Below are 115,343 nucleotides of genomic sequence, written 5' to 3'. Positions count from 1 at the left end.
CTGTCCCTGGCTTCTCTCCTTGATTTACCGCACTTAACAGCTCATCAAACACATCTAGCACTTCTTGCTTCGCAGTTCCTACCCAGTTACCCATGCTCCCTGAAGTGTCCAGAACAAATGCGATGTTGTAGTCCTGACCTGCAATGATCTCCAATCCTTGAACATCACCAACAATAATATCGTGATCGTCACTACCCGTTATCTGATCATTCCCATGCGATCCCGACTCCAACACATAGTCACGAGCTGTAAGCTCAACGGATTCAGTTGTTGAAGCTGCGTCATTATTTGATCCTTCAACAGACGTAGCAGTAACGCTTAGCGGGAACTCTAAGCTGCCTTCATAATCGAATGGCACTCTGATATCCAGGGAAAGCTTACCATCTGTACCAAGAGTGACAGGGTAATCTCCATTTGAATCTTGCTTAATTGCGACCCCATCAACATACACGTCAACACCGTCTGGTAGATCTTGTACAAGAGCAGTCTGCGCTAAATCCTCACTTCCATCGACATCAACTAGATCAACATCCACATCGACCGAAATCCAGCGATCTTGAAGCACTTCATAAGTGCCATCAGGTTTCAAATCAACAATTTTGTCTGCAAAAACAACGCGTTCAATTTCATATAAATGATCACCTCGGTCATCACTACCTGTATGATCGTTTACCGAATCGATAGAACGACTATCTAATAAAATCCAATATGGAACTTTACCTCCATGATCGTCTTTGAAGGTCATTTTGTAGTCATCAAAGTTCCCTGTTAAGTAGACTGTATCTTTACCATCATGCAGAGTAAGACTGGTCGCGTCATCACCATAAAACGTATCATTGTTACCACCGCCAACAAATACGTCATCGCCACCGCCACCATAGAATACATCGTTGAAATCTGTCCCAACAAACAAGCTGTCGGTGTCACTTAAGTCAGTATTGACTCCCAACACAACACCAGCGTGTGTATTAATTTTAGGTACTGCATTATCCAACCCAAGGTTGGCTGCGACAGCCTCATTTTCGGTATTGGTATTATTTATTGCCGATGTAGCTAAGTGATGGTTTGGATCAATAGCATCTCGTTTAACTAAGTCGCCAACATTGATCGTGATCGTAGGTGCATCTGCGATAGCAACAACATTGATATCAAGTGTATTTGTTACGCCAGTATTTGTGGTATAGCTAATTAATGGAACGTCACCTGACCAATGCTCAGCAGGTTCAAATATGTAACTACCATCTCGGTTTACTAGTAACGTACCACTAGTCAAAGAAACACTTTCGCCTACCTCGTAATCAGCACCATCGATAGTAAGATGATCTACCATCAGAATATTGTCGCCGTCAGAGTCATTAAGCAATACATTCCCTTGTAGAGTATTGTCTTCTATGGTTTCGCCCAAATCACTTTCCGTTTCCGTCGGTAAGTTCTCATGTACTACAACATTGATCGCCAAGTTAGATTCTGCTGAATCACCATTCGAGCTTTCTGTACTCGTTGCAGTCAAATTGATAGTGAAGTCATCATGGGAGCCCGCAGGTGGAGTCACAGTAAGTGCATCTAATGCCCAACTTGTCACGTCCAGTTCTTCATCAATAGTTGCGACAGTAATAGAACTATTTCCATCTGAAAGGATCGCACCTACAGGTAAGCCAGTTAGCGTGACTTTAAGTGATTCAGAGCCATCTGTATCATTTAAGCTTGCTTTAATTTCAGAGAGCGGTATCGCTGTATCTTGTAACCCTTCGTTCAGCTGGTATGTTTCGTAAAACGCAACACCATTAACTTCTTGTAGTTCAGACGTTCTGATATCAGTTGCTTCTAGTGCACTTTCATCACTAACTACGTAAAGACTACTATTGCTCAGGTTGACAGGCGCTTGTCCATTAATGGATACATCCACATTAAAGTTACCCGGACCACTTTGGTTATGGTGATAAATTTCAATTGGATAAAAGCCAGATACCGAAGGGGTAAAGCTAGCTCCCTTAATATCACCACTGTCGCTCCCCCAACGAGCTTGATCAAGTAACGTACCACCCAACTTGATTGCAAGGCTATCATCGGCTTGACCGACAAAGTCGTAACTCGAGCCAGCTTCGAGATAAACAAGAGATGTGACTAGAACGGCCTCATTTGCCAAGGTTGCATGAGTCCCTAAATCTTCCACATTTGCCCAACTCAATCGAGTACCATCGGCTTCATTAAGAGCGTTGATCGCTGAGATTAGAGTCTCTCCATTGACCCCCATACCATCACTAGAACCAACTTGAACATTACTCCATGTCGTAACGTTAAACTCTTGTTGAGGCAATGAGTTTAATGGCGTCACTGCAATTAAGTTCGGTTTGTCAGCTACAGGGTTCACGTCTATTGTCAGTGTCGACTCTTGACCAGAGCTCTGCCCATCTGTCGGTTTAAAACCAATTTGAGCGTAACTAGATTCCTGATCTCCGACTTGATTTCCGCCGAAGCTGTCACTGCCTGATTCATTTAATTCAGGTACAAAACGAACACCGTTTTCCTCAAAAAGCGATTTATCGAGGACTTGATCGATTTGTACAGACTGCCAATCGCCTTGCGAATCTCTGTACTCTAATGAGCCATCGCTAGGAAGCGTTGTAATTTGGACGGAGAGATCTGATACATCAGAGTCCACATCGCTAATACCGAATGATGACCAATCAAGCATCACTTGAGTATCTTCATTCATCTCAACCACTGAAGGCGAAGATTCAGGAGCATCATTCACATTTACCAGAGAAACATTTACCTCGGCAGTATCAATCCCGCCAGTTCCATCGATAACCTCAACCTGAAGCATATAATCGCCCAAGTCAACATCATCGATTGTCTTGTTCAATGAAATCTCTCCGCTTGTCGGGTCGATATCAAAAATACCATTAGTGCTCGAGCCATCTGCAAAGCGGTATACAAGCACGTCATTATCGTGATCTTCAGCAACGACCGTGCCGATAACGGCCCCACTCACCGTGTTTTCGTTAACTGACCCGAAGTCGTAAACATCATCATTTGGTTTGTCACCAGCACTATCGCCGCCAGAAATAAACTCTGGAGCGTGCTGAGCATCTATAATAGAGACTGTTGCTTCATTCGAGTCACTTGCAAGCGTCGAATCTGCACCAACCGTATCAATTAGAGTCACGGTTAGGTTTTCAAGATCTTCGTAAATACCATCATCGAGAGTTTTTATATCAATCGGCGCCGACGTTTTACCCGCTGGAATCGTGACTGTGTACGTACTTGGAGCAATATAATCTTTGTCATCAACATTCCCTCCGATTGTGAATGTTACCAGTACATCTTCATCTGCTTTTTGGTCAATGTTGACGATAAATTTTGCATCACTACCTTCATCAACTGAGGATTGATCTGAGCTAATAGTCACTTTCGGTGCACTTTGGGCATCAACGATCACAACACTTGCGCTGTTATTTGAAGCAATGCTCGCATCAGCGCCATCCACCTCTTTAATGGTTACTGTGAAAGATTCTGCGCCCTCATAAATACCATCGGTGACCGTCAGTAAGTCAAGAGCAGCTGAAGATTGACCCGCAGGAACTTCAACACTCAGAACGCCAACAAAATCTTTTCCATCTTGGGCCACGCCACTATATTCGACATGAACCGTAACACTCTCATCTGCAACTTTATCAAGTGTCAGCGTAAAGCCTGCCGTTTCACCTTCATTTACGCTGTTTTGATCGGCACTAATACTAACTAAAGGTGCAGGATCAGAATCCACAATATTTGCGTTACCAGTTGCAATACCATTACTGGTGACACTACCGATTTCCGTAACCGTCAGACCAAAGCTCTCATCACCTTCATGGACATTATCTAGTTTGGTCGGGACTGCGACTTTAATTTCAGCGACACCTGGAGGTATGGTAACGTCTCCATTAGGCGCCATATCTAATGTTTGAGTTTGACCATGAGTATCCACATAGGTCACTACCATAGTGCCTAAATCAACATCTTCCGCAGTATAGCTATCATTTGTTGTTGACTTCAGATTGACGACAACGGCCTCTTGAACAGGGTTAGAGAGTAAAACGGTAAATATTGCGTCAGTTCCTTCAATGACATCGCCGGCATCTACTACGCTAAGTTTTGTACTGTCATTATCAAGAACTGTTGCCGTCCCCGTTTCACCGCCGATCTCAAGAACGATCGTTTCGCTGCTTTCCACAACCAAGTCATCAATAGTCGGAATCGATATTTCGAAGCTACTTATACCTGCAGGAACAATCAAGTAACCACCTAAGAAAACAACACCATTTGTATAGGTTGCATTTGATAGATTTACGTCATTCTTATCAACTGAAGAACCTTGAGCAAGCATATCAACTTGGTACTTAACGGCAGTGCTGGTGGTTTCATTTAGAACAACCGAGAACGTGACATTGTCACCCTCAGTCACGCTATCACCGACCACAGACAGGCTTGGCCCATTTTCAGCAATATTACCATCTAGCATTTCATTAACGATATTGACTGTAGATGGATCGCTAACGCCATTTTCAGAGTCGACTGCCACATATCCAAAGCTGTCTTCGGCAGGTACACCTTCTACATAACGTAACTCCCAGTTCCCTTCATTTTTCGTAGAAAAATCTAACTGAGTAATGACCGAACCTTCAGGAAGAGCTAGATCTTTCCCATAACCAACGCTTGTTTCTTGGAATAGCATGAAGTTGCCTTCAGGCTTCAAAAACTCGAACGTTTGAGTCTGTTGGACATTATTTGAATCTAAGTATGTAACCGTAATAAGTGCTGCGTTGTCATCACCGTAATCAAACAATCCACCTAATCCATCTAAGCCAAGGTTTACGCTGCCCACAGGGTTATTAGACAAATCGATCGTAATCGTTTCACCTTTCTCAATACCCTGCCCATCATTGTCAGCGATACCATTGCCGATGTGTGACACCTGGCGGTTGTACTGCGCAAGCTCACCGCTATCAGAAGAAATGGTGATAGAAGCTCCATTTGCTAAATGCTCAGTACGGGAATGTGATGAACCACCATCCTCACTTAATCCCCAGTTATTGAAATCTGTTGTAGATTCCGAGCTATTAGGCGTATTAGGACGATCTTTGATACCTAATAAGAAGCCAACATTATCAGCTTCATAGTAAAGGCTGTCTTTGTCATAAAGCGTATCGCTTACTTCTTTAATTTCGTGCAACTCACCATCACTATCTTTAAAGAACAACGTACCTGAGGTTGGCAGTTCAGTAATCCGCACATGCAAATCGTTGCCATTTAAGTCATCTTCAATATCCGCTATATGATCCTGAGAGTCGCCATCACCTAAAGGTTTCATATCAGTATCAAATACAACTTGCGTCAAAGGCTTGTCAGTAACATGCGTAAAGTCCTCACTGTCAGGCCTGTCATTCACTGGTGTGACATCGACGTTCACCGTGGTGGACTCCGATACCCCACCGGAGGTGACGATGTAGGTGAAGCTGTCTGTACCGTGGTAGTTGTCGTTTGGCGTGTAAGTCACGCTGCCGTCCGGGTTGACCGAGACCGTGCCGTTGGCTGGACCGTGATTGGTATCCAACGACACCACTTTGTCGTCGCCTTCGAACGTGTCGTTCTCTAAGACCTTGATGACGGTTGGCGTATCTTCCACAACCGTCGCTTTATCTGCCACGATGTCCGCCACAGGCGCCACTATGAAGTTCACCGTTTGGCTAACGCTTTCACCGCTTGGATCGGTAGCCGTAAACGTCAGCGCTTCTGAGCCGTTCCAGTCTGCCGTTGGAGTGAACGTAGCAATCCCATTGACGATCGCCACTTGAATGTTGCTGTTGCCAGAGACACTGAAGCTCAGCTCGCCATCTACGTTATCCACATCGCTGAAAGCGGTATTTAGATCGATGCTGTATGGGGTGAAATCTTCCGCCAAGGTTTGGTCTGCGAGGTTGCTTTCAACCACAGGCGTGTCGTTCACCGCATTTACGGTGACATTGACCGTCGCTTGGTCAGTCAGCGCACCATCGGTGACGGTGTAAGTGATTTCAGCATCGCCATGGAAGTTCTCAGCCGGTGTGAAGACCAGTTTTCCATCAATAATTTCGACTTTACCTTGGTCACTCGGCACAGACGCTGATTGGATAGACAGCGTATCACCATCAATATCAGTATCGTTTGGCAGAACATCAATCGTCACTGGCGTGTCTTCGTCAGTAATGGCCGTGTCATCGTTTGCCACTGGCGCATCGTTGACTGGTGTGACATCGACGTTCACCGTGGTGGACTCTGATACCCCACCCGACGTAACGATGTAGGTGAAGCTGTCTGTACCGTGGTAGTTGTCATTCGGCGTGTAGGTCACGCTGCCATCCGGGTTGACCGAGACCGTGCCGTTAGCTGGTCCATTGTTGGTATCCAGCGACACCACTTTGTCGTCGCCTTCGAACGTGTCGTTATCTAAGACCTTGATGATGGTTGGCGTGTCTTCCACCACCGTCGCTTTGTCTGCCACGATGTCCGCCACAGGCGCTACTGTGAAGTTCACCGTTTGGCTAACGCTTTCACCGCTTGGATCGGTCGCCGTAAAGGTTAACGCTTCTGAGCCGTTCCAGTCTGCCGTTGGGCTAATGGTCGCGATGCCATTTTCAATCGACACCAACACGTTGTTGTTGCCAGAAACGCTGAAGCTCAGCTCGCCATCCACGTTATCCACATCGCTGAAGGCCGTATTCAGATCGATGCTGTATGGCGTAAAGTCTTCCGCCAAGGTTTGGTCTGCAATGCTGCTCTCAACCACTGGCGTGTCGTTTACGGCATTTACGGTGACGTTGACCGTCGCTTGGTCAGTCAGTGCACCATCGGTGACGGTGTAAGTGATTTCGGCGTCACCATGGAAGTTCTCAGCCGGTGTGAACACCAACTTGCCGTCAACAATTTCAACTGTCCCTTGGTCACTCGGCACAGATGCCGAGTCAATCGACAGCTTATCGCCATCGATGTCAGTGTCGTTTGGTAGGACATCAATCGTGACAGCGGTATCTTCTTGTGTTGTTGCCGCGTCATCGTTTGCCACTGGCGCATCATTGACTGGTGTGACATCGACGTTCACCGTGGTGGACTCTGATACCCCACCGGACGTAACGATGTAGGTGAAGCTGTCTGTTCCGTGATAGTTGTCGTTTGGCGTGTAAGTGACGCTGCCGTCCGGGTTGACCGAGACCGTGCCGTTGGCTGGATCGTTGTTGGTATCGAGCGACACCACTTTGTCGTCGCCTTCGAACGTGTCGTTACCTAAGACCTTGATGATGGTTGGCGTGTCTTCCACGACCGTCGCGTTGTCTGCCACGATGTCCGCCACAGGCGCAACTGTGAAGTTCACCGTTTGGCTAACGCTTTCACCGCTTGGATCGGTAGCCGTAAACGTTAGGTTTTCTGAGCCGTTCCAGTCTGCGGTTGGAGTGAACGTAGCAATGCCATTGACGATCGCCACTTGAATGTTGCTATTACCAGAGACGCTAAACGTTAACTCACCATCGGCGTTATCCACATCACTGAAAGCGGTATTCAGATCGATGCTGTATGGCGTAAAATCTTCCGCCAAGGTTTGGTCTGCAATGTTGCTTTCAACCATAGGCGTGTCGTTCACCGCATTCACGGTGACGTTGACCGTCGCTTGGTCAGTCAGCGAACCATCGGTGACGGTATAAGTGATTTCGGCATCACCATGGAAGTTCTCAGCCGGTGTGAACACCAACTTGCCGTCAACAATCTCGACTGTACCTTGGTCACTCGGCACAGATGCCGAGTCAATCGACAGCTTATCGCCATCAATATCGGTGTCGTTTGGCAGAACATCAATCGTCACTGGCGTGTCTTCGTCAGTGACAGCGGTATCATCTTTTGCCACTGGCGCATCGTTGACTGGTGTGACATCGACGTTCACCGTGGTGGACTCTGATACCCCACCCGACGTAACGATGTAGGTGAAGCTGTCTGTACCGTGGTAGTTGTCATTCGGCGTGTAGGTCACGCTGCCATCCGGGTTGACCGAGACCGTGCCGTTAGCTGGTCCATTGTTGGTATCCAGCGACACCACTTTGTCGTCGCCTTCGAACGTGTCGTTACCTAAGACCTTGATGATGGTTGGCGTGTCTTCCACGACCGTTGCTTTATCTGCCACGATGTCCGCCACAGGCGCAACTGTGAAGTTCACCGTTTGGCTAACGCTTTCACCGCTTGGATCGGTAGCCGTAAACGTTAGGTTTTCTGAGCCGTTCCAGTCTGCGGTTGGAGTGAACGTAGCAATGCCATTGACGATCGCCACTTGAATGTTGCTATTACCAGAGACGCTAAACGTTAACTCACCATCGGCGTTATCCACATCACTGAAAGCGGTATTCAGATCGATGCTGTATGGCGTAAAATCTTCCGCCAAGGTTTGGTCTGCAATGTTGCTTTCAACCATAGGCGTGTCGTTCACCGCATTCACGGTGACGTTGACCGTCGCTTGGTCAGTCAGTGCACCATCGGTGACGGTATAAGTGATTTCGGCATCACCATGGAAGTTCTCAGCCGGTGTGAACACCAACTTGCCGTCAACAATCTCGACTGTACCTTGGTCACTCGGCACAGATGCCGAGTCAATCGACAGCTTATCGCCATCAATATCGGTGTCGTTTGGCAGAACATCAATCGTCACTGGCGTGTCTTCGTCAGTGACAGCGGTATCATCTTTTGCCACTGGCGCGTCATTCACTGGCGTCACATCGACGTTCACCGTGGTGGACTCTGACACCCCACCTGACGTAACGATGTAGGTGAAGCTGTCTGTGCCGTGGAAGTTGTCGTTTGGCGTGTAAGTGACGCTGCCATCCGGGTTGACCGAGACCGTGCCGTTAGCTGGACCGTTATTGGTATCCAGCGACACCACTTTGTCGTCGCCTTCGAACGTGTCGTTACCTAAGACCTTGATGATGGTCGGCGTGTCTTCCACAACCGTCGCTTTATCTGCCACGATGTCCGCCACAGGCGCTACTGTGAAGTTCACCGTTTGGCTGACGCTTTCGCCGCTTGGATCGGTGGCAGTAAAGGTCAACGCTTCTGAGCCGTTCCAGTCTGCCGTTGGGCTAATGGTCGCAATGCCATTTTCAATCGACACCAACACGTTGTTGTTGCCGGACACTGAGAAGTTCAGTGCGGAGTCGCTGTCTTTAAATGCGTCGTTTAAATCAATCGTGTAGATCGTAAAATCTTCTGCTAACACTTGATCTGAAATGACATTATCGACTGTTGGTGCATCGTTAACGCGATTCACAATCAAACTATCACTGTCGCTAACCGTTGGATTAACACCATCCGATACTGATGCGCTGATCGTTAGGTCTTTAAGGTTGAGTTCGTCGTTGTTAACCGCGTCAACACCCGCTTGAGTCAGTTTGACTTCATCGCCAACTAACGCAAAGTAGCCGTTTGAGTTGTTTTCTAAAGAAACGGTTAATTGCTCTTCTGGCGTATCGGTATCAGCGACTTCCAACGTTGCCACTACCGTATCGGTACTCACTGCGTCTTCAGTGATACTTTCTACAGCATCGACCTTGATCGTTGGCGCATCGTTCACTGGATTAACGGTAACGGCTACTTTCGCTTGGTCAGTCAGCGAACCATCGGTGATGGTGTAAGTGATTTCGGCATCACCATTGAAGTTCTCGGCCGGTGTGAAGACCAGTTTGCCGTCAACAATCTCGACTGTACCTTGTGTTTCAGGTACGGAAGCCGATTGGATAGACAGCGTATCGCCATCAATGTCGGTGTCGTTTGGCAGGACATCAATTGTCACTGGCGTGTCTTCGTCAGTGACAGCGGTATCATCTTTTGCCACTGGCGCATCGTTGACTGGTGTGACATCGACGTTCACCGTGGTGGACTCTGATACCCCACCGGACGTGACGATGTAGGTGAAGCTGTCTGTACCGTGGAAGTTGTCGTTTGGCGTGTAAGTCACGCTGCCGTCCGGGTTGACCGAGACCGTACCGTTAGCTGGACCGTTGTTGGTATCCAGCGACACCACTTTGTCGTCGCCTTCGAACGTGTCGTTACCTAAGACCTTAATGATGGTTGGCGTGTCTTCCACAACCGTCGCGTTGTCTGCCACGATGTCCGCCACAGGCGCAACTGTGAAATTCACCGTTTGGCTAACGCTCTCGCCGCTTGGATCGGTAGCCGTAAAGGTCAATGCTTCTGAGCCGTTCCAGTCTGCGGTTGGAGTGAACGTGGCAATGCCATTGACGATCGCCACTTGAATGTTGCTGTTGCCAGAAACGCTAAACGTTAACTCACTATCCACGTTATCCACATCGCTGAAAGCGGTATTCAGATCGATGCTGTATGGCGTGAAATCTTCCGCCAAGGTTTGGTCTGCAATGCTACTTTCAACCACAGGCGTGTCGTTCACCGCATTTACGGTGACGTTGACCGTCGCTTGGTCGGTCAGTGCACCATCGGTGACGGTGTAAGTGATTTCGGCATCACCATTGAAGTTCTCAGCTGGTGTGAAGACCAATTTGCCGTCAACAATCTCGACTGTGCCTTGTGTTTCAGGTACGGACGCCGATTGGATAGACAGCGTATCACCATCGATGTCGGTGTCGTTTGGTAGGACATCAATCGTGACAGCGGTATCTTCTTGTGTTGTTGCCGCGTCATCTTTTGCCACTGGCGCATCGTTCACTGATGTGACATCGACGTTCACCGTGGTGGACTCACTGACGCCACCGGAGGTAACGATGTAGGTAAAGCTGTCTGCCCCGTGGAAGTTGTCGTTTGGCGTGTAGGTTACGCTGCCATCCGGGTTGACCGAGACCGTGCCGTTCGCTGGTCCATTGTTGGTATCCAGCGACACCACTTTGTCGTTGCCTTCGAACGTGTCGTTACCTAAGACCTTAATGATGGTTGGCGTATCTTCCACAACCGTCGCTTTATCTGCCACGATATCCGCCACTGGCGCCACTGTGAAGTTCACCGTTTGGCTAACGCTTTCGCCGCTTGGATCGGTCGCCGTAAAGGTCAACGCTTCAGAGCCGTTCCAGTCTGCCGTTGGGCTAATGGTCGCGATGCCATTTTCAATCGACACCAACACGTTGCTGTTGCCAGAGACGCTAAACGTTAACTCGCCATCCACGTTATCCACATCGCTGAAAGCGGTATTTAGATCGATGCTGTATGGCGTAAAGTCTTCCGCCAAGGTTTGGTCTGCGAGGCTGCTTTCAACCACAGGCGTGTCGTTCACCGCATTCACGGTGACGTTGACCGTCGCTTGGTCAGTCAGCGAACCATCGGTCACGGTGTAAGTGATTTCAGCGTCACCATGGAAGTTCTCAGCCGGTGTGAAGACCAGTTTGCCGTCAACAATCTCGACTGTCCCTTGGTCACTCGGCACAGACGCCGATTGGATAGACAGCGTATCGCCATCAATGTCAGTATCGTTTGGCAGGACATCAATCGTCACTGGCGTGTCTTCGTCAGTAATCGCCGTGTCATCTTTTGCCACTGGCGCATCGTTCACTGGTGTGACATCGACGTTCACCGTGGTGGATTCACTGACGCCCCCAGATGTGACGATGTAGGTGAAGCTGTCTGTGCCGTGGTAGTTGTCGTTTGGCATGTAAGTGACGCTGCCATCCAGGTTGACCGAGACCGTGCCATTGGCTGGACCGTTATTGGTATCCAGCGACACCACTTTGTCGTCGCCTTCGAACGTGTCGTTACCTAAGACCTTAATGATGGTTGGCGTATCTTCCACAACCGTCGCTTTATCTGCCACGATATCCGCCACTGGCGCCACTGTGAAGTTCACCGTTTGGCTAACGCTTTCGCCGCTTGGATCGGTCGCCGTAAAGGTCAACGCTTCAGAGCCGTTCCAGTCTGCCGTTGGGCTAATGGTCGCGATGCCATTTTCAATCGACACCAACACGTTGCTGTTGCCAGAGACGCTAAACGTTAACTCGCCATCCACGTTATCCACATCGCTGAAAGCGGTATTTAGATCGATGCTGTATGGCGTAAAGTCTTCCGCCAAGGTTTGGTCTGCGAGGCTGCTTTCAACCACAGGCGTGTCGTTCACCGCATTTACGGTGACGTTGACCGTCGCTTGATCAGTCAGCGAACCATCGGTGATGGTGTAAGTGATTTCGGCGTCACCATTGAAGTTCTCGGCCGGTGTGAAGACCAGTTTGCCGTCAACAATTTCAACTGTACCTTGGTCACTCGGCACAGACGCCGAATCAATGCTTAACGTATCACCATCGATGTCAGTATCGTTTGGTAGGACATCAATCGTCACTGGCGTGTCTTCGCCAGTGACAGCGGTATCATCTTTTGCCACTGGCGCATCGTTGACTGGCGTGACATCGACGTTCACCGTGGTGAATTCCGATACCCCACCGGAGGTAACGATGTACGTGAAGCTGTCTGTACCGTGGTAGTTGTCGTTTGGCGTGTAAGTGACGCTGCCGTCCGGGTTGACCGAGACCGTGCCGTTGGCTGGACCGTTATTGGTATCCAGCGACACCACTTTGTCGTCGCCTTCAAACGTGTCGTTATCTAAGACCTTAATGATGGTTGGCGTATCTTCCACAACCGTCGCTTTATCTGCCACGATGTCCGCCACAGGGGTAACCGTGAAGTTCACCGTTTGGCTAACGCTTTCACCGCTTGGATCGGTGGCGATAAAGGTTAGGGTTTCTGAGCCATTCCAGTCTGCGGTTGGAGTGAACGTAGCAATGCCATTGACGATCGCCACTTGAATGTTGCTATTACCAGAAACGCTAAACGTTAACTCACCATCGGCGTTATCCACATCACTGAAGGCCGTATTCAGATCGATGCTGTATGGCGTAAAATCTTCCGCCAAGGTTTGGTCTGCAATGTTGCTTTCAACCACAGGCGTGTCGTTCACCGCATTCACGGTGACGTTGACCGTTGCTTGGTCAGTCAGTGCACCATCGGTCACGGTGTAAGTGATTTCGGCGTCACCATGGAAGTTCTCTGCCGGTGTGAAGACCAGTTTGCCGTCAACAATCTCGACTGTCCCTTGGTCACTCGGCACGGACGCTGATTGAATAGACAACTTATCGCCGTCGATGTCGGTGTCGTTTGGCAGAACATCAATCGTCACTGGCGTGTCTTCGTCAGTGATAGCGGTGTCATCGTTTGCCACTGGCGCGTCATTGACTGGCGTCACATCGACGTTCACCGTGGTGGACTCTGATACCCCACCGGAGGTAACGATGTAGGTAAAGCTGTCTGTCCCGTGGTAGTTGTCGTTTGGCGTGTAAGTCACGCTGCCGTCCGGGTTGACCGAGACCGTGCCGTTCGCTGGACCGTTATTGGTATCCAGCGACACCACTTTGTCGTTGCCTTCGAACGTGTCGTTACCTAAGACCTTAATGATGGTTGGTGTGTCTTCCACAACCGTCGCTTTATCTGCCACGATATCCGCCACTGGCGCCACTGTGAAGTTCACCGTTTGGCTAACGCTTTCACCGCTTGGATCGGTGGCAGTAAAGGTCAGCGCTTCAGAGCCGTTCCAGTCTGCCGTTGGGCTAATGGTCGCGATGCCATTTTCAATCGACACCAACACGTTGCTGTTGCCAGAGACGCTGAAGGTCAGATCGCCATCGACGTTATCCACATCACTGAAGGCCGTATTCAGATCGATGCTGTATGGCGTAAAGTCTTCCGCCAAGGTTTGGTCTGCGATGCTGCTTTCAACCACAGGCGTGTCGTTCACCGCATTCACGGTGACGTTGACCGTTGCTTGGTCAGTCAGTGCACCATCAGTAATCGTGTAAGTAATTTCAGCGTCACCATGGAAGTTCTCAGCTGGCGTGAACACCAACTTGCCGTCAACAATCTCAACTGTGCCTTGCGCTTCAGGTACAGACGCCGATTCAATCGACAGCTTATCGCCATCGATGTCAGTATCGTTTGGCAGAACATCAATCGTCACTGGCGTATCTTCGTCAGTAACAGCGGTATCATCTTTTGCCGCTGGCGCATCGTTGACTGGCGTCACATCGACGTTCACCGTGGTGGACTCACTGACGCCACCGGAGGTGACGATGTAAGTGAAGCTGTCTGTACCGTGGTAGTTGTCGTTTGGCGTGTAAGTGACGCTGCCGTCCGGGTTGACCGAGACCGTGCCGTTGGCTGGACCGTTATTGGTATCCAGCGACACCACTTTGTCGTCGCCTTCAAACGTGTCGTTATCTAAGACCTTGATGATGGTTGGCGTGTCTTCCATGACCGTTGCTTTATCTGCCACGATGTCCGCCACAGGCGCCACTGTGAAGTTCACCGTTTGGCTAACGCTTTCGCCGCTTGGATCGGTAGCCGTAAAGGTTAGGATTTCTGAGCCGTTCCAGTCAGCGGTTGGAGTGAACGTAGCAATGCCATTGACGATCGCCACTTGAATGTTGCTGTTGCCAGAGACACTGAAGCTCAACTCGCCATCCACGTTATCCACATCACTGAAAGCGGTGTTTAGATCGATGCTGTATGGCGTAAAGTCTTCTGCCAAGGTTTGGTCTGCAATGTTGCTCTCAACCACAGGCGTGTCGTTCACCGCATTCACGGTGACGTTGACCGTTGCTTGGTCAGTCAGTGCACCATCGGTCACGGTGTAAGTGATTTCGGCGTCGCCATGGAAGTTCTCAGCCGGTGTGAAGACCAGTTTGCCGTCAACAATCTCGACTGTCCCTTGGTCACTCGGCACAGATGCCGAGTCAATCGACAGCTTATCGCCATCAATATCGGTGTCGTTTGGCAGGACATCAATCGTCACTGGCGTGTCTTCATCAGTAACAGCGGTATCATCTTTTGCCACTGGCGCATCGTTGACTGGCGTGACATCGACGTTCACCGTGGTGGACTCCGATACCCCACCCGACGTGACGATGTACGTGAAGCTGTCTGTACCGTGGTAGTTGTCGTTTGGCGTGTAAGTGACGCTGCCGTCCGGGTTGACCGAGACCGTGCCGTTGGCTGGACCGTTATTGGTATCCAGCGACACCACTTTGTCGCTGCCTTCAAACGTGTCGTTACCTAGGACGTTAATGATGGTCGGCGTGTCTTCCACAACCGTCGCGTTGTCTGCCACGATGTCCGCCACAGGCGCAACTGTGAAGTTCACCGTTTGGCTGACGCTTTCACCGCTTGGATCAGTAGCCGTAAAGGTTAACGCTTCTGAGCCGTTCCAGTCTGCCGTTGGGCTAATGGTCGCGATGCCATTTTCTATTGAGACATTGACATTACTGTTGCCTGAGACGCTAAACGTTAACTCACTATCAACGTTATCCACATCACTGAAGGCCGTATTCAGATCGATGCTGTATGGCGTAAAGTCCTCCGCCAAGGTTTGGTCTGTAATGCTGCTTTCAACCACAGGCGTGTCGTTCACCGCATTCACGGTGACGTTGACCGTCGCTTGGTCAGTCAGTGAACCATCGGTCACGGTGTAAGTGATTTCGGCGTCACCATTGAAGTTCTCAGCCGGTGTGAACACCAGTTTGCCGTCAACAATCTCGACTGTCCCTTGCTCACTCGGCACAGATGCCGAGTCAATCGACAGCTTATCGCCATCAATATCGGTGTCGTTTGGCAGGACATCAATCGTCACTGGCGTGTCTTCATCAGTAACAGCGGTATCATCTTTTGCCACTGGCGCATCGTTCACTGGCGTCACATCGACGTTCACCGTGGTGGACTCCGATACCCCACCGGAGGTGACGATGTAGGTAAAGCTGTCTGCCCCGTGGTAGTTGTCGTTTGGCGTGTAAGTGACGCTGCCGTCCGAGTTGACCGAGACCGTGCCGTTAGCTGGACCGTTATTGGTATCCAGCGACACCACTTTGTCGTCGCCTTCGAACGTGTCGTTATCTAAGACCTTAATGATGGTTGGCGTATCTTCCACAACCGTCGCTTTATCTGCCACGATATCCGCCACTGGCGCTACTGTGAAGTTCACCGTTTGGCTAACGCTCTCGCCGCTTGGATCGGTAGCCGTAAACGTCAGCGCTTCTGAGCCGTTCCAGTCTGCCGTTGGAGTGAACGTAGCAATGCCATTGACGATCGCCACTTGAATGTTGCTGTTGCCAGAGACACTAAACGTTAACTCACCATCGGCGTTATCCACATCACTGAATGCGGAATTTAGATCGATGCTGTATAGCGTAAAGTCTTCTGCCAAGGTTTGGTCTGCGATGTTGCTCTCAACCACAGGCGTGTCGTTCACCGCATTCACGGTGACGTTGACCGTCGCTTGGTCAGTCAGTGCACCATCGGTGATGGTGTAAGTGATTTCAGCGTCACCATGGAAGTTCTCAGCCGGCGTGAAGACCAGTTTGCCGTCAACAATCTCGACTGTCCCTTGCTCACTCGGCACAGACGCCGATTGGATAGACAGCTTATCGCCATCCACATCGGTGTCGTTTGGCAGAACATCAATCGTCACTGGCGTGTCTTCGTCAGTGACAGCGGTATCATCTTTTGCCACTGGCGCGTCATTCACTGGCGTCACATCGACGTTCACCGTGGTGAATTCCGATACCCCACCGGAGGTAACGATGTACGTGAAGCTGTCTGTACCGTGGAAGTTGTCGTTTGGCGTGTAAGTGACGCTGCCGTCCGGGTTGCCCGAGACCGTGCCGTTGGCTGGACCGTTATTGCTATCGAGCGACACCACTTTGTCGTCGCCTTCAAACGTGTCGTTACCTAGGACGTTAATGATGGTCGGCGTGTCTTCCACAACCGTCGCGCGGTCAGATTCAATATCTGCCACAGGCGCAACCATAAAGTTTACCGTTTGGCTGACGCTTTCACCGCTTGGATCAGTAGCCGTAAAGGTTAACGCTTCTGAGCCGTTCCAGTCTGCCGTTGGGCTAATGGTCGCGATGCCATTTTCTATTGAGACATTGACATTACTGTTACCTGAGACGCTAAACGTTAACTCACCATCGGCGTTATCCACATCGCTGAAAGCGGTATTCAGATTGATGCTGTATGGCGTGAAATCTTCCGCCAAGGTTTGGTCTGCAATGCTACTTTCAACCACAGGCGTGTCGTTCACCGCATTCACGGTGACGTTGACCGTCGCTTGGTCAGTCAGCGAACCATCGGTGATGGTGTAAGTGATTTCGGCATCACCATTGAAGTTCTCAGCTGGTGTGAAGACCAATTTGCCGTCAACAATTTCAACTGTCCCCTGGTCACTCGGCACAGACGCCGAGTCAATACGTAATGTATCACCATCGATGTCAGTATCGTTTGGCAAGATATCAATCGTAACAGCGGTATCTTCTTGTGTTGTTGCCGCGTCATCGTTTGCCACTGGCGCGTCATTCACTGGCGTCACATCGACGTTCACTGTGGTGGACTCCGATACCCCACCCGAGGTAACGATGTAGGTAAAACTGTCTGCCCCGTGATAGTTGTCGTTTGGCGTGTAAGTGACACTGCCGTCCGGGTTGACCGAGACCGTGCCGTTAGCTGGACCGTTATTGGTATCGAGCGACACCACTTTGTCGTCGCCTTCAAACGTATCGTTACCTAAGACCTTAATGATGGTTGGCGTGTCTTCCACAACCGTCGCGTTGTCTGCCACGATGTCCGCCACAGGGGCTACCGTGAAGTTCACCGTTTGGCTGACGCTTTCACCGCTTGGATCGGTGGCCGTAAACGTTAGGGTTTCTGAGCCGTTCCAGTCTGCGGTTGGAGTGAACGTAGCAATCCCATTGACGATCGCCACTTGAATGTTGCTGTTGCCGGAGACGCTGAAGGTCAGATCGCCATCCACGTTATCTACATCGCTGAAAGCCGTATTTAGATCGATGCTGTATGGCGTAAAGTCTTCTGCCAAGGTTTGGTCTGCAATGCTGCTTTCAACCACAGGCGTGTCGTTCACCGCATTCACGGTGACGTTAACCGTCGCTTGGTCAGTCAGTGCACCATCGGTCACGGTGTAAGTGATTTCAGCGTCACCATGGAAGTTATCAGCCGGTGTGAAGACCAGTTTGCCATCAACGATCTCAACTGTACCTTGTGTTTCAGGTACGGAAGCCGATTCAATCGACAGCTTATCGCCATCCACATCGGTGTCGTTTGGCAGGACATCAATCGTCACTGGCGTGTCTTCGTCAGTAACGGCGTTGTCATTGGTCGCCACTGGCGCGTCATTCACTGGCGTGACATCGATGTTCACCGTGGTGGACTCCGATACCCCACCGGAGGTAACGATGTAGGTAAAGCTGTCTGTACCGTGGTAGTTGTCATTCGGCGTGTAAGTGACGCTGCCATCCGGGTTGACCGAGACCGTGCCGTTCGCTGGACCGTGATTGGTATCCAGCGACACAACTTTGTCGCTGCCTTCAAATGTGTCGTTACCTAGGACGTTAATGATGGTCGGCGTGTCTTCCACAACCGTCGCTTTGTCTGCCACGATGTCCGCCACAGGCGCAACTGTGAAGTTCACCGTTTGGCTGACGCTTTCACCGCTTGGATCGGTAGCAGTAAAGGTCAATGCTTCTGAGCCGTTCCAGTCTGCCGTTGGGCTAATGGTCGCAATGCCATTTTCAATCGACACCAACACGTTGCTGTTGCCGGACACTGAGAAGTTCAGTGCGGAGTCGCTGTCTTTAAATGCGTCGTTTAAATCAATCGTGTAGATCGTAAAATCTTCTGCTAACACTTGATCTGAAATCACATTATCGACTGTTGGTGCATCGTTAACGCGATTCACAATCAAACTATCACTGTCGCTAACCGTTGGATTAACACCATCCGATACTGATGCGCTGATCGTTAGGTCTTTAAGGTTGAGTTCGTCGTTGTTAACCGCGTCAACACCCGCTTGAGTCAGTTTGACTTCATCGCCAACTAGCGCAAAGTAGCCGTTTGAGTTGTTTTCTAAAGAAACGGTTAATTGCTCTTCTGGCGTATCTGTATCAGCGACTTCCAATGTTGCCACTACCGTATCGGTACTCACTGCGTCTTCAGTGATACTTTCTACAGCATCGACCTTGATGGTTGGCGCATCGTTTACTGGGTTAACGGTAACGGCCACCTTCGCTTGGTCGGTCAGTGCACCATCGGTCACGGTGTAAGAGATTTCAGCATCACCATGGAAGTCCTCGGCCGGTGTGAACACCAGTTTGCCGTCAACAATCTCGACTGTGCCTTGCGCTTCAGGTACGGACGCCGATTGGATAGACAGCGTATCACCATCAATGTCGGTGTCGTTTGGCAGGACATCAATCGTCACTGGCGTGTCTTCGTCAGTAACGGCATTGTCATTGGTCGCCACTGGTGCATCGTTGACTGGTGTGACATCGACGTTCACCGTGGTGAACTCCGATACCCCACCGGAGGTAACGATGTAGGTAAAGCTGTCTGCCCCGTGGAAGTTGTCGTTTGGCGTGTAAGTGACGCTGCCGTCCGGGTTGACCGAGACCGTGCCGTTGGCTGGACCGTTATTGCTATCCAGCGACACCACTTTGTCGTTACCTTCGAACGTATCGTTACCTAAAACCTTGATGATGGTCGGCGTGTCTTCCACAACTGTCGCGCTGTCTGCCACGATGTCCGCCACAGGCGCAACTGTGAAGTTCACCGTTTGGCTAACGCTTTCACCGCCTGGATCGGTGGCGGTAAACGTCAACGCTTCTGAGCCGTTCCAGTCTGCGGTTGGAGTGAACGTAGCAATGCCATTGACGATCGCCACTTGAATGTTGCTGTTGCCAGAAACGCTAAACGTTAACTCACTATCCACGTTATCCACATCGCTGAAAGCGGTATTCAGATTGATGCTGTATGGCGTGAAATCTTCCGCCAAGGTTTGGTCTGCAATGCTACTTTCAACCACAGGCGTGTCGTTCACCGCATTCACGGTGACGTTGACCGTCGCTTGGTCAGTCAGCGAACCATCGGTGATGGTGTAAGTGATTTCGGCATCACCATGGAAGTTCTCGGCCGGTGTGAACACCAGTTTGCCATCAACAATCTCAACTGTCCCCTGGTCACTCGGCACAGACGCCGAGTCAATACGTAATGTATCACCATCGATGTCAGTATCGTTTGGCAGAACATCAATCGTGACAGCGGTATCTTCTTGTGTTGTTGCCGCGTCATCTTTTGCCACTGGCGCATCGTTCACTGGTGTGACATCGACGTTCACCGTGGTGGACTCCGATACCCCACCGGAGGTAACGATGTAGGTAAAGCTGTCTGTACCGTGGTAGTTGTCGTTTGGCGTGTAAGTCACGCTGCCGTCCGGGTTGACCGAGACCGTACCGTTAGCTGGACCGTTGTTGGTATCCAGCGACACCACTTTGTCGTCGCCTTCGAACGTGTCGTTACCTAAGACCTTAATGATGGTTGGCGTGTCTTCCACAACCGTCGCTTTGTCTGCCACGATGTCCGCCACAGGCGCAACTGTGAAATTCACCGTTTGGCTAACGCTCTCGCCGCTTGGATCGGTAGCCGTAAAGGTCAATGCTTCTGAGCCGTTCCAGTCTGCGGTTGGAGTGAACGTAGCAATGCCATTGACGATCGCCACTTGAATGTTGCTGTTGCCAGAAACGCTAAACGTTAACTCACTATCCACGTTATCCACATCGCTGAAAGCGGTATTCAGATCGATGCTGTATGGCGTGAAATCTTCCGCCAAGGTTTGGTCTGCAATGCTACTTTCAACCACAGGCGTGTCGTTCACCGCATTTACGGTGACGTTGACCGTCGCTTGGTCGGTCAGTGCACCATCGGTGACGGTGTAAGTGATTTCGGCATCACCATTGAAGTTCTCAGCTGGTGTGAAGACCAATTTGCCGTCAACAATTTCAACTGTCCCTTGGTCACTCGGCACAGATGCCGAGTCAATACGTAATGCATCACCATCGATGTCAGTATCGTTTGGCAAGATATCAATCGTAACAGCGGTATCTTCTTGTGTTGTTGCCGCGTCATCGTTTGCCACTGGCGCGTCATTCACTGGCGTCACATCGACGTTCACTGTGGTGGACTCCGATACCCCACCCGAGGTAACGATGTAGGTAAAACTGTCTGCCCCGTGATAGTTGTCGTTTGGCGTGTAAGTGACACTGCCATCCGGGTTGACCGAGACCGTGCCGTTCGCTGGACCGTTATTGGTATCCAGCGACACCACTTTGTCGTTGCCTTCGAACGTGTCGTTATCTAAAACCTTAATGATGGTTGGCGTGTCTTCCACAACCGTCGCTTTATCTGCCACGATGTCCGCCACAGGCGCTACCGTGAAGTTCACCGTTTGGCTAACGCTCTCGCCGCTTGGATCGGCGGCAGTAAAGGTCAGCGCTTCAGAGCCGTTCCAGTCTGCCGTTGGGCTAATGGTCGCGATGCCATTTTCAATCGACACCAACACGTTGCTGTTGCCAGAGACGCTAAACGTTAACTCGCCATCCACGTTATCCACATCGCTGAAAGCGGTATTTAGATCGATGCTGTATGGCGTAAAGTCTTCCGCCAAGGTTTGGTCTGCGAGGCTGCTTTCAACCACAGGCGTGTCGTTCACCGCATTCACGGTGACGTTGACCGTCGCTTGGTCAGTCAGCGAACCATCGGTAACGGTGTAAGTGATTTCAGCGTCACCATGGAAGTTCTCAGCCGGTGTGAAGACCAGTTTGCCGTCAACAATCTCGACTGTCCCTTGGTCACTCGGCACAGACGCCGATTGGATAGACAGCGTATCGCCATCAATGTCAGTATCGTTTGGCAGGACATCAATCGTCACTGGCGTGTCTTCGTCAGTAACGGCATTGTCATTGGTCGCCACTGGCGCGTCATTCACTGGCGTCACATCGACGTTCACCATGGTGGACTCCGATACCCCACCGGAGGTAACGATGTAGGTAAAGCTGTCTGCACCGTGGTAGTTGTCGTTTGGCGTGTAGGTTACGCTACCATCCGGGTTGACCGAGACCGTGCCGTTGGCTGGACCGTTGTTGGTATCGAGCGACACCACTTTGTCGTCGCCTTCAAACGTGTCGTTACCTAAGACCTTAATGATGGTTGGCGTGTCTTCCACAACCGTCGCTTTATCTGCCACGATGTCCGCCACAGGGGTAACCGTGAAGTTCACCGTTTGGCTAACGCTTTCACCGCTTGGATCGGTGGCAGTAAAGGTCAGCGCTTCTGAGCCGTTCCAGTCTGCGGTTGGAGTGAACGTAGCAATCCCATTGACGATCGCCACTTGAATGTTGCTGTTGCCAGAGACACTAAACGTTAACTCACCATCGGCGTTATCCACATCGCTGAAAGCGGTATTTAGATCGATGCTGTATGGCGTAAAGTCTTCTGCCAAGGTTTGGTCTGCAATGCCGCTTTCAACCACAGGCGTGTCGTTCACCGCATTCACGGTGACGTTGACCGTCGCTTGGTCAGTCAGCGAACCATCGGTCACGGTGTAAGTGATTTCAGCATCACCATGGAAGTCCTCAGCCGGTGTGAACACCAGTTTGCCATCAACAATCTCGACTGTGCCTTGCGCTTCAGGTACGGACGCCGATTGGATAGACAGCGTATCACCATCAATATCAGTATCGTTTAGCAGGACATCAATCGTCACTGGCGTGTCTTCATCAGTAACAGCGGTATCATCTTTTGCCACTGGCGCATCGTTGACTGGCGTGACATCGACGTTCACCGTGGTGGACTCCGATACCCCACCCGACGTGACGATGTAGGTAAAGCTGTCTGTACCGTGGTAGTTGTCGTTTGGCGTGTAAGTGACGCTGCCGTCCGGGTTGACCGAGACCGTGCCGTTGGCTGGACCGTTATTGGTATCCAGCGACACCACTTTGTCGCTGCCTTCAAACGTGTCGTTACCTAGGACGTTAATGATGGTCGGCGTGTCTTCCACAACCGTCGCGTTGTCTGCCACGATGTCCGCCACAGGCGCAACTGTGAAGTTCACCGTTTGGCTGACGCTTTCACCGCTTGGATCAGTAGCCGTAAAGGTTAACGCTTCTGAGCCGTTCCAGTCTGCCGTTGGGCTAATGGTCGCGATGCCATTTTCTATTGAGACATTGACATTACTGTTGCCAGAGACGCTAAACGTTAACTCGCCATCCACGTTATCCACATCACTGAAAGCCGTATTTAGATTGATGGTGTATGGCGTGAAATCTTCCGCCAAGGTTTGGTCTGCAATGCTGCTTTCAACCACAGGCGTGTCGTTCACCGCATTCACGGTGACGTTGACCGTCGCTTGGTCAGTCAGCGAACCATCGCTAACGGTGTAAGTGATTTCAGCGTCACCATGGAAGTTCTCAGCCGGTGTGAACACCAACTTGCCGTCAACAATTTCAACTGTCCCTTGGTCACTCGGCACAGACGCCGAATCAATGCTTAACGTATCACCATCGATGTCAGTATCGTTTGGTAGGACATCAATCGTCACTGGCGTGTCTTCGTCAGTGACAGCGGTATCATCTTTTGCCACTGGCGCGTCATTCACTGGCGTCACATCGATGTTCACCATGGTGGACTCCGATACCCCACCGGAGGTAACGATGTAGGTAAAGCTGTCTGCACCGTGGTAGTTGTCGTTTGGCGTGTAGGTTACGCTACCATCCGGGTTGACCGAGACCGTGCCGTTGGCTGGACCGTTGTTGGTATCGAGCGACACCACTTTGTCGTCGCCTTCAAACGTGTCGTTACCTAAGACCTTAATGATGGTTGGCGTGTCTTCCACAACCGTCGCTTTATCTGCCACGATGTCCGCCACAGGGGTAACCGTGAAGTTCACCGTTTGGCTAACGCTTTCACCGCTTGGATCGGTGGCAGTAAAGGTCAGCGCTTCTGAGCCGTTCCAGTCTGCCGTTGGGCTAATGGTCGCGATGCCATTTTCAATCGAAACCAACACGTTGCTGTTGCCAGAGACACTAAACGTTAACTCACCATCGGCGTTATCCACATCGCTGAAAGCGGTATTTAGATCGATGCTGTATGGCGTAAAGTCTTCTGCCAAGGTTTGGTCTGCAATGCCGCTTTCAACCACAGGCGTGTCGTTCACCGCATTCACGGTGACGTTGACCGTCGCTTGGTCAGTCAGCGAACCATCGGTCACGGTGTAAGTGATTTCAGCATCACCATGGAAGTCCTCAGCCGGTGTGAACACCAGTTTGCCATCAACAATCTCGACTGTGCCTTGCACTTCAGGTACGGACGCCGATTGGATAGACAGCGTATCACCATCAATATCAGTATCGTTTAGCAGGACATCAATCGTCACTGGCGTATCTTCGTCAGTAACGGCATTGTCATTGGTCGCCACTGGCGCATCATTCACTGGCGTCACATCGACGTTCACCGTGGTGGACTCTGATACCCCACCGGACGTGACGATGTAGGTGAAGCTGTCTGTACCGTGGTAGTTGTCGTTTGGCGTGTAAGTGACGCTGCCATCCGGGTTGACGGAGACCGTGCCGTTAGCTGGGCCGTTATTGGTATCCAGCGACACCACTTTGTCGTTGCCTTCGAACGTGTCGTTACCTAAGACCTTGATGATGGTCGGCGTGTCTTCCACAACCGTCGCTTTATCTGCCACGATGTCCGCCACAGGCGCTACTGTGAAGTTCACCGTTTGGCTGACGCTTTCACCGCTTGGATCGGTGGTAGTAAAGGTTAACGCTTCTGAGCCGTTCCAGTCTGCGGTTGGAGTGAACGTAGCAATACCGTTGACGATCGCCACTTGAATGTTGCTATTACCAGAGACGCTAAACGTTAACTCGCCATCCACATTATCCACATCACTGAAAGCGGTGTTTAGATCGATGCTGTATGGCGTAAAGTCTTCTGCCAAGGTTTGGTCTGCGAGGTTGCTTTCAACCACAGGTGTGTCGTTCACCGCATTCACCGTGACGTTAACCGTCGCTTGGTCGGTCAGTGCACCATCGGTCACGGTGTAAGTAATTTCAGCATCGCCATGGAAGTTCTCAGCCGGTGTGAAGACCAGTTTGCCATCAACAATCTCGACTGTGCCTTGCGCTTCAGGTACGGACGCCGATTCAATCGACAGCGTATCGCCATCAATATCGGTGTCGTTTGGCAGGACATCAATCGTTACTGAGCTATCTTCCTCTGTAATTGTTGTATCATTAGAGGCAATAGGCGCATCGTTAACTGAGTTTACTGTTACCGAAACTTGAGCTTCATCCTCTAACTCACCATCTGAGATGGTGTAGCTAATCGTTGCATTACCGTTGAAATTTTCAGCCGGAGTGAAAACAAGCTTACCATCGATAATCTCAACGATACCTTGCTCTTCTGGTACAGAAGCAGAGGTAATGATTAAATCATCACCTTCAATATCACTGTCGTTAGCGAGCACATCAATTACAACCTGGGAATCCTCGTCAGTTTGAATCGCATCATTAGTTGCTATTGGCGCGTCATTAACAGGCGTAATATCTAAGTTAGCAGTGCCATTAATAACACCGCCATCGTTATCAATAATGTCATAGGAGAATGACACTTCAGTGTCATCGTCAGCCTCTGGAATGTAAGTCCAAGATCCATCGCTGTTATCAATTAAGGTGCCATTCCCACTCTCAATAGTGACGTTTGTAATGACAAGAGTATCGGCATCATCAATATTGACGTTCGATAGTAATTCTTCAGTAGTTATCGTGATTGGATCGCTATCTTCCTCAACAGCGCTTAATGTCACTGGAGAATTAGTAAGTGGCTTACTTGAGCCATCCCCACTTGTCTCGATACCTGTTGTGAAGAAATCATTTAAGGTCAACGCTTGAGTTTCAGATAAGCCGAGGGATTCTAAGCCAATAGTTTCAAAGTTTGTTGAGGCTAGCACTTCAGTACCATCTCGTACAATCGTGGCACTATTTTGCAAACTGGAGCCACTATTTTCACCCGCTGCAGGTGCGAGTTCTTCATCAATAGCAGAAGGGTCTTGACCTTGCTCAATAGCACTAATAATCTGTGCTACATCGTCTGAAATATCTTTTAAACCTTGCTCTTGAGCAAGCTGAATTTTCAGGTCTTGAGGCGCAGCATCTGTCATTGCCACTATCACTTCACCTGGTAGAGGCTGCTGTCCTTCTGCAAGGACTCTCAGCTGCCCATCCAAACCTATTACGACGACTTGATTACCGAGTGGCACTAATGCTGTACGATCCATATAAACCTTAACCCTAAATAACTGTCAAGTTTTTGACTAATAATACTAATTTGCTATATATTGCCCGAATATATAGTGCAATAACAGCAATTTGATGCTCAATGAAGTAATTATGTGTCATACATCAATAAGAATCCAGACGCATAAGTGTTTTATTTTATTAAAATCTGGACACTCGTTTCTAGCCATTACCTCCATCTTTAATTTGAGATCTTAATTCAAGTTTTAGGCAGATTTAGTAGGTTGATTTATCAAAATTGAAACAAATGAACAGCGAATCAACAGGTTACTTCATCGCATATTAATGTTATTGTGCGCTAAATTATTGACGCCCTTATAAGTATTCCACTTATAAGCCCTATCACCTCGAGAATTTTTACCATTATCTAGGAGAATCACAGTGAAGTGGACTCGTGCCAACGCCTTTTGTATTGGTATGTTCACCGCTAGTCATGCTTTTGGGCAAACGCTAGAGCAAGCGGTTGAAAACACATTAAAAACCAATCCTGACATCAAAAGTGCGTTCAATGAATTCGTTAGCAAGCAGTATGTGAATGAAGCATCTGGTGGTGCTTACCTCCCATCCGTAGACTTAGATGCCGGTATCGGTTACGAAGGAATCAAACCCGCAGAGTCAGGGCGAGATTCAACCGATCTGACAAGAAAAGAAGCCACCGTGACACTAACCCAGCTAATATGGGATGGCTCAGCGACACTTAATGATATGGATCGAACAGCAGCTGATGCTGAATCGGTCCGTTATCAACTTCTAGCTGATGCCCAAGACACCGCTCTAGAGGTCGCGAAAGTTTATTTAGACTCAGTAAAAGCTTATGAAATTCTTACACTTTCCGAGAATAACTTGAAAGTGCATAAGAAGATCTATGAAGACATTAAAAAGCGAGTTAACTCAGGTATCGGTTCTACAGCAGACCTAACCCAGGTAGAGGCTCGTTTAGCAAAGGCTCATGGTAACTTGGTGGCAGCTCAGAACAACTTATATGACAGCCACACCACCTTTACACGCCTTGTCGGACAGTCACCACAAGGATTGATTTTCCCAAGAGCGGACCAAAACTTTATTCCCTACACCATCGATGAAGCGATTGACTTGGCATTCGAGTCACATCCAGTAATCAAAATTTCGGTAGCTGATGTGGACTCTGCAAAGTTCCAATACAAGCAATCTAAGGGAACTTACTACCCAACGATATCGGTAGAAGCGGCTCAAACATGGCGTGATGATGCAAGCGGTATCGAAGGAAGCAGCGAAGAGACAACAGCAATGTTACGTATGCGTTACAACCTCTTTAACGGTGGTAGTGACGTAGCCAACGCTGAAAGTTTTGCCTACCAACTAAATAAAGCAAAAGACCTAAGAGAACGTGCATACCGCCAAGTAGAAGAAGGTCTTCGTCTATCTTGGAGTGCGTTAGATTTAACACTTCAACAAAAAGAGTTCCTAGCGGATCACGTAGATTCGGCCTCAGAAACTGTCATCGCCTACGAAAAGCAGTATCGCATTGGAAAACGCACTCTGCTGGACTTGTTAAATACTGAAAACGAACTTTTCGAAGCGAGAAAGAACTACTTGGATGCTCGATACTCAGAGCAGTACGCCAAGTACCGCGTTATGAACGCGACTGGCCAATTGTTAAATGCCTTGCGTGTCGATGTACCTACAGAATGGAATGAAAAGGTGGAGTACTGATCATGAAACCAGTGAAGATTCTATTTGCATTGGGTATGCTCGCCATCACTCAACACGTTGTTGCTGAAGACGAATATGAGTATCGTCCTGTACCAAATGCAGAACAAATAGCAGATTTGCAAGATGACGATAACGATGGTGTCATCAATGCTCGAGATATGTGCCCAGGTACACCTGAAGGCTCAGAGGTCGACAACGACGGTTGTGGAGAATACATTAAAGCATCAGATAACATGCAAGTGCGGATACTTTTTGCTAACGACTCTGATGAGATCAATCCAGTCTTCAGAAGACAAGTCCGAGAGCTTTCCGACTTTTTAAAAGAGTACCCTACTACTTCGATAGAGCTGCACGGCTATGCTAGTAAAGTTGGTGGTTCAAAGCATAACCAAGATCTTTCTGAAAGACGAGCACGCAATGTCCGTGAAGCCCTACTAAGCTACGACATCGAACCGAGTAGAGTCCGCATTGTTGGTTTTGGTGACACTCACTTAGCACAGCAAGGGACCGATGAAGTCAGCCATGCTTTAAATCGTCGAGTAACCGCATCAGTCGTTGGTTACAAAGGCGAGATAAAAAGAGAGTGGACAATATTCACAACTCTTCCAGAAAGGTAAAGTACCTGTTTTTGTTTGCTCTGCAAGCACAAAGCAAACAAAAACGAGTGAATACTTAACCTCAGAAAAGGAGCTTCGGCTCCTTTATTTTTACTCATTTCGACAACCGTATTATGCTTTAGGAATCGGCACTTTAGTGTTACTCTAGCCACGTCATAACAACGAGAGTTTTGAAATGAGCAAACTTACATCAGATATCCAAGCGAACCTTGACCTTTTTGTTGCAGAAACGAAAGAAAACCAATTGGTTTGGGGTTTACGCAATGAAGAAGGTTGGCTATCTTGCGATTCAACTGAATTCGAAAACAGCGAAGTCATGCCTTTCTGGTCTTCTAAAGAAGATGCAGAAGCACATAATGTTGAAGAATGGGCAGATTTTACTGTACTAGAAATCCCATTAGATATCTTTGTTGAAGATTGGCTTTTGACTCTTGCTGAAGATGGTGTTCTTGTTGGAACTAACTGGAACGATCAGTTAGAAGGCAAAGAAATGGAGCCTCAAGATCTAGCAAAGCTTTACATTGATTAAAGATTTCTGACCTCAACTTTATGTTGAGGTCTTTCTTTTTTATGCCTCTTCTTTCAATATCTCGACCAAGTGCATAGTTTTACTACTCTTTTTCTTAGTACACCCAACTTAATCACAACGCTGATGCGTTAAAAGCGCTATGATAACTCAACTTTAAAGGCACCTTAAATTAAAGGCTCGTTTAAACATGCGCGTGCTCTATCCCTTGCTTGCGTCACTTTTGCTCACTCCAGTATATGCAAGCGACACTCAAGATATTGAACCAAACCAAAATATCACACAGTGGCACTCTGTCTACCAAACCACACTACGAAGCAACCCTGAGTCGGCATTGAGCATGCTTCAAGATCGCTACCATACAGCGAAATCGGACAGCGAAAAGCTCTACGTAAGTGGATTGATTTATGAATATATGTCAAACATAAATCAGCCTTACTATGGCAGCAGTCAAGTCTTAGACAACCCTTTTTCTCAATTAGAATCAGAATATATTCTTGCGTTAAATGAACGTAAGCATGGTAGTTACGAGGCCTCAGTAGATAGCTTTTCTTCTTTGCGACAGACAATGAAGAAAATATCCGATTCCGAAGGCAAGGCTCTGATGAACTATCAACTTTGTTATACGCTGAATCAACAAGGTCGTTATCACAAAGCAAACTTTTATTGCTCATCCATAGAGAGCCACTTAAATCATAAGCATCAAGAAAACTTCCCTGTTGATCTTGCTTTGCGCGTGGTAGCAAATAACTACAATTACCGTGGTGACTATGAAAAAGCCTTAAGTTTGTATCGACAGTTGATGGCCAACATGTCGACGCAAAGCGATCCTTCAGGGATTTACAATGACGTCGGCAATTTACTTGCAGAGCTGGGGCAATTTGAACAATCAGAGCAATATCTCATTCAAGCCTTACTGGTTCGCCAAGATGAAGGGACACCTCTTGAAGTTGCGCAAGTCGAACATAGTCTAGGAGCGATGTACAGAAAATCCAAAGAACTCGAAAAGTCCATCAGCCACTACAAAAATGCATTAACGATTCTCGAACAACTTCATTATCCATACGGGCAAGGGTTGACCTATTTAGGGTTATCTGCTGCTTTGGCCGATTCTGGGCAATTGGATACCGCGGTAGATTACATTGGAAGAGCATTAAACATTGCCCAAACTTATGAGAATACGCACCTTGAAACAGAGGGTCATTTGGCTGCTGGATTGGCATATTTAAAGAACCATACACCCGAAAAATCGATTGAACACGGTACAATTGCGTTAAGATTAGCGGTAAAAAACGCTAGGCCCTTATTGCAAGCGCAAGCCCAATTACTCCTCTCAAAAGCATACCAAGCTCAAAATGATTACAAAAAGGCGCTGGAGCATCACAAGGCCTACTCGACGATTGAACTAACGAACCGAGACGCGAGTAATATCAAGGCGTTAGAGGCACTAGATCTCACTAAAAAAGAGTATGAATATGATCTACAAGTCGCGCAGTTGAACAACGAAACTCTTCTAAGTCAGTATCAGTTTGAAAAACTCACAGACCAACAACGCACTTATAATTTTGTTGTTTTCTGTTTATTGCTTCTCCTCGCTCTGGCATTGATGATTCAGCGACAAACACGCTTAAAAGCCAAAATAGACAGCTTAACGTGTGCATTAAACAGAGCGGCAATTATAGAGACGATTAAAAGCCAAACCTCCAAAGCGGAAGGAGACTTCCGCTACGTTCTAGCATTAATCGATCTAGATGACTTTAAGGCGATTAATGATCAGTATGGTCATCCAACTGGCGACTTAGTACTACAGCAGGTGTGCAAAGCGCTTAAAGCTAAACTTAATAAGGGAGAGTACTTGGGTCGTTTAGGTGGAGAAGAGTTTATCTTGCTATTGAAAAACGTCGATGAGATTGACGTTCCCTTTAGAATACAAAGTCTGCATAAAACAATTTCAGAAAAGAGTGTACATTCGCTTAATAACCATCAATTGAATATATCTGCGAGCCTGGCCTATCTATCAACCTCAATGCCACTCACCAACTTTGATGAGCTCTATTCGATATTAGACCAAGCGTTATACAATGCTAAGAAGCAAGGAAAAAACTCCCTTGTGGACGCATACAACGAGCCGATCAGTTTAAGTGCTGAGTATATTCTCTAATAAAGCCAAACCACCAGCGTAGTGGTTTGTTATAGGTGGAAGCATCAGTAAGCCATTCAGATGCAACACCATCATCAAGGAGTCTTTGTGCCCAGGGCAAGAAAAAACATTCAGTCTCTAGAGCGAGGTTTTCTAATCCTCGAGTTGCTCTCGATGAGTGAGTCTCCCCTATCATTACAGACGATCAGTAATGCGATCCAGTTAAATAAGACGACTGTTCACGGGTTACTTGCGACTCTACACTCTCTTGGATATGTATCCAAACACAACCATAGCTACAGCCTAGGGTTTAGATGCTATGAACTGTCTAAGCCGATTGAACAAAAAAACGAAGCTATCCGACAACATTTTGTTCCATTGCTGAAAAAAATGGCCCAAGTGACTAACAACACAGCTTACCTCGCTGTACAAAGTGGCGCTAAAGAGTACTTGTATATCGATGCTATAGAGCAGGATAACCCTCTTACTATCCGTAGCCCGAGAGGGAAACGAGAAGGGCTCACAACATCTGCGATCGGCAAAGTTTTTCTTAGTTTTGATGATGAGCTTCGTCGAACATTACGCCTTGAAAACCAAATATCCCCCACGTTAGAAACTGAACTTAATCAGGTTGTATTATCAGGTTACGCACTCGATTTAGAAGAGGCAGAGCCAAACCTCAATTGCTTAGCGATCCCCCTTTACTTGGATGGTAAAGTCGTTGCTGTTGCAGGTGTTAGCGGTGCTGCCTCCGAACTGACGGTCACTAGGCTAAAACACTTTGCCAACATCTTTCTCAAATTTTAAGATTTGACAATGTCGAATCCTAGGCCATTTTTATACTGTTTTGATTACATGCTTATACGTCGCCTCTAATATGGTCGTTGTTCAACTCAACAACGTAGGAGAAGCGATGTCTACTGTATTAATCACCGGCGCTAACCGTGGCTTAGGCTTGCAATTTGTCCGCCACTACCTTGGAAAAGGTTGGCAAGTTATCGCAACTTGTCGTTCACCAGAAAATGCTAAGCAGCTCAATGAACTAGTAACCCAATCTAATCAACTTCAACTGATGGCTCTAGACGTCACTAACCAACAAGATATCGATCAGTTAGCCACTCAATTAGCGGATCGTCCGCTCGATCATTTAATTCTTAATGCAGGTGTATTAGGCGAAGAGTGTGCAAAGCTTGGCGAAATGACCCAGAAAAAATGGCTAGAAGTACTAAACATAAATACCGTCGCACCTGCCCTGCTAATTCAAGCCCTACAAGACAACGTTGCGAAAAGTCAGCACAAAACCATCGTGGGAATCTCAACCCGAGTTGCGAGTTTAAGCGATAACAGTTCAGGTAACATGTACAGTTATCGAGCATCTAAAGCAGCGCTTAATCAGGTTCTAGTATCAGCAGCACGCAATCTCGAATCGCGAGGAGTAAAAACTGTCGCAGTTCATCCCGGCTGGGTAAAAACCGATATGGGCGGTGAGGACGCAACCTTTTCTGCCGAGGAAAGTGTTGCAGGCATTGTTTCGGTCGCAGAACAGCTAACACTTGAGCAATCCGGAAGCTTCCGCGTATTTGATGGCTCTACAATCGAATGGTAACTGTTCTCTAAATGACGTCTCCCGGCCAAATTGAAGGCCGGGAGAATACAGTAAACTAATAGGCCAAAAAGATAAAAGCTCGCACTATCGTCAGACAAGCGAGCCGTTATCGTCTATGGTGTTGTACTACCGTCAAACGCTGAGGAAGTCAGCGATTGCAGAGGTGTCATTTAGGCAATGATTTCCCGTGAAACTCACTCAATCATCCCACTCAGGCGCTAGCCCTTCAGGGTTTACTTCGCGGCCATTTCTTTCCAACGCATCTATCTTTGCAATCGCCTCTTCACTCAGATTAAGTTCAAGTGCTTTCAGGTTACTTGCTAAATTCTCTCGTTTAGTTGAAGACGGGATCACCGCGTAACCTTTTGACAAAGCCCAAGCAAGCGCGACTTGAGCTGGCGTGGCCTGATAGTCCTCAGCAATACCTGCAATAGTTGGGTCCCCAAGTACTTTCCCATATGCCAAGGTCATGTAAGACGTTACCTGAATATCGTTTTCCTGCATGAAGCTGACCAACTTACGATTTTGCAAATAAGGGCTAAGCTCGATTTGGTTAGTAACAATATTCTCTTTACCGACCACTTCTATCGCTTGTTGCAACAAGTCAATATTAAAGTTGGATACGCCAATATTACGGGTTAACCCTTGCGATTTAGCTTCAAGTAATGAAGCCATGTATTCGTTCAAGTTATTGTTATTGCCAGGCCAGTGGATCAAGGTCAAATCCACATAATCTGTATTTAGCTTTTCTAAGCTCTCTTTTAGACTTGGAATGAGTTGTTCCGTGTTCATGTTATCAACCCAGACCTTGGTCGTAATGAATAGCTCATCACGTGCAATACCGGACTGTGTCAATACTTCACCGATTTCTGCCTCATTACCGTAAATCTGTGCAGTATCAATTACGCGGTAACCCACTTCTAACGCATTACGGACTGAATCCTTAACTACTTCACCCTCTAAACGAAACGTGCCGACGCCAAATGATGGTACTTTCATCTAAATCTCCTGAATTATCGATTTTATAGTTGATTCGAAGCAAAACTTTACGCCGCAAGAAACTTTCCGTAAAGTTAACAATACTCAAATCTAATTTGAAATATATTCAACAATGAAAGCTACTCTAGATGAAATGCGCACCTTTATGGCCGTGGTCGATACGGGTTCAATCAGCTCTGCGGCTGAACTGTTATCGATGACCGTCTCGGCGGTGAGTCGATCGGTATCTCGGCTAGAAGCCAAACTCGAAACGACCTTGTTAAATCGCACAACCCGTAAGTTAGATGTTACTAATGAAGGAACGATATACCTCGATAAAGTCAGACATATTGTAGAAGCAGTAGAGAATGCCGAAGCACAACTGAAAAGCCAGAAATATAAGCCTTCTGGCCTCCTACGAATAAACGCAGCTACCCCCTTCTTACTGCACGTACTAACGCCGCACATTGCTAAATATCAGAGCTTGTATCCAGAAGTCGAAATCGATCTCAATTCCAATGAGGAAAATATTAGCCTTTTGGGAACAAAAACCGATATTGCTTTTCGTATCGGTGAGCTACAAAACTCAACCATGCGCGCGATATTTCTTGGTAAAAGTCGGATTCGAATCGTCGCGAGTCCAGAGTATTTAAGACAACATGGTACTCCAACCTCAATAGATCAGTTACTCAATCACAAGCTACTTGGATTCAACAAGCCGGAGTATCTTAAGGAATGGCCGATCATGGATGATAAGAACAAACTTCTGCGTATTATGAGTAGCCTAAGATCTGATAATGGCGAGACGCTAAGATGTTTAGCCTTACATGGTGCGGGGATAGCTTGCCTGTCTGACTTTATGACCTACTCTGACCGACAAGCTGGTCGCTTAGTGGGCGTGCTTAGTGAACACACGCATAATGTCGAACAGCCAGTTCATGCGGTGTATTACAAAAATGCCAGTACCTCACGCCGGATCAGCTCTTTTATTGACTTCATCAAGCAAGAAATCAAGGTAGAGAACCACCAGTTCCTTTAAAGACCACCGCTGTTTGTGGCAAAACACTTTTGTCTTTTTGCCGCTTTTTCTCACAACAAAAATCTCATAGTGTCCTGAATATCAGGGAGGCACCTTGCCTCCTAGTACTCACAGTAATAGTCAGGCTTCATAATGCATAAAGATTTAAGTAACAGATTCACCATCGGGGTTGAGCTCCCCCTAGATAATGACTGGACCCAAGAAGGCCAGAAAAAACGGCTGCTCCAACGAAAACCGTTCGGCGTACCAGACATGAGTGCACATAAACAGCGTATTATGTTAGCCGATAAGTTAGGCTTTAACGTAGCGTGGGTGAGAGATGTCCCGTTGTACGACCCTAACTTTGGAGACGCGGCACAAATTTATGAACCGTTCAGTTATCTTGGCTATCTCTCTGCGTGCACCGACAACATTCTACTAGGGACAGCAGCGATAGTATTACCGTTAAGACAACCTTGGCTAGTGAAAAAAGCCGCTGCGACCATCAACGAGTTAAGTGGTGACCGCCTGATACTCGGTGTGGCTAGTGGAGACCGCCCTAGTGAATATCCCGTTTTTAATGCCAACTTTGACAGCCGTGGCTCAGCTTTTCGAGAAAGTGTAGAGATTTTGAAAGATACGCAAAATGATAAGCTGGGTAACGATCTACAGTTATTACCCGAGTTTGCTGATATTCCTATCTATGTCGCAGGGTTAGCGCAGCAAAGTCCACAATGGATAGGAGAAAACCTAGACGGCTGGCTCGCCTACCCAGGCACACCTGATGATCATGAACACCGCGTTGCACTTTGGCGCTCCGTAGCGGGAAACAAACCCTACGCCAGCTTTATTCATCTTGATTTAGTCGATAACCCAAATGCACCAGTCGTTCGGCATCATTTTGGTATCCAGGCCGGAGTCAATGGCTTGAGCGATGAGCTAGAAAAAATGCAAGAAGCAGGAGTCAATCACATCGGGTTGCATTTCCGTCGTAATAGCCAACCAATTGATAAATCAATGGAACAGATCGCTCAGTACGTGTTGCCACGCTTTAACTAAGATCAAATAAAAATATGTGCCACCTTACTAAGGGGTGGCACGCTAGGCTTGGCAGTTGGAAAAACAAAAGCCGCAATAACGACAAAACTCTTTTGTTAAAACAACAATAATAGTGTTATTTTAAAGTAAGTCTTGGTTGAATAAAGTCGATGAACGCGGAAATACGTTTAGAGACTGAAGAAGATTTGTAGAACACAGCATTGACCTGTTCTCGTCCAGTATTTGTGATTTTTTCCGATTCAAACAATGCCACTAACCGTCCAGAATCAAGATCATCTTTCACCATAAAGCCAGATAAACATGCAATGCCGTTCCCTGCCAGCACTAACTGTCTAACCGTTTCACCACTGCTGGATAGGATATCAGGCTCTATCATCTCAAACCCTCGTAATGGCCACTGATTTAACACTTTAGCGCCAGAAAAACCGATCAAGTTATGACTGCGCAAATCGCTCACCGCTTCAGGAAAACCTCGTTTAGATAAATAACCAGGCGTGGCAACGATAAATAGTGGGCTTGTTCCTAAAGGTTTAGCATGCAGTGTTGAATCCGATAATCGTCCAATACGTATCGCCACATCGGTTCTTTTTTCCAATAGATCCACAAAACCCTCATTAGAGGTAAGATCGAGTTGAATATCAGGATAAGCCTCTTTAAATGGCTGAATTAACGGCACGAGTTGATGTAAAACAAATGGGCTAGCGGCATCAACTCTTAAGCGCCCCTTGGGTAATTCACCTCGTGTGATGATCTCTTCTTCAGCTTGCTGTATTTGTAGTAAACCTAAGCGAACCGCTTCAACAAACTGATGCCCTTCCTCAGTAACTTCCACTCTGCGTGTCGTGCGATTCAGCAAGGTTACCCCCAACTGTGATTCAACTTTACTAACCGCACGAGATACCCTAGCGACTTGAATACCTAGTGCATCAGCAGCGGAAGAAAATCCACCACTATCCACAACTGCCATAAGAATCTCTAATTCATCTGATCGGGTTAACATTTCATCCCCTTTCCTAACTGCGCATTTCCTTCACTTATAACAAAAGTATTTTGTAATAAACACCATTTTTCGCAACGAATAACTCTTTAATAATACACGACATGGAGACGGGCTATTCGTTTATCCATTCATATTCAATGATTATAAGAGAGAGTTGTTATGCCTTTAGCTTTACTTGCATTGACGCTGAGCGCCTTTGCTATTGGAACCACGGAGTTTGTAATTGTCGGTCTGATACCGACTATGGCCTCCGACCTCAACGTATCATTACCTTCAGCGGGTCTTTTAGTTAGCCTGTACGCACTTGGTGTCGCGGTTGGTGCTCCCGTTTTAACAGCGCTGACTGGTAACTGGAAAAGAAAGTACGTTCTGCTTTCTGTTATGGCACTGTTTGTTCTTGGCAATCTGTTAGCCTGGCAAGCACCTGGATACAACACACTAGTTACAGCAAGGATACTGACCGGGCTTGCACACGGTGTGTTCTTTTCGATCGGCTCGACTATCGCCACTGGCCTAGTGTCAAAAGAAAAAGCCGCTAGCGCAATTGCTATTATGTTTACCGGTCTCACCGTAGCTCTAGTGACGGGCGTGCCACTTGGCACCTGGATTGGCCAGACATTTGGTTGGCAGGCAACCTTCCTAATCGTCGCGATCCTTGGAATCATCGCACTGATAGGAAGCGCTCTGCTAGTGCCGAGTAATCTGAAACAACCACCAGCAACCAAGCTGTCATCGCAAGTAAAAGTCTTAACTCAACCTCGTCTACTTTTGGTGTACGCAATCACCGCACTCGGTTACGGTGGTACGTTCACAGCCTTCACTTACTTGGCTCCTATTTTGGAAGAAGTTTCGGGGTTTGGCTCTAGCGCTATCAGCCTAATTATGTTGGTTTATGGTGTATCAGTCGCATTCGGCAACATCTGGGGCGGAAAGATGGCCGACTCTATGGGGCCAATCAAAGCTCTGACAGCGATTTTCTCGGGCCTAATTGTGGTATTGCTCGTGTTTAGTGTCACAGCATTTAATCCAACTTCTGCAGTAGTGACCATTCTTGTCTGGGGTGCCTTTGCCTTTGGTAACGTTCCAGGACTTCAAGTTTATGTTGTCAAACTAGCAGAGAAATATTCACCTGATGCAGTCGACGTCGCTTCTGGTCTCAACATTGCTGCATTTAACGTAGGTATTGCACTGGGTTCTTGGGGCGGTGGCCTTATCGTGGCCAATGCTGGGCTGATGCACACACCTTGGATTGGCGCGATCGTAGTATTAGGTGCTCTACTACTAACCCGTTTCAGCGGAATGCTAGACAAGCGTGGAGAGCAGCACGCAACGGCACACTGATTCACGTTCCGAATCTATAAAAATCACTTAAATTAGCCCGGCATTACGTCGGGCTTTCATACAGAGTTTAAATACACCATTGACTGAGGTAGAAAGTTTATTCTACCCTTAGGTAAAACAAACGTTCTACCTGGTGTATCAAATAGTGAAAGAAAAAATCGCAGCAAGCCTAGAAAAAGCATTCAGTCAGTATGGCTTCGCCGAGCCTAGCGTACCCCAACTCAAAAACGCCTGCGAAGTCAGCCTGAGAACCCTGTACAAATACTACCCCTCCAAGGAAGCGATGATTGTTGCAGCTCTCGAGCATCGCCATCAAAGGTATTTGAGTTTTTTGCTCGAAGACGCCCCTGCCAATGGAACACCGGCTGTATTACACCTATTCACTCGCCTCGAGGATTGGATGAAGGAGTTTGCACCGAATGGCTGCATGTCCATCAATGCATTAGCAGCCTATCCAGAAAATCTATCGATTAATCAAGCAGTAAAACAACACAAATTGGCGGTTCGTCAGCTTATGGTCCAACTAAGTCAGCGAGAAGACCTCGCAACCACACTCTTCTTGTTACATGAAGGTCTATCCAACGCATGGCCGGTTCTCGGTCACGCTGCCTTTGCATCCGCTGAACACACTCTGCTAGAACTAATGAAGGAGAACAATCAATGACCACAATCCCGAAAGTCATGAAAGGCGTCCAACTTATCGGTCATGGTGGGCCAGATATGCTTCGTTACCGCGATGATCTACCTGTACCAGTCCCCTCGCCTGATGATGTATTGATCCAAGTTGCCGCCGCCGGAGTCAATAACACCGACATCAATACCCGAACAGCATGGCATTCTAAAAACGACGCCAATAGCATGGATGCAAGCTGGTCAGGAGACGCGCTATCTCTCCCTCGAATCCAAGGTGCCGATGTATGCGGTACCATCGTCGCTGTTGGTGAGAATATCTGCCCATCACGAATCGGTCAGCGTGTGCTTATCGAACCATGTATTACGCGCTTCAACAGTCAAGCACTTAGCTCGCCTTGGTACTTCGGTTCAGAATGTGATGGTGGCTTTGCTCAGTTCACTGTTGTTGACAGTGAACATGCATATGCAGTGAATAGTAGTTTATCGGATATCGACTTGGCCTCCTTCCCTTGTTCTTATTCAACTGCCGAGAACATGCTTGTCCGCTCTAATGTCACAGCGAGCGATACCGTACTGATTTCAGGGGCATCCGGCGGTGTTGGCTCTGCCGCAATCCAACTGGCGAAGGCGCGTGGAGCATACGTCATTGCTATCGCCAGCCCAGAAAAGAAAGAACAGATCACGGCATTAGGAGCAAACCAAGTTATCCCTCGCGATGCAAATTTGCCGGCGACTCTCGGAGAAAACAGCGTTGACGTAGTGATTGATCTGGTCGCAGGAGAGCAGTGGCCACAATTTCTTCAGGTACTAAAACCAGGATCAAGATACGCTGTTTCCGGCGCCATAGGCGGTCCAATTGTCGAGCTGGATGTAAGAACTCTTTACCTTAAAGACCTAGCGTTATTTGGTTGTACCGTTTTGGCACCAGAAGTATTCGGTAACTTGGTTCGCTATATCGAACAGAACGCAATTCGCCCCTTAGTCGCGGAGTCATTTCCCTTAAACCAGATAGGTCAAGCGCAAGAAGTATTTTCACGCAAGCAACATACTGGGAAACTGGTTTTGGAAATCACATAGCTTTTCGATTAACAGCGGCCTATACAAGTCGTTGTAATTTGAGAACACTTTAAGCATCCTAAAAAGTTCTCAATACTTAGAAGATCGCTACGGTTGGCTTAGCTTGTTATCCCTTTTCATCACGCTAAGCCAGCTTGTAAAAATATGTGTGTTTGCTTCTGAGTTATAAATGTTTAATACCAACATTATCTTACTTCTGGCGTTCATGAACAGAACCGAGATCTGAACGACTTCGGTGTTAAACCTACGATCCTATTAAATATTTTCCTGAACGCGCTCACATCTTGGTAACCCACTCTAAATGATATTGCGTCAAATGTTAGGGTTGTCGACTCAAGTAAATCACAAGCTTTTTGTACTCTTAAGCTTTGTATATATTGGTTAACATTGAAACCTGTCGCCTTTTTAAAGCGTCGCTGCAATGTCCTTTCTGTTAAACAACTCAACTCTGCAAGCTCTTTATTGCTCAGTTTTCCTTGATAATGATCGTTTATATAGTGCTGTAGTTGAACAATTACCTCATCACCATGTTGGAAGTTTGGAGTAAACTGTTGATAAAAGCGTTGCTCTCTCGGACCAGTATCAATAACCAACATTTTTCCTAACAGGCGCATTACTGCCGGTGACGCAAATAAGGAAACCAGCTCCAAACCTAAATCCACCCATGACATCATACCCCCAGCCGTAATGATCGTTCCTTCGTTAATAAGGATGGCTTCTTGTCTTACGTGGATATCGGGAAACTGACTCGCTAATGAAGGAGCTAAGCCCCAGTGTGTTGTACAAGACTTATTGGTCAACAACTGGGTTTGAGCAAGAATAAAAGTACCAGCGCAGGCGGAGGCTAAAATCGCACCTTTTCTATATTGGACATTTAACCAGTCGAGTAGCTCTGGCTCTGGTTCTAAGTAATATTGACCAGTGCCGCTAGGCGGAATCATTACCGCTGTTTTCACATCGAAGTGCGTGTTTGGCCAGTGATCCAATATCTCTACTTCAAAGTGCACATCAACGCCCAATTTAGCCGCAGCACGGTTTGCCATCTCGAAGAGTTCGCTTAAACCATATACGGAGGCTTGCGAGCTATCTGGGTAATTAACGAGTGCTATTTTCATTTTCAATTATCTTCAAGTGTCGCTTTTTGACTCTTTTGTGTCATTTTAGACTCTAAAGAAGGTGGCTAAAAGTCTTTATATTATTCGTACCGCAATGATCCTCAATAAAAGGAAAATAAAATGACTCAAAAAGCCCTACTTGTAATTGATTTGCAAAACGACTATTTCCCGGAAGGAAAGTTTCCTTTATGGAATACAGAATCGACTTTAGACAATGTTAAGAGAGCAATAACTAAAGCCAATGAGCAAAACATTCCTGTGATTCATATTCAGCATATTGCCGACCCTGCCATGGGTATTGCCCCATTCTTCAATGAAGGCAGCGACGGTGCCAATATTAACCCAGAAGTTCTTGCTTTAGCGCCGAATTCCGAAATCGTGGTAAAGCACTTCGCAGATAGCTTTGAAGGAACACGTTTAGAAGAAGTATTGGCAAGCAAAAATGTAACGGAGTTACTTGTATGCGGAATGATGACACAAAACTGCGTGACACATACTGCTATTTCAAAATCTGCGGACAAGTATGATGTTTCGATCTTAATGGATAGCTGTACCACGGTCGATGAAATGATTCACAACATTGCACTTCACGCTGTCTCAACGAGAGTTCCCCTCGTAACTATTGAAGATAAGCTGTAATACACGCAAAACCTTTCGCTCACACAATGCGGGCGAAAGGTCACACATATATGCACTTCCATTGATATTTGCTTACTTTGTGTTAAACATTGGTTTCCAAATAGTTACAAGGAAACGTTTATGAAATGGATAGTCGTATTGTTTATTAGCTTATTTTCAGTTTTCAGCCATGCGAAAGAGTGGAAACAAATTCGCTTCACTGTTGAAGGGGCTTACCCTCCATTTAGCTGGACGACAAAAGAGGGAAAGCTAGAAGGGTTTGAAGTCGACCTCGCTAACGCGTTATGCAAAGAGTTAGAAGTAAAGTGCGTTATCTCAAAAATGGATTGGGATGGCATCATCCCTTCTCTCCTTAGTCGCAAGAACGATGCGATTATTGCTGCAATGACAATCACAGAAGAGAAAAGAAAGTCGATTTCACCGTCCCTTATGCAAAAGTACCGACTCGTTTTGTAATGAAAAATGATAGAGAAATCAACATGGAGGACGGCAGCCTAAATCGTTTATCTATTGGAGTTCAAAGAGCCACAATTGGTGATAAGTACCTTTCGGCCTTGTATCCTGATATTGATATTCGTCGTTATGGTACGTTCGATGAGGCATTTACCGATCTACTCAATGGACGGTTAGATGCTGTATTTGGCGGCTCAATCGGTTTAAGTGCTGGTTTTCTTGAAACTGCACAAGGTGAAGGCTATCACTTTACTGGACCAGCGTTTACAGAGGAAAAGTGGTTCGGCCGTGGCATTGGCGTAGCAGTGAGAAAACAAGACAAAGAATTAAAAGCATTACTCGATAGCGGAATACAAAAATTGATCCAGAGCGGTAAGCATAAAACCATCGCCAGCAAGTATTTCTCCTATAGTATTTACGAGTAACCTCGTTATTTTTTTATAGTCTGCGCGGTATAGGAAACTTCCCTTTCCCTATATGGCGACAAAAACAGAGCCCTCGAGCAATCGCCCGAGGGTTATTTTTATAAAAAAGCCCAGCTATATAAGTAACCGGCTCCCATGGCCATCGTTAAGATAACGATTAGGAAGGCAGCGATCATTTGGTTCTTAAAAATTGATTTCAACAAAATCACTTCTGTAAGACTTGCGCCAGCACTACCAATAATAAGCGCCATAACAGATCCAAGAGCCATACCTTTTTGTACTAGTGCCGCGCTAAGTGGAATGACCGCCTCTGCACGGATGTACAATGGAATACCAATGATTGCTGCGACCGGAATCGCGTACCACTTCGCTTCACCAGCGAACTCCGCAATAAACTCCGTCGGGATGAAGCCATAGATAAATGAACCAATCGCAATGCCCATCATGAGATAAGGGAACACTTGCTTAAAGTCTTTCCAAGTTGATTGCCAAATACGTGCCCAGCGGCTAGGTTCTTTCTCTTCCAAGACTGTCGCTGTTGCACTACCGTCTGATGAGCAGCAAGACACTTCCACTTTAGGTTCAGGTTTTGGTGCATCACCACAGCAAGATGTTTTCGCCGCAACTGGCGTAGGTTCATTGCAGGCGCTGGTACCACAGATTGATGCTGGTCTCGCTTCTTCTTTTTTCTTGCTTGAATCGCCACAAGAAGTACCGCACGAAGAAGAACCTACCGCTTGATATGCTTCTGGTTTGACGTAACGTTCAAACCCTAGTTTTTCAAGTACATAGCCTGCTACCACTGATACTGACATCGCGATAGCAAAGTAAAATACCGCAACTTTCCAACCAAAAGTCACCACAAACAAGCCAATAATCACTGGGTTAAGCAACGGGCTTGCAAATAGGAACACCATCATAGGTCCAAAACCTGCTCTTGCACGCAACAAGCCTTTTAAGAAAGGAATGGTCGAACACGAACAGAAAGGCGTAATCGAACCTAGCAACGCAGCAATGAAGTAACCTTTACCCTTTTTCGAGCTGAGAATAGATTGAATTTTTTCTGGCGTTAGAAAATCTTGCAACACACCGACAATGTAGCTAATTGCCAGAAATAAGATGATAAGTTCGGTTGCTAGAAACGCAAACATATCCAGCGCTTCTTTAGCCATAGTTATAATTTCTGTATTCACATTTACTCTCCTCGTCATTTTTCGCTAACAAGCTTACCTGATAGACAAGCCTTTATTTCGATACTTCTGGAAGTATAGAATCACAAAACAAAAGATCAACAAAATATTTCCATAAAAATGGAATAATAAAACTAGTCAATACTTATCATAAAGTTACATGTCGTTAGCTATGCAGACTGGTTGTCGATGATAATTTCAGAGCATCTCGAATCCTTTTTATCAAACATAACCTAAAATTATCAAAATAAGAAAAAACCATAATTATTTCAGCAGCACCCTCTGAGTTAGTATGACTTTCGACCATTCTTAATAATAAGGAAAACCTATGAGAGCGATAACTTACCAACGAGATAACGATACTTTCTCTTTATCCGAATTACCTACACCAAAACTAGAAACCCAATTTGATGTATTGGTTAAAGTTAACGCTGTTGGTTTGAACCCTGTCGATGCAAAAATTCATTATTGGTCAGACATGGTCACTAACATGGATAACAATTTTGTTGGCGGGTTAGACGTATCAGGAGAAATAGTCTCTGTAGGCGATGCGGTCGTTGATTGGAAGGTTGGCGATAAAGTGTTGTATCACGGAAACATGAGGCGCCATCACGGTGGATTCGCTGAATTTGCTATCCATGATTCAAGAACGCTCATAAAGCACCCTCAGGTTCCGGTTGAAGTGGCAGCATCTACACCTTGCGCAGCCTGGACCGCATATCGCGCTTTGGTAGACAAGCTCGATATTTCAAATCGAAGCAGCATTTTTATCGCCGGAGGTGCTGGCGGCGTTGGAAGCTTTGCTATTCAGTTAGCAAAGACATTTGCTGTTGAACAGATCATTGCTACTAGTTCAGAAGCTAATCACGCATATTTGTCCTCGTTAGGAGCAACCCATATGATTGATTATCATCATGAAGATGTAGTTCAGCGAGTAATGGACATTACCGGAAATCATGGCGTTGAGGTTGCACTCGATTGTGTAGGCGGTGATAACGACCGAATTGCAGCCTCGGTGTTAACCTTTGAGGGCGAAATGGTGGAGCTCGTCAAGACTGTCGACCCTTCTCAATATCCAGATGCCTTCTTAAAAGGCTTGGGCTTCCACCAAATAAGTTTGGGCTCTGGTCATGTCTTTGGCGAGAGAGGGTTTGCAAGTATCGTTAATGCCGGAAAGGAAGTGTCTGAGCTATTAGAAAATGGAGAATTGGAAGTACCGAAACTGAAGATCATCGGCTTAGAGGATGTAGGTAACGCACTCTTGGACATGCGAAATCAGAGAACAGTTGGAAAGATTGTCGTTAATCTGAACCAAAAATAATTAATAAAGATCTCGAGGCAAACTGGCAAAGTAATGAGCAAGTTAAAGCATCTTGTTACTTTGCCAGATATGAAAGACCTTTATTTTGTCTATAACGATGAATGAAAAACAAAACCTCTTGCCATACTTCCCTGCGCTTCACCAAAATTAGGCGTTTTCGAGAGTGTCTCTCCAAGTCGCTAGCAATTTAATATGACGTGGTTCAATCCCACAGCAACCACCAATAATGCTTGCTCCCTGCGCATGCCACTTTTTAGCATACTCAAGATATTCAGTCGGAGAGAAATGACGAACTTCCTGAATGGTCTCGTTGGCTTGGTGCGCTTGCTTTATCGGAGCAAAGCTATTTGCGAAAACACCTATCGTCAATTCTCTACCTGACTCACTCAATACTGCTTGTGTATCTATGATCGCTTGCTCGACAACTTCAGGAATAGAGCAATTGAAAAAGATACCTGAAACATTTGTTTTCAACAGCGTATTAACCGCGACTTTAAGAGATTCCCCTGAGCGAAGGCGAGGCAAAGAGTTAGGCTCATCCATTAAGGTGAAAGCAAGATAATTGGGCTTATCTGTTTTGGCTAAAATTATTGATAGAACTTCAACTTCAGCGAGGCTAGACACGGTCTCAGCTAACCAAATATCAACATATTGATCTTGAGCTTCAAATAACTCAGAAGCCACTTCCAGTGCCCTTTTCGGCTCGAATAATTCAGGCCTGTAAGACCCCATTACAGGAGGAAGAGAACCCGCAACGAGCACTCTACCGTTAGAGCTGGTGACTACATCTCTGGCAATTTTAGCTGCAGATTTTGCTAACTCAGTCCCCCGTTTTGCATAGAGTTCCTCGCCTAAGTGAAATGGGACACATGCATAACTGTTGACAGTGATAATCTCAGCGCCAGCGTCTATGAAATTCTCATGGGCCATTTTTACATGTTGTGGTGATTCAATTAGCGCTTGTGCACTCCAAAGCGGCTGAGAAAAAGGGGCGCCAATACGTTTCAACTCTCGCCCCATGCCACCATCTAAAATTGTTACTTTCTTCATTTAGACATCCATACCGCCAAACATCCATAAGCTCTATTCAAACACAATTTTTATCAATTCAAAATGAAATTGTTATGTTTAAAGTGAACAAAGACTTAATGGCTGATTAAACACTTTAGTATTTACCAGACCTTTCATTCGGACCAAGCTAATGTTATCGCCATTAACTTCGAGTAAAAAGCCCATTATCTATGTCTCTCGGCGAGGCGAACGTTACGAGCCACAATAGTGCATGAAGTGATTGAGGGACTCGCCCTCAATCAAATTTTCTTTTTATTATAATACTTTAGATAAAAACTTCTGCAATCTAGGGTTGGTGGGGTTATCAAAAAATCGCTCAGGAGAGTCAGAAACCAAAAGCTCACCATCTTCCATAAACAACACCCTATCAGCGACCTCTTTTGCGAAACCCATTTCATGAGTAACCACGACCATCGTCATTCCGTCCTTGGCCAAATCTTTCATCACATCAAGAACTTCTCCAACCATTTCAGGATCTAGTGCTGATGTGGGTTCATCAAACAACATAATGTTGGGCTTCATTGCTAACGCACGAGCGATTGCGACGCGCTGCTGCCCACCTGATAAATGATTAGGATAATTATCCATTCTCTCCGATAGACCGACTTTATAAAGCAAATCTTTTGCTTCTTTCTTCACCGATTCAGGGTCACGTTTAGAAACCTTTAAAGGTGCCAACATGACGTTCTCTATCGCCGTTTTATGTGGAAAAAGGTTGAAGCCTTGAAATACCATGCCCACATCAGCGCGTAGTTTATTGATATCCGTAGATTTGTGGTACATATCGATACCATCTACGATAATAGACCCACTATTTATTGTCTCTAATTGATTGATCGTCCGTAAGAATGTTGACTTACCAGAACCTGACGGTCCTACGATGACAATCACTTCCCCTTTTTCTACATTTACCGATACGTCCTTGAGCGCATGGCAGCCATTAGGGTAAATTTTATTAATTGTTTTTGCTGAAATAATGTATTCCATTAATGACTCCACCATTAATCACTTGCTGCCAATTTCTTTTCTAACGTTTGTATTGCCCAAGATAAGGTACTAGTCAGAAGCAAATAAAGGGCCGCTACGGTAAACCAAACTTCAAATGGGGCAAAACTACCACTTACGACTTCCCTGCCCGCTTTTGTCAGATCAGTAATCGAAATCACGGAGACAAGTGAGGAATCTTTTATCAGGTTGATAAACTGCCCGGCTAAGGGAGGTAATGTCTGCTTAAACGCTTGAGGTAAAATGACATAAATCATCGCTTTGGGATAGTTCATTCCTAGTGAACGCGCCGCTTCCATTTGTCCTCTTGGGATTGACTGGATTCCTGACCGCACAATTTCTGCGACATAAGCAGCGGTAAACACGGAGAGCGCTATCACTCCCGCAGTAAAACGCTCAAGGTCAAGCACAGTACCAATAAAGAAGTAAACGATAAAAATCTGTACTAAAAGAGGCGTTCCACGAATAACCTCGACATACACAAGCGCCAGCTTTTTTAATGCCGGATTGCTGGATATGCGCATTAGTCCGACAACTAAGCCCAACGCTAGAGCAATGATAAGTGACCAGAGTGAGATTTTAATGGTCGTCACAACACCATCTAAAATTGGGCCAGAGCGCCACTCTTTTATAGTTGCTAAGGTATCTCCTTCAAAAATAAGATCACCTTCATAGACGTCCACAGACTTATATTGGCTTAGTTCAAGAACAATATCACCATGAATACTCTCCAGAGCCAGTTGGTTATTCTCGTCGAGAATGATGTTCCCATCGACAGGCGCGGTAATGGATGAAGCAGCGTTAGTGGCAATATAAGGAAGGACACGCTCCCAATTCCAGCTGTAATCGATTCGCTTACCTGACAGATAGACAAGACCGCAAATTGATAGCAAAACAAGAACAAAAACAGCGTTCCACAATAGGGATTTAAAGTTATTTTGCATGTGATTCCGAGAATGACTTTGATTAAAGTTGGTTGGGTATTTGAATAAAGAAAAGCGTTAGCTTCACAGCGCGAACCGTTTGGTTGGCGATGAACCAAGCCAGAAGCTAACCGCTCCTCTACAATAACAATATGATTACTTGACTTGCTTTAACCATTTATCGTCGTTAAACCACTTATCGTAAATGCGATCGTAAGTTCCATCGCCCTTAATTTGACGTAAATAGTTGTTTAAGAAGTTGAGCGTATCTGGATTTCCTTGCGGCACAGCCCAACCCAAAGGCTCGTAAGTAAACGGTTTAGCCAAGTGCATTAACTGCCCTTTGTTTTCCGCCACATAAATAGAGTTGTAAGGAAAGTCATAAACAAACGCATCTACCTTTCCGTTGGCAACCTCAAGTACCGCTTCAGACTGAGTTTCGTATAGATTTATCTTAGCTTTCGGAAGGTATCGTTTTACCGCTTGCTCACCCGTTGTCCCAAGCTTAGTTGCAACAACATATTCTGGACTATTGAGATCTCGGTAACTAGACACTTTACCTTCATGTTTGAGATCTACGAGAATGGATTGACCAATAACCACATAGGGATCAGCGAAATTCACCTGAGTATTTCGCATAGGTGTGATAGTCATCCCGCCCATAATCATGTGACACTTACCAGTCAACAGTGTTGGGATAATGCCATCCCATGAAGTGTTTACCGGAACAAACTTAACATCCATGGCACGCGCCATTTGCTTACCCAAATCGATATCAAACCCGATGTACTGCCCATTTTTTGCTGTCATTTCAAAAGGCATATACCCAGAATCAAAGCAGACTTTTAGCTCCCCTGTACTTTTGATGTCGTCTAAAATTGGGTCTGCATTAACCGTCGTCGAAACAGCTAACCCCAGTGCAGCAAAACACAATAACTTTTTCATGGATATTCCTTTATCATTTGTTGTAAAGTTTTTTTATACACGACAATAGAATAAAAAACCACAAATAATGACTTTTTAATCACTGGAATTTGTAGGATCGTTACTAAGCTGGAAGATCTGAATGAAAATCTATACCAAGCCATTGCAATTGAATTGCATGCATTAAGTGATTAAGTTGTAGGCAGGTCACTATAACGACAAGAAACATACGCTTTGACTGAATAGTCAGCGTTTCCGAGAGTGGTTTAATTATTAACGAAACCATACAGATATTCGCTTTTTCACATTGACCGTAATGTCAAAAGTGCTTGAGTTTTATTGTTGACAATTCTTCCATAGTCAATGGTCACAAATGTGATGTACAGCACATTTCTATAATGGCACTATCACCTTTGTCGAGAGATATTAACAAGGATTCGTTGGACATCTTGACTTTGTAATACAAATAAAAAGGTGACTATATGAAAAAACTAATGACGCTCTCATCACTATTATTATTCAGTTTATCTGCTACTGCTGGTATTCATGTCGAACACTCTACAAACAAAGTTGTTCTCAATGACTTTACGACAAAAGATGCCGCTTATAGCTCTGCGTTTGATCTTGTCGATGAATACCAAACGCTATCAAAACATGAACTTAGAAATCGTCTAAACATCATTGGAAGCGGTTTCCCTCGTGATATTGCAATCGATGATAGTAAGGTGAGAGTTGAAGAATACGCACTTAACCGTGATGAAGTTAAATATCGTGCAATCATAAACTTCGATTATCACTTCAGAACAAGTGACGGCGGTAAAAACTAAAAAATCATCTGCACCTTTACTTTCTTAGAGCCCTTCCTATTTTAAGAAAGTAAAGGTGTCTAATCACATTGAAACGACTGCTTTTCATAAATCGCTCTCTCCTTACATAAACAGTATCAATCCCTACCTCTATCGTTTACATAAGAATCTTTTTTCCAATCTTCATTGAGATACATTTCGTCGTTTGGCGCTTTGTCATTCACTTGGTTCGCCATATGGATTCCACATCACTTAAATGAAAAAGACCCTTGAAATTGAGTTCACTTTTTTATGAAGATTAACTCAACCTAAGATTGACAATTTTCGTTATATTTTACTCGTTTATAGCAATATATAAAATGACTATTTTTTTAATTAACCATAAAGTGTGAAAATAAAAAAGGCAACAAGACATTTCTTGTTGCCAAAGAAAAAATACATCATTCAAAAAATATGAAAATGAAAACTAGCAGTGGACTAGCTAACAAAACCATTATATTCAAAACACTTAAACAAGTAACGATCAATATAATCCATTATATATGGACGAAAGTCAGCACTTATGAAATTACACCGATAAATAAAAAAGCCTGAAAATAGTTTCAGGCTTTTTATCTTTATTAATTTTTAGAATGAATATCTCGCAGCTATTGCAAGAATATCGTCTTCATTGTCTACATCTGTAATTCTGTATTCTGCTAATGCTTTAAAATTAGAAGTCAAATCGTACTCTGCACCTAGTGAGTAGTAATCGACGACGTCTTCATCATCACGCTCTAGATTGTTATAGCCAACAAGTGCCCAAAGCTTATCTGTTATTTCATAAGTGGCAACTGCTTCAATACCGGTGTAATCAATATTACTTTCAGAACCATCTTTAGCCCAGTTTTCACCATCACTGTATAAAACAGAGGCATAAAACTTGTCGTATTCAAATGCAATAGCACCCGTTAGCAGCTCTGCATCTTCTGCACCCGATTGCCCTTCACCTTCGTTGTAACCAAGCGCAACTTTGAAGCCATATGGCAACTTGTAGTCAGCCGCCGCACCATAAGAGGCTGCATCTGTTGACACTTCATCGTTTTCAGCCTGATAGCTAACATGAATATTCAAACCTTCATAGCTTGTCGTTAGCTTAAATACTGAATCGGAGCGACCGGTACCATATAGATCCGCACTTACGCCAGCAGCTTCATTACCAAACTCCGGGAAAATATCCGTGTAGTCAGATACTAAAGTGACCGCACCGTATTGACGTCCATAACTTACTGTTCCGTAATCTGCACCAACTCCTACATAGCCTTTTCGGATATCAAATTCATCATCTTCAATCCCACCAGCATCTCTGCGATTAGACTTAAATTCCAACTCATATAAGCCGAAGGCATAAAGATCTTCATTTATTTTAGACTCACCTGCAAGTCCTACACGAATGTAGCTATTATCTCCGTCTGCATTTTTATCATCAGAGAAATAATACATCCCTTGCGCTCGGCCATGAATATTTAATACTGATTCTTGATCTTCATAAACTACGGCTGAATTTGCAGCACTTGCAGAAAAAAGTGCTGCGATTGCGATCGACGTTCTTGTCATTTTCATTTAATTACCACTACTTGTGTTGTTTGAATCGAGTGAAATTATGAACAGTGGCAATTATTTTTAAAGTGCAAATTCAACCATATTCTATGGATAAATATAAACAAGCCCTCAATCTAAAACATTATGTCCTAGTACTCATATTAGTTGAGATAATCCATCCAAACAGGAGGCGTCCCTATTATTTTTTGAACAGTATCAATGAACAGTTTGGCTAATGGTTGTTGATTTCGGTGAGTATACATTGCATATATTTCCCCTATTGCGGGAAGATTATAATCAGGAAGCAACTGTACAAGATCTTGTTTACTCAAACTCTCCTGAAGAAAGAACTGCCCTATTAAAGCATACCCTAGATCAGATTTTACGGCATCGAGCATTAGCTCAGTTTCATTCACGAAGTACTGCCCGTTGATATTATACGTTCTAACGTCGCTTGATGACTGGCTTGGAGCTATACGTAGCTTATCCGCCTTAAAGTTAGCATTAGAGTATATTACTGCTGGCATTTTTATAAGCTCTTCTGGAGAGCTCGGGGTTCCATACTTGTCAATAAAACTCTTCGATGCAACCAGTGCCATATTATTGCTTGCCAACTTACGTACTATCATGTTGGACTCTCGGATTGGTCCGATACGAAACACAACATCAAAACCTTCGTGGATAACATCGACTCGATTATCATCGAGCAGCAGCTCTACAGTAATGTTTGGGTACTGTTTTATAAACTCTTTAACTGCCTGATTTAAGTATGCTCTGCCAAAGAAAGTGGAGCTTGATATTTTCAGATTACCTTTCGGTTCATCCTGAAATGTAGCAGCAATACTACGAGTTTCAGTTAGAACCTCTCTTACTTTCTTAGCTTGCGCCACCATCTCAACACCAGCATTAGTCAGGGATAGCGAACGCGTGGAACGGTTTAACAGCCGTAAGCCCAATTCATCCTCTAGCTTTTTGATCTGTTTTGACAAAGCTGAACGATCTATATGATTTCTGTCAGCAGCCTTAGCAAAAGTTCCGTATTCAGAGACATCCAGTAGTAATTCAAGTTGGCTTGCGAGATCCACTGCACAATTCCTTATTTAGTTTTTATTCTTTATGTGATGGGAAATGGATTTTACAAAATTAATTTCAATTTTTTATGGTTCAAATTGCATCAGTGAATTGCAAATAATGCACGAATTAAAAACGCTTTAATTTTCGTCGCTATCTTTAGCTTCAGTTTAGTTATTCCTATCTATTATGGCTTATTACATTTAACAATACTCCACGTCTTTAAAACCCTAAACTGATCTTTTTCAAACCAAAAAATGAGCATTTTGACCAATATTTAATCGTGCATTTTTATCACTACTCTATGTTCGCTGAGGGCCTATTTACCCATAGGTACAATGAATACAATGCCGTTCCTTTTAGTATGAACAGAATCATTTAGGGCGCGACAAATGTTAAAGAAAGTTTTCGGCATTGGCCTTTTATCCGTTTTAGCTGCTTGTGCAGACGAAGAGATAACCAAACAACCTAATACTCCCTTACCTACGATAGACGTCTCCAAAGTCATCTATGAGCCCGTTCAATCGTGGTTCACCTTTACAACAAGGCTTCAAGCCCCAGAGAAAGTTTCTTTAATGCCACGCGTTTCCGGAGTTATTGAAACGGTAGAGTTCAAAGACGGACAGAGTGTCAACAAAGGCGACTTACTCGTCACTCTTGATGATCGAACCTTCAAAGCTCAGGTCTCACGACTTGAAGCGCAAGTTAAGAGTGCTCGAGCTGCGCTAGAGCAAGCAGCAAACGAACAAAAGAGAGCCGCTCAACTTGTTAAGCGAAAGGCCATCTCAGCGGAACAAGCAGAGGCCCGAGATACCGCAGTAAAACAACGCTCTGCAGAACTAATGGCCTTGCGTGCTCAGTTAGAATCCGCAAAGTTAGATCTTGAGTTTACGAAGATATATGCCCCTATTAGCGGCACTATTTCAAGAGCATTCATTACTAAAGGAAACAATGTAAACGCAAATCAAAGCGTTATATCAAACATTGTCTCTAACGATCAGGTATATGCATACTTTGATGTCGATGAGCGAACTTGGAACCGTTACTTCTCGACAATCAATGCCGACTCTAACTTACCTACTCGTCTTGAACTATCTGGACAAAATGGGCAGGAGTTTTTTGGACGCGTTGACTTTGTCGACAACTCCATCAACGAAAACACCGGTACTTTGCAGGTTCGAGCGGTATTCGATGCAACAAAATCAAACTTAAAAGTGGGATCGTTTGGCCGAGTTCAGATATCAACAACCAAACCAGTTGAACGAGTTCTCGTTCCAGAGCGTTCTATTGGCACAGATCTAGAAAACCGCTTTGTATTAACACTCAATGAAGAGAATACGTTGCAATACAGCATCGTAACCTTAGGCGAACGTTACGGAACATTTCGTGCTATCGAGAATGGCTTGAACGCCGACTCAATTATTGCGGTAAATGGCCCAGCAAAAGTTGGCCCAAATAGCAAAGTCACACCAAAAAATGTCACGCTAGATATTAGCAATACTTCATTGATTATGGCTTCAAACTCAACATCGTTGCCAAACAAACGTTTAGCTCAAGACTAAGAAGACAACCGAATGAAATTTGCACACTTTTTTATTCAAAGACCCATATTTGCCTCTATGTTATCGCTATTGATATTAATAGTAGGCGCAATTTCACTTTTGCAGTTGCCTGTGAGTGAATATCCAGAGGTTGTCCCTCCTACAGTAGTAGTTACAGCAAACTATCCTGGTGCGAACCCAAAAGTAATCGCAGAAACAGTTGCTACGCCTCTGGAGCAAGAAATTAATGGTACAGAAAACATGTTATATATGTTTTCACAGGCAACCAGTGACGGCAGAATGACATTGACCGTAACCTTTGCTTTAGGTACGGACTTGGACAAAGCTCAGGTTCAAATTCAAAATCGCGTCACTACAGCTTTGCCCCGGTTACCAGAAGCCGTCCAACGGTTAGGAGTTGTTGCCGAAAAAGCCTCTCCTGATCTCACCATGGTTGTGCATATATATTCTCCAGATTCTAGCCGTGAAGTCAGTTATTTAGCTAACTACGCTAATTTAAACTTGAAAGATGAGATAGCTCGGCTCGGAGGCGTTGGTGATGTGCGCCTTTTCGGTGGTGACGAGTACTCAATGCGCTTGTGGTTAAATCCAGATGAGCTCGCTTCTAGAAATCTAACCGTAATGGACGTTGTCTCCGCCGTCCGATCTCAAAACCAACAGGTGGCAGCAGGCTCATTAGGTGCGCAACCAGCCGCTAATGAAAACCAATTCCAAGTTTTGTTGAACGTAAAAGGCCGCTTGGAGAATATTGATGAATTCAACGACATTGTAGTAAAAGTTGACGAAACAGGGGCTTTGACACGTCTTAAAGACGTTGCACGCGTAGAGCTAGGTCAAAACTCTTATGCACTGCGCGCCTTGTTAAATGGTAAACCAGCGGTGGCGATGCCCGTATTCCAGCGCCCTGGTGCTAATGCTATTGAGCTATCTAATCAGGTTCGTTCAACCATGGACCGTTTACAAACAGCCTTTCCAGCTGGAGTTTCATATGAAATAGCCTACGACCCGACCGTCTTTGTTCGTGGTTCGATAGACGCGGTGGTTCATACTCTGCTAGAGGCAATTGTACTTGTTGTTGTCGTAGTCATTTTGTTTTTGCAAACATGGCGCGCGTCTATCATCCCTATCATTGCGGTGCCTGTTTCATTAATCGGTACGTTCGCTGTAATGCAAATGCTCGGAGTATCGATTAACACACTTTCGTTGTTTGGACTTGTTCTCGCCATAGGCATCGTCGTCGATGACGCCATTGTCGTCGTCGAAAACGTGGAACGGAACATCCATAATGGCCTTGCACCACTAGAAGCAACGAAACAAGCAATGACCGAAGTTACCGGGCCAATTATTGCAATTGCTTTAGTGTTATGTGCGGTGTTCATCCCGACGACCTTTATTACAGGGTTATCCGGTCAGTTTTATAAGCAGTTCGCACTAACAATTACGATCTCGACGATTATTTCAGCAATTAACTCGTTGACGTTATCGCCTGCTTTATCAGCACTGCTATTACAAGATAAGAACGCAAAACCCGATCGGCTAACCAAGCTATTGGATGCGGTTTTTGGTAAGTATGTTTTTGCGCCATTCAATAGAATTTTTGAGTACAGCTCGAACCAATATCAAGCTCTGGTCAAGAAGCTGATTCGCTTTAGCCTTGTTGTTGTGGTGGTATACATTGCGTTACTCGGGGGAACGGCTTCTCTATTCAAAGCAGTTCCTGGAGGATTCATTCCTCAACAAGATAAGCAGTATTTAGTTGCGATCGCCCAACTTCCAGATGCAGCAAGTTTAGATAGAACAGAGTCCGTTATTAAAGAAATGGAAAACCTCGCGCTGGCAACACCTGGCGTAGCACAAACCATTTCTTTCCCAGGCTTATCGGTCAATGGTTTTACTAACAGTCCGAATAGTGGCATCGTTTTTGTTACGCTTGAGGACTTCGATAAACGAAATGATCCAACTCTCGGCGCAAATGCGATTGTTGCATCTTTAAATAAGAGCTTTTCAATTATTGATGAAGCCTTCGTTGCGATTTTTCCACCACCACCAATCCAAGGACTTGGATCTACTGGCGGCTTTAAGCTTCAAATCGAAGACCGTGCGAACAAGGGGTTTGATGAGCTCTTCAAGCAATTGAACTTGGTAATAAGTGAGGCATCAACAAGACCCGAGCTGATGGGATTATATTCCACATTTCGTATACAAGTGCCGCAGATGGACATCCAAATAGATCGTGAACAAGCGATGCTGCAAGGTGTTCCTCTAGAGCAGGTTTTTGATGCGCTTCAAGTTTATTTAGGATCGTTGTACGTCAATGACTTCAATATGTTTGGTAGAACATACAAAGTGAATGCCCAGGCAGACATGAACTATCGTCTCGAACCTGACCAAATACTTAACTACAAAGTAAGAAATGCTGCCGGACAAATGGTTCCTCTCGGCGCTGTACTGGAGATCATACCTACGATTGGGCCTGACCGCGTGATGCACTATAACGGCTACCCTAGTGCAGAACTAAACGGCAGTCCTGCTTTTGGTTACAGTTCTGACCAAGCCCAAACGGCTATTGAGGAAGTACTGGATCAAAACCTAGCAGAGGGAATGGTTTATGAATGGACTGATGTAACCTACCAGCAGATTTTGGCTGGTAACACGATGGTGTATATATTCCCACTTGTTGTTTTGTTAGTTTTCATGGTGCTAGCTTCGCAGTACGAGAGTTTAAAACTGCCATTCGCTATCATTTTGATCGTTCCTATGACCATTTTTTCTGCACTAGCAGGTGTTTGGTTCATTGGTGGTGACAACAATATATTCACACAAATTGCTTTGATTGTCCTTGTGGCTCTAGCGTGTAAAAATGCCATCTTGATGGTGGAGTTCGCTAAAGAACTTAAAGACAATGGCCAAGATACCTTATCAGCGATTTTGGAAGCATGTCGTTTACGTCTTCGACCGATTCTAATGACATCAATTGCATTTACCGCTGGTGTTATTCCATTAATGATTGGTACAGGGGCCGGAGCGGAAATGCGACAAGCAATGGGTATTGCCGTATTCTCGGGTATGGTAGGCGTAACGGTATTTGGATTACTACTCACACCTGTTTTTTACATGTTAGTGAGTCGAAACAAAAAACGTCAAACACTATAACCATAATATAAATACTCATTTATATTCATACTAAAGGGAGCTATTGCTCCCTTTTCTTTTGGTTATTAAGTATATTAATAATTTCTAGACAGAGCAGCAGTTATACATGAAACTAATACGCTAATATCTAACCTGGATAAACATTGTGGATTTAGCAAATAAACTACACCTGCTTTTAGAAGTCTCTAAAGCTGGATCTTTTGCAAAAGCAGCAGATGGGATGAATATCGACCGCTCTGTTTTATCTAAACACATCAAGCAGTTAGAAGAGCACTTAGGCGTTAGGCTATTAAACAGAACAACTCGCTCTCTTTCATTAACACAAGTCGGCAAGCAAATAGTTGAAAAAGCAGACCAAATATCTCAACTCCTTGATGATACTCAACAAATAGCGGAGAACTTTCAGACTGAGCCTTCAGGGAAAGTACGAATTTCAAGCTCAACATTATTTGGAAAACTCTATCTACAACCTTCGATAGAGAAGTTTTTACATAAGTACCCAAAAGCAAGTGTTGAACTAATGCTAGATGATCTTCATGTAGACGTGATTAGAAGTAATTTTGATATTGCTTTTCGAATCGGACCTATGAGGGATTCATCAATGGTAGCAAGAAAATTAGCAAAAAATACGACTGCAATCATTGCTTCTCGAAATTTAATTGAAAAACATGGTAACCCAGAAACGCCTGATGAGTTAGTTAAGCTACCTTTTATTATTTATTCAAATGGTAATTTTATTGTCGATAAACTTAAATTCTACGACAAAGCAAAATCAGATGGTTTAGATACATACCCAATATCAGGGTCATACATGGTCAATGAAGCTGAGCTAATAATTGAAAGCGTAAAGTCAGGTCTGGGCGCAGCACTTATAGGTCAATTTATGCTTCCTAAAAACCTAGAGTCTTCTAATTTAGTCCAACTTTTACCAGAATATGAAACTCAAGATTTTGGTGATATTTATGCCATGTACTCACACCGTCAGCAATCACCATTGGTTAGGGCATTCATTGATATCGTTCAAGAAGAAGTTGGCATACCACCAATATGGGAAAAGCATTTCAATAAAAGCTAGGTGATTCTATTTAACCAAAATTAACAGAAAAAAATCAAATAAAATAAAATAAAATCAACAAATTAAACCATAAAGAATTTAAGATTCAACGAAGTTTAATGTTAGGTGAATTAAGTTCCATTCTAAATGGCGCTTAATTCACTAAATATAAAACATTCTTGGTTTATAATACTAACAAATCCATCACCTATACAAGTTACGATGTATATTAAAGAAAAACACACCTCGGTCACTAGTTTGTTAGTATATAAAATATCTTATCTTATTTTTTTGGTTATTTATACGTTAGCAACGATTTATTTTAGCGTACAAATGGACAAAAGCACATCGGAGAACTCTCTTATAGAAATGACTCAAATAGCATTTGTGCTTTTTTCATCGTTAATGTGTTTGTATAAATCTAAGGAATATCTTGAACTCAAACACATATTAGTAATAATGTCTTCATTTTTTATGGTTATATTCGTTAGAGAAATGGACTACCACATAGAGCAGTATTTCTCTCACGGTTCATGGAAGTACCCTGCTTGGATTATAATAGTCTCGGTCTGTTATTTTTGTTTTAATAACATAGTTAACATAAAAAATGAGGTCAAATTTTTCATTTCTCATTCTAGCTTCACGACATTAACGATTGGCTTTTTCATTGTTTTCTTATTCTCACGCTTTGCAGGGTATGGTGATTTTTGGGTCGAGTTTATGGGGAACTCATACAATAGAGACGTGAAAAACTTGGTCGAAGAAAGCTTAGAGTTACTAGGTTACGCGATACTTTTAAACGGTGTTTTACTTATTAAAGTAGAAAACCACTAAGTATAAATAAAAGTTCATAGCTTGTAGTTCAAGCTTTGAACTTTTTTGGTTAAAAAAAAGCAGCAAATTATATTTGCTGCAAATGATGAAAAAAACAATATGCGTAAGTTAACTTCCTAGCAATGGATGCGTTAACGAGTTAATAATAACGAACCGTAACAATTAAGTCTCGTTGAAAATAATCCATAAAGAATGGCATTTATTACACTGTTAATTATGTAATCTAATCTAGTTATCACACGCCGTCGTTTTTATATCTTATCTCTTTCCGTCAATAAATAGCTCTTCACATCAGATCCCATTTATCATCCCACAACAGTCGGATTCAAAACAAAGCAATAAAAATCAATAAATTAGAAGTAGCCACTTAAAAAATAAAAAGGAGTAAAAACGAAACTATATCAGATAGAACATATTAAAGATCACCGACTCTGAGTAGAAAGCCGTTCATACTCGTTACGCATACAATCAATAAAGACTTCCATCGCCGGCGTCACACACTTCCCAGCATGATAAGCGCAGAGTGGCTTGATCATCTGTGAAAATTCGGTGAACTCAAGCTCTTGTAAACTGCCCTCTTGCAACTCTTTTTCAACCGTAAAACGAGGTAAGTAAGAGATACCAATATTACTCTCAACGCAATTTTTGATCGTATTAATACTGCTAAGTTCGATCATGTTGTCGATGCTAATATCACGCTCTTGAATAATGCTCTCAAACATCTGTCGAAAAAGGCACTTAGGGCCATTGCTTATAAACCCTAAATCAATATGTTGCTCTCTCTTCTTTAAATCTAGCCCTTTTAAAAGCGGTGAAGCAACCAATACCAGTGGCTCCTGCTCAAACTCGTGGACCTTGAGCGTATCGTCATTACCTACTCGATAAAACACACCTAAATCAGCTTTATCCGCTATCAACTCATCTCGAATCTGATAGCAATTTTGTGATTGCAGAGAGAGTCTGACATTGGGCGCTCTGATCCTGAACTCTTTTAAAACATTAGCCATCTTATAAGCAAGTTGAGTCTCAGCAACCAGCACTTTCAATTCACCGGTCGGCTCCGAGTTTTCTTGCTGTGCTGTTCCCTCAATATTTTCCATCACTCGCGCCAGTTCATAGACGTAAGGCAGTATCTTTTCTCCTGCTTGAGTCAAAACCATCTTACGCCCTATTTTTTCGAACAGCTGCAGAGACAGATCTTGTTCCAACTGCTTGATTTGAAAGGTGACGGTTGATTGCGTGCAATAAAGCTTCTGTGACGCTTTTAGAAACGATCCTTCTTCAACAATAGCTTTAAAAGTAAGAAAGCGTTTTAGATTCATGACTAGACTCCACAACCAACAGTTCAATAAATTAAAAGTCTTAGTTTTAATTTATTCAATTTTTTAATCAATTGTAGCGAAGTATAGTGCAGTAAAAACAGGAGAGATAGAGATGACAGCCATCTACACCGCATTTTTTACTTACGTAATCATTACTTCAATTACACCAGGGCCAAACAACATTTTATCGCTCAGCATCGCGACGCAATATGGACTAAAACGCTCAACAAAAGTGATTTCGGGGATGTTTTGTGGCTATGTTGTTTTGATGCTACTTTGTGGCGCTTTCACGTATAACATGATCAGCCTCTTGCCCGTGATTACACCTTGGCTAACATGGATTGGAGCAGCTTATATTGTTTGGTTGGCTTGGGGGCTTGCTACGAGTGAGATCAAAACTTCATCGGATAATTCTAAAGGTATCAGTTTCTTAACAGGTTTCGGTTTGCAGTTCGTTAATGTGAAAATCATTCTTTATGGAATTACCTCTATTTCTACGTTCGTACTGCCCCACACTCAGAATATCTACTGGATCTTAGCGACTAGCCTCATTCTTGCTTTGATCGCACTCCTTAGCAACGTAGTTTGGGCCGTTGCAGGAAAGCTACTTCAATCGCAATTCCAGAGATATGGCAAAGTCATCAATATGAGCTTAGCAGCAGCTCTGATCTATTGTGCGACACAGTTATTTACTTAAGTATATAGTTGATCATCAAGAACAATATTGCTCTTCAACTTAGACGACTACGTTTATGTGAAGAGCAAATTCTGCTCTACAAATCGCTGCGGTTTCTCGTGCCCTTACTCGCTCCTCCCGCTCCTTCATACGGCAGTTTTTGAAGAAGTAGATTCAACGTCACTTAATCAACCTAAAGAGACGAAATCTTTTTTAGTTATACAGACACGGCCTTGTCGACCTCGGCAATAACTAAGCATTACTTAGTATACACAAATCAGAAAAACTAAGATAATCTTAGTCATCCAAGTCCTTAGTGTGAACTTTAAGTGTTGTTTAATAACCCACTCCCAGCCCGCCTTAAGCATGCGCGTAAACAAGCGAATCTGTCCCAAAAAGCACTGGGCATCCGTATCGGCATGGATGATAGTTCTGCAAGTGCAAGGATGAATCAATACGAAAGGGAGCGCCATACTCCCGACGTAAAAACGCTCAAACTTATCGCAGATGAGCTAAACGTGCCTCTAAACTATTTTTTTTGTGAAGATGAAATCACCGCTGAACTTGCTGTGAATCTCCACAAGCTGTCAAATGATGACAAGCAAAGAGTGCTTGAGAGCACAGCCCAGCTGATTGCAGACGCAATCGCCACGAAGTCGAGTACGTAATTGGGATTAAACGCCTAAGAATACGTATCAATACCAAAGAATCAAAGAGCATAACTAAGGGTTCAACATGGCTACAACAAAAGCACTTGTGGTTTTTTCCGGTGGGCAGGACTCTACGACCTGCTTAATCGATGCATTAAATACATATGATGAAGTTCATGCTATAACGTTTGATTATGGCCAGCGTCATTCAGATGAAATAGATATCGCTATCGAATTAGGTAAGCAACTTAACATCAAAAGCCACAAAGTCCTGGATGTAAAATCAATTAATGAGTTAGCGATAAGCTCGCTGACAAGAGACAACATTCCGGTATCTAATGACTTAAGCGACGCTAACGTACCCAATACATTCGTTCCAGGGAGAAACATTCTCTTTCTTACTTACGCATGTATCCATGCTTACCAGCTTGGCATTCAAGACATCATTACGGGAGTCTGCGAAACAGACTTTAGTGGTTACCCTGACTGCCGAGACAACTTTATTCGCTCTCTAAATCTCTCTTGCAATTTAGGTATGGATAAAGCCTTCAATATTAAGACTCCTTTAATGTGGCTTACTAAAGCAGAGACCTGGGCTCTAGCTGATAAGCACAATATGTTGGAGTTTGTCCAAAACAATACTTTAACATGTTACAACGGAATCGTTGGTAAAGGCTGTGGTGAATGCCCAGCGTGCCTACTGCGACAAAGCGGCTTAGAAGAATACTTAGCGAGCAAATAGTCTTTGTTAGCGGTAATAATAGCGGTGGATAAAACCTTTTGCGTTCGCTTCTAAACGTTTTATCTCAGCGTGAAACTCCAGCCAACAGAGCTTCATTTTGATGCCGCCAGATTGGTGGCATCAATTAAATGCGAAACGATTGTCGAACCAAAGATAGCACCACACCACAACAGCCAACACTGCTTAGCTTTTACAACGCTATAAATTGTTTAGATATATCGACAATGTTTCGATAGCAAAGCTACTAACGGCATTACTCGCGAAACCGGAATTAGATAGAAAAGCTACCTCGAATGATGACGAGTCTCTCGTCTAAGCAATACTCAAATATTTATGAGTTTGAACAGACAAACGCCAATTGCGGGCAATGCACGTATCAATACACAATTGCGTAGCACGAGGCTTCTGGCTAATTGGTTGTAGTGCAATGATAGTCTCAGCCGCTACGTTCGCATTTGCTAAAAGGTCATCAAGGTGGTCGATGTCTTTCTGGGTGCCGACTGGATGCTTAATCTCATTTGCTCGCTCTAACGCGCTATTAAGCACCGGCAATTTACCTTTCATTGCCACTTTTGGTGACACTGTCACCCACGTGTTTCCTGAAGTAATCACTTCTGATGTGCCACTGGTTTCAATTTGGCATTGGCACCCCATATCTTCAAACGCCTTTGTTAAAGGGCGCAGATCATAAATACAAGGCTCTCCACCAGTAATCACGATATGCTTAGCATTAAAGCCTTGCTGTTGGTATTGCTCTACGATGTTCTCGGCAGATGCAACACACCACGTCGGAGAGTCTTCCGTTTTCACCAGAATATCGCCTATTTGACGTTGATCATTCTCATCTGCATACCACGTTTGTTTGGTATCGCACCATGAGCAACCAACCGGACACTCTTGAAGCCGAACAAAAACAGCAGGGACTCCAGTAAAAACCCCTTCCCCTTGGATGGTTTCAAACATCTCATTTAGCTTATACAACGCAGAACTCACTCAACTCATAACATTTCGAGGCGAAGACCATAATGGACACGCGTGTCTAGGTCAATTTAAACCAAAAATTAATTGTTAAAATAGACCATTTTGTAGTTTCATAGCGTAATGAATATAGGTTTCTGGTTAACGTTAAACCAAGCCTTATTCACTGACAGCTCCCAAAAAACTTTAAGGTAAGAAATGATGTATAAACTGATCGCACTAGATATGGATGGCACGCTACTCAATAGTGATAAAGCCATTTCTGAAGAAAACAAACAAGCGATCGCAAAAGCTCGAGAAGCAGGCGTTACTGTCGTTCTCGCTTCTGGTCGCCCATTAGAAGGAATGCAAGACAAGCTCGACGAACTGAATATCCATTCCGATCGAGATTTTGTTCTTTACTACAACGGTTCGATGGTCAAGAACGTAGGCACAAACGACATCATCCACCAGCAAATCATAGATGGTAAAGCTGCAAAATTGGTGGCGCGAAAAGCCGAAGAGCTAGGTGCGTACGTCCATGCTTTTAGTCAAGTTCATGGTTTAATCACCAACGAACACAACCCTTACACCGATATTGAAGCAAAGATAAATGGCTTAAATGTCACCGAGATGAACTTCGAATCACTAGAAGACGATCATCCAATCATCAAAGCTATGATGGTTGCAGAGCCAAGCAAACTAACAGAAGTTATAGCAGCACTGCCAGCTGAAATGCGCGAAGCGTTTACGGTTGTTCAAAGCGCTCCGTTTTTCCTTGAGTTTCTTAACCCTGCGAGCAACAAAGGTATTGGTGTTGCCGCAATTGCCGAGTATCTGGGAATTAAACCGGAAGAAGTTATCTGTATGGGTGACGCAGAAAATGACCACCACATGCTGAAATACGCTGGCCTTGGTATCGCGATGGCAAATGCAATGGAAGAAACCAAGCAAATCGCTGACTACATTACGGCAAGTAATGATGAGCACGGTGTCGCTAAAGCTATAGAAAAGTTCGTGCTCAATGCATAGCCCTTTCCGCCATGTCTGTTGCGTTAAGCTTCTTACGTTTAACATCCCTAGCCGTCCAAGATAGGCAAGCGGCGTTGTTCGTGGACTAAACGTGTAAAAGCCTTGCTGTAATGCAAGGCTTTGTTTTTACTTAAATACTAATAGATAACAAATACAGCCATCAATCTAGCAACGTTTTGCTCGGTTGGTTTTCACAAGTCAGCTTCCTTGCAAGCAGCATAAATAACAACATTAATAATGGATAATGTAACGTCGACAAGACTAATGACCACAAACCGCTAAACGATACGATATTAGCCGAGTACAAATAGAGTTGATCAACAAGCAACAATGCCAGCGTCACAAAGATCATCTGCCGAGTATCTAAATGTGCTTTCGACTCTTTAAATGTCATGACCAACGCTGATGCAGTGATTAAAATTGCTAGCCAGCGACCAAACACAGGTAATGGCCAGATGACGGAGATGACCGCTGTTGCCGCAGTCATAATGAACCAGACGCCTTTTGAGCTTAGAACTTGATCAACGTTCACATCTTGATTTGTTTCCAATCGAAGAACATGCCAAGCCACCAAGCTGCCTAACAGCGCGCCAAATAACATATCTAAAATAAAGGCACTGCCGAGGAAAAACTTACCTAGCACCACTGTAAGAGTGATGAACACGAAGACTGCCGTTGTTCCATTCAAACCGAAATACTGGGTTCTATGAAACAAGAACGTCAGAACACAAAACCACACAGCGATAGGCAAGCTAGGAAAACTAAAGCCAAAGCTGTGCGTTAACTCCATCATTGGTATATAGACATGTGGGCGCGGTAACGAAAAGCCTTGTTGAGCGACAAGCACCATAAGCGACGTTGCACTAATTGCAAAAAAGAGTCGGTACACAAACCGGCTACCAAAGCGCATCATGGCAAAAGGAAATAGAAAGAGTAGTACCGTCGGTTCTGTCAGGTCTATAACCAGTTTCGAGATCTGACTAGCTACCTCGTAACTCGTTTCTGACAACGCCCCTACCCAACTCTGTAAATCTATCAGCCACGCCAATTCAACCTGACGAAATGAAGGCGCGGATTCGATCAACTGAGTCACATAAGATACAGATTGCTTTGTAGCTTGATCAAAAAACTGAGTGGCTTGTGGCCATTGCTCAGGATAACGATATAAAGATGATGATAATTCAGATGGGCTAAGCAACATCGCTGACGCAACTTCTACTCCATAATGAGGGGCAAACCAAATAGGCAGTTCATTTCCACCTAAAGAATTATTCATAGAAAAAGCGATAATGTCAGAGTCTGATATACAGTCGTAAAAAACTGCAGTGTCCGTTCTGCCAAGCTCCTCTCCAACCGTAACCACTATACCGGTTTCTTCCCACGTTTCTCGTTGAGCAGCAACTTGTGGAGACTCACCATCAATGATGGTTCCGCCAGGTAGAGAAATCTTATCCGTTAATACTTCATGAACTAGCACTAACTTGTCATCAGCGCGAACAATACAGAGCGCTCCTTTAACTTCGCTCGCAGTGGCTTTAGCCGTAGAGATCGGTGAAACAGGTAACAAAATAAAACAAAGGATGAGTAATAACAGCTGTCTCAACACAAAATATGACCTTAAATAAACATAATGATAACCAATGAATCATGGCAGTTAATCTTATCTTTTTCGACAAAAATTAAGTAACGAGTTATGCCAAACTGAGTTGATCGCGTAAAACACGATCTCAACGCTCACTGGAGAATAATTTAATGCAAACCTGACAAAGATCAGACAAAACATAAAATGTTGATCGCAATTCTGCCAGTTATATAAAGATAACGTCAGGACAAAGTCATACACATTTTGTGGGTTCTCATAGTTGACACAATAAAAAAGGGCTTATTATTCGCAAACAATAAACCCCAGTTATAATAACTATGTACTGATCGTTGAAACCAAGAATGAATCTTATCTCATGGTCAACGAATCAAATTCACTGGCCCGATAGTTAGTTAGACTTGCAATTCGCATCGCCTACTTTTTGCCAAACATCCCAAGGCCCTGAGTCTGCTGGATTATCACCTTGAGTCCACCACTGCGCTTGCCAAACTTTACCATTCCAAGTAACCGTATCTCCTTTGAGATACACTAAGCTGGCTTGCCATACAGTTGTACAGCTATCTGTGGGAGGCGTTGTCACCGTTTTCGCTTGAGCGGATACTAACGCTTGGTATTGTGTGCTGGTCTTATCAACGTTGAAGTTCAAAGCCACTCTTGCTTCTCCGCTCTGAGTAGCACCAAATTCAACATCAACACGACAACTTGCATTCATTGCTAACGTCGCCTGAGAGCACTGATCATTGGCAATAACAGCTGCATCAGTAACACCCGAAGCAAACGCGCGAACATTTTCCACAGTGAACGTGGTGTTCCCTGAATTCTGGATAACAAAGCTATGTTGCTGTAACTCCCCAACATTAAATGATGCCAGTGTCTGTTCGGTGGTGTATCCAACAGAAACATTCTCTTTTGGTGGTGTTGCTGTTCCGATAACACCATCGACAAAATTGCGCATAGCAGCGATATCGCTATAAACCCCATACATACCAGGACGAGCACAACCTATTCCCCAACTGACCACACCAAGTTGAATAATTACACCACTGCGATTAATAACGATTGGACCACCACTATCTCCCTGACAAGAATCTATCCCACCTTGAGGAATACCCGCACAGAATGACACTTCTCCAACCGTTGTGTAGTTGCCACCGGCTTGACGGCAAGTCATATCCGACGCAAGTGGGACGTCAACCTCTTGCAATCGAGACGGAGAGCTTCCTCCTTCAGAAGTTCGCCCTAAGCCAGCAACACTAAGCCAATCTCCGATGCTCGCGTATTGCGTTAGACTACCATTCGCAATCTCAACTGAAGAAACACCTTGAGGCACAGAGTCGAGCTTCAATACCGCGAGGTCATGAGAAAGCGTCGCGCGGCGATATGCCGGGTGCATGTGGATCTCACTGACGTTTGCACGAACACCATCACTACCGTTATAAACAACGCCACCGATTTTAACCGCTATCTGATTCGGAGAATCACCCTCAACACAATGCGCAGCAGTCAGGACGTAACCATTCCCGATATAACTGGCCCCACAATACGATCGGTTACCATAACGACTAACAATTTGGGTGTAGAATTTCCAGTCACGTGGGTCGGCAGTTACTCCGCCTACGATCTGGGGTTGGATAGTATGATTTTGCGTCTGTGACAAATCATCAGCACTTGCGAACATTGGCAAAACGGCTAAAGCAAGTAACGATTTTGTTAGTTTCAAAATATTGTCCTCTTGTTTTTGTAAGCACGATCCTCGTGCTACTAATAAACAAGCAGACAAAAACGCCGATACCAATATGGGTGCATATCAATTTGTTAACATTGCGAGCAACTTATAGAGAAAAGTCTATTGACGAACTGAATGATTTCAATTCGATAGAACCTAAATCACAATATTAAAGTTAAATACAATTATTCGTTCAGCGGTTTTCTTAAATAGTGGATATGATGTGCAAATCCTTGTTTTTCATACAAAGATATTGCGCCCTGGTTAAAATGCCATACTTCAACAAACATCTGTTTTGCACCGTAATCAGAGAACGTTGACTCAATTTTATTAATCAATGCCTGCGCCGTACCTTGTTTTCGATATTCAGGCAGCACATAGAGCTCATCCACACTTCCCATCATAACTGGCTGGCTGACGGTAGAAATAAGTTCACAGAAGTGACCAGAGATAAAGCCAATAATTTCATCTCCTTGTTTTGCTACGTAAACAAGGCACTCAGGGTCGTCAATATATCGAGCAATGCTTTTTTCTTGTTCTATCTCCTCTGCCGTTTTGAAAAGCTCAGGAGATTGAAGATGATGCTCATCATGAAGCTCGAACATAAGATCGTTGAGCAACTCTAGGTCGCTAAAACACGCAGGTTTAATCGCAAACGTGGTCATACAAAGGGTCACTAAAAATGGAATGGCTGTAGTTTGTGAGGAAAACGTCGTATTGGCAAGTCACAAATGCTTTCACGATACGTTTGTACTGTTTGAACAACAAAAAGGCCCCTGTACTTAATAAACGTACAGAGGCAGAACCAACCTACAGAGTTCGAGGATCAGGGGTTAGTTAGAATTGAGTTTTTATCAGCGTCGTAGCACTCGCTCAATTTCGTTCAAGCTACTTGGGTCATCAATCGTTGACGGAACGGTGTATTTTTCACCATCAGCTATTTGACGTATAGTTCGACGCAAAATTTTACCTGAACGTGTTTTCGGTAAACGGTCTACAACCAACGCATGCTTGAAGCAAGCAACTGCACCTATCTCACTACGCACTTTGCCAACAAGCTCACCTTCAAGGTCTAGCTCATCCACTTTGACGCCGTCTTTCAGTACAACAAAACCAAGTGGAAGCTGACCTTTTAGATCATCGTGGATACCGACCACCGCACATTCTGCAATCGCTGGGTGGCCTCCTACTATTTCTTCCATTTCACCTGTCGACAATCGGTGTCCCGCGACATTAATCACGTCATCAATACGTCCCATAATAAACAGGTAACCGTCTTCATCCAGATAGCCACCATCACCTGACACGTAGTAGCCTGGGAATTGGCTAAGATAACCAGTTTCAAAACGGTCATGATTACGCCAAACCGTTGGCAGACAACTTGGTGGTAGCGGACGTTTTAATGCGACAAAGCCTTGTTGGTTAGGCCCGACAGCCTCTCCAAGTTCATTCAGAATCTCGACCTGATAACCCGGAATGGGCTTCGTCGAAGAACCAGCTTTAACTGGCATCATTTCGACACCTGTCGGGTTGCCCGCGATGGCCCAGCCCGTCTCGGTTTGCCACCAGTGGTCAATAACGGGCTTGTCCGCTTTGCTCTGAACCCACTCCAGTGTCGGAGGGTCGAGGCGTTCTCCCGCCATAAAGATGGTTTTCAGATTCGACAAGTCGTACTGTTTTAAGTGCTCACCTTCCGGGTCCTCTTTCTTAATCGCACGAAACGCCGTTGGTGCAGAGAACAACGCATCTACTTTATATTCATCACACACTCGCCAAAATGCGCCAGGATCCGGTGTTCGAACAGGCTTGCCTTCGAATAGGATAGTAGTGCAACCGTGAATCAGTGGAGCGTAAACAATGTAAGAGTGCCCTACTACCCAGCCCACATCAGATGCCGCCCAAAAGACGCCATCTTGAGGAATGTTATAGATTGCGCTCATGGAGTACTTCATCGCGACAGCATGACCACCGTTATCACGCACAACGCCTTTCGGCTTACCTGTCGTACCCGATGTATAAAGTATGTAGAGCGGCTCGGTTGCTAACACCGGAACACAACCATGTGGCAGCGCTTGGTTGTACTCTCGCTGCCAATCTAAGTCTCTTTCTTGGTTTAGCTCAGCGTCGCACTCTGGACGTTGGAAAACAAACACTTTCTCAGGCTTCCAACGGCTGTCCATGATGGCTTTGTCTACCATTGGTTTGTATGGAATGACTTTGTTGATCTCAATCCCGCACGACGCCGTCATGATCACTTTCGGCTCTGCATCTTCAATTCGTACAGCAAGCTCATTAGGTGCAAAACCACCGAATACTACGGAATGAATCGCCCCCAAACGCGCGCAGGCAAGCATCGCCATTGCGGCTTCTGGGATCATCGGCATATAAATAACGACTCGGTCGCCTTTTTCAACACCTTGAGCAGACAGCATGCCAGCAATTTTTGCTACTTGGTCACGTAGATCGCTATAGGTGTACGTGGCTTTACGACCTGTCACTGGCGAGTCATAAATGAGTGCAGTATTATCACCGCGTCCTTGCTCGCAATGGTAATCTAATGCTAACCAGCACGTATTCATTACACCATCTGGAAACCAACGTTCTATGCCGTTTTCATCAGATTTCAAGATAGTTTTAGGAGATTCAAACCAATCGAGATTCTCCGCTTGAGCGCGCCAAAAACTCTCCGGTTCATTCTTCGCCCATAAGTATTCTTTTTCGTATGAAGACATATTGCTTCCTCCAGTATGTCCTGACATTGCTCTCGTTCTACTCAAAGATCGCTCTTTTAATCCAAAGATCGTCTCTTTTAATCGAAGACATAGAAGGGTACACGCACAAATCCCTCCATCAGTATTCTCGCACTTCGGCTCATAATGGCTTTTTGCACCACCCAGCCCTGCTCAGTTTGCTTCGCTTGTGCCCCAACTTTTAACGTTCCTGACGGGTGACCAAAAGTCACGGACTCTTTTTCACCGCCACCAGCGGCTAAATTCACTAACGTTCCGGGCACACACGCAGCAGAAGCAATAGCAACGGCTGCTGTTCCCATCATTGCATGATGTAGCTTGCCCATCGACAGCGCGCGAACGAGCACATCAATATCCGACTCATTAACGGCTTTACCACTTGAAGACAGGTAACTTTTCGGTTTAGAAACAAACGCTATTTTCGGCGTATGTTGGCGTGTTTGAGCTTCTTCTAAATCAGAAATCAGGCCCATTTTTAACGCGCCATATGCACGGATGGATTCGAACATCGCTAATGCTGTGTCATCGTTGTTGATATCGTCTTGCAGCTCGGTGCCCTGATATCCTATCGATTCAGCATCAATAAAAATGGTTGGTATGCCCGCGTTAATAAAGGTCGCGTTGAACGTACCCACATCCGGCACCACCAAATCATCAACTAAGTTACCCGTTGGGAACATACTTCCTTCGCCATCGGAAGGGTCAACAAAATCCACTTGAATCTCTGCAGCTGGAAACGTGACACCATCGAGTTCAAACTCTCCAGTTTCCTGGACAAAACCATTGACGATTGGCACGTGAATCAAGATGGTTTTGCTGATGTTCACCTGCCAAACACGCACCGTCACAATGCCATTTTCTGGAATGCGATCTTGTGGGATCAGACCAGCATGAATGGCGAAAGGACCGACAGCGGCAGACAAGTTGCCGCAGTTACCGCTCCAATCGACGAATGGTTTGTCGATCGACACTTGGCCAAATAAGTAGTCAACATCGTGATCGGCTCTGCTGCTGCGCGAAACAATCACTGTTTTACTGGTGCTTGACGTCGCGCCCCCCATGCCATCAATTTGCTTCGCGTAAGGATCAGGGCTGCCAATAACGCGTAGCAACAGTTTGTCACGTGCGGCTCCAGCCACTTGCGCTTCTTGAGGTAAATCCTCTAGGTTGAAAAAGACACCTTTACTCGTGCCGCCACGCATGTACGTCGCGGGCACTTTTATTTGGCTTGTTTGATTCGGAGTATTATTTGACATACGCACTCCTTATTGTGCCAAGAAATCTTGCGCGAAACGCTGCAGAACACCGCCTGCGTTGTACACGTGAACTTCGTCAGCGGTATCTAAGCGACAAGTAACCGGAACATCGACTTTATCGCCGTTGGTGCGTGTGATAACCAGCGCTAAATCAGCGCCCGGCTTGATTTCTCCAACCACGTCGTAAAGTTCCGTACCATCCAGCTCTAGCGTATTGCGGTTAACGCCCGACTTAAATTGCAGTGGTAGTACGCCCATGCCAACCAAGTTAGTACGGTGAATACGCTCAAAGCCTTCAGCAACAATGGCTTCTACGCCCGCCAGTCGAACGCCTTTTGCTGCCCAGTCACGGGATGACCCCTGACCGTAATCCGCGCCAGCCACCACGATCAATGGTTGTTTACGATTCATGTAGGTTTCAATCGCTTCCCACATACGAACCACCTGTCCTTCTGGCTCTACACGCGCCAGAGATCCCTGCACGACTTCGCCGTTTTCCTTCACCATTTCATTGAACAACTTTGGGTTAGCGAAGGTCGCGCGTTGCGCCGTTAAGTGGTCACCACGGTGAGTCGCGTAAGAGTTGAAATCTTCTTCTGGCACACCCATTTTCGCTAAGTATTCACCTGCTGCGCTGCTTGCGAGAATCGCGTTGGATGGTGATAAGTGATCAGTGGTGATGTTGTCGCCCAGAATCGCCAATGGACGCATACCAGACAATGTTCTTTCTCCCGCTAGCGCACCTTCCCAGTACGGTGGTCGGCGGATGTAGGTACTCATCGGACGCCAGTCGTACAGCGGGTTGGGATTTTGCTCTTGATCATTCAGCTTAAACATCTGAATGTAAACTTGCTTAAACTGCTCAGGTTTAACATGAGTACCGACAACTGCATCGATCTCTTCATCGCTTGGCCACAAATCATTGAGATAAATTGGTTTGCCGTTTTGGTCCGTGCCAAGCGCATCGCGCTCGATATCAAAACGAATTGTACCGGCTAGTGCATAAGCGACAACCAATGGTGGTGAAGCCAAGAAAGCTTGTTTGGCGTACGGATGGATTCGACCATCAAAGTTACGGTTACCAGAAAGCACCGCTGTTGCATATAAATCACGGTCGATGATCTCTTGTTGGATTTTTGGATCCAGCGCACCACTCATACCGTTACAAGTTGTACATGCGTAACCAACAATGCCAAAGCCAAGCTTCTCTAGCTCTGGTAATAAGCCCGCTTCTTCCAGATACAAGCGTGCAACTTTAGAACCCGGAGCAAAAGACGATTTCACCCACGGTTTACGTACAAGACCAAGTTCGTTGGCTTTCTTCGCCACAAGGCCAGCAGCAACCACGTTTCTTGGGTTACTGGTATTCGTACATGAGGTAATAGCAGCGATGATCACTGCACCATCTGGCAACTCGCCTTCTTTCTCTTCCCACGCTCCAGAAATGCCGCGCTGTGCCAACTCAGAAGTTGGTAAACGACGATGAGGGTTTGACGGACCAGCCAAGTTACGGCTAACTGATGATAAATCGAACTCAAGTACGCGCTCGTAAACTGCGCTATCAAGATCGTCTGCCCAAAGACCGGTTTGTTTTGCGTAATTTTCTACTAAAGCAACTTGTTCTTCATCTCGACCAGTTAGTTTCAAGTAATTGATGGTCTGCTCATCAATATAAAACATGCCAGCTGTTGCGCCGTATTCTGGTGTCATGTTTGAAATCGTTGCGCGGTCTCCGATCGTTAGATCACGTGCGCCTTCTCCGAAGAATTCAAGATATGAAGATACCACACGCTCATTACGCAGAAACTCAGTAATCGCGAGGACAATATCCGTTGCGGTAATGCCCGGTTGACGTTTACCCGTCAGTTTGACACCGACAATATCTGGTAGACGCATCATTGATGGTCGGCCAAGCATGACGGTTTCTGCTTCCAGACCACCGACACCTATCGCAATAACACCAAGAGCGTCTACGTGAGGCGTGTGACTGTCCGTACCCACACAGGTGTCTGGGTAGGCAATGCCCTGCTTTGCTTGTACCACAGGAGACATTTTTTCCAAGTTGATTTGGTGCATGATGCCATTCCCAGCTGGAATCACGCTGACGTTTTCAAACGCTGTTTTACACCACTCGATAAAGTGGAATCGGTCTTCATTACGGCGCTCTTCAATCGCGCGGTTTTTGTCGAAGGCATCAGGATCAAAGCCCGCATGTTCAACCGCTAAAGAGTGGTCAACGATCAATTGTGTCTCAACCACTGGGTTCACTTTTGCAGGATCGCCGCCCTGATCTGAAATGGCATCGCGCAGACCCGCTAAATCGACTAGAGCGGTCTGACCAAGAATGTCATGACAAACAACGCGTGCTGGATACCAAGGAAAATCAAGATCGCGTTTGCGTTCAATTAACTGTTTCAGGCTATCTGTCAATGTGTTCGGGTCACAGCGGCGGACCAGTTGCTCAGCTAGCACGCGAGAGGTATAAGGGAGTGTTTCATAGGCTCCAGGAGAAATGGCATTGACGGCTTCGCGTGCATCAAAATAATCCAGTTGAGTTCCCGGAAGCGGCTTACGATATTGAGTATTAATATTTGTGTTCATGGTTTGCTTCCATTCAGTCTTTACATCTTGCCTTCATCAAGGTTTTCCATTGCTCCAGAAACACAGTGATGAGAGGATCTCCTTCCTCTGTTAGAGAGAATGACAAAGGAAGGAGGTGGTCAACCAAAGCATATAATGCCCTCGTTGACCTTCGCGCTAGCGATTCTCGATAGGCACCCATTCTTGATGATCTGGGCCCGTATAATCGGCACTTGGGCGAATAATACGGTTATTGGCACGCTGTTCATAAACGTGTGCAGCCCAGCCCGTTAAACGACTCATCACAAAGATTGGGGTAAATAGTTTGGTTGGAATGTCCATGAAGTGGTAAGCCGATGCATGGAAGAAGTCCGCATTACAGAACAGACCTTTCTCTCGCTTCATCACTGATTCAACACGCTCAGAAACCGCATATAGATGTGTATCACCAACTTGTTTCGATAGCTCTTTGGACCATCGTTTTATTAAGGCGTTGCGAGGGTCACTTTCACGATAAATCGCATGACCGAAGCCCATGATCTTGTCTTTATTGGCTAGCATTTTCATGATGTTCGCTTCCGCCTCGTCGGGCGTTTGCCAATCTTCAATCATTTCCATCGCCGCTTCGTTCGCACCGCCGTGAAGTGGTCCACGAAGCGTACCGATTGCTGCCGTGATACAAGAATGGATGTCTGACAACGTTGATGCACAAACGCGTGCTGCGAATGTAGAAGCATTAAACTCATGTTCAGCATAAAGAATGAGCGAGCAATGCATCACTTGTTTGTGCAGCGCAGATGGCGCTTTGTCTGTAAGTAATCGCAAGAAGTAACCACCGATGCAATCTTCAGTCTGATCCTCGGTGTTGATACGCACGCCATCATGACTAAAGCGGTACCAGTAACAGATGATGGCAGGGAACAAGGCTAGCATACGTTCGGTTGCTTTCAGTTGCTCCTCGAAGCTCATTTCCTGCTCTAGGTTACCCAATACAGAACAACCCGTGCGCATTACGTCCATTGGGTGTGCGCTTGCAGGAATTAACTCTAAAGCTTGTTTTAGCTCGGCTGGCAAACCTCTAAGGCTGAGTAGGTGTGTCTTGTATGCATCGAGTTCTTGTTGATTCGGCAAGTGACCGCGTAACAGAAGGTGAGCCACTTCTTCAAACTGTGCGTTATTCGCAAGATCAGTAATATCGTATCCACGATAAGTTAGACCAGTTCCCGTTTTTCCGACAGTACATAAAGCTGTGCTTCCTGCGCTTTGACCACGAAGGCCTGCGCCACCTAATTCTGCTTTCTTTTCTGCAGTTTGAGACATTGTTTGAACTCCTTTTCTGTCTGACTTTTCCCTCTCTGGGGTGTTTTTAGCCAAACGAATTTCACGTTATTAGATGAGATAAATTCCGATTATCTTTTTCTTGGGCTTCCGTTTATTTTTGCTTTTCCCCGCTATTTCCCTTCAGAGAATAACTGGTCAAGTTTGTCTTCGTAGTCGTGGTAATTCAGGTGCTGATACAACTCTTTACGTGTTTGCATCGAATCAACCAGTGCTTCCTGATTACCCACTTCTAGCAAATGTTTGTAGACCGTTTCAGCAGCTTTGTTCATGGCACGGAACGCACTTAATGGGTAAAGCACCATATCGACTTTCGCTTTTGCAAGCTCATCGCAGCCGTACAGTGGCGTTGCGCCGAACTCGGTAATGTTGGCCAGAATAGGAACGTGCTTTCCAGTTGCTTGCTCAAGTGCGTTTGAGAACTGAAGGTACTGATCCAGCTTGGTCATCGCTTCTGGGAAGATCATGTCTGCGCCAGCTTCCACACACGCAATCGCACGCTCGATTGCGCTGTCCATGCCTTCAACAGCTAGCGCGTCTGTACGAGCCATAATCACGAAACTTTCATCATTGCGTGCATCAACCGCGGCTTTTACACGATCAACCATCTCTTGCTGGCTGACTATTGCTTTGTTCGGACGATGACCACAACGTTTCTGTGCGACTTGGTCTTCCATGTGCACCGCTGCCGCGCCCGCTTTTTCCATCGCTTTGATCGTGCGAGCAATGTTAAATGCACCGCCAAAGCCCGTGTCGATATCAACCAAAAGAGGCAAATTACATGCGTTAGTAATACGGTCAACATCAACCAAAACGTCGTTTAATGTTGTGATACCGAGATCCGGCAATCCGTATGAAGCATTTGCGATACCGCCACCAGACAAGTAAATCGCTTGGTGACCCAAGTTTTTTGCCATCATGGCGCAATACGGGTTTATAGTGCCGACAATTTGTAGTGGATTATTTTGTTCAATGGCGAGTCTGAATTTCGCTCCCGGTGTTAAGCTCATGACGAATTCCTTCTAGTCTTTGTCTAAACTTTCTGTATGTATAATTTGAGATTGGATGAGCTTTCGACTTCCTGATATGTGTCTTCTCATCAACATTTCTGCAAGCTCTTCATCGCGATTGCGAATGGCTTCCAAAATGAATTTGTGTTCGGTGAGCGCCTCATTCGGGCGAGATTGCGCACGTGGCGACTGGTAACGATACATCCGTAATAAGTGATAGAGTTCATCACACAGCAGAGATATTAACTTACTGTTTCTGCTGGCTTGGATGATGCGATAGTGAAAATCAAAGTCACCATGTTGATGGAAGTAAGACGCGCCTTCCATTTGGTCTATATGCTTGGAATGTGTCGACAATAGCATTTCCAAGCTTAAGAGCTCTTCTTGCGTAATGTGTCGCGCAGCTAACCTTGCCGCCATGCCTTCCAATGCTTCTCGAACGGCATAAAGTTCTATCAGCTTTTCCGGAGAAAAAGTGGTCACTCTAGCCCCAACATGAGGAATTCGCTCGATGAGCCCTAGCCCCTCTAAGCGCATCAATGCTTCACGCAAAGGCCCACGACTGACTTGATATTTCTTTGCTAGCTCAGGCTCTGATATCTTATGGCCAGGCTTCACGTCGCCATTAACAATGACTTCAATGAGTGTTTCGGTCAGCGTTTCGGATTTGGTGTGTTCTTTCTCAGAACCCAGCACTTTATAACGAGCTTTCAACTCAGAGTTCATATTCAGATACTCTTGTTACCGACATCGAAATGTCTACAATTTCTTAACCTGAATATAAAGTAGTCGATCAAAGTGTCGACAATCAAGTAAATTGTCGACAATTTAGACTAAGGTCGTAATTTAAATGGGCCTAAAATGCCTATTAAGTGCCATTTTTAGCAGAAATAAAGAATGGGGAACTCATATTGTCGACAACTTATAAACCTTTAAGCTTATGATCTAAAAACTAAAAGCTCAGTTGTCGAACAATAATCGGATAAAAAACTATTCTTTAGGTGCAAATTGATCAAATACTTGTTGCGAAGTCATCTTTTGTGAAGCGGAATTGAGGTCATAATAAGCTGGCTTTTCATCGGTAAAAATCTCTAAAGTGAGTTTGAAATCTGGGTTATCGAACAAACCAGCGGAAAGAATGTACTCACCTGTCGGCAACAAATGGTAGAAAAGGTTTGTGCCACACTCACCGCAAAACCCCCTCACAGCCCAGTCTGACGACTGATAACGTTTAGGTTCGCCACCTTTAAACGTCACGTTAGGCCCACAATGCACCGCATGAAGTGCGCCACTCGACCATTTTCGACACATAGAGCAATGGCACAGGCTAACCTCATTTTTAACCTCAGCGATGACTTCAATTGCGCCGCACAAACACGTCCCTTTCATTCTCTTTTCCTCGTTCATTTTCCGTCATTTTATTATGGCCTACCAAAGCGTAAAGCCGCGTGACCTAACACCAACTTCTCGCCGTGAACTTTATGAACAAAATAACCGAAATGCTCAATATTCTCTTTATATCTCTTTTACAGACAGATATTTAACACTTAATTAACCTTTACACCAAGTTCAGCTTTAACGCTTACAAGGCATGACAACTGAGCAAAAACAATAAGGCTCAACTAAATAGAGTCGCTAACATAAGGAACGTGAACATGTTAAAGGTACTCAAACCAACGCTCGCCGCTTCAATCATCGCAGCTTCATTTTCATTCAACGCTCTTGCTGCAGATATTGAAAAAATGCACTTTCTTATCCCTGGAGGTGCCGGTGGCGGTTGGGACATGACCGCCCGAGGTACTGGTGATGTATTAATAAAGTCGGACATCGTTGAAACCGTATCATTTCAAAACCTATCTGGTGGTGGCGGTGGCAAAGCAATCGCACATTTGATTGAAACGGCTGATCGTCAAGAAGATACACTCATGGTGAACTCAACACCGATCGTCGTTCGCTCGCTCAGTGGGATCTTCCCACAATCTTTCCGCGACTTGACTCCTGTTGCCGCAACGGTTGCCGATTATGGCGCCATTGTTACATCAGCCGATTCTCCTTACAGCTCTTGGGAAGATGTCGTTAAAGCTTTTAAAGAAAACCCTCGTAAAGTGAAGGTTGCTGGTGGCTCTGCTCGTGGTTCTATGGATCATTTGGTTATAGCAGCGGCTTTCAAAGGTGAAGGTTTTGATGCGCGCAAAGTTCGTTACATTGCCTATGATGCAGGTGGAAAAGCCATGGCTGCCCTACTTTCAGGCGAAACACAACTGCTCTCTACAGGGTTAGGTGAAGTACTCGAAATGTCTAAGTCTGGGCAAGTGAAAGTGTTAGCGATTACAGCACCAAAACGTTTAGAAGCTGCGCCTAACATTCCAACTCTCACCGAATATGGTAATGAAACTGTCTTTGCTAACTGGCGTGGATTCTTTGCAGCACCAGGCACAAGCCAAGAAAAGCTAGATGAATGGAATGCCGCATTTACTAAAATGTATAACACCGACGAATGGCAAGTCGTTCGAGACCGCAATGGTTGGATCGACAACTATAAAGCGGATAAAGCATTCTTCGCGTTTCTTGAAGATCAAGAGCAACAGATGGGTGACTTAATGCGCGAGTTAGGCTTCCTGAAGTAACAATCGAATTGGGGTCCCTCAGATACCAACCTCAATGAATAACGTAGGTTGGTATTTCCCCATTGTATTTGCACTCTAAGTTTCACCGCATATGGACATTGTCGACAATCGGCATGCACACTCCTTTGTTTATATACCCAAAGCGGCTCGACTAGCAGCGAAATGCTTAATTGTTAATGGTTTAGTTTATTCATTGACGTCCATATGCGGTCTTTTTTACTTTTGTTAGGAGTTGAATATGTCTCGTTCAACCAACTTTTTCACCAAAGAATATTTGCTCTGTCGTGACCGCGTCGGCGCAATGATCTTTCTACTTTTCTGTCTTTGCTACGGTTATCAAACCTCACAAATTCCATTGTTTCCAGGTGATGAGTATGAACCATTCACCGCACGTACTCTGCCAACCATCCTGACTTACGTTGGTGTCGGCCTTTCTTTGCTATTGCTGGTGACAGGACAACCAGATAAACAAAGTGGCGCAGTGCTGACCTTCAATTGGAAGTTACTGATTGCCTTTTTAATTTTAATGGCGCTCTACGGCGTGGGCCTGACTTACTTAGGTTTTGTGATAGCTACTGGCTTCTTTTTATTGGCTGGCTTTTATCTGCTCGGGGAAAGACGTAAACCCGTTCTGTTTGGCGCGTCGTTTCCATTCGTGATCGCGTTCTACTTATTACTCACTCAAGGTTTGGACATCTATCTCGAACCGGGTTTGATTTTCACCATCTGGTAGTCAAAGAAAGGACTGAATTATGTTAGATGGAATTCTACAAGGTTTATCCACTGCAGTAATGCCAATGAACATTATGATGGTGATCGTTGGTTGCTTCGTCGGTACATTTATCGGCATGTTACCTGGACTTGGGCCGATCTCAGCCATTGCTTTGATGATCCCAATTACTTATGGCCTAGAGCCCTCCTCTGGCCTTATTTTAATGGCGGGTGTTTATTACGGTGCGGTATTTGGTGGTTCTACATCGTCGATTTTAATTAACGCGCCGGGTTGTTCTTCAACCGTGGTCACAGCATTCGACGGCTACCCAATGGCTCAAAAAGGCCAGGCAGGTAAAGCATTAGCTTTGGCAGCTTATTCGTCTTTCACTGGCGGTACGCTATCTGCCATTATGTTGCTTGTTGCCGCACCAGCATTGGCTAGCGTCTCCCTTAGCTTCCAATCGTCGGACTATTTTGCGTTGATGCTACTTGGGTTATCAGCTGTCGCGGCTTTTGCGGGGAAAGGTCAGGTAATCAAAGCGTGGATGATGACCATTCTTGGTTTGATGCTATCTACAGTTGGAATCGATAAAGGCGTAGGCGTTGAACGCTTTACCTTCGGTTTAACGGATTTAATGGATGGCTTTAGCTTCTTGTTGCTTGCAATGGCGACATTCGCACTGGGTGAGACATTGATGGGCATCCTTAAACCATCAAAAGACACCAGCGATGAAGAACAAGAAAAGCTGAGCAACATTGGCTCAATGAAAGTGACCAAGGAAGAAATCAAAGATGTTGCGCCTGTTTCAATTCGCTCTTCAATATTAGGTTTCTTCACTGGCGTTCTTCCTGGCGCAGGGGCAACCATTGCTGCTTTTTTAAGCTATGGTATGGAGCGCAACCTCGCACCTAAAGAGAAAAAGGATGAGTTCGGTAAAGGCAGTATACGTGGTTTGGTTGCGCCAGAGTCTGCGAACAATGCAGCATCTAGTGGTTCATTTGTACCGCTATTAACGCTTGGTATTCCGGGCTCTGGTACAACAGCAATAATGCTCGGTGCGCTGATCGCTTATGGTATTCAACCTGGCCCTCGCCTGTTTGTTGAACACCCAGATGTGTTCTGGTCAGTGATCATTTCCATGTACTTCGGCAACATCGTACTTGTGATCCTGAACTTACCGTTGATTCCGTACATTTCAAAGCTTTTGGCGGTTCCAAGAACGGTGCTTCTACCGATGATTTTATTCTTCTCAATCACCGGCGTTTATTTGGTCTCTTTTAATACTATGGATGTGTTCGTGATGCTGATTGTGGCTATGGCTGCCATTGCACTTCGGCTCGCTAACTTCCCACTCGCACCTTTATTGCTGGGCTTCATCCTTGGAGGATTAATGGAAGAGAACTTACGCCGCGCATTAATGATTTCAGATGGAGAACTGAGTTTCCTATGGGAGCGTCCTATTACCCTTACCTTTACTGTTTTAGCTGTATTGGTATTGGCAAGTCCACTAATCGTAAAGCTGATTCAAAAGTTTAAAGCACAGCCAGTCAGCGTTGAGCAGTAATCGCTGTCTCTTTCAACCTAGATAAAGCCATCCATCGTGATGGCTTTATCTTCCGCCCTCCAAATCGTTCGCTTATTGTGCAGATGGTATTGACAAATCACTGTCGTTATATGAAGGTGATTGTATGAACACACACTTAGCGCAACTTAACCAACGAATTATCATCATTCCATAGGAATGGTGGGATTTTTTGATGCGCTCAGTATTTATCGAACCCACCCATAACGGTGGGTTTTCTGTCTCTACCGTATGGGAAAAGCTCTCTTGGAGGCGGTCACAATGCAAAAAATAGCAGTTTTTGGTAAACCCGGCAGTGGAAAATCGACGGTAAGTAAAGTAATCGCGTCGGCTACCGGTCTTCCTCTTCATCAATTAGATTCAATAGTCTATAAACCAAACGGTGATCCCGTTGAGCGTAACGTTTTTGATGAAGCCCATAGCAATATACTAAGCTCAGATCGTTGGATTATAGATGGCCTTGGACCGATCAGCTCTTTTAACGCTCGTTTAGATGCAGCTGATACTCTCATTTATATTGATCTACCATACTCAGTAAGCTATTGGTTTGTGACGAAACGTCTCCTTAAAGGACTTTTCATTAAACCTGAAGGTTGGCCTGATGGTAGTTCGGTACTGAAAGGAACGTTACAAAGCTACAAAGTTCTTCAGCAATGCCCTGCATTCTGGAATGATGACTTTATGTCTCGCCTCGAGGGGTACTCTCAAACTAAAGCCGTTCATGTCATCAAAAACGTTACAGAACTGAACAATTTTGTTTTGGAGCGGGTAAAGTAAACCTCATATCAGAACATTAGAGCATGTAGGTTGGATCATCTGAAGCTCTAACAATGAAAAAGAACATAACAAGGATTGTTTATGCTTTTAGAACTCGCACTTTTATTCGTTGCTGGCGTAATTGGTGGGATCATTAACTCCATAGCAGGAGGCGGAAGCTTTATTACTTTTCCGGCTCTATTGGCAGTTGGTGTTCCTCCTATTATGGCTAACGCAACAAACACGTATGCTTCATGTGCGGGTTACATTAGCGGAGCCGTCGGGTTCAGAGAAGAGATCATGAAGAACAAGCATGAACTGCTGTTCACAGTCTCATTCAGTTTAGTCGGCGGCGCTGTCGGAGCATATCTGTTGCTCAACACGCCAGAATCGCTATTTATGGAAGCCATCCCTTGGTTACTCTTATTTGCCACCGTGCTTTTTCTCACCGGTTCTCGTTTAACAATGCTAATAAAAACTGTCGCGAAAGAGCACAAACATGCTGGCATACTCGGAGCAATTGCGTTGGGTTTACTACTTGTTGGTGTCTCTGCTTACGGTGGTTTTTTCAACGCAGGTTTAGGGGTTATTGTTCTGAGTTATCTGGTAGTAGCTGGTCACCAAGACATTAATTTAATGAACGGTTTGAAATTGCTCGTATCTACGTGTGTTTCACTCATTGCTATCGTGATTTTTGTTGCCAATGGTTCCATTGACTGGCAGACAGGTAGTGTTGTTTTGGTCGGTACGTTGGTAGGTGGGTATCTTGCAGCTCGTGTCTCTCGTCAACTGAATCCCAATCATGTTAAAGGGTTTGTTGCTCTTTCTTCTATTCTCATCACTATCTACTTTTTCATTGATGTTTATGTTTAAGCAAAACTTGTACAAGTGGATAACACTCCTACAAAAAACGCTAGCGCGAAAGATTAATGCAGATAGCTTAACGATTTTTTGTGTCACTCCAGCGAGGTTAGGAATCTAATAACACTACACTAAGCGGCTAATGAAACAATTTTGATCACAAAGTGCTCGGATAGAAGATCCTGTATCACGCTCCTTCGTCGCTGTACAGGATGACGAGAAATAGAAATATGCCACTCGCGGTTAAACGAGTGGCATTGATCGAGAAAGATGGCGTTTTACATCAATAATAAGAGAAAGTAACGCTTACTTAATCAGCCCTACTTCTTTGTAGTATTTGAGCGCTCCTGGGTGAAGAGGCGCAGATAAACCGTCTTTTACCATTTCCTCTTTCTTCAAGTTTGCAAACGCTGGGTGGAGACGGCGGAAATCATCGAAGTTTTCAAATACCGCTTTAACCACGTTATAAACCACATCTTCTGGTACCGCAGTAGAAGAAACAAACGTCGCGCCCACACCAAAGGTTTGAACATCACTATCTGTGCCACGATACATACCACCCGGGACATTTGCGACACGATAGAAGCTGTTGTCTGCAACCAGTTTTTCTACATTAGGTCCAGCTACCGTTACGATATTACTATCACACGACGTAGTGGCTTCTTTAATCGCTCCACTTGGGTGACCAACGGTATAAATCATCGCATCAATTTTGTTATCACAAAGTGCTTTTGATTGCTCTGCTGCTTTTAACTCAGAGACAAGCTTAAAGTCGTCGTTACTCCAACCATACTGGTTCATTAGCACTTCCATAGTACCTCGCTGACCAGAACCAGGATTACCAATGTTAACGCGCTTACCTTTCAAATCATCAAAAGTTTTGATGTTCGCGTCTTTACGTGCAACGACAGTAAACGGTTCTGGATGAACGGAGAATACGGCGCGTAGCTCTTTAAAAGGCCCGCTTTCTTCAAACTTACTGGTTCCTTTGTAAGCATGATACTGCCAGTCTGATTGCGCGATACCGAGGTCCAATTCACCAGCACGAATAGTGTTGATGTTATAAATCGATCCCCCAGTACTTTCTACCGAACAACGGATACCGTGATCTTCTCGCGATTTGTTAACCAAGCGACAAATAGCGCCACCAGTCGGATAATAAACCCCTGTTACTCCACCGGTACCAATCGTGACAAACCTTTCCTCCGCAGACGCAGAAAAGCCTGTTGTGAGTGCCGCCAAAGAAGCCGCAAGTGCGATTTGCTTAAACTTAAACATTGAACATCCCTTTTACTTGTGTTGATGACCGTTTAAGTATAGCAATCGTTAACAATTTGATAACGTTTAAGTTCTCATCCTTGGAGGTTGATTTATAGATATATACTTTTTTATCAACTTAACCTACTGATAAATAGCATTTAGACTTGAATCCCATAAAAAAAGCGTTGTATAAACAACGCTTTGTAGTTAGTGAAACGGATGGTTACACCGTTGGGACTGATGCTCGCCACGCTTGGTTCTGGCTATCTGAGATAGATCGGAACAAGTCACGTAGCTCTTTCAATAAACCTTCTTGGAAACCAATGTTTTCATCGGCTTTCTGTTTGGCTGCTTGTGCGCGAGTCGCTTGTACTTCATCATCTTTGCTGCGCGCTTGCGCTTTGGTTTGCTCTACATTCGATGCTGAGTTTGCCATCTGGCCCAAAGCTTGAAGAATAGCGTTCTTCGCTTGGTTTGAGCTCATCAACTTATCGAACTTACGGCCACCACTTGTCAGCTGCGCTGTCGTGTCTGCGATATTGTCTTTCGCTAGTGAGTGCGCACGCTTAACCTGATCTTGCTGCGTTTTAGACAAGCTATTGTTATTTAATAACTCTTCTGCTTGATCGAAGCCAGCTTTTTGCGTTTTAAGTACATTATTGCTCGCCATTTCATTCTTGATTTCTTTCCCTGCTTTGAAAGAACCAAGGGCACCAATAATTGCGGTAGCACCCGCTAGTACACCCGAAACGACTGCCATCGCGATCATCGCGCTTGCCGAGTTGTTGAGTTCTGCCGCTTGGCTTTCTAAACTCGCGACGTTTGCTTCAACAGCAATTTCACGTTGTAGCACTTGCTGCTCACGGCTCAGCTTTGATACTTGATACAACAATGTTAATAGCGTCAACGATTGTGATACCGCATCTGATGGTGACTTGATCACCTCCTCACCGTTAAGTGCTTTCATCGTTGTGCTCATTAATGAGCTCACCGTCGGCGCAAGAGCGCTCATTAGGTTTGCAACAACTTGAGCTTGGTTACTCACTGTGGGAGCTTTAGGTGTCTCTAACTGGTAGCGTGCTGCACCAGAAACACCTGACTCACTTTGGCTTTTAACAGCGCCCGCTTCAAGCTTTGTTTCCGGTGCTTTTTCTGCTTTGTTGGTTTTAATGGTATCGCCTAAACCGTATAGTTCACCACGACCCATTCCGCCTACTTTATCTAGCATAATAAACTCCTTATACCGTTGCAGGACGGCTTAACACCGTTTGCATAGTTTCACTTTTCGCTTGAATCATTTGCATGATGAGGCTCATCAGCTCTTGGAAGTCTTCCATCAACTTACCAATCTCTTCTTTGAGCTTATCAATGACAGCCTGGCTTAACGTCATTTTGGCTCGAAGGTCTGTGATATCAGCCTGAATCTCTGTCACGTGAGCATTGTTAGCAGCGTGAACACTGTCCGTTGCGCCTTTACCCACGTTGACGGCAAGATCGACGGTTTCTGCGCCATAACGAATCGCTTTCGCTGTTGTTGTCGCAGCTTTTGTGCCCATATCCGCCACTTTCGCCATGTTTGCAGCGGCTTTCGTAGCGATTTCCGTGACCTTTTGAGCTACCTTACCAGCACCTTTCGCTGCAAGTTTCGCGATACCGCCAGCTGCTGCACCACCAAACGTCACAACAGCTCCGATAACCGCGACGGCGATTTCTAATGCCATTACGACTTTGTTTAGCACATCGACATTTACGCCCGCTTCTTTTAGCGCATCTTGAACGGCTGGCTCTTGCAACGCCATGCTCACTGCTCCCATGACGCCACCAGCGATCATAAGTGCACCGGCCGCTGCACCAACACCCGTTGCCACCATTACGGCACCAACAACAATAGAAACCACCGCACTGATCCAACCAAAGATCTTCGCTGCTAAGCCTGATTTTTGGGCTTCTTTTGCAGCGGCTTCCGATTCTTTGATTTTGTCTTGGTTTTCCACCATCTCTTTTTCGTGCTTAGCTTTTGCGACCTTCACTTCCTGAATTTTCAGCTCGTTTTGAGCACTTTTCAGTTTATCCGTGATAGCAGCAAGCTCTACTTCAAAATCATCAGCAGATCCTGCGATGATTTTGACGGCAATCGAACCTGTTTGGTCTGCAACTGCATGGAGAGATTTTGCAATGGTATCGACGATCTTTTGCAGCTGTGCCATGGCTTTTAGCGTCAAATCATTCACTTTGTCACTAACAGCTGCGTTAGGTGCATCTAACTGAACTTTTACTTTTCCGGTGTTCAGTACATCTGCATCTTTACTCTTCACGTTTTCTACCGTCACAGAAGGCGTCGCTGTAGACGCCGTTTTCTGCACGTTATCTAACGTGGCTTGGCCAGATTCAGGGCTATAAACCTGTGTCTGGATGCGGTCAAGTGCAATAGAACTCATAGTCTAATTACTCCTTTTTATTTCTCACCGCTTCTAACATGATGCCTGCACGCTCATGCAAATCTGCATATTGTGATTTTCCGGCAGACATCTCCTTCGCGCTGTAAAACCCACTCTCTGCTTCTGTCAGTTGTTCCAGTTTAAGGTGACATTCAGCAGAGTGAAAAGGTGGGCGTGGATCATTTACGTCCACTAGCGCTGCGTAGCTGTAGGCGTCTATTGCCTGCAGATACTCACCCAACTCCTGACGAGCCGCGCCAAGGCCAATGAAAAATCGCGCCTGATAATGATCAAGCATGCTGAGTAATTGAAATACTTTCGCTGCTTGCTCAATCTTTCCCGATTGGAAAAAGTTGTAACCTACGGCATAAATGTGTTCGATGGTGTCCTGAGACACATCGTGCAACATTTTTAGCGTGCCTCCCTCTTCCAGAAAAGACAGCAGCTCTTCTGCTTGCATTTGGGATGGATCGGTCGCGTTTGTTTTAGTCATGGTTGGTTATCCTTAAATGGCTCGTAGGATTTCTTGTAAAATACTGTGGTACTTCTGAACAAACTTGTTCATCGCTTCAACGGTCGAGTTGTATTGAGAACTGGTGTCGTTCAGCTCAGTGGTTTTGATTTGCACTTCATCGTTAAGCAACTTGGATTTAGCACTGACAGAACTAGAAAAATTAGACAGTTTTTTCGACTTCTCTTCGTCTTGGTACGACGCACCATCACCGATAGTAATACCTTGTGTTTGAAGGAAGTCTCGATGGTTTGTTATCTTATTATCCGTCAAATACTTGTACTCAGGTGAAGCTTCAAAATCCGTTTGATTGCTGTAGTTAAAGTCACTCGCTTTGAAGTTACTTTCTGGATATCCCGGTTTATAAACCCCATCAACACTTTGCGTAGAGTGAATTTTTGATTGCACAACACCAAAAACTTTAAGCTGTATTGTGAGATCCTCTAATGCCTCTTTCTGGTCATTACGTTTCTCTAAACGGTTAACACGACGCTCATTTAGTGCAAGCAGCACTTGCTCATCAAAACGGTCTCCAATGCTGGACTCAACAACGGCCAACAAATCACGAGCCGTTAGAGAGTGCTCTGCTCTCACCTCGCGATCCGCTTTCTCTTTATCGGTGATATTGAGTAGACGCTCTTTCAATGCCCCTAAGTTCTTGCGCAATGCCTCGTATCGCTCAGTAAATGAAGCCCCGGTAGATTCACCTTTTACTATTTTTTCAAACTGTAATCGGATATCTCGTTCGGTGTTTTCTTTGATCAAATTAACTTGAGCTGCCGTTATCTGTGTCTTTTGGACATCGGCTATCGCGCTGTCCTGGTAAAAGTCGTCGATTTCTATATTTGTTAAACTCACCGCGAAGTTGGCGAACAGACTAGAAAGGGTCAAAGGCTCAGTTCCACCAATGACAGTATTAAGTGCTGCTTTTAGATTGTTCGTTCCACTCGCCTCACCATAAGCTGCGCTATATTGGCCTTTCACTTGAGCGGCCATTTCATCTAACGCTTCTTTAAGCTGCTGCTTAGAAATACCAGGAGTCCAGGTAATTCTGCTAGCTAGCGCACTTGCGTCATCGGTGCTTAAAGTAATACCGATGCCTTGAAAACTACTTTTTAATTGAGCTGAGACTTGAAGAGCGAAACTCTCTTTAGTCAACAGAAAGTCCGAGCTCTTCAGTTGCGCGAGATTAACGGAGCCTAAGCTACTAAAGGCATTGCGAAGAAAAGAAATAGAAGCATCTCTCACTTCACGGGAGCCCATTTGATTAGCAAGCACTGCAACAAAAAGAGAAATTTCTTTGGTGGCGTTAGCCAGACCTGTCTCGGAGAGGTTGGCGATCTGCTCCGCTTGGTTACTCTGAGTCCCCAAATTGAATTGACTAACAAACTCAGTAGATAACGAGCTATCTACGTTTTCCGTCAGTAACTTACTAAACCAAGCCTGAAACTGATTTGATAGCGTTTGGTTTGTTTGAGCATTAAACTCGGCTGCGGTTAATTCGCCATCTGAGTTAGCACTTTGTAGCGACTTTATCCAAACAGATGCGGTGTCGGTCAATGATATACCAGCAAACGCGTTATTTTTCGCTTTTAGGTTTTCAAGCGTATCAACATAAAGCGCGATGCTTTGTGATTCCGTTTGTCCCGAGATAGTTGGCAATGAAGAGATTAGAGAGGCAAGTTGCTGAGTCTCTGCTTCACCCAGTACAGGGGTAAATGCCTCTATCAAGTTTTGTTGGAAAGTGGGTAATGGTGCACTACTCGCAGCTGTGTCTGTTGCTCCTGTCGTAGAGCCAGTCGTTTTCATATTCGTCATTTCCAAACCTCTAAATCATCATGCCGCGCATCACTGTGGGACGCTTTCTGCGTTTACCTGACGTACCTTGTAGCTGAGTTTGTTGTTGCCGGCGGCGCTGGACTTCGTCTATTAGCTCTTGCTCTGCACGTTTCATGGTATCTACTGGCGCTTTTATGCCGCCAAGTAAAACATCCCCCGCAACAGGACCAACACCTAAGCCTTCCAATAGCTCGTTAAAAATATCGGTTCTGTCTTCAGCTTTTCTAATGGCAAGCTCAGCGTTCTCAATCGCATCGGTAAACGGTTGCTTCATCTTGATTCCTATCTTAAAGCGGGTCATCTCATCGGTGCTGTCAGTAACAGTCGTGAGTTTTTACTTTTTCAACTTTTTCAAAGGTCTATAATCTGCTAGGCGTAAACAGTACCAGTCGTCTAGCTCATCATGGCTTGCACCGCATGCTTTTAGATAGAACTGTGCCAATCGCTGGCTGCTCATGTTGCTACCACGTAACACATCGACGTTGCCGCGAATGACCCAATCGGAGGGATAAAGTTGAATGGCATGTTCAGCCAAAAGAAATAAGCCGGCAAAGGGGTTACTCAACCCCAATTTTGGACGAACGCGTTTCAGAAGAACGATGATGATTTCACCGTCCTCCACCCGAAAAACGAGCTCTAAGCCCTCAACTTCAATTCGATAACCAAGTTGAATTTCACTTTGTTGCCAAAAGTATGGCGTCACTTCGATCCCCGCTTGCGCCAGCGAGAGTATTAGTTTTGTTTTCATTACATCCCCACCCTTCCAAGTGGCTGAATATTGATTTGCTGGGTTAGTTCTTGAAATGACAAAACGGGCAGATCGTAGTATTCCGATTCAATAAGCTTTCGCACATATCGGCGTACATCCATAGACACAACTAGCACAGGTTTATTCGGCATGCGGCTTAAGTCACCAATGGTCTGTTTCACATCACTGACAAATTGTTGCGTTACTGACGGGTCTAACGCCAAGTAACTCCCTGCTGAGGTTTGACGAATACCGCTGCGTATTGTGTCTTCGAGACTTTGATCCAATAAGTAAGCGGGCAACATGTTTTGTCCGCTCGCGTATTTGTAGCAAATGTAACGTTTTAAGCTGGAACGAATGTACTCCGTCAGCTGTACAACATCTTTCTCTTTTTGGCCCCACTCAACCATCGCTTCCAAGATCACGCGAAGGTTTCGGATAGAAATGTCTTCAGAAACCAAGCGTTGCAAGATTTCCGTCATTTTTTGCAACGGAACAATACGCTGGGCCTCTTTGACTAGCTCCGAATAACTGCCTTCCATCTGCTCCAACAGATAACGCGTCTCCTGAATACCAATAAAGTCTTGTGCGTACTCCTTGAGAACATGAGACAAGTGGTACGTTAAAATCCTGTCGGGTGTGAGAAAACCGACATGACTGGCTACGAGTTTTTGCTCATAACTCTGTGCCACCCAAATGCTAGAAATACCGGGTAGAAAATCTTCATCTTGCTCATAAGGCACGCCTAATAAGTCGATCTGCTCATTCCCTTCTGTCACCAAGAGTTGGTCTTTTACAATTCGTCCTCGTGCAACCGGAACTTCTTGTAACTGAATTAAATATTCGCCATTTTGCATCCCCTCGTTAAAACGCAGGTGGATACCCGGGAAAGGCACGCCGAGGTCGAGATATAGTGCGCGCCTCACCCTTGCTAGCTCTTCATTTAATGCGACCGCTTCCAAGCTTTCCTGAAGGCTCGCGTCAAGATCAATCAACAGCGGGACCGTCATGGCGAACTCTTCTTGCTCACCTAACTTACCTTTACTGTTTCTAGAAGGCGTAGGTTTGCTTGGCTTCGCTGCTGGCGAACCGGCCCCTTGCGAAACAAAGCTTGATAAGTCGGTGCTATCTGATTCCGCTTGTTTTTTCTGTTGATAGAAAAGGAAGAAACCACCACCACCAACCACGGCGGCCAAGACCAAAAAAGTGATTTTTGGAAACCCAGGGATGAGTGCGAACAGCACCAAAAGCACACCACCAATAAGAAGCGCACGTGGCTGAGCAATGACCTGCCCACCAATGTCCGACCCAAGATCAGAAGAATCTTCATGAGAAACACGCGTCACGATAATACCGGCGGTAATCGCGATAAAGAGTGCCGGGATCTGCGATACTAAACCATCGCCAACGGTCAAAATCGCAAATAACTCAAGTGCTTCAGAAGCACTCATGCCTTTTTGCGTTACCCCGATCGTGACGCCACCTAAGATGTTGACCACAATGATGACCAGACCCGCAATGGAGTCGCCTTTAACGAACTTCATCGCGCCATCCATCGAGCCATACATTTGGCTTTCTTTTTCAATCAGTGATCGTCGGTGCCTAGCTTCGTGTACGTCAATTACTCCGGCACGCATGTCACCGTCAATACTCATCTGCTTACCAGGCATCGCATCGAGTGAGAAGCGCGCACTAACTTCTGCTACCCTCTCTGAGCCTTTGGTGATCACCATAAACTGAACAATGGTAATGATCAGGAACACAACAATACCGACCACTAAGTTACCGCCCACAACGAAGTTACCGAATGTATAAACGATTTGACCAGCATCGCCTTGTAGCAAGATCAAGCGGGTTGTCGTGATAGATAAAGACAGACGAAACAATGTCGTGATCAATAGCACCGCAGGAAATGCAGAGAACTCAAGTGGCGTGGTGATGTAAATCGCTAACATAAGCAGCACCACCGCAATGCTCATGTTGGTGCCAATCAGCACATCCACCAGTGCGGTAGGAAGTGGCAATATCATCATAAAGACGATCGCGAGTAACATCACCGCAAGCATAATGTCTTTGCGTTGCCCTACTTTGTTTAGAATATCGATCAACTTATTCATGTGATTCACTATTTAAAGATTGCAGATAGCGTCGGTGCGCTTGGCGTGCCCCATCGACGTCATTTTGTTTCCAACGCGCTTGGCTTAAACAAAACCAGAGTCCTGCCGAGTCAGGATGAAGGTCGGATTTTAATAAGTGCTCACACACCTCAATCGTCCGGGTATATCGACCACTTTGTAAACACGCCACAGCAAGTGTTTGCATCGCCTCTTTGTGATGCGGTTCTATTTCTAGAACCGCATCGAGAATAGAAATGGCATGCTCTGGCTTTTGGTATTGAACTTGTAGCGCAGCGTGAACAAGTAAGAGTTCAATGTCTTTGGATCTCAACATGTTGGTTAGACCTGAATAAGGAGATTGAGCGCCATAGTGAGGTAACGCTGATCAAGTTGTGTACTTTGTAGCGTTTCGGATGCTTTGATAAAAGAAACGGAGCCTGAGTCCTGTGCAAGAACTTGCAGCTGAGCCAACGTTTCATCGAACTGTTGGCGGTACTTTTCTGGACGCAACAACTCTGAGTGCAGCAGCTTGGGCTTAGTTAACGCGATGAGATATTGGTCTGAAGGCCTGAGGTCATAGAGCTTCTCTAAATGCGTAGCGACCGCCTGTCCATCCGGAAGTAATTGAAACCGTTCAGGGAAATCGGCCTTAACCTCACTATGAGTAACATGCGTGAAGGCTTCTATGCCTACGTTTAAAGTGCTAACTCGAGTCATGAGCCTGCCACATCGTTATGTAGACGAGCCAAAAGCGTAAACGCTTGCTCTAAGGTCGGAAGTGTTACTTCTTCTCCTTTTAGCCTTGCTGAAAAAACCAGAGTTTGCTCATCTAACAAGCCGGTTTTAATTTCGAAAGGCCAGCCTTGATCGGCATGACACAAACACAGTGCACTTTGAATCATGTCACTGGTTTGATGCCAAGATAACGCTCGAGACAACATCAAGAATAACTGCTCACCCTGTCGCTCAATATGCAGCGTACCACTTTGCTCAAAATCCAGCTGCACCCGTCCAGCTGATGAGAAATCGACGGCATCGAGCCCCATTCCTCGGCAAAATTCATCGACGGATGCATCAATCCAACTCATCTTCCCACGCTTCCTCTTCTTCTATATCAATGGCTTCGTCTAGCGCCTTTTGTACCGCTTGGATTAAATTCTGTCGTTGTTCTTCATCGGCGAATACGTCAATTGGGATTGCGCGAACTAACTTATGGAACTCTCGAAAAAAATCGATTTTTTGTTCTACCGCCGTCAATTCCATTGCGTTGGCGACTTTCCATATCTCATCACTGCTTACCCATCGCTGCTCTACCAACGCAATCACATCAGCCATCAAATTAGAAACTTGATAAGCCATAATTCGTCCTTTCCGGTTTAAACATTTGGAACAGCTGATTCACACGATCTTGCAACGTATTTAGAGTTTTGAGTTTTTGCATATCGGACATCAACCACTGCAACTTAACCGAATCGATACTGCTACCTTGAACACTAAGATCTGCACTCATGCCTTGCAGCATAAAGTCAACAGCAGTCGATACCTCCTGCTCACCAAAGCGCGCCACTACATCTTGATAAGCCGCGCCGAGCCCTTGATAACTATGAACGGTATCGCGGTAGAAGCCGCGCAGCTGATGCAAAGAGCTAAACTCTTGCTCTTGGCTGTATTCATCAGCAAAATTTGAGACACGGATTTCCGTATCAATTTGAGACCATGTATCTGGGTTTTGCTCGATTCTTAGAAGTGCTTGGTCAATCAGCGCTAGTAGGTGTTTACTTTCTGGACTCGCACTCAAAAACTTTTTAACGGCTTTTAGGGCGAGGTATTGATGGCTTTTCTCCTCGGAAAACCCATTCAAGTAGGCTTGTAATTGCGCGATGGTCGAGATATTTCCTCCCGCCATTTTTGTAGCCAAATCTTTGATCTTTTGATTCTTTTCAAGATCAGGGACTTTTCTTAAATAGTCCGAAACGAGTTCATGTGCTTCATTAACTCGAACACCACTGTCTTTCACTTTGCGCTTAGTCAGATCTTTCTCTGCTTTTTCGGAACCGAGTGAAGTGAGTTCTTCCATCGCATCAAAAAGTGATTGTGTGGCATTGTGAACACGGACGGTTTCACCGCGATAATTGCCTTTTTGTGAAACGTCGGGACGAGACGATTCCAACCCGCTTTGGATAGACGCATCAAACTTTGGATTTGTTGCGATATGATTGTTGATAATACTCATTCACTTGCACTCCTTCCGCACAATACAGGCGAATTATAGGAAGTGCGCTTTGTTGAAGCTGTCAAAATCAGACGTGTTTTTTTAGTGCGCTTTCAGTTTTCTAAAAACTCCCGACTGATATTCACTATAAATTGATTCTTATACTTTCTATCCTCTCAGCATCAATCATTGCGCATATTTTTACCTTGAACGATTTCTCATACATCACTGATATCCAACAATCTGCGATTAAACACACGCGTTTGATCCAAATTCGCGGGCGCGTTACGCAAGTCACCGGCACCATTATCAAAGCTGTCGTCCCTGGCGTTCGTGTAGGTGAACTGTGTGAGTTGCGTAATCCCGATCAAACTCTGTCTTTGTTAGCGGAAGTGGTTGGCTTCCAGCAGCATCACGCTTTGCTCACTCCGTTAGGAAATATGTTTGGGATTTCCTCAAATACAGAAGTAAGCCCAATGGGTAAAATGCACGAAGTGGGTGTTGGCGACCACCTGTTAGGTACAACGCTTGACGGGCTTGGACGTCCTTTCGATGGTACGCAAAGTCAAGAACCAAGCGCTTGGTATCCTGTTTATCGCGATGCACCACCACCAATGCAACGTAAACTGATTGAAAAGCCAATCTCTCTTGGCGTTCGATCCATTGATGGGCTACTGACCTGTGGTGAAGGTCAGCGCATGGGTATTTTTGCAGCGGCTGGCGGGGGTAAAAGTACCCTACTGGCAAAACTGATTCGCTCCGCAGAAGTTGACGTGACCGTTCTCGCCTTAATTGGTGAACGCGGACGCGAAGTGCGCGAGTTTATTGAGCATGACCTAGGCGAAGAAGGAATGGCCAAATCGGTTTTAGTGGTCGCTACCTCTGATCGCCCAGCAATGGAGCGCGCCAAAGCCGCCTTTGTTGCCACTTCTATCGCAGAATATTTTCGTGACCAAGGTAAACGCGTGCTACTGCTGATGGATTCGGTGACGCGTTTCGCCCGCGCACAGAGGGAGATTGGACTAGCCGCAGGCGAGCCACCAACACGACGTGGCTATCCGCCTTCCGTTTTTGCCGCTTTGCCAAAGCTGATGGAACGAGCTGGACAATCAGACAAAGGATCAATTACAGCACTGTACACCGTGTTGGTGGAAGGTGACGACATGACGGAGCCTGTCGCGGATGAAACTCGCTCAATTTTAGACGGGCACATCATTCTCTCGCGCAAACTTGCGGCAATGAACCATTATCCCGCCATTGATGTACTTCGCTCAGCAAGCCGAGTGATGAATCAAATCGTTGAATCCGATCATCAGGCGTCTGCTGCTCATATTCGCGAAATGTTAGCTAAGTATGAAGAAGTTGAACTGCTAATCAAAATTGGCGAATACCAACATGGCGCAGATAGCCGAGCGGATATGGCCATTGCACAAAGTGATGATATACGCGCCTTTTTACGCCAAGGCACTCATGAACCAAGCGATCTTGATGGCGCTATCGCTCAACTTAAAGGGATGGCGAAACAATGATAGAACGCTTATTAGAAATCAAAAAAATTCGCGCTGACCGTGCGGATAAAGCCGTCAAGCGTCAAGAATACCGAGTGTCAAACGCCGCAGCACAGGTTCAAAAGGCCGAACGTTCTGTCGCGGACTATCACGTTTGGCGCCAGGAAGAAGAAGAGCGACGTTTTGCTAAAGCAAAACAACAAACGCTCGTCCTTAAAGAGCTGGAAACATTAAGACAAGAAATCGCGTTGTTAAGAGAGAGAGAAGCCGAACTTAAACAACGTGTGGCCGAGTCAAAAAAAGCGCTTGAAATCGAACGCTCGGCACTTAAAGAAAAGCAAAAAGAGGCGCGACAAGCCCATAAAACCAAAGAAAAATTCGTTCAGTTGCAGCAACAAGAAGTCGCGGAAAAATCGCGAGAAAGGCAATACCAAGAAGAACTCGAACAGGAAGAGTTTCGCACTGTCGACATTATCTAAAGGTTCACTATGCGCATTACCCCAACAACTGAAACATCGAATACGCTGCACAAATCAACGCCGGAACAAGCGCCTCTCGAGAAGGAGGCCGAGCTTCAATCACAATTCGAGCATGCAATGACGAAGAAGCCTAGCAAGGGAAAGGAGTCTATCGTTGGGAATCCCCAAAAAAATCATACTGGCGAAGAAGACATACCGCTAAGGCATAAGACATCTCAAGGTCTAGATAAGAAACTTAACCTATCGAACCAAGAAGCCAACGCTGACAAAAACATCTCCACTTTAAAAGGTCAAAGTGACGTCGTCAGTAAGAGAGATATAGAGAAATCGCAAGACGACGCAGCAAATAGCGAAGAAATAATTAGCAAAAACAATAAATTGCTTAAACATGATGGAAAAAGCGATGGCGACACAGTTCTAAGCTCCCCTTCTACCGAGCGTGTTGATCCTCACTTTCAAGCTCATTTGAAAGATGATAAACCGACGCCGATGGATAAACATACCTCGCCGGAGTATCTCTCTACGCTTGAATCTGGCTTGCTCCCCCAAAATGCGACAGCGACAGAGCTCGCTCAAGATGGGATTAACATTGTTGGCTTAACGAAAAGGCAAACTGAAAAAACGCACAATAAGCGTGCAACTCCGCCGCTACAGAATACAGGCAAACGATCAGACCAAACTGGTGGCCTGCCTGAAACCAAGCCTCTTGAAAAAATCGTGACGAAAAGCGCACTAGTCGCCGTTAAAACGGATGAAGAAAAAGTGCCTTCTCAACCCCTTGCAAGTGCGGTAACACAAGGCGATGTCATCCTAAAAAGTGTTGCTTCGCAGGCTCAACCAAGCCCAACGCGAGACGTAAACCAATTACTCCAGCAATTGGTGGATAAAATCTATGTTGCTCTGCCAACCGCATCGGACAACAAAGAGGTTCGGCTGTTTCTAAGTGAAGGACAATTAAAAGGTGGCGAAATCCACATCAAGTTGGACGCTCAAGGGTATAGCGTGACGATTCGACAAGAGCATGCCCTTTCCATTATTAGCCAGCAAGCTAGACAAGATCTTGCTGAACGGCTAAACCGATTCGGTGGTGAGCAGCCACTTCGCTTAGCGATCAGCGAACAAACTCAACAGCTCGATCAACAACAACATGAACAACAACACTCACGCCAACAACGCAGCGTGTATGAAGAATGGCAAGCGGAGAATGACCTATGACACCGTTAATAATACCCAAAGTGGATGCAGAAAGTATCGCGCTCAGCAATCAACTTTGTGCAAAACAGTGCCACTTCCAAGCGACTGATGGTCAGAGCGTATCGATTACTGTTGCTCAAATCCCTTCATTTGAAGGGTTCCGTTTAACCACGTTGATTGGAGGGCAAACCCTACAAGTAGACTTTTCTCGTGCGCAGCTCCAACATTGGCTGAAATCGACCTTAAATGCTACTGCGTTTGAGTCCCTGCCTAACTCCCTCCAGTTAGCACTTTTGAGCTCACAGATAGAACCGCATAGTGAGGCAATCAAAGCGCTATTTGGTCAGTTACCCATTCTTAGTCAACTACAGCCGTTAGAGGCGAGCCAGGCCCAAGAGCATACTTTAATGTTAACCCTCAATAAGCCTAACGGCTCTCTTTGTTTGTGGGTTAGCGAAGGATCAGACGTGTTGTTGGATGCGCTACCAAACAGCGCTGCTCTACAAGCTCGACACCTCGCTTTACCTGTGTGGTTAAGTCTTGGAAGGACCCATTTGACGTTAAGCGAATTTAATTCGCTCGAGCTGGGAGATGTCATCTTTTTTGACGATGGTTACATCGCCAAGCAACAAGCCATTTTTCAAGTATCTAACCAGAATCTCTGGCGCTGCCAGCTAGATGACCAAACTCTTCACATTATTGAAAAAGAAACCAATATGAATGACGTAAACACTTCAGAAATGTTAACCGACCACCAGCAACTGCCTGTGGAACTCACGTTTGATATCGGCCATCAAACCATCACGCTAGAGCAGCTTAACCAGCTTCAGCCAGGGTACGTATTCGAGCTAAACCAGTCTGTATCTAAGCCGGTAACATTGCGTGCCAACGGCAAAATCATTGGTGAGTGTGAACTGGTTAATGTTAACGAACATTTAGGTGTGCGCGTACTGGAGCTGTTCGGTGGCACGCAGGAGCCAGCATGATCCAGTTACCCGACGAGCTCAATCTCATTGTCAGCTTAGCACTGCTGGCACTGATCCCATTTATCGCCATGATGGCGACGTCATTTGTGAAACTCGCCGTTGTATTCTCACTGCTGCGTAACGCTCTCGGTGTACAGCAAATTCCGCCGAATATGGCGCTTTACGGATTGGCTATCATTCTGTCAATTTTCATCATGGCTCCCGTCGGGTTTGAAACCTACGACTACGTAAAGCAGCATGATATCTCCCTTGAAGATTCTGCAAGTGTAGAAGGCCTCATTGAAAGCGGTTTACAGCCTTATCGAGAATTTTTGAAAAAGCATATTCGGGAAACCGAAGCCATATTCTTCACTGATGCTGCACGCACATTGTGGCCACAGAAGTACGTAGACCGTTTAGAGTCGGACAGCTTATTGCTCTTACTGCCCGCATTTACCGTCAGCGAGCTTACTCGCGCTTTTGAAATTGGCTTTCTGTTGTACTTACCGTTCATCGCTATTGACCTAATTGTGTCGAATATCCTACTAGCGATGGGGATGATGATGGTATCGCCAATGACGATTTCCCTCCCCTTCAAATTGCTGCTTTTTGTCTTGCTTGACGGCTGGACAAAGCTTACCCACGGCTTAGTGTTGAGTTACGGTTAATCACGGAGAAAGTATGCATTCTGCTGAAATCATTCATTTCACGACTCAAGCATTAACCCTAGTGTTGTACTTGTCATTACCGCCGATTTTAGTCGCAGCATTGGTTGGTACATTGGTGTCGCTTATTCAGGCGTTAACTCAGGTCCAAGAACAAACGTTAGGCTTTGTGGTCAAGCTTATCGCGGTCATTATTACACTGTTCGTCACAACGCAATGGCTAGGGGCAGAGCTCCACGCCTTCGCCTCGCTTGCTATGGATAAAATTCCTCAAATACGATGAGTTATCACGACTTACACCAGGTTTTATTTTTGTACAGTCTGACGTTACCTCGGTTAATGGCATGCTTCATCTTTTTGCCTATTTTGAGCAAGCAAATGCTAGGCGGCACCATGGTGAGAAATGGTGTGCTTTGCTCACTCGCGCTGTTTATATTTCCGATGATTAATCAGCAAAGCTTGCCCGCAGAAACCGACGGCATTTGGCTGATAGTGATTTTGGGTAAGGAGGTATTAATTGGGCTATTGATAGGGTTTGTTGCTGCTATCCCCTTTTGGGCGATAGAAGCGGCCGGTTTTCTGGTCGACAACCAACGTGGTGCTGCCATGGCAAGTATGTTTAACCCAACGCTAGGCTCACAATCCACACCAACAGCCGTGTTGCTGACCCAAACGTTGATTACCCTGTTCTTCTCTGGCGGGGGCTTTGTCACTTTTATCTATGCGTTATTCAAAAGCTATACATCTTGGCCGATCGTGGACTTTTTCCCAACCGTTAGCGACGCATGGGTTAGCTTCTTCTACGCGCAATTTGAACAGCTTATGTGGCTTGGTGTGTTGATGTCCGCTCCACTAGTGTTGGCAATGTTTCTTGCTGAGTTTGGTCTGGCGCTTATCAGTCGTTTTGCACCGCAATTGAATGTTTTTTTCCTTGCCATGCCAATAAAAAGTGCCATCGCGAGTGTTTTACTGATCGTGTATCTCGGAATAATGATGGATCACTTTGAAGTACAGTTTTACGGCATTACCCGATTCGCAGAACAACTCAATACCATTTGGCAATAACGCTTAGGATTCTTTATGAGTGCAGAAAAAACAGAGCAACCCACCGCAAAAAAGTTACGCGATGCTCGACAGAAAGGTCAGGTTGCCAAAAGCCAAGAAATCGTATCGTCTGCATTAATTTTGGCGCTCATAATTGTACTGTTTGCGTTCGCCGATTATTACATGTCGCACATCTCAGCGCTTATTCTCCTACCAAGTAAGCTTGCTTATCAGGGTTTCCAAGATGCGCTAGTCGATGTCGCTATCGCCATCGCAAAAGAAATTGCCTATCTACTCGCTCCGATTATTCTGGTTGCTGCACTCGTCGCCATCTTTTCCAATATGGGGCAGTTCGGGTTCCTATTTAGTGGTGAATCCGTTAAACCCGACATCAAAAAGATCAATCCCGTCGAAGGGGCCAAACGCATTTTTTCCCTCAAGAGTGTGATTGAGTTTATCAAGTCGATCCTTAAAGTCTCTCTTCTTTCCTGCATTATCTGGGTGACATTACGCGGTAACATCAACGCTTTAATGCAAATTCCAACTTGTGGGCTAGAATGTGTCCCGACCATTACTGGCGTCATGATTAAACAATTAATGATTATCTCTTCGGTAGGCTTCATCGTCATCGCTGCCGCAGATTTTGCGTACCAGAAGTTTGATCACACGAAAAAGCTCAAAATGAGCAAGGACGAAGTGAAGCGCGAATACAAAGAGATGGAAGGCAGTCCAGAAATAAAAAGCAAACGTCGTCAGTTACACCAAGAGCTACAAGCCTCTAATCAACGTGAAAACGTTAAACGTTCTAATGTATTAGTTACAAACCCAACACATATCGCGGTTGGCCTTTATTACAAGAAAGGCGAAACGCCCCTGCCCGTCATCACTTTGATGGAAACCGATGCGGTAGCCAAACGTATGGTCGCAATCGCTAAAGAGGAAGGCGTGCCTGTGATGCAAAAAGTCCCTCTTGCTCGTGCACTATACGCCGACGGTAACGTCGACCAGTACATCCCAAGCGATCTTATTGAGGCAACTGCGGAAGTGCTTCGTTGGTTGGCTTCGTTAGAGTCCGAGGCGGACTAACAAACCACATCCCATTCAAGATCTGGGCTTACAACTGCCCAGCTTTCAACCTCGATACTTTCAACGCTATAATGCGGTATCCTTTAACTGTATGTTGTTTTTATGAAATCTAGCTTAAGCATTCGCTCCTACACGAAACGTATGAGCCGACATACTCATAGTGATTATCATCAACTGGTGCTTCCTCTCCAGGGCAACATACATATTGATATGGATAGCTATGTCGGAAAGGTGGCGGTTGGCGACTGCATAGTCATCCCCAAAAGTTGTGCTCACGGGTTTAATGCCGAAGAGTCATCACGCTTTATTGTTGCGGATATGACCACTTTGCCCACTCATTTGATGGATAATAGTGTGGCTGTGTTTTCGATTAGCCCGCCTCTACTGAGCTTTATCCAGTTTGTCGAAAAGCAACTTGAGTATCAGGTTAATGATGAAATTGAAACCTCAATGGTTGCAACCTTCTATCTGTTGCTGGAGCAGCAAAAGCGGTCTCGCTCCGTGGATTTGCGTATTCGAGATGTACAGGTTGTGATCGCGGAGCAGCTTGATCAGCCACTCACCATTGCCTCATTAGCGAATGCCGCTTGCTTGAGTCCGACGCAGTTTAAAAAGCTTTTTAAAGAGCAGCTAAAAGTGAGCGTCCATAAGTACATTACACTACAACGTATGGAAAAAGCCAAAGCACTACTGACTCATACAGACCTTCCAGTTCAGTTGATAGCTGAACGAGTTGGTTATAGTGACCTTTCCGCGTTTAGTCGACGGTTTTCAATGCATTTTGGTATGTCTCCTAGAGAGTTTTCCCGATAGTCACTAAAATAGTCTTCTGGAACAAGTATTCCGTCTTTTCAGCACAAAAATCTCTATCGCTTTCTTTTATTCTTTCTACCCTAAAACAGCCATTCACTAGGTAGAAATTACAGTGTTAAAAAAACATTTCACCGACTATCAATTAGGAACTTTATCCATACTTTTTGCTTCAACCCTGTGGGGAACGACGGGCACCGCTGCCAGCTTGGCACCGGATGTCAGTGCTCTCGCCATTGGCGCATTTTCTATGGGTATTGGTGGGTTTATGCAAGCATGTCTGTCTGCGAAGTCACTGAGGAGAGATTTTCGAAAAGTCGTACATAAGAAGAAAACGTTACTGATTAGTATTATCGCCTTAGCCACCTACCCACTGGCTTTTTATTCATCAATGCGATTCGCTGGTGTGGCTATTGGTACGGTTATTTCTATCTCCACTGCTCCTTTCTTTTCTGCTTTGTTAGAGTGTCTCTTTAGCCGAAATCAGACCATAACCAAGCGCTGGATGATGAGTTTCGCAATCGGGGTCATTGGCATTACCTTGTTGCTGGCTTCTGAGTCATCCGCAAATAGTCTATTTGATCATGATATGAAGCATTGGGGTGTATTACTTGGCCTATTGGCAGGTTTGACGTACGCCATTTACTCATGGGGAGTAAAGGCTATGATTGACCACGGCATTGAATCGCAAACGGCCATGGGAAGTGTTTTTGGTATTGGTGGAGTTTTGCTTCTACCAACACTTTTCATCACGGGTGATAATCTATTTGCATCGTCAACTAATACGGCGGTCATGCTCTACATGGCCTTGATTCCAATGGGGCTAGGTTACGTCGCTTTTGGGTTTGGGCTACGGTTTGTTACAGCCAGTGGAGCTAGCATACTCACGCTATTTGAACCTGTTATCGCAGCAGCACTAGCAGTTGCGATTGTTGGGGAAGAAATTTCTTTCATTGGTTGGGTTGGTATAACGTTGACACTTGTGTGTTTGTTTCTTCAGTCGAAAAGTTAAATTAAACCGATATTAGCCAGCCCCAAAAAGGAACGCTGACGGTAGATAAAGTAAGGAGCAGCACCTACTCCCTACTTTACCATTTGAAATTACACCCAGCCTTCTGCCAAGTACATCAATCGCAATTGACTTGGTGAGCCTAGTTTTTCTAGCGCATCTAATTGGACGTCACTCAGGTTTGGGCATTTATCAAGATAAACTCGTCCGTTTGCTGCATCTAGGGGGAGCTTGTAGGTTAGCTTTTCGTTTATTTTACTTGCTTCCCCTTTATCAATCGCTCGAACAGCTGGCATGAGCCAATCCCAATCTTCTCCTAACAGTTTTTTAAACGCCCCGTTAGCAATAGACTCGGTTTTACTTGGTGCATCCTCTGGGCTTAGCTTCAAGATAGAGTCTACGTCAGGAACCAAGTGCTCACTTGGTTCTGAACCCAACATCTTTTTCAGTGTTAATCGAGCGGCTTCCATCTCTTGTGCCTCTTTAGGCGCTTGAGGAGAAGTCATTTCAGTATTCTCCTTAGGACCAAGGTACGCCATTAATGCGCGGACAGAAGCCGGATCTTGCATACTAAAGGTAAAGTCTCCTTTGGCATTAGAAACTTCAAGCCTTGGTAAAACACCAGACATCTCACCTTGCATGAGTTGTTCTTTGACTTCTGTATTTAGTCCGTATGCTCCAGCTTGGTTCGCCACAAAGCCACCGCCGCTCATGATAGCAGTCGTTGCCGCAGAACCGATTGCCTCTTTTGCTATCGGTGTGACGCCCACCGTTGCTACAGAGCTAACACCGAACGTGCCCAGGCTCCCCGTCGCCATACCTAACGTAGCTCCAATGCCACCTTCAGCCGACAGTATCGCATGACCTTGAGCCAAGGTTTGCTGCATCGGCATAGAAAGACGTTGATCTCGCCCTGGCAGCTGTGAAATTTGTTCTAACTGATGATGGTAAGCCTCAGCATCACCATTTACGGCCGCTTTGTGCAGCTCTCGACCTGTAGAAATCAATAAGCCAACGCCAGGTAATGCCAAGTTAATAACGGCGTTCACACCAGAACCTTTTAGCTTTTCTTTGCCCATCTGTAACAGTTCAGCAGCGAAGCCATCCATTTTTCCTGGATACTGGGCTTCTAAACTCACCTGCATACGCGGATCTTTGCTGATCGCATCAAACGTATTTTTAAGCTGCTGGTACGTATCGCTGCTCACTTTTATTTCATCCAATAGGCTGACAACTTCTAAGATTTTACGCTCAGTAAGTGGCTCACCGCGATAGCCTGAAGGACTCACTAGGGAGTAAGCCAACAGCGCAACCTCAGGTTTTTCTTGCTTAAGTAGCGCTTGTTTTAAATCAAGGTGAGTTTTGATGTTTTCTTGGAAAAACTTAGTGTATTTGCTTCTCAATACGCCTTCGTGAATAGAAGCAAACTTGTGACCTTTGTGGAATGTGGAAGGTTCTTTTACTTCACCTCTTTTACTGATCACTCGGTCATCTTTTTGCGCAGCAACTGCACGAAACTGCTCTAGATCAGGTACTGGGCTTTGGCTGATTTTTTGTGTTGTATTAACCATTTTTCTCTCCTACACACGAAGTGATTGAACATGAGCTTGTTCATGATTAGAGGTGGTTGGAATCGCTTGATCCAACATTGCGAAACGCGCTTGCCACAGCTCGGCCTGTTCAATAACTTCGTGAAACCAAGCGGTAAGGTTCGTCGTATTTAGATGCTCAACGGGTTTACGTCCTGCTAAGACAAGCTGTCGACCGTTTGGAGCCAAAGCAAGTGCGAGGCTGCCACTACCTATTCCTTGATAGTTAGCATGAGCAAGAAGCTCTAAACCTTTTAGTCGTTGTTCACCGGATTTTTCTAACCCTCCGAACGTTACAGACAGCATCAAATCATCCGTATCTGTCGCGATGAAATACAACATGTAGCGATCATCGACCAGTAGCTGACAACGTTCATTTTCTTCAAAATTCAGTTCGGGCAACTCATTGAGTTGGCAAAACTCCAAGAGCAGTTGTTGAATCGTGTTCATAACTTTTTCCTTTTGTTTCAATAACTCTATTGAACAACGATTGCAGATTGAACGATGTCGGTAATGGCTTTATTTTTGTCACTTTTTCGCCTTCATTGTGAGGTTTTCCGCAGAAATCTCGCTCTAAAATCGAGTTGCCAGAGTAATAAAAAAGAGCAGCTCAGAGCTGCTCTTTCAATAAAGGTTAGATGCTTAGCATGATGTATTTGCTCACTTCTTTTGCAGAGTGACTAACCCAGTTTATGGCTATCAAAAATGACTTCTGTTGGCGGGAACATATTCGAAACAGGTGGTCGTTGTGCATCTCCAAACATTGGTGCACCGAATGCAGATGTCGCCCACGGGTCAACAATTTTCACATCCTTACTCCACGTTGATGGATCTTTTATGTCGCTCTCCTCTTGTCGACCAACCAGTACATAAAGGTGTGTACCTGAATGACCCTTTTTAAACGCAACCACTTCTACTTTGGGTTCACTTTCAGGTGTTCCTGACATGCCTTGAATCATCTCAGCGGCGGCAGCAAAGGCAAATGTAGTACAGCAGCCGGCTTTCGCGGTTTGTACTGCCTTAGCAATGTTCTGTAGAGTGCTTAATTGCGGTGCGGTTCCTCTTTGTGCTGCAGCTTGAACTCCGTTTGCGGACATCGTCGCTCTGTGATCTTGCATGATTCGCGCTTGATCCGCGTGAAGCTCTTTTAGTCGTGGCTTTCCTTTTGTTTCATAAAACTGTGACCCCTTAACACCGAACGTATTTAAGTCCGTACAGGCAAAATCACCAAGCTTTTGAAGGTTGGCTTTATGTTCGTTGATAAGCGCGGCACTCGATGAAGCTTTATTGGTTTTGGAAGATGAGGCTGCCGTTTGTGCAGTGGGCCAATTTGAGCTAGGACCAGACGACAATCTCTCAAGATTTTTCAGGCTCCCAAGCGTTAACTTGTTTTCACCGTTCAACACATTTTTCAGCATGAGCTTCGCAACATCTTTAGGAATACCCTGCTTAGTAAGCAGGTTCACTACAATATCTTTCGCTTTATTCTGGTGGCTAATACGCGCGCTGATACTTTTATTTTTTGGTGCGCCCTCTTTAACAAAAATATCTTTACCGTTGTGTGCTCGAACCTCTTTGTCGTCAGCTTGATTTTGTGTCGCCAAATGTGACGTTAACTGACTCAACGAGTGCATGTGCGATGTATTAATATTGACCATGTGTGATGCCTTAAACTTGAATAAATGCGTGTACGTCTGTTTGGCTAAAATCTACAACCGTGTTGTTTTGAAATAACTGTACCCAAGTATCAACTAATTCATTCAACTGAATGATTAAGTTAGCAATGTTGGTGAGTTCACTTCCAGCCGCGATAGCAACTTGAAGAACAACGTCTTTGCGTGTTGGATTCACACAAAACTGCACACCACCTGTTTCTCGATACAAGAAGTTGTATTCAAGTAAAACTTGAAGTTTATCTAGCGTAATATCATCTTGTTCTATAAGCAGGTTTTTGGAAATCAATAACTCGCCTTTTTCCTCTACGAGCAGAACATCGACACTGTTGTTTTCAGCAAAATGCAGTGACCACATTTGATCGTCATACGCTGTCACGCGCTCAAGGTTCAGCACTTCTCCTAGCTCAGAGAGAAGCATATTAATCTTTCCTGTATCCATGTTGTGTCCTGTCTAATTTATTATAACTAAGTGACATCGATATATTTATTGCAGCGAAGCCACTTGGGTATAACGGCTCATTTAAATAAGCGAATAAGGATAAAAGAGATTTTATGGCGAGATAGAAACCGACACTTTATTTCAACGTCTCATTTTTATTGCTATTAGCCGTTTTATTGAGAAGAAAAATTAAGGTTAAGCTGGAAAATAAAAGAGCGGCAATCGCCGCTCCGAAAATTAAATAGAAGTAGAAAATCACTTAATACCGTGAAGGCTATTTTCTGCATCCATAGCTAAAGGATTGAACGAGTCGTTACGAAGTTCTGCTATCGCGTATAGCATGCGACCCATGCGACCATTTCCATCGGTAAAGCCATGGTACCCGATAACTCCGGCGAACAAATGTTTACCTAAGTCTTTATCTTCTACAGGGTTCTCTTTCAAAAAGCCTTCAATGTGCTGCTTTAACATGCCCTCACCGCCAATACTTGAAGGCAAAGTGCCACCCGAAATATTTGGCCCTCGGTAATCACGCTCAACATTAGGCACCAATCGAGTGTGCAGCTCTTTTAGGTTTTCCATATTCAATAAATCTTTACCATTAGACGCGTATTCTTTCAGTAAAGACGTAATATTTTCGGCATCGTTTCCTTTAGAGTTAGAAGCATTAATGATCCACGCCGTAGCTCTTTCAACATTATTGGTTACGCCACTTTTGTTAAACGCGTCCTCTGCCAGTCCTTCAGCGTATACACCTTGGCTTAGATCGGTGCTTGCTAGACCTTCGATATGACGTTGCGCCGATTTAAGATGCATCACCTCCATATCAAACACCGCTTGCATTTGATTAATGCTACCTGCCGGGTTTTTCTGCGCTGCAGATACACCACCGCCGTAGTCTTTTACTACACGTCCAGCAAGCGACTTCGCTGCACTTTCGCCAATCAGTGATGTGAGGTTTTTACCAGAATCGGTTTCTAACATTGCCTCTGTCATCGCTCGCTCTGCTAACTGGTTTAGCTCAGCAGAGTTCGACTGAACTGATTTACTGTCTAACTTCGCAAAGGCATTTAAGACATCTGATGCGGTTTTTATGCTTCCATCTTTGAAGAACATTTGTCCATGCTCAACAGAAGAAGCAGCTTGTAAACGCTGAGCTTGTCCTTGCTCATTATCAAATACGGCTTTTGTAAGGGCTTTCGCTACCGATTGTGGGCTACCTTCGCGAAACAGTTTTCCTGTCGCTTCAAAAAATCGCGCTACTGCACCATTCGTAGGATTGGCGCGAGTAAATTCTTGGGTCGCTGCGTTAATTTGGTATTCTTTGCCACCAATACTCAGCTTACCTTCGTTAAGTATCTCGTTACGAGCTTGCGGCATGGCAGCCTGCAACGCGCTAACACTTCCAAAACTGATCATGTTTTAAACCCTTAATGTGGAAAAATGAGTGGTATTCGTTTCCGGTACTTCGGTTGTTTTATTGGTTACTTCTTGTGTATTCGCACTTTTTAACCACTCGATGAAATTCGCAAATGACTCATCGAAAAAAGATGCAGTTAGCAGTTGCTGAGGCAGGTGTATGAAACCGATATATCCGGTCTCTTCCTCCCAGCATACCGCTGGAGAGCCTTGCGTTAAGGCATCTTTCATATGTTGATGCAAAATATCAGCACTCGGTTTATTACCTGAAATCAGCCCGATAAGCGTCACACGATCTTCTTGTGCACGAATTGTGATTGCTGTGTTTTGCTCAACGAGTAGATGGCAACAATCATCCTCATCAAAAACCAACGGCTCCAATTGGCAGCGGCTGGCAAAATCTGTCAGTAAAGAAGTTATAAATCCATTAGCCATTCGACTAAATAATCCTATTTTTGTTGTTTTAGAGGCGCTGCTTGGTTGCAACACTTATCAACTAAGCAGCTTTCTTAGATGTATTCTTAAGGATTTATGGCAGTGAATATTTTAGAAATGGTCGGATTTTTTTTGTTTAAAGGCATTAAAATGAAAAAACTCAGCAAGTGCTGAGTTTTTGAGGTTTATTCATGAATCGTAATTTTACGCTCGCTGAGCTGCTTCACCATGGCTTGCTTTAATGCATGCAGCTGTCCATCAATACTGGCGTCGATGATCCCAACTTCTGTTTCCAAAATGCAGCCTCCATTTTTCAAGCGCGCATCTGCTACCACGTCAACGTAACCGACTTCAGGGAAATCACTTAATACACCAGCCACCTTTTCCCTCACCTCAACAACCTGCTCTGGGTGGACATGTAAAATGACCTGCTTTTGGTTGCTCACCAGTTGCAACGCTTCTCGAACTACACTCACCGTGGTATCGACATCATCGAAGGTATCGATGATCTTACGTACTGCTTCTAACACCACACCTGTCATTTTTTCTTCGACTTGCTGATAGTAGTCATTACAACGTGCTAAGGTTTCAACCATCGTTTGCGCATTTTCAATCTTGGCTTGTGCAAGGCCATCTTGATAACCACGTTGTTTTTCGGTTTCGTAGGCTTGTTGGGCATTAGCAATGATGCTTTCAGCTTTGGAGTTCGCGGCTTCAACTAAGTGTTGCGAATCCAGATAACTGGCATAATCTTTCGCTTTCAGCACCTTTAAGCCAGGTGCCAGCTGCAAATTGTCTGTTTTTATTTCAACAAATGAAACCATTGAGGAATAACCTGTTTTGCGATTTTTTTTGTGAGTCGATACGCCAGATCTCGTTGATCCGCTTCCAACCAGTTAGCTGTTTCCGCGTTTTCGCTAAGTTGCTTTTCCAATTTGAATTGCCAACGAAGAACAACATCTTCCGGTGAGTTAATCAAAATAAACCTCATCCAAAAATATCCCAGCGCCCTCATGCTTGCTTCAACAGACCTTTCATCCAGTAGTTCTGGTAACGAACGCTGCCAGCCTTGCGGCCAGCTGGATAACAGCATCGGCCCGTTTTGAATTAAGAACCGAGCGCCTTCCAAACCAAAAACGTTGTTCAGAACCTGTTTCGGGTGTTTTAAGACAACGCTTCGCATCGCAACGCAATGCAAAGCTCCACCCACCATCAATACGAGTTGATTCAACGCGTCTGTCGGGAGCAATGCCAAACTATGACAAGGTCTGTTAAAAGCCATCTCAGGAACGGGAGATAACGCCCACTCATTGATACACCATTGGTTGAACATGGGGTTATCTCTCCAGCCTTCGATATTTAGTAACCAAGGCTGCTTTTGCTCTATCCAACTTCTATGGATGTACTGGCAAGGCGCATAGTTAAACTGGTGTTGTACCTGCGCGAGTGGTGTTTCTGGTTTAACCACGCTTCGTGTTCCTACGACACCATGTAAAAGTAGCGATATTCGAGCCGATGAGTGCCGCTACCAAGAACACCAAAATGGCGATAAGATTATTCGCCGTCTCTTTGGTGACCTGAACCGACAAAATGCTTTTAAATTGATTGTTTTGAGTAGCAACTCGAACCTCTGATGAGGGTACCATCACTACGCTGATTCGATCGTAGTTCAACCCCTCAATACTGTTGTTCACTAATAATTTGATCTGCGGAACATATGAATCAAGCGCAATATCTGCCGCGTGTTTAATAAATACGGAGGCAGAAGCTGGAGTTGGACGCTCTCCTGGACGCAGATCTTGATCTTCCAAAACAACATGAACACGTGCCACTAGCACGCCATCAATCTGAGATAAGGTTGAGGAGAGCTCTTGAGATTTCGCGTATACCAAACGTGCTCGTTCTGCTAATGGTGACGAGATCAAATCGTCTTTAGGAAACACCTCTTTCAGTGTAGAAAACTGCTCTCTTGGATAGCCTTTTCGCTTTAGCGCGTCTACCGCGAAGGCGATTTGAGAACTGTCTACCATTAACTTGACGGTGTTGTCTTTGTCAGGTTCTTTTGTTGCAACGACACCTTCGGATAGTAAGATCGACAACATCTCATTACCCTCTTTCTGAGTAACGTTGGTGTATAGCTCGGTCTGACAACCTACCAGAAACAACGTGAGCATGATGAAAACTGCTCTCATTTTATTCATCATCACTATTGTGCCTTCAATAAGGTTTCTACGTTTTGTGTGGTTTTACCCACGGTTTTCGCGATCAGCTCTTCTTGAAAAGTAATGCGTGTCAGCGCCCACTGCATTTGCAGTAATTGCGCCGGATCATCACCCACCATCTTCATGTTGTCTTGCAGGTTACTTTTCGCGTTATCGATAGTGTTTTTCAACTCGCTGATGTTTTCTAGCAAACCTCCCTCCAGGCCATTACTTGCCTCGGGAACCGACATGGCTTGCTCAAAACGTTCGCTTAAACCGTCTTCGACTTGCGCATCCTGCAACTTATCAATGTTGGTTTGCATCACCTCGGTGTACTGCGTGTTTATCATATGTACTCCTAAGATAAATCTAACTTGTGACTGTGAGTCATGATGTTTTTCACCATCGCATTTTTTTGGATCATGAAGCTAAGTTCATCACGAACCATGTCCAGTGTTGATGCCATATCAGGTAACGACTTCAACTCTGCCCAGCAATGCCATAAGGCTTGTTCTTTCTGGGCACCCAGTGGAAAATGCTGCGCTAGCATTGCTTTTAGTGCTGTTTTATCAGCAGGTGGTTCGGCAATAAGCTGTCCCGAAAAATTCCCTAGTAACTCCTGCTTCAACACCTTTAACAAATCAGATTGTGGCTGCTCGTTGCCTTTTGCACTCTTCGCCCCATGAAAGGCGTACCACATTGCCTCTCGTTTAACTTGAGGGTCGGAGAACGCTTCATTTAACGATGATAAGACACTTTGTTTACTGACAACCTCTGCGTCTTTTAATGATTCGTACCACGCTTTAATCTCCGCCAGTTTGGCTTCTGTTTTCTCTAGCGTCTCTTTTGGAGAAACATGTGAAACTTGCTCTTGCTTGTCACTTCGCTCCATGAGTGCTTTCATCTTGTCTTCATCGCTCCGCTCATAATGGCGCGACTCCGACTGACGCAAAGATTGGTGTTGAAGACTTAGGTTGCTTGAATCAATGATCATCCAAGATTCCTAATGTCCTGAGAAAAGCTCGCAGCAAATGCTTGGCTTTCTTCGCTTCCTTGTGACGCAAGTTCTACCCAGCTTTCCGCTTTGCTCAGTAAACCGGCTTTGGCAGAAGCAAGAGCCGCTAAGCTGATCAGATCTGGATAGGCATTACAAAGTGGTTCGAGTAATTGATGAGCCTCTTCATACAAGCCTTTATTCATGAGGCTCATTGCACGAATCATCGCAACGGTCTCTTCAGAACCTGAGCTTGCTTCAAGGCCATCTGCAATCGTGTTGGCTTCTTGATGACGATGCATACCTGTTGCCATCAGCGCGATTTCAGCCAGCAGTTGGCGCGTTTCTCGTTCCATGCTTTACACCTTCTGGAGAATCGACTGCATCACATCTTTAATCGCACGAGTGGTGGTCGCATTGATATTGTAAACAACAGACCATTTGTTGATCGCGTGCTGAAGCTCGGCAAGCTTTGATGGATCATCGGCATTGGTTTCTAGGTTCTTGATGGCTGCCGTCACTTCTGTGTTGGCATCTTTCGCTTGTTGTTCTAACTTAGCTTTAACATCATCAAGGTTTACACTGTTACTAGCATCGTAAAATGACATAAGACTTCCTCGTATTTTTTAGTTAGCTTCGTATGATTCAACGACCGCATGGGCGGCTGTGTAAGCTTCATACTGTTTGAGTAGCAATTGGTACTGCTGTGGTGAGCACCCTAAATCCAACTGACGTTTCACCACCGCTTGTGCTTCTAAGAGCTTGCTCTTAATCTTGTGCACTTCCGCACCGTTTGTGTCGTTATTTAAAATTTGTTCAAGATTTGTCATTGTTCGTCTCGCCTTCATATCCGAGTTCTATTGTTATCACCCGCCCGCCTTTAACCAACTCAATACCAGCAGGTGTAACACTGGATATTCGGTAGCCCTGAGGCGTTCTTGCACCGACCATATAGCGAACGTTATCGGTCAGAATCACATATGGAACCTGGCCAAAGTTAACGCTACGAAACGGGAAATCGATATTGGTGCCTTTACTCACCTTAGGTATGGATTTCAAAACTAAGTACGGTTTCTCACCATATTGTTCCCGGAAGTCTCGGGTCACACCGTAAAATCGAGTCGTTTCGATATCATCAAGCTCACCACGAACTTCGATGCGATCACCGCTGGTGACCAACTGGATTTTTTTCAGTAACTCCGCATCCGTCAATAACGCTTTTAGCGTATCCATGTAGGCACCCGCTCGCTGCAGTTCAACCTTCCACGCAATAAGACCCGGCACGTCTCGCTCCAAGATTTGTTCAACTTGGTTCCAGCGGCTTGCATCATCGATATAGCCCGTCAGCAGCAGTGTTCCGGTCTCATCGCCATTTTCGACTTTCACTTGGTGATAGCCGAGGTTGCGCAAAATAAATCGAACCCCGCGACGGATTTCTTCCATCGTTCTTAAGTCACTTTTGTAATTGATGCCCAATACATCAATTCGACCAAGCAGATCGAGTTTCTGTGTTCGGTCTTCAACATAGCCCTCTAAGACTGCTTGGCGTGCGGCGGCATTCCATTCCACACGAACGTCGCTAAGTTTGAGCTCGCCTAAGATGTTACGTACCAAAACAATGGGTTCTGCTTCTGTAACAATTTCATTGTTGTTTCCGTTAGCTTGGCTGTACCACATACCGGCAAAAATGACACTCGGGACAAAACTACAGAGCAAAGCGATGAGCGTTGTTTTTTTCCAGCTAGAGCGTTGCACAGCAACCACAGGTGTATTCTGTTGGCTAGATTCGTCGCTGACGTTACTCACAATTAACGCATCTTCCGCGTATCCCAGAGCGAACTTCACAACGCCGACCGAGACAACAGCATGGCGTGACAACTCGATACCATCACCTGCAACAGCGATGTCTTCACTGTTAATATTTGCCTCTTCGCAGCCTCGTAAAATGACCGAGTCTTGATGGCAAACGAGGGTGAAATGGTTCGCTTCGACCCCAGCATCAGACAGTACAAGATCAGCAATAAAGTCGTCACTGCCAAGCACGAGAACACCTTCAGGTAAGGTGACTTCTACTCCGGTATGCACGCCTGATAAAATACGAATTTTCCATTGCTGCATCGCGGTTAAGACTCCTCTGAAGGGCGCACACACTCACTTTGTGAGTCATCACATTCCAATACTTTCACCCGCCAACCCTTTTGCCCTGTTGGTAATTGGCACTGCGTTAATTGAGACGACTTTTTCTGTGACAATAAGTCTTGTTGATAGCGCTCGGCCTGAACCCTCGATGTGCAGCTATATACTTCCACTACCGATTTAAATTCAGCGCTATTGTTGGAGATGTTGTTAAGCCTGCCTATACTTGGTCGCAAGTCATATTCGTTGCCAATCAACACACTATCGCCAATACCATCCACAACAATTCGAGGTTCTAAAATAAACATTCGTACTGTGCGGCGCTTAGTATTGGTATTACTTCTAAACAGCGCGCCTAAATATGGGATGTCTCCTAGCAATGGCACTTTACGTAACTGATGGCTCACTTCATCTCGGTACACACCACCGATAAGTAAGCTTTGCCCTTGTTTAACCGTCGCTAAGGTGCTGATTTCAGTTTTACGAACGGAAGGAAGATCATCGACACCACCATCAGCGATCTTTGCACCGTCTTCGAGATGAAGGCTCAGGTTAATTTCAGGTCGTGCAGCAAATCTATCACCAACGATACGTGGGACAATTCTCAGTAACGTGCCATACGTGACCTCTTCCAGCGCTGCGGTTTCTTTACCAACCAGCTTGACGTAAAACGTGCTGCTGTTGTTCAGTACCGCTTCGACATTTTCCTGAGTTAACAATGTTGGCCTTGAAACCACTTGAGCACTGCCTTTGGATTCCAATAAACGAATTTGAGCCAGCAAGTAATTTAGGTTGGTTGAATCAAGCAAGGACTTAAAGTTCTGTCCACTGCCGAGCGTCACATCCCCCGAATTCACATCACCTGTTGTTTTGATATCGACAATGCGGTTGTTTCCGACAGACACTCCCGCTCGCCAATCCACTCCTAACTGACTTAAATCGTTGGCACTGATATCGACAATCGATAGCGCGACTTCAATTCTTGATTGCGGCTGGTCTAATTGCGCGACCAGTTTACGATAGAGCGGTAATCGTGCTTGAGTATCACGAACGATAATCGCATTAAGGCCCGGCTCTGCTTCAACTGTTGCGCCACCATGAACTGAGGCGGTTTTATTACTTTTTACAGGCTTATCTGGACTGGTAACTTCTTTGCTAGACGCACTCGCCACTTGCGTTTGAACACCAGACACGACCCGTTTTAACACCGATGCGATGCCCGGGACCGTAATTGTCTGATCTCGATATGCAATTTCTCTATCCGTTGCAGAAGCGTACTTCAAAGGAATTATCTCAACGAATAATTCGTCGGTTGAA

The 115,343-nt window shown here is 45.3% G+C and carries 88 protein-coding genes and 1 pseudogene (2 of these 89 cut by a window edge); 37 read left to right on the top strand and 52 right to left on the bottom strand.

Translation table 11 applies throughout. The features are described 5' to 3' along the window. On the bottom strand, positions 1 to 26,236 hold the 5' portion of the coding sequence (locus MTF70_RS20255; protein WP_248394229.1) for a tandem-95 repeat protein. It extends 1,352 nt beyond the left edge of the window; only the first 26,236 of its 27,588 coding nucleotides appear in the window; it begins with the start codon at positions 26,234 to 26,236; its stop codon lies off the left edge, out of view. Positions 26,237 to 26,636: 400 nt separating this feature from the next. On the opposite strand from MTF70_RS20255, the gene MTF70_RS20250 reads away from it, so the two are divergent. The 6 genes from MTF70_RS20250 (at position 26,637) to MTF70_RS20225 (ending at position 32,836) form a co-directional block, all read left to right on the top strand. Next, complete coding sequence (locus MTF70_RS20250) at positions 26,637 to 27,947, top strand: TolC family outer membrane protein (protein ID WP_017635971.1); 1,311 nt, start codon at positions 26,637 to 26,639, stop codon at positions 27,945 to 27,947. Positions 27,948 to 27,949: 2 nt separating this feature from the next. Continuing rightward, positions 27,950 to 28,564: an OmpA family protein gene (locus MTF70_RS20245; RefSeq protein ID WP_005377354.1), complete on the top strand. Its 615-nt coding sequence runs from the start codon at positions 27,950 to 27,952 to the stop codon at positions 28,562 to 28,564. Between the two features lie 175 nt (positions 28,565 to 28,739). Next, the gene (locus tag MTF70_RS20240; protein WP_005377352.1) at positions 28,740 to 29,093 is read left to right on the top strand and encodes a DUF2750 domain-containing protein; all 354 of its coding nucleotides are present in this window, start codon (positions 28,740 to 28,742) and stop codon (positions 29,091 to 29,093) included. Positions 29,094 to 29,280: 187 nt separating this feature from the next. Further along, on the top strand, positions 29,281 to 31,251 hold the full coding sequence (locus MTF70_RS20235) for a diguanylate cyclase (protein WP_205461565.1): 1,971 nt from the start codon (positions 29,281 to 29,283) through the stop codon (positions 31,249 to 31,251). A gap of 87 nt (positions 31,252 to 31,338) precedes the next feature. Beyond that, positions 31,339 to 32,037 carry an IclR family transcriptional regulator gene (locus MTF70_RS20230; protein ID WP_054730600.1) on the top strand — a complete coding sequence of 233 codons (699 nt, stop codon included), beginning with the start codon at positions 31,339 to 31,341 and terminating at the stop codon, positions 32,035 to 32,037. 106 nt (positions 32,038 to 32,143) lie between these two features. Then, positions 32,144 to 32,836 (top strand): SDR family oxidoreductase, encoded by a 693-nt coding sequence (locus MTF70_RS20225; RefSeq protein ID WP_054730597.1) that lies wholly within the window; start codon positions 32,144 to 32,146, stop codon positions 32,834 to 32,836. Between the two features lie 198 nt (positions 32,837 to 33,034). On the opposite strand, the gene dkgB is transcribed toward MTF70_RS20225, so the two are convergent. Next, a complete protein-coding gene (dkgB, locus tag MTF70_RS20220) occupies positions 33,035 to 33,835 on the bottom strand; it encodes a 2,5-didehydrogluconate reductase DkgB (RefSeq protein ID WP_205461564.1) in 801 nt (266 codons plus the stop codon). A gap of 112 nt (positions 33,836 to 33,947) precedes the next feature. On the opposite strand from dkgB, the gene MTF70_RS20215 reads away from it, so the two are divergent. Both MTF70_RS20215 and MTF70_RS20210 read left to right on the top strand, forming a co-directional pair. Continuing rightward, the gene (locus MTF70_RS20215) at positions 33,948 to 34,853 is read left to right on the top strand and encodes a LysR family transcriptional regulator (protein WP_005377343.1); all 906 of its coding nucleotides are present in this window, start codon (positions 33,948 to 33,950) and stop codon (positions 34,851 to 34,853) included. Between the two features lie 132 nt (positions 34,854 to 34,985). Beyond that, the gene (locus MTF70_RS20210) at positions 34,986 to 35,891 is read left to right on the top strand and encodes a TIGR03571 family LLM class oxidoreductase (protein WP_086046771.1); all 906 of its coding nucleotides are present in this window, start codon (positions 34,986 to 34,988) and stop codon (positions 35,889 to 35,891) included. Positions 35,892 to 36,006: 115 nt separating this feature from the next. Here MTF70_RS20210 and MTF70_RS20205 read toward each other — a convergent pair whose 3' ends face one another. Further along, on the bottom strand, positions 36,007 to 36,891 hold the full coding sequence (locus tag MTF70_RS20205) for a LysR family transcriptional regulator (RefSeq protein ID WP_005377338.1): 885 nt from the start codon (positions 36,889 to 36,891) through the stop codon (positions 36,007 to 36,009). A gap of 159 nt (positions 36,892 to 37,050) precedes the next feature. Between MTF70_RS20205 and MTF70_RS20200 the strand changes: the two genes are divergently transcribed. From MTF70_RS20200 to MTF70_RS20190, 3 genes are all read left to right on the top strand, one after another. After that, entirely contained in the window at positions 37,051 to 38,232 is a 1,182-nt protein-coding gene (locus tag MTF70_RS20200; protein ID WP_005377337.1) for an MFS transporter, read from the top strand. Between the two features lie 142 nt (positions 38,233 to 38,374). Next, on the top strand, positions 38,375 to 38,896 hold the full coding sequence (locus tag MTF70_RS20195) for a TetR/AcrR family transcriptional regulator (RefSeq protein WP_031777252.1): 522 nt from the start codon (positions 38,375 to 38,377) through the stop codon (positions 38,894 to 38,896). Beyond that, positions 38,893 to 39,942: an alcohol dehydrogenase family protein gene (locus MTF70_RS20190; RefSeq protein WP_205461563.1), complete on the top strand. Its 1,050-nt coding sequence runs from the start codon at positions 38,893 to 38,895 to the stop codon at positions 39,940 to 39,942. Before MTF70_RS20195 ends, MTF70_RS20190 begins: the two co-directional genes overlap by 4 nt. Before the next feature lie 203 nt (positions 39,943 to 40,145). Here the strand turns inward: MTF70_RS20190 and MTF70_RS20185 are convergent, their stop codons facing one another. Beyond that, on the bottom strand, positions 40,146 to 41,057 hold the full coding sequence (locus MTF70_RS20185; protein WP_065274556.1) for a helix-turn-helix domain-containing protein: 912 nt from the start codon (positions 41,055 to 41,057) through the stop codon (positions 40,146 to 40,148). 120 nt (positions 41,058 to 41,177) lie between these two features. On the opposite strand from MTF70_RS20185, the gene MTF70_RS20180 reads away from it, so the two are divergent. Both MTF70_RS20180 and MTF70_RS20175 read left to right on the top strand, forming a co-directional pair. Beyond that, a complete protein-coding gene (locus tag MTF70_RS20180; RefSeq protein ID WP_205461559.1) occupies positions 41,178 to 41,696 on the top strand; it encodes a cysteine hydrolase family protein in 519 nt (172 codons plus the stop codon). 120 nt (positions 41,697 to 41,816) lie between these two features. After that, positions 41,817 to 42,574 (top strand): annotated as a pseudogene (locus MTF70_RS20175) (transporter substrate-binding domain-containing protein). 98 nt (positions 42,575 to 42,672) lie between these two features. Here the strand turns inward: MTF70_RS20175 and MTF70_RS20170 are convergent. Beyond that, a complete protein-coding gene (locus MTF70_RS20170) occupies positions 42,673 to 43,767 on the bottom strand; it encodes a permease (RefSeq protein ID WP_205461557.1) in 1,095 nt (364 codons plus the stop codon). A 325-nt stretch (positions 43,768 to 44,092) separates the two neighbouring features. On the opposite strand from MTF70_RS20170, the gene MTF70_RS20165 reads away from it, so the two are divergent. Further along, on the top strand, positions 44,093 to 45,085 hold the full coding sequence (locus MTF70_RS20165; RefSeq protein ID WP_205461555.1) for a zinc-binding dehydrogenase: 993 nt from the start codon (positions 44,093 to 44,095) through the stop codon (positions 45,083 to 45,085). Between the two features lie 147 nt (positions 45,086 to 45,232). Here MTF70_RS20165 and MTF70_RS20160 read toward each other — a convergent pair whose 3' ends face one another. The 4 genes from MTF70_RS20160 to MTF70_RS20145 form a co-directional block, all read right to left on the bottom strand. Continuing rightward, entirely contained in the window at positions 45,233 to 46,135 is a 903-nt protein-coding gene (locus tag MTF70_RS20160; protein ID WP_149192493.1) for a homocysteine S-methyltransferase family protein, read from the bottom strand. Positions 46,136 to 46,411: 276 nt separating this feature from the next. Then, complete coding sequence (locus tag MTF70_RS20155; RefSeq protein ID WP_248394226.1) at positions 46,412 to 47,143, bottom strand: amino acid ABC transporter ATP-binding protein; 732 nt, start codon at positions 47,141 to 47,143, stop codon at positions 46,412 to 46,414. Positions 47,144 to 47,157: 14 nt separating this feature from the next. Then, entirely contained in the window at positions 47,158 to 48,105 is a 948-nt protein-coding gene (locus tag MTF70_RS20150; protein ID WP_005377325.1) for an amino acid ABC transporter permease, read from the bottom strand. 135 nt (positions 48,106 to 48,240) lie between these two features. Then, positions 48,241 to 49,029: a transporter substrate-binding domain-containing protein gene (locus MTF70_RS20145; RefSeq protein ID WP_005377324.1), complete on the bottom strand. Its 789-nt coding sequence runs from the start codon at positions 49,027 to 49,029 to the stop codon at positions 48,241 to 48,243. A 461-nt stretch (positions 49,030 to 49,490) separates the two neighbouring features. On the opposite strand from MTF70_RS20145, the gene MTF70_RS20140 reads away from it, so the two are divergent. After that, positions 49,491 to 49,835, top strand: a complete 345-nt coding sequence (locus MTF70_RS20140; RefSeq protein WP_005377323.1) for a DUF3316 domain-containing protein — start codon at positions 49,491 to 49,493, stop codon at positions 49,833 to 49,835. A 606-nt stretch (positions 49,836 to 50,441) separates the two neighbouring features. Here MTF70_RS20140 and MTF70_RS20135 read toward each other — a convergent pair. Then, positions 50,442 to 51,416, bottom strand: coding sequence for a porin (locus tag MTF70_RS20135; protein WP_205461553.1), 975 nt, complete (start codon positions 51,414 to 51,416; stop codon positions 50,442 to 50,444). A 140-nt stretch (positions 51,417 to 51,556) separates the two neighbouring features. Continuing rightward, complete coding sequence (locus tag MTF70_RS20130) at positions 51,557 to 52,480, bottom strand: LysR family transcriptional regulator (RefSeq protein ID WP_005377321.1); 924 nt, start codon at positions 52,478 to 52,480, stop codon at positions 51,557 to 51,559. Positions 52,481 to 52,858: 378 nt separating this feature from the next. Here MTF70_RS20130 and MTF70_RS20125 point away from each other — a divergent pair, with 378 nt between their 5' ends. From MTF70_RS20125 to MTF70_RS20115, 3 genes are all read left to right on the top strand, one after another. Beyond that, positions 52,859 to 54,028: an efflux RND transporter periplasmic adaptor subunit gene (locus tag MTF70_RS20125; RefSeq protein WP_053304410.1), complete on the top strand. Its 1,170-nt coding sequence runs from the start codon at positions 52,859 to 52,861 to the stop codon at positions 54,026 to 54,028. A gap of 12 nt (positions 54,029 to 54,040) precedes the next feature. Then, a complete protein-coding gene (locus MTF70_RS20120) occupies positions 54,041 to 57,181 on the top strand; it encodes a multidrug efflux RND transporter permease subunit (RefSeq protein ID WP_025768140.1) in 3,141 nt (1,046 codons plus the stop codon). Positions 57,182 to 57,326: 145 nt separating this feature from the next. Beyond that, on the top strand, positions 57,327 to 58,256 hold the full coding sequence (locus MTF70_RS20115) for a LysR family transcriptional regulator (protein ID WP_205461551.1): 930 nt from the start codon (positions 57,327 to 57,329) through the stop codon (positions 58,254 to 58,256). Positions 58,257 to 59,491: 1,235 nt separating this feature from the next. Here MTF70_RS20115 and MTF70_RS20110 read toward each other — a convergent pair. Beyond that, entirely contained in the window at positions 59,492 to 60,391 is a 900-nt protein-coding gene (locus tag MTF70_RS20110) for a LysR family transcriptional regulator (protein ID WP_033906147.1), read from the bottom strand. A gap of 112 nt (positions 60,392 to 60,503) precedes the next feature. Here MTF70_RS20110 and eamB point away from each other — a divergent pair, with 112 nt between their 5' ends. From eamB to queC, 3 genes are all read left to right on the top strand, one after another. Next, positions 60,504 to 61,088, top strand: a complete 585-nt coding sequence (gene eamB, locus MTF70_RS20105) for a cysteine/O-acetylserine transporter (RefSeq protein WP_005388201.1) — start codon at positions 60,504 to 60,506, stop codon at positions 61,086 to 61,088. A gap of 308 nt (positions 61,089 to 61,396) precedes the next feature. Beyond that, positions 61,397 to 61,735 carry a helix-turn-helix transcriptional regulator gene (locus MTF70_RS20100; RefSeq protein WP_005388200.1) on the top strand — a complete coding sequence of 113 codons (339 nt, stop codon included), beginning with the start codon at positions 61,397 to 61,399 and terminating at the stop codon, positions 61,733 to 61,735. Positions 61,736 to 61,802: 67 nt separating this feature from the next. After that, complete coding sequence (gene queC, locus MTF70_RS20095; RefSeq protein WP_005377298.1) at positions 61,803 to 62,459, top strand: 7-cyano-7-deazaguanine synthase QueC; 657 nt, start codon at positions 61,803 to 61,805, stop codon at positions 62,457 to 62,459. 312 nt (positions 62,460 to 62,771) lie between these two features. On the opposite strand, the gene queE is transcribed toward queC, so the two are convergent. Beyond that, complete coding sequence (queE, locus tag MTF70_RS20090) at positions 62,772 to 63,422, bottom strand: 7-carboxy-7-deazaguanine synthase QueE (RefSeq protein WP_205461549.1); 651 nt, start codon at positions 63,420 to 63,422, stop codon at positions 62,772 to 62,774. Between the two features lie 216 nt (positions 63,423 to 63,638). Here queE and MTF70_RS20085 point away from each other — a divergent pair, with 216 nt between their 5' ends. Then, a complete protein-coding gene (locus tag MTF70_RS20085) occupies positions 63,639 to 64,448 on the top strand; it encodes a Cof-type HAD-IIB family hydrolase (RefSeq protein WP_017821691.1) in 810 nt (269 codons plus the stop codon). Between the two features lie 160 nt (positions 64,449 to 64,608). On the opposite strand, the gene MTF70_RS20080 is transcribed toward MTF70_RS20085, so the two are convergent. The 10 genes from MTF70_RS20080 to MTF70_RS20035 all read right to left on the bottom strand — a co-directional run bounded on the left by MTF70_RS20080 (position 64,609) and on the right by MTF70_RS20035 (position 78,100). Next, positions 64,609 to 66,054, bottom strand: coding sequence for a bifunctional NUDIX hydrolase/phosphatase PAP2 family protein (locus MTF70_RS20080; RefSeq protein ID WP_205461547.1), 1,446 nt, complete (start codon positions 66,052 to 66,054; stop codon positions 64,609 to 64,611). Between the two features lie 385 nt (positions 66,055 to 66,439). Next, entirely contained in the window at positions 66,440 to 67,771 is a 1,332-nt protein-coding gene (locus MTF70_RS20075) for a trypsin-like serine protease (protein WP_248394224.1), read from the bottom strand. Between the two features lie 191 nt (positions 67,772 to 67,962). Beyond that, on the bottom strand, positions 67,963 to 68,442 hold the full coding sequence (locus MTF70_RS20070; RefSeq protein ID WP_005377290.1) for a GNAT family N-acetyltransferase: 480 nt from the start codon (positions 68,440 to 68,442) through the stop codon (positions 67,963 to 67,965). 189 nt (positions 68,443 to 68,631) lie between these two features. After that, the gene (locus tag MTF70_RS20065; RefSeq protein WP_170893401.1) at positions 68,632 to 70,509 is read right to left on the bottom strand and encodes a propionyl-CoA synthetase; all 1,878 of its coding nucleotides are present in this window, start codon (positions 70,507 to 70,509) and stop codon (positions 68,632 to 68,634) included. 77 nt (positions 70,510 to 70,586) lie between these two features. Next, on the bottom strand, positions 70,587 to 71,783 hold the full coding sequence (prpF, locus tag MTF70_RS20060; RefSeq protein ID WP_005377286.1) for a 2-methylaconitate cis-trans isomerase PrpF: 1,197 nt from the start codon (positions 71,781 to 71,783) through the stop codon (positions 70,587 to 70,589). A gap of 9 nt (positions 71,784 to 71,792) precedes the next feature. Then, a complete protein-coding gene (gene acnD / locus MTF70_RS20055) occupies positions 71,793 to 74,384 on the bottom strand; it encodes a Fe/S-dependent 2-methylisocitrate dehydratase AcnD (protein ID WP_033906151.1) in 2,592 nt (863 codons plus the stop codon). Positions 74,385 to 74,540: 156 nt separating this feature from the next. Then, positions 74,541 to 75,683 carry a 2-methylcitrate synthase gene (prpC, locus tag MTF70_RS20050; protein ID WP_005377283.1) on the bottom strand — a complete coding sequence of 381 codons (1,143 nt, stop codon included), beginning with the start codon at positions 75,681 to 75,683 and terminating at the stop codon, positions 74,541 to 74,543. A gap of 131 nt (positions 75,684 to 75,814) precedes the next feature. Continuing rightward, positions 75,815 to 76,711, bottom strand: a complete 897-nt coding sequence (gene prpB, locus MTF70_RS20045) for a methylisocitrate lyase (RefSeq protein WP_193837345.1) — start codon at positions 76,709 to 76,711, stop codon at positions 75,815 to 75,817. Positions 76,712 to 76,723: 12 nt separating this feature from the next. Further along, positions 76,724 to 77,437 carry a GntR family transcriptional regulator gene (locus MTF70_RS20040; RefSeq protein ID WP_005377279.1) on the bottom strand — a complete coding sequence of 238 codons (714 nt, stop codon included), beginning with the start codon at positions 77,435 to 77,437 and terminating at the stop codon, positions 76,724 to 76,726. 264 nt (positions 77,438 to 77,701) lie between these two features. Further along, complete coding sequence (locus MTF70_RS20035; protein WP_017821694.1) at positions 77,702 to 78,100, bottom strand: GFA family protein; 399 nt, start codon at positions 78,098 to 78,100, stop codon at positions 77,702 to 77,704. Positions 78,101 to 78,366: 266 nt separating this feature from the next. On the opposite strand from MTF70_RS20035, the gene MTF70_RS20030 reads away from it, so the two are divergent. From MTF70_RS20030 to MTF70_RS20010, 5 genes are all read left to right on the top strand, one after another. After that, positions 78,367 to 79,338 carry a tripartite tricarboxylate transporter substrate binding protein gene (locus MTF70_RS20030; RefSeq protein ID WP_005388181.1) on the top strand — a complete coding sequence of 324 codons (972 nt, stop codon included), beginning with the start codon at positions 78,367 to 78,369 and terminating at the stop codon, positions 79,336 to 79,338. A gap of 238 nt (positions 79,339 to 79,576) precedes the next feature. Beyond that, positions 79,577 to 80,071 (top strand): tripartite tricarboxylate transporter TctB family protein, encoded by a 495-nt coding sequence (locus MTF70_RS20025; RefSeq protein ID WP_205461543.1) that lies wholly within the window; start codon positions 79,577 to 79,579, stop codon positions 80,069 to 80,071. Between the two features lie 19 nt (positions 80,072 to 80,090). Further along, positions 80,091 to 81,617 (top strand): tripartite tricarboxylate transporter permease, encoded by a 1,527-nt coding sequence (locus MTF70_RS20020; protein WP_005388177.1) that lies wholly within the window; start codon positions 80,091 to 80,093, stop codon positions 81,615 to 81,617. Between the two features lie 279 nt (positions 81,618 to 81,896). Continuing rightward, positions 81,897 to 82,412, top strand: a complete 516-nt coding sequence (locus tag MTF70_RS20015; protein WP_053307019.1) for an adenylate kinase — start codon at positions 81,897 to 81,899, stop codon at positions 82,410 to 82,412. Positions 82,413 to 82,493: 81 nt separating this feature from the next. After that, positions 82,494 to 83,264 carry a sulfite exporter TauE/SafE family protein gene (locus MTF70_RS20010; protein ID WP_054728528.1) on the top strand — a complete coding sequence of 257 codons (771 nt, stop codon included), beginning with the start codon at positions 82,494 to 82,496 and terminating at the stop codon, positions 83,262 to 83,264. 294 nt (positions 83,265 to 83,558) lie between these two features. Here the strand turns inward: MTF70_RS20010 and MTF70_RS20005 are convergent, their stop codons facing one another. From MTF70_RS20005 to sctW, 13 genes are all read right to left on the bottom strand, one after another. Further along, positions 83,559 to 84,530 carry a TAXI family TRAP transporter solute-binding subunit gene (locus MTF70_RS20005; protein WP_248394222.1) on the bottom strand — a complete coding sequence of 324 codons (972 nt, stop codon included), beginning with the start codon at positions 84,528 to 84,530 and terminating at the stop codon, positions 83,559 to 83,561. A 205-nt stretch (positions 84,531 to 84,735) separates the two neighbouring features. Beyond that, positions 84,736 to 85,740 (bottom strand): type III secretion system translocon subunit VopD, encoded by a 1,005-nt coding sequence (gene vopD / locus MTF70_RS20000; protein WP_047102689.1) that lies wholly within the window; start codon positions 85,738 to 85,740, stop codon positions 84,736 to 84,738. 10 nt (positions 85,741 to 85,750) lie between these two features. Then, on the bottom strand, positions 85,751 to 86,950 hold the full coding sequence (vopB, locus tag MTF70_RS19995) for a type III secretion system translocon subunit VopB (RefSeq protein ID WP_005377260.1): 1,200 nt from the start codon (positions 86,948 to 86,950) through the stop codon (positions 85,751 to 85,753). Between the two features lie 7 nt (positions 86,951 to 86,957). Beyond that, the gene (gene vcrH / locus MTF70_RS19990) at positions 86,958 to 87,443 is read right to left on the bottom strand and encodes a SycD/LcrH family type III secretion system chaperone VcrH (protein ID WP_005377258.1); all 486 of its coding nucleotides are present in this window, start codon (positions 87,441 to 87,443) and stop codon (positions 86,958 to 86,960) included. A 12-nt stretch (positions 87,444 to 87,455) separates the two neighbouring features. Then, positions 87,456 to 89,279, bottom strand: coding sequence for a virulence-associated V antigen (locus tag MTF70_RS19985; protein WP_158156520.1), 1,824 nt, complete (start codon positions 89,277 to 89,279; stop codon positions 87,456 to 87,458). Between the two features lie 10 nt (positions 89,280 to 89,289). Continuing rightward, complete coding sequence (locus MTF70_RS19980; protein WP_005377254.1) at positions 89,290 to 89,574, bottom strand: LcrG family type III secretion system chaperone; 285 nt, start codon at positions 89,572 to 89,574, stop codon at positions 89,290 to 89,292. Between the two features lie 60 nt (positions 89,575 to 89,634). Then, positions 89,635 to 90,048 (bottom strand): LcrR family type III secretion system chaperone, encoded by a 414-nt coding sequence (locus MTF70_RS19975; protein ID WP_053304394.1) that lies wholly within the window; start codon positions 90,046 to 90,048, stop codon positions 89,635 to 89,637. Further along, positions 90,048 to 92,174: a SctV family type III secretion system export apparatus subunit VcrD gene (gene vcrD / locus MTF70_RS19970; RefSeq protein WP_104979251.1), complete on the bottom strand. Its 2,127-nt coding sequence runs from the start codon at positions 92,172 to 92,174 to the stop codon at positions 90,048 to 90,050. Before vcrD ends, MTF70_RS19975 begins: the two co-directional genes overlap by 1 nt. Then, positions 92,158 to 92,499, bottom strand: coding sequence for a type III secretion system chaperone VscY (gene vscY / locus MTF70_RS19965; protein WP_158156522.1), 342 nt, complete (start codon positions 92,497 to 92,499; stop codon positions 92,158 to 92,160). The genes vcrD and vscY overlap by 17 nt, the downstream gene beginning before the upstream one ends. Before the next feature lie 5 nt (positions 92,500 to 92,504). Continuing rightward, positions 92,505 to 92,882, bottom strand: coding sequence for a type III secretion system protein VscX (gene vscX, locus MTF70_RS19960; protein WP_064368455.1), 378 nt, complete (start codon positions 92,880 to 92,882; stop codon positions 92,505 to 92,507). Further along, complete coding sequence (sycN, locus tag MTF70_RS19955) at positions 92,879 to 93,253, bottom strand: type III secretion chaperone SycN (protein WP_005388159.1); 375 nt, start codon at positions 93,251 to 93,253, stop codon at positions 92,879 to 92,881. The genes vscX and sycN overlap by 4 nt, the downstream gene beginning before the upstream one ends. Next, complete coding sequence (locus MTF70_RS19950) at positions 93,240 to 93,524, bottom strand: TyeA family type III secretion system gatekeeper subunit (protein ID WP_005377239.1); 285 nt, start codon at positions 93,522 to 93,524, stop codon at positions 93,240 to 93,242. The genes sycN and MTF70_RS19950 overlap by 14 nt, the downstream gene beginning before the upstream one ends. Then, the gene (gene sctW / locus MTF70_RS19945; protein ID WP_158159673.1) at positions 93,505 to 94,398 is read right to left on the bottom strand and encodes a type III secretion system gatekeeper subunit SctW; all 894 of its coding nucleotides are present in this window, start codon (positions 94,396 to 94,398) and stop codon (positions 93,505 to 93,507) included. Before sctW ends, MTF70_RS19950 begins: the two co-directional genes overlap by 20 nt. 185 nt (positions 94,399 to 94,583) lie before the next feature. On the opposite strand from sctW, the gene vscN reads away from it, so the two are divergent. The 10 genes from vscN (at position 94,584) to MTF70_RS19895 (ending at position 103,140) form a co-directional block, all read left to right on the top strand. Continuing rightward, positions 94,584 to 95,906, top strand: coding sequence for a SctN family type III secretion system ATPase VscN (gene vscN / locus MTF70_RS19940; RefSeq protein ID WP_054575030.1), 1,323 nt, complete (start codon positions 94,584 to 94,586; stop codon positions 95,904 to 95,906). Further along, positions 95,903 to 96,364, top strand: a complete 462-nt coding sequence (locus tag MTF70_RS19935; protein ID WP_005377236.1) for a type III secretion protein — start codon at positions 95,903 to 95,905, stop codon at positions 96,362 to 96,364. Before vscN ends, MTF70_RS19935 begins: the two co-directional genes overlap by 4 nt. A gap of 9 nt (positions 96,365 to 96,373) precedes the next feature. After that, a complete protein-coding gene (locus tag MTF70_RS19930; RefSeq protein ID WP_033906162.1) occupies positions 96,374 to 97,579 on the top strand; it encodes a type III secretion system needle length determinant in 1,206 nt (401 codons plus the stop codon). Further along, positions 97,576 to 98,544, top strand: a complete 969-nt coding sequence (vscQ, locus tag MTF70_RS19925) for a SctQ family type III secretion system cytoplasmic ring protein VscQ (protein WP_205461541.1) — start codon at positions 97,576 to 97,578, stop codon at positions 98,542 to 98,544. The genes MTF70_RS19930 and vscQ overlap by 4 nt, the downstream gene beginning before the upstream one ends. Beyond that, positions 98,541 to 99,191, top strand: coding sequence for a SctR family type III secretion system export apparatus subunit VscR (gene vscR, locus MTF70_RS19920; protein WP_005377232.1), 651 nt, complete (start codon positions 98,541 to 98,543; stop codon positions 99,189 to 99,191). The genes vscQ and vscR overlap by 4 nt, the downstream gene beginning before the upstream one ends. Before the next feature lie 13 nt (positions 99,192 to 99,204). Next, positions 99,205 to 99,471, top strand: a complete 267-nt coding sequence (gene vscS / locus MTF70_RS19915; protein ID WP_005377227.1) for a SctS family type III secretion system export apparatus subunit VscS — start codon at positions 99,205 to 99,207, stop codon at positions 99,469 to 99,471. Continuing rightward, a complete protein-coding gene (sctT, locus tag MTF70_RS19910; protein WP_017634548.1) occupies positions 99,468 to 100,253 on the top strand; it encodes a type III secretion system export apparatus subunit SctT in 786 nt (261 codons plus the stop codon). The genes vscS and sctT overlap by 4 nt, the downstream gene beginning before the upstream one ends. 15 nt (positions 100,254 to 100,268) lie before the next feature. Then, positions 100,269 to 101,318 (top strand): SctU family type III secretion system export apparatus subunit VscU, encoded by a 1,050-nt coding sequence (gene vscU, locus MTF70_RS19905; RefSeq protein ID WP_005387129.1) that lies wholly within the window; start codon positions 100,269 to 100,271, stop codon positions 101,316 to 101,318. A gap of 102 nt (positions 101,319 to 101,420) precedes the next feature. Continuing rightward, positions 101,421 to 102,131, top strand: coding sequence for an AraC family transcriptional regulator (locus MTF70_RS19900; RefSeq protein ID WP_205461533.1), 711 nt, complete (start codon positions 101,421 to 101,423; stop codon positions 102,129 to 102,131). A 112-nt stretch (positions 102,132 to 102,243) separates the two neighbouring features. Beyond that, the gene (locus tag MTF70_RS19895) at positions 102,244 to 103,140 is read left to right on the top strand and encodes an EamA family transporter (RefSeq protein WP_205461531.1); all 897 of its coding nucleotides are present in this window, start codon (positions 102,244 to 102,246) and stop codon (positions 103,138 to 103,140) included. 89 nt (positions 103,141 to 103,229) lie between these two features. Here the strand turns inward: MTF70_RS19895 and MTF70_RS19890 are convergent, their stop codons facing one another. From MTF70_RS19890 to sctC, 16 genes are all read right to left on the bottom strand, one after another. Beyond that, on the bottom strand, positions 103,230 to 104,708 hold the full coding sequence (locus MTF70_RS19890; RefSeq protein ID WP_017821337.1) for a hypothetical protein: 1,479 nt from the start codon (positions 104,706 to 104,708) through the stop codon (positions 103,230 to 103,232). 9 nt (positions 104,709 to 104,717) lie between these two features. Further along, positions 104,718 to 105,176, bottom strand: coding sequence for a CesT family type III secretion system chaperone (locus MTF70_RS19885; protein ID WP_005387141.1), 459 nt, complete (start codon positions 105,174 to 105,176; stop codon positions 104,718 to 104,720). A gap of 230 nt (positions 105,177 to 105,406) precedes the next feature. Continuing rightward, on the bottom strand, positions 105,407 to 106,384 hold the full coding sequence (gene vopR, locus MTF70_RS19880) for a type III secretion system effector VopR (RefSeq protein ID WP_205461529.1): 978 nt from the start codon (positions 106,382 to 106,384) through the stop codon (positions 105,407 to 105,409). 10 nt (positions 106,385 to 106,394) lie between these two features. Continuing rightward, positions 106,395 to 106,841, bottom strand: a complete 447-nt coding sequence (locus MTF70_RS19875) for a type III secretion system chaperone (protein ID WP_054576980.1) — start codon at positions 106,839 to 106,841, stop codon at positions 106,395 to 106,397. Between the two features lie 255 nt (positions 106,842 to 107,096). After that, positions 107,097 to 108,260, bottom strand: a complete 1,164-nt coding sequence (locus MTF70_RS19870; protein WP_149192510.1) for a VopS family T3SS effector adenosine monophosphate-protein transferase — start codon at positions 108,258 to 108,260, stop codon at positions 107,097 to 107,099. A 3-nt stretch (positions 108,261 to 108,263) separates the two neighbouring features. Then, positions 108,264 to 108,695 carry a type III secretion system chaperone gene (locus MTF70_RS19865; RefSeq protein ID WP_005377206.1) on the bottom strand — a complete coding sequence of 144 codons (432 nt, stop codon included), beginning with the start codon at positions 108,693 to 108,695 and terminating at the stop codon, positions 108,264 to 108,266. A gap of 185 nt (positions 108,696 to 108,880) precedes the next feature. Beyond that, complete coding sequence (locus MTF70_RS19860; RefSeq protein WP_005387146.1) at positions 108,881 to 109,519, bottom strand: HrpE/YscL family type III secretion apparatus protein; 639 nt, start codon at positions 109,517 to 109,519, stop codon at positions 108,881 to 108,883. Beyond that, complete coding sequence (gene vscK, locus MTF70_RS19855; protein ID WP_115386029.1) at positions 109,498 to 110,163, bottom strand: SctK family type III secretion system sorting platform protein VscK; 666 nt, start codon at positions 110,161 to 110,163, stop codon at positions 109,498 to 109,500. The genes MTF70_RS19860 and vscK overlap by 22 nt, the downstream gene beginning before the upstream one ends. Continuing rightward, entirely contained in the window at positions 110,156 to 110,902 is a 747-nt protein-coding gene (gene sctJ, locus MTF70_RS19850) for a type III secretion inner membrane ring lipoprotein SctJ (protein ID WP_086012989.1), read from the bottom strand. Before sctJ ends, vscK begins: the two co-directional genes overlap by 8 nt. After that, the gene (gene sctI / locus MTF70_RS19845; protein ID WP_005387149.1) at positions 110,902 to 111,246 is read right to left on the bottom strand and encodes a type III secretion system inner rod subunit SctI; all 345 of its coding nucleotides are present in this window, start codon (positions 111,244 to 111,246) and stop codon (positions 110,902 to 110,904) included. The genes sctJ and sctI overlap by 1 nt, the downstream gene beginning before the upstream one ends. An 8-nt stretch (positions 111,247 to 111,254) precedes the next feature. Beyond that, entirely contained in the window at positions 111,255 to 111,890 is a 636-nt protein-coding gene (locus MTF70_RS19840; protein WP_205461527.1) for a YopR family T3SS polymerization control protein, read from the bottom strand. Then, a complete protein-coding gene (locus tag MTF70_RS19835; RefSeq protein WP_005377200.1) occupies positions 111,887 to 112,246 on the bottom strand; it encodes a YscG family type III secretion system chaperone in 360 nt (119 codons plus the stop codon). The genes MTF70_RS19840 and MTF70_RS19835 overlap by 4 nt, the downstream gene beginning before the upstream one ends. Positions 112,247 to 112,249: 3 nt before the next feature. Next, the gene (gene sctF / locus MTF70_RS19830) at positions 112,250 to 112,498 is read right to left on the bottom strand and encodes a type III secretion system needle filament subunit SctF (protein ID WP_005377199.1); all 249 of its coding nucleotides are present in this window, start codon (positions 112,496 to 112,498) and stop codon (positions 112,250 to 112,252) included. An 18-nt stretch (positions 112,499 to 112,516) separates the two neighbouring features. Continuing rightward, a complete protein-coding gene (locus MTF70_RS19825) occupies positions 112,517 to 112,720 on the bottom strand; it encodes an EscE/YscE/SsaE family type III secretion system needle protein co-chaperone (protein WP_005377198.1) in 204 nt (67 codons plus the stop codon). Next, positions 112,707 to 114,008, bottom strand: a complete 1,302-nt coding sequence (gene sctD / locus MTF70_RS19820; protein ID WP_205461518.1) for a type III secretion system inner membrane ring subunit SctD — start codon at positions 114,006 to 114,008, stop codon at positions 112,707 to 112,709. The genes MTF70_RS19825 and sctD overlap by 14 nt, the downstream gene beginning before the upstream one ends. 5 nt (positions 114,009 to 114,013) lie before the next feature. Continuing rightward, positions 114,014 to 115,343: the 3' portion of a type III secretion system outer membrane ring subunit SctC gene (gene sctC / locus MTF70_RS19815; protein WP_155489946.1), read on the bottom strand. The gene runs 554 nt beyond the window's last position; the window shows 1,330 of its 1,884 coding nt (coding positions 555–1,884); the start codon falls outside the window, past its right edge — the gene reads right to left on this strand; its stop codon occupies positions 114,014 to 114,016.

The sequence above is a fragment of the Vibrio sp. 2CM40D genome, assembly GCF_023161825.1.
Lineage (GTDB): Bacteria > Pseudomonadota > Gammaproteobacteria > Enterobacterales > Vibrionaceae > Vibrio > Vibrio alginolyticus.
This window is presented reverse-complemented; position numbering and strand designations above follow the sequence as displayed.

Excerpts from the sequence above, each read along its gene's own strand:
- MTF70_RS20160 (WP_149192493.1), bottom strand. The coding sequence starts at position 46,135 with ATGAAGAAAGTAACAATTTTAGATGGTGGCATGGGGCGAGAGTTGAAA.
- sctW (WP_158159673.1), bottom strand. The coding sequence starts at position 94,398 with ATGAGTATTATCAACAATCATATCGCAACAAATCCAAAGTTTGATGCG.
- queE (WP_205461549.1), bottom strand. The coding sequence starts at position 63,422 with ATGTTTGAAACCATCCAAGGGGAAGGGGTTTTTACTGGAGTCCCTGCT.
- MTF70_RS20135 (WP_205461553.1), bottom strand. The coding sequence starts at position 51,416 with ATGAAAATGACAAGAACGTCGATCGCAATCGCAGCACTTTTTTCTGCA.
- MTF70_RS20005 (WP_248394222.1), bottom strand. The coding sequence starts at position 84,530 with ATGTTTAAGTTTAAGCAAATCGCACTTGCGGCTTCTTTGGCGGCACTC.
- MTF70_RS20145 (WP_005377324.1), bottom strand. The coding sequence starts at position 49,029 with ATGAAAAAGTTATTGTGTTTTGCTGCACTGGGGTTAGCTGTTTCGACG.
- sycN (WP_005388159.1), bottom strand. The coding sequence starts at position 93,253 with ATGAGTTGGATTGATGCATCCGTCGATGAATTTTGCCGAGGAATGGGG.
- sctD (WP_205461518.1), bottom strand. The coding sequence starts at position 114,008 with ATGCAGCAATGGAAAATTCGTATTTTATCAGGCGTGCATACCGGAGTA.
- MTF70_RS20200 (WP_005377337.1), top strand. The coding sequence starts at position 37,051 with ATGCCTTTAGCTTTACTTGCATTGACGCTGAGCGCCTTTGCTATTGGA.
- eamB (WP_005388201.1), top strand. The coding sequence starts at position 60,504 with ATGACAGCCATCTACACCGCATTTTTTACTTACGTAATCATTACTTCA.
- MTF70_RS20125 (WP_053304410.1), top strand. The coding sequence starts at position 52,859 with ATGTTAAAGAAAGTTTTCGGCATTGGCCTTTTATCCGTTTTAGCTGCT.
- MTF70_RS20140 (WP_005377323.1), top strand. The coding sequence starts at position 49,491 with ATGAAAAAACTAATGACGCTCTCATCACTATTATTATTCAGTTTATCT.
- MTF70_RS19980 (WP_005377254.1), bottom strand. The coding sequence starts at position 89,574 with ATGAAGCAACCGTTTACCGATGCGATTGAGAACGCTGAGCTTGCCATT.
- MTF70_RS20065 (WP_170893401.1), bottom strand. The coding sequence starts at position 70,509 with ATGTCTTCATACGAAAAAGAATACTTATGGGCGAAGAATGAACCGGAG.
- MTF70_RS20035 (WP_017821694.1), bottom strand. The coding sequence starts at position 78,100 with ATGAAAGGGACGTGTTTGTGCGGCGCAATTGAAGTCATCGCTGAGGTT.
- vscU (WP_005387129.1), top strand. The coding sequence starts at position 100,269 with ATGAGTGCAGAAAAAACAGAGCAACCCACCGCAAAAAAGTTACGCGAT.
- vcrH (WP_005377258.1), bottom strand. The coding sequence starts at position 87,443 with ATGACTAAAACAAACGCGACCGATCCATCCCAAATGCAAGCAGAAGAG.
- MTF70_RS19935 (WP_005377236.1), top strand. The coding sequence starts at position 95,903 with ATGATAGAACGCTTATTAGAAATCAAAAAAATTCGCGCTGACCGTGCG.
- MTF70_RS19950 (WP_005377239.1), bottom strand. The coding sequence starts at position 93,524 with ATGGCTTATCAAGTTTCTAATTTGATGGCTGATGTGATTGCGTTGGTA.
- MTF70_RS19860 (WP_005387146.1), bottom strand. The coding sequence starts at position 109,519 with ATGGTTTCATTTGTTGAAATAAAAACAGACAATTTGCAGCTGGCACCT.
- vscY (WP_158156522.1), bottom strand. The coding sequence starts at position 92,499 with ATGTTGAGATCCAAAGACATTGAACTCTTACTTGTTCACGCTGCGCTA.
- MTF70_RS20015 (WP_053307019.1), top strand. The coding sequence starts at position 81,897 with ATGCAAAAAATAGCAGTTTTTGGTAAACCCGGCAGTGGAAAATCGACG.
- MTF70_RS19930 (WP_033906162.1), top strand. The coding sequence starts at position 96,374 with ATGCGCATTACCCCAACAACTGAAACATCGAATACGCTGCACAAATCA.
- MTF70_RS20030 (WP_005388181.1), top strand. The coding sequence starts at position 78,367 with ATGTTAAAGGTACTCAAACCAACGCTCGCCGCTTCAATCATCGCAGCT.
- MTF70_RS20150 (WP_005377325.1), bottom strand. The coding sequence starts at position 48,105 with ATGCAAAATAACTTTAAATCCCTATTGTGGAACGCTGTTTTTGTTCTT.
- prpB (WP_193837345.1), bottom strand. The coding sequence starts at position 76,711 with ATGAGCTTAACACCGGGAGCGAAATTCAGACTCGCCATTGAACAAAAT.
- MTF70_RS20070 (WP_005377290.1), bottom strand. The coding sequence starts at position 68,442 with ATGACCACGTTTGCGATTAAACCTGCGTGTTTTAGCGACCTAGAGTTG.
- vscQ (WP_205461541.1), top strand. The coding sequence starts at position 97,576 with ATGACACCGTTAATAATACCCAAAGTGGATGCAGAAAGTATCGCGCTC.
- MTF70_RS20245 (WP_005377354.1), top strand. The coding sequence starts at position 27,950 with ATGAAACCAGTGAAGATTCTATTTGCATTGGGTATGCTCGCCATCACT.
- MTF70_RS20225 (WP_054730597.1), top strand. The coding sequence starts at position 32,144 with ATGTCTACTGTATTAATCACCGGCGCTAACCGTGGCTTAGGCTTGCAA.
- MTF70_RS20085 (WP_017821691.1), top strand. The coding sequence starts at position 63,639 with ATGTATAAACTGATCGCACTAGATATGGATGGCACGCTACTCAATAGT.
- vscS (WP_005377227.1), top strand. The coding sequence starts at position 99,205 with ATGCATTCTGCTGAAATCATTCATTTCACGACTCAAGCATTAACCCTA.
- sctF (WP_005377199.1), bottom strand. The coding sequence starts at position 112,498 with ATGTCATTTTACGATGCTAGTAACAGTGTAAACCTTGATGATGTTAAA.
- MTF70_RS20235 (WP_205461565.1), top strand. The coding sequence starts at position 29,281 with ATGCGCGTGCTCTATCCCTTGCTTGCGTCACTTTTGCTCACTCCAGTA.
- MTF70_RS20180 (WP_205461559.1), top strand. The coding sequence starts at position 41,178 with ATGACTCAAAAAGCCCTACTTGTAATTGATTTGCAAAACGACTATTTC.
- MTF70_RS19875 (WP_054576980.1), bottom strand. The coding sequence starts at position 106,841 with ATGGATACAGGAAAGATTAATATGCTTCTCTCTGAGCTAGGAGAAGTG.
- MTF70_RS20120 (WP_025768140.1), top strand. The coding sequence starts at position 54,041 with ATGAAATTTGCACACTTTTTTATTCAAAGACCCATATTTGCCTCTATG.
- prpC (WP_005377283.1), bottom strand. The coding sequence starts at position 75,683 with ATGTCTCAAACTGCAGAAAAGAAAGCAGAATTAGGTGGCGCAGGCCTT.
- MTF70_RS20240 (WP_005377352.1), top strand. The coding sequence starts at position 28,740 with ATGAGCAAACTTACATCAGATATCCAAGCGAACCTTGACCTTTTTGTT.
- MTF70_RS19865 (WP_005377206.1), bottom strand. The coding sequence starts at position 108,695 with ATGGCTAATGGATTTATAACTTCTTTACTGACAGATTTTGCCAGCCGC.
- MTF70_RS20210 (WP_086046771.1), top strand. The coding sequence starts at position 34,986 with ATGCATAAAGATTTAAGTAACAGATTCACCATCGGGGTTGAGCTCCCC.
- MTF70_RS20110 (WP_033906147.1), bottom strand. The coding sequence starts at position 60,391 with ATGAATCTAAAACGCTTTCTTACTTTTAAAGCTATTGTTGAAGAAGGA.
- MTF70_RS19885 (WP_005387141.1), bottom strand. The coding sequence starts at position 105,176 with ATGAACACGATTCAACAACTGCTCTTGGAGTTTTGCCAACTCAATGAG.
- MTF70_RS20215 (WP_005377343.1), top strand. The coding sequence starts at position 33,948 with ATGAAAGCTACTCTAGATGAAATGCGCACCTTTATGGCCGTGGTCGAT.
- MTF70_RS19975 (WP_053304394.1), bottom strand. The coding sequence starts at position 90,048 with ATGAAAACAAAACTAATACTCTCGCTGGCGCAAGCGGGGATCGAAGTG.
- MTF70_RS19900 (WP_205461533.1), top strand. The coding sequence starts at position 101,421 with ATGAAATCTAGCTTAAGCATTCGCTCCTACACGAAACGTATGAGCCGA.
- acnD (WP_033906151.1), bottom strand. The coding sequence starts at position 74,384 with ATGAACACAAATATTAATACTCAATATCGTAAGCCGCTTCCGGGAACT.
- vopD (WP_047102689.1), bottom strand. The coding sequence starts at position 85,740 with ATGCTAGATAAAGTAGGCGGAATGGGTCGTGGTGAACTATACGGTTTA.
- MTF70_RS20040 (WP_005377279.1), bottom strand. The coding sequence starts at position 77,437 with ATGAACTCTGAGTTGAAAGCTCGTTATAAAGTGCTGGGTTCTGAGAAA.
- MTF70_RS19825 (WP_005377198.1), bottom strand. The coding sequence starts at position 112,720 with ATGACAAATCTTGAACAAATTTTAAATAACGACACAAACGGTGCGGAA.
- MTF70_RS20165 (WP_205461555.1), top strand. The coding sequence starts at position 44,093 with ATGAGAGCGATAACTTACCAACGAGATAACGATACTTTCTCTTTATCC.
- dkgB (WP_205461564.1), bottom strand. The coding sequence starts at position 33,835 with ATGAAAGTACCATCATTTGGCGTCGGCACGTTTCGTTTAGAGGGTGAA.
- queC (WP_005377298.1), top strand. The coding sequence starts at position 61,803 with ATGGCTACAACAAAAGCACTTGTGGTTTTTTCCGGTGGGCAGGACTCT.
- MTF70_RS19835 (WP_005377200.1), bottom strand. The coding sequence starts at position 112,246 with ATGGAACGAGAAACGCGCCAACTGCTGGCTGAAATCGCGCTGATGGCA.
- sctT (WP_017634548.1), top strand. The coding sequence starts at position 99,468 with ATGAGTTATCACGACTTACACCAGGTTTTATTTTTGTACAGTCTGACG.
- MTF70_RS20025 (WP_205461543.1), top strand. The coding sequence starts at position 79,577 with ATGTCTCGTTCAACCAACTTTTTCACCAAAGAATATTTGCTCTGTCGT.
- sctI (WP_005387149.1), bottom strand. The coding sequence starts at position 111,246 with ATGATAAACACGCAGTACACCGAGGTGATGCAAACCAACATTGATAAG.
- MTF70_RS20010 (WP_054728528.1), top strand. The coding sequence starts at position 82,494 with ATGCTTTTAGAACTCGCACTTTTATTCGTTGCTGGCGTAATTGGTGGG.
- MTF70_RS20020 (WP_005388177.1), top strand. The coding sequence starts at position 80,091 with ATGTTAGATGGAATTCTACAAGGTTTATCCACTGCAGTAATGCCAATG.
- MTF70_RS20190 (WP_205461563.1), top strand. The coding sequence starts at position 38,893 with ATGACCACAATCCCGAAAGTCATGAAAGGCGTCCAACTTATCGGTCAT.
- vscR (WP_005377232.1), top strand. The coding sequence starts at position 98,541 with ATGATCCAGTTACCCGACGAGCTCAATCTCATTGTCAGCTTAGCACTG.
- MTF70_RS20155 (WP_248394226.1), bottom strand. The coding sequence starts at position 47,143 with ATGGAATACATTATTTCAGCAAAAACAATTAATAAAATTTACCCTAAT.
- MTF70_RS19840 (WP_205461527.1), bottom strand. The coding sequence starts at position 111,890 with ATGATCATTGATTCAAGCAACCTAAGTCTTCAACACCAATCTTTGCGT.
- MTF70_RS20185 (WP_065274556.1), bottom strand. The coding sequence starts at position 41,057 with ATGAAAATAGCACTCGTTAATTACCCAGATAGCTCGCAAGCCTCCGTA.
- vopR (WP_205461529.1), bottom strand. The coding sequence starts at position 106,384 with ATGGTCAATATTAATACATCGCACATGCACTCGTTGAGTCAGTTAACG.
- prpF (WP_005377286.1), bottom strand. The coding sequence starts at position 71,783 with ATGTCAAATAATACTCCGAATCAAACAAGCCAAATAAAAGTGCCCGCG.
- vopB (WP_005377260.1), bottom strand. The coding sequence starts at position 86,950 with ATGAGTTCTATTGCACTTGACCGCATCCAGACACAGGTTTATAGCCCT.
- vscX (WP_064368455.1), bottom strand. The coding sequence starts at position 92,882 with ATGACTCGAGTTAGCACTTTAAACGTAGGCATAGAAGCCTTCACGCAT.
- MTF70_RS19890 (WP_017821337.1), bottom strand. The coding sequence starts at position 104,708 with ATGGTTAATACAACACAAAAAATCAGCCAAAGCCCAGTACCTGATCTA.
- MTF70_RS20205 (WP_005377338.1), bottom strand. The coding sequence starts at position 36,891 with ATGTTAACCCGATCAGATGAATTAGAGATTCTTATGGCAGTTGTGGAT.
- MTF70_RS19985 (WP_158156520.1), bottom strand. The coding sequence starts at position 89,279 with ATGACGAATATGAAAACGACTGGCTCTACGACAGGAGCAACAGACACA.
- MTF70_RS19870 (WP_149192510.1), bottom strand. The coding sequence starts at position 108,260 with ATGATCAGTTTTGGAAGTGTTAGCGCGTTGCAGGCTGCCATGCCGCAA.